The 115,343-nt window shown below is 70.5% G+C and carries 84 protein-coding genes and 1 pseudogene (1 of these 85 running past the window's edge); 40 read left to right on the plus strand and 45 right to left on the minus strand.

From position 1 onward, the window contains the following. Nucleotides 1-120 precede the first annotated feature (120 nt). The 7 genes from Q8A52_RS24650 to Q8A52_RS24680 form a co-directional block, all read right to left on the minus strand. Nucleotides 121-1,074: a carbohydrate ABC transporter permease gene (locus Q8A52_RS24650; protein ID WP_316755266.1), complete on the minus strand. Its 954-nt coding sequence runs from the start codon at nucleotides 1,072-1,074 to the stop codon at nucleotides 121-123. A 5-nt stretch (nucleotides 1,075-1,079) separates the two neighbouring features. Further along, complete coding sequence (locus Q8A52_RS24655; RefSeq protein ID WP_316755268.1) at nucleotides 1,080-2,429, minus strand: ABC transporter substrate-binding protein; 1,350 nt, start codon at nucleotides 2,427-2,429, stop codon at nucleotides 1,080-1,082. A 110-nt stretch (nucleotides 2,430-2,539) separates the two neighbouring features. Continuing rightward, on the minus strand, nucleotides 2,540-3,544 hold the full coding sequence (locus tag Q8A52_RS24660; protein ID WP_316755269.1) for a LacI family DNA-binding transcriptional regulator: 1,005 nt from the start codon (nucleotides 3,542-3,544) through the stop codon (nucleotides 2,540-2,542). Between the two features lie 52 nt (nucleotides 3,545-3,596). Then, a complete protein-coding gene (locus Q8A52_RS24665; RefSeq protein ID WP_316755271.1) occupies nucleotides 3,597-4,412 on the minus strand; it encodes an ABC transporter permease in 816 nt (271 codons plus the stop codon). Nucleotides 4,413-4,427: 15 nt separating this feature from the next. Further along, nucleotides 4,428-5,327, minus strand: coding sequence for an ABC transporter permease (locus tag Q8A52_RS24670; protein ID WP_316755273.1), 900 nt, complete (start codon nucleotides 5,325-5,327; stop codon nucleotides 4,428-4,430). 8 nt (nucleotides 5,328-5,335) lie between these two features. Next, a complete protein-coding gene (locus Q8A52_RS24675) occupies nucleotides 5,336-6,532 on the minus strand; it encodes an ABC transporter substrate-binding protein (RefSeq protein WP_316755275.1) in 1,197 nt (398 codons plus the stop codon). 26 nt (nucleotides 6,533-6,558) lie between these two features. Then, nucleotides 6,559-7,599 carry an ABC transporter ATP-binding protein gene (locus tag Q8A52_RS24680; RefSeq protein WP_316755277.1) on the minus strand — a complete coding sequence of 347 codons (1,041 nt, stop codon included), beginning with the start codon at nucleotides 7,597-7,599 and terminating at the stop codon, nucleotides 6,559-6,561. A 104-nt stretch (nucleotides 7,600-7,703) separates the two neighbouring features. Between Q8A52_RS24680 and Q8A52_RS24685 the strand changes: the two genes are divergently transcribed. Both Q8A52_RS24685 and Q8A52_RS24690 read left to right on the plus strand, forming a co-directional pair. Then, nucleotides 7,704-8,450 carry a FadR/GntR family transcriptional regulator gene (locus Q8A52_RS24685; protein ID WP_408649243.1) on the plus strand — a complete coding sequence of 249 codons (747 nt, stop codon included), beginning with the start codon at nucleotides 7,704-7,706 and terminating at the stop codon, nucleotides 8,448-8,450. A gap of 35 nt (nucleotides 8,451-8,485) precedes the next feature. Beyond that, nucleotides 8,486-9,265 (plus strand): cache domain-containing protein, encoded by a 780-nt coding sequence (locus tag Q8A52_RS24690; protein ID WP_316755281.1) that lies wholly within the window; start codon nucleotides 8,486-8,488, stop codon nucleotides 9,263-9,265. An 87-nt stretch (nucleotides 9,266-9,352) separates the two neighbouring features. Here the strand turns inward: Q8A52_RS24690 and Q8A52_RS24695 are convergent, their stop codons facing one another. Next, nucleotides 9,353-10,024 carry an MmyB family transcriptional regulator gene (locus Q8A52_RS24695; protein WP_316755283.1) on the minus strand — a complete coding sequence of 224 codons (672 nt, stop codon included), beginning with the start codon at nucleotides 10,022-10,024 and terminating at the stop codon, nucleotides 9,353-9,355. Between the two features lie 231 nt (nucleotides 10,025-10,255). Here Q8A52_RS24695 and Q8A52_RS24700 point away from each other — a divergent pair, with 231 nt between their 5' ends. Beyond that, nucleotides 10,256-10,912 carry a helix-turn-helix domain-containing protein gene (locus tag Q8A52_RS24700; protein WP_316755285.1) on the plus strand — a complete coding sequence of 219 codons (657 nt, stop codon included), beginning with the start codon at nucleotides 10,256-10,258 and terminating at the stop codon, nucleotides 10,910-10,912. A gap of 32 nt (nucleotides 10,913-10,944) precedes the next feature. Then, the gene (locus tag Q8A52_RS24705) at nucleotides 10,945-11,484 is read left to right on the plus strand and encodes a toxin-antitoxin system, toxin component (RefSeq protein WP_316755748.1); all 540 of its coding nucleotides are present in this window, start codon (nucleotides 10,945-10,947) and stop codon (nucleotides 11,482-11,484) included. Nucleotides 11,485-11,531: 47 nt separating this feature from the next. Here the strand turns inward: Q8A52_RS24705 and Q8A52_RS24710 are convergent, their stop codons facing one another. Then, nucleotides 11,532-12,566, minus strand: coding sequence for an alpha/beta fold hydrolase (locus Q8A52_RS24710; protein ID WP_316755286.1), 1,035 nt, complete (start codon nucleotides 12,564-12,566; stop codon nucleotides 11,532-11,534). Nucleotides 12,567-12,795: 229 nt separating this feature from the next. Between Q8A52_RS24710 and Q8A52_RS24715 the strand changes: the two genes are divergently transcribed. Beyond that, complete coding sequence (locus tag Q8A52_RS24715; protein WP_316755288.1) at nucleotides 12,796-13,029, plus strand: hypothetical protein; 234 nt, start codon at nucleotides 12,796-12,798, stop codon at nucleotides 13,027-13,029. Between the two features lie 9 nt (nucleotides 13,030-13,038). On the opposite strand, the gene Q8A52_RS24720 is transcribed toward Q8A52_RS24715, so the two are convergent. Next, entirely contained in the window at nucleotides 13,039-13,719 is a 681-nt protein-coding gene (locus Q8A52_RS24720; protein ID WP_316755290.1) for a 4'-phosphopantetheinyl transferase family protein, read from the minus strand. Continuing rightward, nucleotides 13,667-14,575 carry a metallophosphoesterase family protein gene (locus Q8A52_RS24725; RefSeq protein WP_316755292.1) on the minus strand — a complete coding sequence of 303 codons (909 nt, stop codon included), beginning with the start codon at nucleotides 14,573-14,575 and terminating at the stop codon, nucleotides 13,667-13,669. The genes Q8A52_RS24720 and Q8A52_RS24725 overlap by 53 nt, the downstream gene beginning before the upstream one ends. A gap of 442 nt (nucleotides 14,576-15,017) precedes the next feature. On the opposite strand from Q8A52_RS24725, the gene Q8A52_RS24730 reads away from it, so the two are divergent. Both Q8A52_RS24730 and Q8A52_RS24735 read left to right on the plus strand, forming a co-directional pair. Further along, nucleotides 15,018-16,178, plus strand: a complete 1,161-nt coding sequence (locus Q8A52_RS24730) for an ATP-grasp domain-containing protein (protein ID WP_316755294.1) — start codon at nucleotides 15,018-15,020, stop codon at nucleotides 16,176-16,178. 139 nt (nucleotides 16,179-16,317) lie between these two features. After that, nucleotides 16,318-18,000 carry a carbohydrate binding domain-containing protein gene (locus Q8A52_RS24735; protein WP_316755296.1) on the plus strand — a complete coding sequence of 561 codons (1,683 nt, stop codon included), beginning with the start codon at nucleotides 16,318-16,320 and terminating at the stop codon, nucleotides 17,998-18,000. Nucleotides 18,001-18,289: 289 nt separating this feature from the next. Here Q8A52_RS24735 and Q8A52_RS24740 read toward each other — a convergent pair whose 3' ends face one another. The 4 genes from Q8A52_RS24740 to Q8A52_RS24755 are packed head-to-tail and all read right to left on the minus strand — an operon-like array spanning nucleotide 18,290 to nucleotide 24,732. Further along, on the minus strand, nucleotides 18,290-19,540 hold the full coding sequence (locus Q8A52_RS24740; protein WP_316755298.1) for an alpha-L-fucosidase: 1,251 nt from the start codon (nucleotides 19,538-19,540) through the stop codon (nucleotides 18,290-18,292). A 3-nt stretch (nucleotides 19,541-19,543) separates the two neighbouring features. Then, the gene (locus Q8A52_RS24745; RefSeq protein ID WP_316755299.1) at nucleotides 19,544-22,603 is read right to left on the minus strand and encodes an alpha-mannosidase; all 3,060 of its coding nucleotides are present in this window, start codon (nucleotides 22,601-22,603) and stop codon (nucleotides 19,544-19,546) included. A 30-nt stretch (nucleotides 22,604-22,633) separates the two neighbouring features. Continuing rightward, nucleotides 22,634-23,971 carry a 6-phospho-beta-glucosidase gene (locus tag Q8A52_RS24750; RefSeq protein ID WP_316755301.1) on the minus strand — a complete coding sequence of 446 codons (1,338 nt, stop codon included), beginning with the start codon at nucleotides 23,969-23,971 and terminating at the stop codon, nucleotides 22,634-22,636. Beyond that, nucleotides 23,968-24,732, minus strand: a complete 765-nt coding sequence (locus Q8A52_RS24755; RefSeq protein ID WP_316755303.1) for a DeoR/GlpR family DNA-binding transcription regulator — start codon at nucleotides 24,730-24,732, stop codon at nucleotides 23,968-23,970. Before Q8A52_RS24755 ends, Q8A52_RS24750 begins: the two co-directional genes overlap by 4 nt. Before the next feature lie 141 nt (nucleotides 24,733-24,873). On the opposite strand from Q8A52_RS24755, the gene Q8A52_RS24760 reads away from it, so the two are divergent. The 8 genes from Q8A52_RS24760 (at nucleotide 24,874) to Q8A52_RS24795 (ending at nucleotide 35,400) form a co-directional block, all read left to right on the plus strand. Next, complete coding sequence (locus tag Q8A52_RS24760; RefSeq protein WP_316755305.1) at nucleotides 24,874-25,893, plus strand: carbohydrate kinase family protein; 1,020 nt, start codon at nucleotides 24,874-24,876, stop codon at nucleotides 25,891-25,893. Nucleotides 25,894-25,937: 44 nt separating this feature from the next. Beyond that, a complete protein-coding gene (locus Q8A52_RS24765; protein ID WP_316755307.1) occupies nucleotides 25,938-27,224 on the plus strand; it encodes an ABC transporter substrate-binding protein in 1,287 nt (428 codons plus the stop codon). After that, a complete protein-coding gene (locus Q8A52_RS24770) occupies nucleotides 27,224-28,186 on the plus strand; it encodes a carbohydrate ABC transporter permease (RefSeq protein WP_316755308.1) in 963 nt (320 codons plus the stop codon). The genes Q8A52_RS24765 and Q8A52_RS24770 overlap by 1 nt, the downstream gene beginning before the upstream one ends. A gap of 14 nt (nucleotides 28,187-28,200) precedes the next feature. Next, nucleotides 28,201-29,037 (plus strand): carbohydrate ABC transporter permease, encoded by an 837-nt coding sequence (locus Q8A52_RS24775; protein ID WP_316755310.1) that lies wholly within the window; start codon nucleotides 28,201-28,203, stop codon nucleotides 29,035-29,037. Continuing rightward, entirely contained in the window at nucleotides 29,037-30,950 is a 1,914-nt protein-coding gene (locus Q8A52_RS24780) for a beta-galactosidase small subunit-related protein (protein ID WP_316755312.1), read from the plus strand. Before Q8A52_RS24775 ends, Q8A52_RS24780 begins: the two co-directional genes overlap by 1 nt. Nucleotides 30,951-31,030: 80 nt before the next feature. After that, the gene (locus Q8A52_RS24785) at nucleotides 31,031-32,857 is read left to right on the plus strand and encodes a LamG-like jellyroll fold domain-containing protein (protein WP_316755314.1); all 1,827 of its coding nucleotides are present in this window, start codon (nucleotides 31,031-31,033) and stop codon (nucleotides 32,855-32,857) included. Between the two features lie 30 nt (nucleotides 32,858-32,887). After that, complete coding sequence (locus tag Q8A52_RS24790) at nucleotides 32,888-34,558, plus strand: histidinol-phosphatase (protein WP_316755316.1); 1,671 nt, start codon at nucleotides 32,888-32,890, stop codon at nucleotides 34,556-34,558. Continuing rightward, a complete protein-coding gene (locus Q8A52_RS24795; protein ID WP_316755318.1) occupies nucleotides 34,558-35,400 on the plus strand; it encodes a hypothetical protein in 843 nt (280 codons plus the stop codon). Before Q8A52_RS24790 ends, Q8A52_RS24795 begins: the two co-directional genes overlap by 1 nt. A 117-nt stretch (nucleotides 35,401-35,517) precedes the next feature. Here the strand turns inward: Q8A52_RS24795 and Q8A52_RS24800 are convergent, their stop codons facing one another. Together Q8A52_RS24800 and Q8A52_RS24805 are read right to left on the minus strand one after the other, a co-directional pair. Further along, the gene (locus Q8A52_RS24800; protein WP_456300749.1) at nucleotides 35,518-36,789 is read right to left on the minus strand and encodes a lipase family protein; all 1,272 of its coding nucleotides are present in this window, start codon (nucleotides 36,787-36,789) and stop codon (nucleotides 35,518-35,520) included. A gap of 252 nt (nucleotides 36,790-37,041) precedes the next feature. Beyond that, nucleotides 37,042-39,711: an FAD/NAD(P)-binding protein gene (locus Q8A52_RS24805; RefSeq protein ID WP_316755322.1), complete on the minus strand. Its 2,670-nt coding sequence runs from the start codon at nucleotides 39,709-39,711 to the stop codon at nucleotides 37,042-37,044. A 209-nt stretch (nucleotides 39,712-39,920) separates the two neighbouring features. Between Q8A52_RS24805 and Q8A52_RS24810 the strand changes: the two genes are divergently transcribed. The 3 genes from Q8A52_RS24810 to Q8A52_RS24820 all read left to right on the plus strand — a co-directional run bounded on the left by Q8A52_RS24810 (nucleotide 39,921) and on the right by Q8A52_RS24820 (nucleotide 43,351). Further along, nucleotides 39,921-41,165 (plus strand): L,D-transpeptidase, encoded by a 1,245-nt coding sequence (locus Q8A52_RS24810; RefSeq protein ID WP_316755324.1) that lies wholly within the window; start codon nucleotides 39,921-39,923, stop codon nucleotides 41,163-41,165. 169 nt (nucleotides 41,166-41,334) lie between these two features. Beyond that, nucleotides 41,335-42,723: a glycoside hydrolase family 16 protein gene (locus tag Q8A52_RS24815; protein WP_316755326.1), complete on the plus strand. Its 1,389-nt coding sequence runs from the start codon at nucleotides 41,335-41,337 to the stop codon at nucleotides 42,721-42,723. A 208-nt stretch (nucleotides 42,724-42,931) separates the two neighbouring features. After that, nucleotides 42,932-43,351, plus strand: coding sequence for a hypothetical protein (locus Q8A52_RS24820; RefSeq protein ID WP_316755328.1), 420 nt, complete (start codon nucleotides 42,932-42,934; stop codon nucleotides 43,349-43,351). Here the strand turns inward: Q8A52_RS24820 and Q8A52_RS24825 are convergent. Further along, the gene (locus Q8A52_RS24825; RefSeq protein WP_316755330.1) at nucleotides 43,348-44,277 is read right to left on the minus strand and encodes a helix-turn-helix domain-containing protein; all 930 of its coding nucleotides are present in this window, start codon (nucleotides 44,275-44,277) and stop codon (nucleotides 43,348-43,350) included. The genes Q8A52_RS24820 and Q8A52_RS24825 overlap by 4 nt on opposite strands. 146 nt (nucleotides 44,278-44,423) lie before the next feature. Here Q8A52_RS24825 and tkt point away from each other — a divergent pair, with 146 nt between their 5' ends. The 8 genes from tkt to Q8A52_RS24865 all read left to right on the plus strand — a co-directional run bounded on the left by tkt (nucleotide 44,424) and on the right by Q8A52_RS24865 (nucleotide 54,203). Then, complete coding sequence (gene tkt, locus Q8A52_RS24830; RefSeq protein WP_316755332.1) at nucleotides 44,424-46,517, plus strand: transketolase; 2,094 nt, start codon at nucleotides 44,424-44,426, stop codon at nucleotides 46,515-46,517. Between the two features lie 19 nt (nucleotides 46,518-46,536). Then, on the plus strand, nucleotides 46,537-47,679 hold the full coding sequence (gene tal / locus Q8A52_RS24835; RefSeq protein WP_316755334.1) for a transaldolase: 1,143 nt from the start codon (nucleotides 46,537-46,539) through the stop codon (nucleotides 47,677-47,679). Beyond that, complete coding sequence (gene zwf / locus Q8A52_RS24840) at nucleotides 47,679-49,259, plus strand: glucose-6-phosphate dehydrogenase (RefSeq protein ID WP_316755336.1); 1,581 nt, start codon at nucleotides 47,679-47,681, stop codon at nucleotides 49,257-49,259. Before tal ends, zwf begins: the two co-directional genes overlap by 1 nt. Beyond that, on the plus strand, nucleotides 49,256-50,182 hold the full coding sequence (gene opcA / locus Q8A52_RS24845; RefSeq protein ID WP_316755339.1) for a glucose-6-phosphate dehydrogenase assembly protein OpcA: 927 nt from the start codon (nucleotides 49,256-49,258) through the stop codon (nucleotides 50,180-50,182). Before zwf ends, opcA begins: the two co-directional genes overlap by 4 nt. A gap of 1 nt (nucleotide 50,183) precedes the next feature. Further along, nucleotides 50,184-51,869, plus strand: a complete 1,686-nt coding sequence (gene pgi / locus Q8A52_RS24850; RefSeq protein ID WP_316755341.1) for a glucose-6-phosphate isomerase — start codon at nucleotides 50,184-50,186, stop codon at nucleotides 51,867-51,869. A 2-nt stretch (nucleotides 51,870-51,871) separates the two neighbouring features. Beyond that, nucleotides 51,872-52,753 carry a phosphogluconate dehydrogenase (NAD(+)-dependent, decarboxylating) gene (gnd, locus tag Q8A52_RS24855; RefSeq protein WP_316755343.1) on the plus strand — a complete coding sequence of 294 codons (882 nt, stop codon included), beginning with the start codon at nucleotides 51,872-51,874 and terminating at the stop codon, nucleotides 52,751-52,753. Between the two features lie 6 nt (nucleotides 52,754-52,759). Beyond that, nucleotides 52,760-53,347, plus strand: coding sequence for a histidine phosphatase family protein (locus tag Q8A52_RS24860; protein ID WP_316755345.1), 588 nt, complete (start codon nucleotides 52,760-52,762; stop codon nucleotides 53,345-53,347). Nucleotides 53,348-53,537: 190 nt separating this feature from the next. Beyond that, nucleotides 53,538-54,203: a TetR/AcrR family transcriptional regulator gene (locus Q8A52_RS24865; protein WP_316755347.1), complete on the plus strand. Its 666-nt coding sequence runs from the start codon at nucleotides 53,538-53,540 to the stop codon at nucleotides 54,201-54,203. Nucleotides 54,204-54,220: 17 nt separating this feature from the next. On the opposite strand, the gene Q8A52_RS24870 is transcribed toward Q8A52_RS24865, so the two are convergent. The 4 genes from Q8A52_RS24870 to wecB are packed head-to-tail and all read right to left on the minus strand — an operon-like array spanning nucleotide 54,221 to nucleotide 59,949. Then, complete coding sequence (locus Q8A52_RS24870) at nucleotides 54,221-56,431, minus strand: glycosyltransferase (RefSeq protein ID WP_316755349.1); 2,211 nt, start codon at nucleotides 56,429-56,431, stop codon at nucleotides 54,221-54,223. Further along, on the minus strand, nucleotides 56,428-58,239 hold the full coding sequence (locus tag Q8A52_RS24875) for a hypothetical protein (RefSeq protein ID WP_316755350.1): 1,812 nt from the start codon (nucleotides 58,237-58,239) through the stop codon (nucleotides 56,428-56,430). The genes Q8A52_RS24870 and Q8A52_RS24875 overlap by 4 nt, the downstream gene beginning before the upstream one ends. Then, a complete protein-coding gene (locus tag Q8A52_RS24880; protein ID WP_316755351.1) occupies nucleotides 58,239-58,868 on the minus strand; it encodes a class I SAM-dependent methyltransferase in 630 nt (209 codons plus the stop codon). Before Q8A52_RS24880 ends, Q8A52_RS24875 begins: the two co-directional genes overlap by 1 nt. Next, the gene (gene wecB, locus Q8A52_RS24885) at nucleotides 58,861-59,949 is read right to left on the minus strand and encodes a non-hydrolyzing UDP-N-acetylglucosamine 2-epimerase (protein WP_316755353.1); all 1,089 of its coding nucleotides are present in this window, start codon (nucleotides 59,947-59,949) and stop codon (nucleotides 58,861-58,863) included. The genes Q8A52_RS24880 and wecB overlap by 8 nt, the downstream gene beginning before the upstream one ends. A gap of 158 nt (nucleotides 59,950-60,107) precedes the next feature. Between wecB and Q8A52_RS24890 the strand changes: the two genes are divergently transcribed. From Q8A52_RS24890 to Q8A52_RS24900, 3 genes are all read left to right on the plus strand, one after another. Beyond that, on the plus strand, nucleotides 60,108-61,559 hold the full coding sequence (locus Q8A52_RS24890) for a glycosyltransferase family 4 protein (protein ID WP_316755355.1): 1,452 nt from the start codon (nucleotides 60,108-60,110) through the stop codon (nucleotides 61,557-61,559). 80 nt (nucleotides 61,560-61,639) lie between these two features. Beyond that, a complete protein-coding gene (locus tag Q8A52_RS24895; protein WP_316755357.1) occupies nucleotides 61,640-62,974 on the plus strand; it encodes a nucleotide sugar dehydrogenase in 1,335 nt (444 codons plus the stop codon). A 53-nt stretch (nucleotides 62,975-63,027) separates the two neighbouring features. Continuing rightward, nucleotides 63,028-64,170: a glycosyltransferase gene (locus Q8A52_RS24900; protein WP_316755359.1), complete on the plus strand. Its 1,143-nt coding sequence runs from the start codon at nucleotides 63,028-63,030 to the stop codon at nucleotides 64,168-64,170. Between the two features lie 59 nt (nucleotides 64,171-64,229). On the opposite strand, the gene Q8A52_RS24905 is transcribed toward Q8A52_RS24900, so the two are convergent. Next, nucleotides 64,230-64,667: a PPOX class F420-dependent oxidoreductase gene (locus Q8A52_RS24905; protein WP_316755360.1), complete on the minus strand. Its 438-nt coding sequence runs from the start codon at nucleotides 64,665-64,667 to the stop codon at nucleotides 64,230-64,232. 98 nt (nucleotides 64,668-64,765) lie between these two features. On the opposite strand from Q8A52_RS24905, the gene Q8A52_RS24910 reads away from it, so the two are divergent. From Q8A52_RS24910 to Q8A52_RS24920, 3 genes are all read left to right on the plus strand, one after another. Then, complete coding sequence (locus tag Q8A52_RS24910; protein WP_316755362.1) at nucleotides 64,766-65,347, plus strand: TetR/AcrR family transcriptional regulator; 582 nt, start codon at nucleotides 64,766-64,768, stop codon at nucleotides 65,345-65,347. Then, nucleotides 65,344-66,687: an MFS transporter gene (locus Q8A52_RS24915; RefSeq protein WP_316755364.1), complete on the plus strand. Its 1,344-nt coding sequence runs from the start codon at nucleotides 65,344-65,346 to the stop codon at nucleotides 66,685-66,687. The genes Q8A52_RS24910 and Q8A52_RS24915 overlap by 4 nt, the downstream gene beginning before the upstream one ends. 75 nt (nucleotides 66,688-66,762) lie before the next feature. Beyond that, the gene (locus Q8A52_RS24920; protein ID WP_316755366.1) at nucleotides 66,763-67,986 is read left to right on the plus strand and encodes a serine hydrolase domain-containing protein; all 1,224 of its coding nucleotides are present in this window, start codon (nucleotides 66,763-66,765) and stop codon (nucleotides 67,984-67,986) included. Between the two features lie 35 nt (nucleotides 67,987-68,021). Here Q8A52_RS24920 and Q8A52_RS24925 read toward each other — a convergent pair whose 3' ends face one another. From Q8A52_RS24925 to ribA, 3 genes are read right to left on the minus strand one after another with little or no spacing between them, the layout of a single operon-like run. Further along, on the minus strand, nucleotides 68,022-69,167 hold the full coding sequence (locus Q8A52_RS24925; protein WP_316755367.1) for an NAD(P)/FAD-dependent oxidoreductase: 1,146 nt from the start codon (nucleotides 69,165-69,167) through the stop codon (nucleotides 68,022-68,024). Further along, on the minus strand, nucleotides 69,164-70,135 hold the full coding sequence (locus Q8A52_RS24930; RefSeq protein WP_316755369.1) for an ornithine cyclodeaminase family protein: 972 nt from the start codon (nucleotides 70,133-70,135) through the stop codon (nucleotides 69,164-69,166). The genes Q8A52_RS24925 and Q8A52_RS24930 overlap by 4 nt, the downstream gene beginning before the upstream one ends. 33 nt (nucleotides 70,136-70,168) lie before the next feature. After that, nucleotides 70,169-70,828: a GTP cyclohydrolase II gene (ribA, locus tag Q8A52_RS24935; protein ID WP_316755371.1), complete on the minus strand. Its 660-nt coding sequence runs from the start codon at nucleotides 70,826-70,828 to the stop codon at nucleotides 70,169-70,171. 38 nt (nucleotides 70,829-70,866) lie between these two features. Here ribA and Q8A52_RS24940 point away from each other — a divergent pair, with 38 nt between their 5' ends. Then, the gene (locus tag Q8A52_RS24940) at nucleotides 70,867-71,631 is read left to right on the plus strand and encodes a creatininase family protein (RefSeq protein WP_316755373.1); all 765 of its coding nucleotides are present in this window, start codon (nucleotides 70,867-70,869) and stop codon (nucleotides 71,629-71,631) included. 164 nt (nucleotides 71,632-71,795) lie between these two features. On the opposite strand, the pseudogene Q8A52_RS24945 reads toward Q8A52_RS24940, so the two are convergent. The 5 genes and pseudogenes from Q8A52_RS24945 to Q8A52_RS24965 form a co-directional block, all read right to left on the minus strand. After that, nucleotides 71,796-72,902: pseudogene (locus Q8A52_RS24945) on the minus strand (lysylphosphatidylglycerol synthase transmembrane domain-containing protein); the annotation flags it as partial. Beyond that, nucleotides 72,899-73,921: a trans-aconitate methyltransferase gene (locus Q8A52_RS24950; protein ID WP_316755375.1), complete on the minus strand. Its 1,023-nt coding sequence runs from the start codon at nucleotides 73,919-73,921 to the stop codon at nucleotides 72,899-72,901. The gene Q8A52_RS24950 and the pseudogene Q8A52_RS24945, both read right to left, overlap by 4 nt. After that, the gene (locus Q8A52_RS24955; protein WP_408649245.1) at nucleotides 73,918-75,096 is read right to left on the minus strand and encodes a glycosyltransferase family 4 protein; all 1,179 of its coding nucleotides are present in this window, start codon (nucleotides 75,094-75,096) and stop codon (nucleotides 73,918-73,920) included. Before Q8A52_RS24955 ends, Q8A52_RS24950 begins: the two co-directional genes overlap by 4 nt. Nucleotides 75,097-75,101: 5 nt before the next feature. Further along, a complete protein-coding gene (locus Q8A52_RS24960; protein WP_316755379.1) occupies nucleotides 75,102-75,500 on the minus strand; it encodes a 6-pyruvoyl trahydropterin synthase family protein in 399 nt (132 codons plus the stop codon). 165 nt (nucleotides 75,501-75,665) lie between these two features. Then, nucleotides 75,666-76,658 carry a zinc-dependent alcohol dehydrogenase gene (locus Q8A52_RS24965; RefSeq protein ID WP_316755381.1) on the minus strand — a complete coding sequence of 331 codons (993 nt, stop codon included), beginning with the start codon at nucleotides 76,656-76,658 and terminating at the stop codon, nucleotides 75,666-75,668. 107 nt (nucleotides 76,659-76,765) lie between these two features. Here Q8A52_RS24965 and Q8A52_RS24970 point away from each other — a divergent pair, with 107 nt between their 5' ends. Beyond that, nucleotides 76,766-77,539 carry a CDP-alcohol phosphatidyltransferase family protein gene (locus tag Q8A52_RS24970; protein ID WP_316755383.1) on the plus strand — a complete coding sequence of 258 codons (774 nt, stop codon included), beginning with the start codon at nucleotides 76,766-76,768 and terminating at the stop codon, nucleotides 77,537-77,539. A 66-nt stretch (nucleotides 77,540-77,605) separates the two neighbouring features. Here the strand turns inward: Q8A52_RS24970 and Q8A52_RS24975 are convergent, their stop codons facing one another. From Q8A52_RS24975 to Q8A52_RS25000, 6 genes are all read right to left on the minus strand, one after another. After that, nucleotides 77,606-78,352, minus strand: coding sequence for a YcnI family protein (locus Q8A52_RS24975; protein WP_316755385.1), 747 nt, complete (start codon nucleotides 78,350-78,352; stop codon nucleotides 77,606-77,608). Nucleotides 78,353-78,404: 52 nt separating this feature from the next. Beyond that, nucleotides 78,405-79,058, minus strand: coding sequence for a hypothetical protein (locus Q8A52_RS24980; RefSeq protein WP_316755387.1), 654 nt, complete (start codon nucleotides 79,056-79,058; stop codon nucleotides 78,405-78,407). Between the two features lie 79 nt (nucleotides 79,059-79,137). After that, nucleotides 79,138-80,223: a DEAD/DEAH box helicase gene (locus tag Q8A52_RS24985; protein ID WP_316755389.1), complete on the minus strand. Its 1,086-nt coding sequence runs from the start codon at nucleotides 80,221-80,223 to the stop codon at nucleotides 79,138-79,140. Further along, on the minus strand, nucleotides 80,220-82,067 hold the full coding sequence (locus Q8A52_RS24990; RefSeq protein WP_316755391.1) for a DUF1998 domain-containing protein: 1,848 nt from the start codon (nucleotides 82,065-82,067) through the stop codon (nucleotides 80,220-80,222). Before Q8A52_RS24990 ends, Q8A52_RS24985 begins: the two co-directional genes overlap by 4 nt. Next, nucleotides 82,064-85,189 carry a helicase-related protein gene (locus Q8A52_RS24995; RefSeq protein ID WP_316755393.1) on the minus strand — a complete coding sequence of 1,042 codons (3,126 nt, stop codon included), beginning with the start codon at nucleotides 85,187-85,189 and terminating at the stop codon, nucleotides 82,064-82,066. The genes Q8A52_RS24990 and Q8A52_RS24995 overlap by 4 nt, the downstream gene beginning before the upstream one ends. Before the next feature lie 43 nt (nucleotides 85,190-85,232). Beyond that, nucleotides 85,233-87,989, minus strand: a complete 2,757-nt coding sequence (locus Q8A52_RS25000) for a sigma-70 family RNA polymerase sigma factor (protein WP_316755395.1) — start codon at nucleotides 87,987-87,989, stop codon at nucleotides 85,233-85,235. A gap of 476 nt (nucleotides 87,990-88,465) precedes the next feature. On the opposite strand from Q8A52_RS25000, the gene Q8A52_RS25005 reads away from it, so the two are divergent. The 4 genes from Q8A52_RS25005 (at nucleotide 88,466) to Q8A52_RS25020 (ending at nucleotide 103,123) form a co-directional block, all read left to right on the plus strand. Then, complete coding sequence (locus tag Q8A52_RS25005; protein ID WP_316755396.1) at nucleotides 88,466-94,759, plus strand: protein kinase domain-containing protein; 6,294 nt, start codon at nucleotides 88,466-88,468, stop codon at nucleotides 94,757-94,759. A 33-nt stretch (nucleotides 94,760-94,792) separates the two neighbouring features. Beyond that, the gene (locus Q8A52_RS25010) at nucleotides 94,793-97,759 is read left to right on the plus strand and encodes a DEAD/DEAH box helicase (protein ID WP_316755398.1); all 2,967 of its coding nucleotides are present in this window, start codon (nucleotides 94,793-94,795) and stop codon (nucleotides 97,757-97,759) included. Then, a complete protein-coding gene (locus Q8A52_RS25015; protein ID WP_316755400.1) occupies nucleotides 97,759-101,805 on the plus strand; it encodes an Eco57I restriction-modification methylase domain-containing protein in 4,047 nt (1,348 codons plus the stop codon). Before Q8A52_RS25010 ends, Q8A52_RS25015 begins: the two co-directional genes overlap by 1 nt. Before the next feature lie 67 nt (nucleotides 101,806-101,872). After that, nucleotides 101,873-103,123 (plus strand): hypothetical protein, encoded by a 1,251-nt coding sequence (locus Q8A52_RS25020; protein ID WP_316755401.1) that lies wholly within the window; start codon nucleotides 101,873-101,875, stop codon nucleotides 103,121-103,123. Between the two features lie 115 nt (nucleotides 103,124-103,238). On the opposite strand, the gene Q8A52_RS25025 is transcribed toward Q8A52_RS25020, so the two are convergent. Together Q8A52_RS25025 and Q8A52_RS25030 are read right to left on the minus strand one after the other, a co-directional pair. Further along, complete coding sequence (locus Q8A52_RS25025; protein ID WP_316755403.1) at nucleotides 103,239-103,424, minus strand: DUF397 domain-containing protein; 186 nt, start codon at nucleotides 103,422-103,424, stop codon at nucleotides 103,239-103,241. Beyond that, nucleotides 103,421-104,281 (minus strand): helix-turn-helix domain-containing protein, encoded by an 861-nt coding sequence (locus Q8A52_RS25030; protein ID WP_316755404.1) that lies wholly within the window; start codon nucleotides 104,279-104,281, stop codon nucleotides 103,421-103,423. The genes Q8A52_RS25025 and Q8A52_RS25030 overlap by 4 nt, the downstream gene beginning before the upstream one ends. 163 nt (nucleotides 104,282-104,444) lie before the next feature. Between Q8A52_RS25030 and Q8A52_RS25035 the strand changes: the two genes are divergently transcribed. After that, nucleotides 104,445-104,909 (plus strand): ATP-binding protein, encoded by a 465-nt coding sequence (locus Q8A52_RS25035; protein WP_316755406.1) that lies wholly within the window; start codon nucleotides 104,445-104,447, stop codon nucleotides 104,907-104,909. A gap of 421 nt (nucleotides 104,910-105,330) precedes the next feature. Here the strand turns inward: Q8A52_RS25035 and Q8A52_RS25040 are convergent, their stop codons facing one another. From Q8A52_RS25040 to Q8A52_RS25065, 6 genes are all read right to left on the minus strand, one after another. Further along, nucleotides 105,331-105,702 carry a hypothetical protein gene (locus tag Q8A52_RS25040; RefSeq protein WP_316755408.1) on the minus strand — a complete coding sequence of 124 codons (372 nt, stop codon included), beginning with the start codon at nucleotides 105,700-105,702 and terminating at the stop codon, nucleotides 105,331-105,333. Nucleotides 105,703-106,188: 486 nt separating this feature from the next. Continuing rightward, nucleotides 106,189-106,599 (minus strand): hypothetical protein, encoded by a 411-nt coding sequence (locus Q8A52_RS25045; RefSeq protein WP_316755409.1) that lies wholly within the window; start codon nucleotides 106,597-106,599, stop codon nucleotides 106,189-106,191. Beyond that, nucleotides 106,596-111,101, minus strand: coding sequence for an RICIN domain-containing protein (locus Q8A52_RS25050; protein ID WP_316755411.1), 4,506 nt, complete (start codon nucleotides 111,099-111,101; stop codon nucleotides 106,596-106,598). The genes Q8A52_RS25045 and Q8A52_RS25050 overlap by 4 nt, the downstream gene beginning before the upstream one ends. Before the next feature lie 754 nt (nucleotides 111,102-111,855). Continuing rightward, on the minus strand, nucleotides 111,856-112,254 hold the full coding sequence (locus Q8A52_RS25055) for an EVE domain-containing protein (protein WP_316755413.1): 399 nt from the start codon (nucleotides 112,252-112,254) through the stop codon (nucleotides 111,856-111,858). Nucleotides 112,255-112,326: 72 nt separating this feature from the next. After that, nucleotides 112,327-113,553: a hypothetical protein gene (locus tag Q8A52_RS25060; protein ID WP_316755415.1), complete on the minus strand. Its 1,227-nt coding sequence runs from the start codon at nucleotides 113,551-113,553 to the stop codon at nucleotides 112,327-112,329. A gap of 51 nt (nucleotides 113,554-113,604) precedes the next feature. Continuing rightward, nucleotides 113,605-113,916 (minus strand): hypothetical protein, encoded by a 312-nt coding sequence (locus Q8A52_RS25065; RefSeq protein WP_316755417.1) that lies wholly within the window; start codon nucleotides 113,914-113,916, stop codon nucleotides 113,605-113,607. 172 nt (nucleotides 113,917-114,088) lie between these two features. Here Q8A52_RS25065 and Q8A52_RS25070 point away from each other — a divergent pair, with 172 nt between their 5' ends. Next, nucleotides 114,089-115,343 carry the 5' portion of a DUF4357 domain-containing protein gene (locus Q8A52_RS25070; RefSeq protein WP_316755419.1) on the plus strand. 563 nt of this gene lie beyond the right edge of the window, so the window shows 1,255 of its 1,818 coding nt (coding positions 1-1,255); its start codon is at nucleotides 114,089-114,091; its stop codon lies beyond the right edge, outside the window.

Genomic DNA, 115,343 nt, shown 5'->3' on the forward strand with positions numbered 1-115,343 from the left:
CGTGATGTGGGCCTGCTGGCGCAACGGCGCCTGTTACGACCCCGTCATCCATCAAGCCAACAGCAAGATCAACACGCCCGCCGACACGCCTCTGGCGGCATAGAGGTTGACTCAGGAAACTCATGCGTCCCCCTCGGAGCGGGTCAGCCGCAGATACGCGGCGGAGAAGACGCCGAGCAGGACGAGGAGCATCACGCTCAGCGCGCAGGCACCGCCGAAGTCGTTGTAGAGGAAGGCGTATTTGTAGATCAGATAGAGGACCGTGACGGTGGCGTTCTCCGGTCCGCCGCCCGTGATCACGAAGGGTTCGGTGAAGACCTGCATGGTGGCGATGACCTGAAGGAGCATCAGCATCAGGATGACGAACCGCGTCTGGGGGATCGTCACGTGCCGGATGCGTTGCAGCAGACCGGCGCCGTCCAGCTCGGCCGCTTCGTACAGCTCGCCGGGGATGGACTGGAGCGCGGCCAGGTAGATCAGGACCGTACCGCCCATGTTGGCCCAGGTCGCCACGATGACGAGGGAGACGAGGGCGGTGTCGGCGCCGCTGGACCAGTTCGAGGTGGGCAGATGCACAAAGCGCAGGGCCTCGTTGGCGAGGCCGGCTCCGGGGTCGTAGAACCACTTCCACAGCAGGGCGCTGACCACCGGCGGGATCATCACCGGCAGATAGACGACGACCCGGAAGAACGCCTTGGCGTGCCGCAACTCGTTGAGGACCAGGGCGAGTACGAACGGGATCGCGAAACCGATGAGCAGGGCGAGCAGTGTGAACGTGAGGGTGTTGCGCCAGGCGGCCGTGAACTCCGGGTCGTGCAGGACACGGGTGAAGTTGGCGGTGCCGACCCACTCGGGCGGGGAGCCGGGCGTGTACTTCTGGAAGGCGATGACCACCGCGCGGATCGCCGGGTACCAGGAGAACAGCGCGAAGCAGAGCAGACCGCCGAGGAGGAAGGCGTGGGCACGGGCCTGGTCGGCCAGGCGGCGCCGCCTCCGGTCCCCTGCCGGGGGCGGCGCCTGCACCGGGTGGACGGCGATCGCCGTGGCGGGACGCCGTTGAGCCGTCTTGGTCATGGGTGTCAGCCCCGGTCAAGGATGCCGTCGATCTTGCCGGAGGCGTCCTTGAGCAGCTGGTCGATGTCGGCGTCCTTCTTGGTGAGGACGGCGGAGACGGCTCCGTCGAGGACGGAGTAGATCTGCTGGGCGTCCGGCGGCTCGATCTTCATCCGCAGCTGCTGGTTGCCGTCGAGGAAGGCCTGGTAGTTCTCCACCGGGACGTTGGCGTTGGCCTTCTTGACCTGCTGGTCCTTGGCGTCTGCCGCGCCGGTGAACAGCCGCGGCTCGGGCAGCCCCACCGGGGCGTCGTGCCTCTTGGCGCGGGCGTAGTCGCCGAGGAAGCCGTCGCCCGGGGTGAGGAACATGTGGTCGAGCCACTTCAGGCCGGCCCTGATCTGCGCGGGCGTGTCCTTCTTGTTGAACATGTAGCCGTCGCCGCCGATGAGCGTGCCCTTGCCGCCGGGCATGGGGGCCAGGGCGAGGTCCTTGTAGTTGCCGCCCTTCTCCTTCACCAGGATCGGGATGTTGTCCGGCGCGGAGAGATACATGCCGAGCTTGCCCGAACCCATCAGCTGCTGGACGTCATTGATGACGAGGAGCTGCTTGCTGCCCATCGAGTCGTCGGTCCACCGCATGTCGTGCAGGTTCTGCAGGACCGCATGGCCCTCGGGGGTGTCGATGGCGGCCTTCTTCCCGTCGACCGACACGACGACGCCGCCCTGCGAGTACAGCTCGGCCGTGAAGTGCCAGCCGCCCTGGTTCTGGGCGCTGTAGTCGGCGTAGCCGATTGTGCCGCCGCCGAGCGCGGCAATCCTCTTGGCGTCGGCGCGCACCTCGTCCCAGGTCGCGGGGGGCTTGTCGGGGTCGAGGCCGGCCTTCTCGAAGAGCCTGCGGTTGTAGATCAACCCCATGGAGTATCCGGTGCGCGGTATGCCGTAGACCTTGCCGTCGACGGTGTAGATGTCGCGCAGCTGCTTCCGGATGGTGCTGTAGCTCTTCAACTCCTTGAGGTACGGGGTGAGATCGGCGGTCTGGCCGATGTCGACGACATGCCTGGCGTCGGTGAAGTACGTGTAGAAGACGTCCTCCATCTGCCCGCCGGCGAGCTTGGCGTCGAACGTCTTCGGGTCCTGGCAGGGGAACGCGTCGTGTGCGACGACATCGATGTCCGGGTTCTGCTTCTCGAAGGAGGCGATGTCCTCCTCGAAGAACGCGCGGTCGACCTTGGCGCTCTTGGGCGGCTCGCAGTTGACGGTGATACGGGTCTTGCCGCTCGCCGTGTCGTCGCCCGATCCGCAGGCGGACGCGGAGAGCGCGAGGGAGGAACAGACGCCTAGCGCGAGGAAGGTACGGCGGAACCCGGTGCTTCTCATCGGTGGACCCCTCTGGGCAGGAGCGGTGGGCGTCGCACACTCAAGCACCGGCGACATCTGTCCGCAATATGTCGCGCAGAATCTGTAATTATTCGACAGTAGAGTGGATCTCAGGGACGAGGGGCTTGCGCGGTCGATCCTCGGACCACCAGCTCCGGCTCGAAGAGCAGTTCGTCGGCCGCTACGACACTGCCGCCGATCTGCGCGTTGAGCAGTTCCACGGCGGCCTTGCCCATGGACTCGATGGGCTGCCGGACCGTGGTCAGGGGCGGCTCGGTGCAGTTCATCAGCGCGGAGTCGTCGTATCCGACCACCGAGATCTGTGCGGGCACATCAAGTCCCTTGCGCCGGGCGGCCCGTACGGCTCCCAGGGCGAGCGGGTCGCTGGCGCAGATGAATCCGGTGACCCCGCGGTCGATCAGCTTGGCCGCCGCCGCATGGCCGCCCTCGATCGAGAAGATGGCGCGGGCCACGAACTCGTCGGGCAGGTCTGCCCCGGCGATCGCCCGCGCCGCGGCCAGCTTGCGCGCCGACGGCACATGGTCCCCGGGACCGAGCACCAGACCGATCCGCTCGTGCCCCAGGGAGGCGAGGTGGCGCCATGCCTGCTCCACGGCGACCGCGTCGTCGCAGGAGACACCCGGGAAGCCGAGGTGCTCGATGGCCGCGTTGACCAGCACCACCGGGATGTTGCGGTCGGCGAGCAGCCGGTAGTGGTCGTGCGGGGCGTCGGCCTGGGCGTACAGACCGCCGGCGAAGACGACCCCGGAGACCTGCTGCTGCAGCAGCAGCAGCGTGACGTAGTCCGCCTCGGAGACCCCGCCCTTGGTCTGGGTGCACAGCACCGGGGTGAGTCCGAGCTGGGCCAGCGCGCCACCGATGACCTCGGCGAACGCCGGGAAGATGGGGTTCTGCAGCTCCGGCAGCACCAGACCCACGAGCCGGGCGCGTTCGCCGCGCAGCTGCGTGGGCCGTTCATAGCCGAGGACGTCGAGGGCGGAGAGCACTGCCTGCCGGGTGGCTTCGGAGACCCCGGGCTTGCCGTTGAGCACCCGGCTCACCGTGGCCTCGCTGACCCCGACCTTCTTCGCCACTTCCGCAAGTCGTCGCGTCATGCACGCAAGAATAGCGCAAGTGACGCAAGCCGTTTGCGTAGGCGCGCTGCTACTACACCCGGCTGCCCGTCGCCGTGTCCGAAGACAGTCGCTGGGCGATGTAGATGGGGATCACGGACAGCAGGACGAGCACTGCCGCCACCACGTTCACCACCGGCGCCTGCTGGGGCCGGGTCATATTGTCGAAGATCCAGATGGGCAGCGTCTGGATGCCCGGTCCGGCGGTGAACGTGGTCACCACGATCTCGTCGAAGGAGAGCGCGAAGGCGAGCAGTCCGCCCGCGAACAGCGCCGAGCGCACCAGCGGGAAGGTGACGTCGGCGAAGGCCCGGAAGGTGTTGGCCCCCAGGTCCATCGCCGCCTCCTCGTACGAGCCGGAGGTACGGCGCAGCCGGGCGACCACGTTGTTGAAGACGATGACGATGCAGAAGGTGGCGTGTCCGACGACCACGGTGAACAGGCCGAGGCCCACCCCGAGCGGCTCCAGGACCGTGCCGAACGCCGAGTTGAGCGCGATGCCCGTGACGATGCCGGGCAGCGCGATCGGCAGGACGACCACGAAGGAGAGGGCGTCACGGCCGAAGAAGCGGTGCCGGGCCACCGCGAAGGCGATCAGTGTGCCGAGGACGAGCGCGATGGCCGTGGCGCCGAGTCCCGCCTTGACCGAGACCCACAGCGCGCTGCGCGCCCCCGCGTTCTGCCAGGCGACCGACCACCAGTGGGGGGTCAGCCCCGGCGGCGGCCAGCCGGCGCTCCGGTCCGGGTTCAGCGAGTTGACGAGGACCAGCAGCAGCGGCACGTAGATCACCGCGAAGCCGAACCCGGCGGCGACGCGCAGCGCGATGCGCGCGGAACGCGAGAGCTGCATGACGAGAACACCCCTCTAGAGGCTGCTGAGCGCGCCCGTGCGGCGCATCGCCAGCAGATAGACCACGATCACGACGACCGGGACCGTGCCGAGCGCGGCGGCCATGGGCAGGTTGAGTTCGATGTTGGAGTAGACGAGATTGCCGATCAGCTGGGTCTTGCCGCCGACGATCTGCACGGTGATGTAGTCGCCGAGGCTGAGCGAGAAGGTGAAGACCGAGCCGGCCGCGACCGACGGCAGCACCATCGGCAGCACGACCGAGCGGAAGGTGCGGCCGGGCCGCGCGCCCAGGTCGGCGGAGGCGTCGAGCAGATTGGCGGGCAGGTGTTCGAGGGCCGTGTGGATCGGCAGGATCATGTACGGCAGCCAGAGGTACGTCAGTGTCAGCACCGCGGCCGGGAGTCCGAACCCCGGCCCGCTCAGCCCGAACGGCTCCAGCATCCAGTCGGCGAGCCCGCCCTGGGACAGGATCAGCCGCCAGGCGTACACCTTGACCAGGTAACTCGCCCACAGCGGGGTGAGGATGGCGACCACGAGCAGCGGGCGCCACCTCGGGCGGGCCACCCTCGCGGTGTAGAAGGCCAGCGGAAAGGCGATCACCACGCACAGGACGGTGACCGCGAGGGCCACGCCGATGCTGCGCAGGATCACCTGCCGGTAGACGGGGGTGGTGAACAGCTCGTGGAAGTTGTCCGTCGACCAGACCTTCACCACCTCGGAGGTGAAGGAGTTCGTCGTCCAGAACGCGGAGACGAACAGCACGGTCAGCGAGCCGAGATAGAGCATGACCAGCCACAGCAGCGGGGCGGTCAGCAGCAGGGCGAGTCTGAGCCGCGGACGGCGGTGCAACAGCCCGGCGACGCGCCGGACGGTGCCCCCGGAGGGCCGCCCGGCGGTCTGCGCGACGACGGTCATGGTGTGGTTCAGCCCTTGATCTCGGTCCAGGCCTGGACCCACTTGGCGTACGGCACGCACTTGACGTCGGTGCGGCCGTCCAGGCACTGCTCGATGGGCGTGTTCCAGAAGGCGATGTTCTTCCAGTAGGCGGTGTCGGCCGCGTGATAGGTGGCGCAGAAGCCCTTGTCGCTGGTCAGCTCGCAGGCCTTGGCGTTGGCGGGGGCCTCGCCGAAGTACTCGGCGACCTGGGCGTTCACCTTCGGCGAGACGATCCAGTCCATCCACTTGTACGCGCAGTTGGGGTGCTTGGCCTTGGCGTAGAGCATCCAGGTGTCCGACCAGCCGGTGGAACCCTCCTTGGGCACGAAGGCCTTGACCTTGGCGCCCTCGTCGGCGGCGAGGTTGGCGATGACCTGCCAGGTGGTGCCGACCACGGAGTCACCGCTCTTGAAGGCGGAGATCTCCTTGAGGTAGTCGCTCCAGTACTCACCGATGTTCGCGTTCTGCTTCTTCAGCAGGGCGACGGCGGCGTCGAACTGCTTCTGGTCGAGCGCGTAGGGGTCCTTGATGCCCAGCTCCGGCTTGGTGGCCTTGAGATAGAGCGCGGCGTCGGCGATGTAGATCGGGGAGTCGTAGGCGGTGACATGGCCCTGATACTTCGAGGCGTCGTCGAAGACCGCGGACCAGGACGTCGGGGCGGGCGAGACCTTCTGGGTGTTGTACATCAGCAGATTGGCGCCGCGGCCGTGCGGGATGCCGTACGCCTTGCCCTTGACCGAGTTCCAGGCCTGCAGCTTCAGGTCGCCGAAGACGTCCTTGTAGTTCGGTACGAGGCCGGTGTTGACGGGAGCGGCGTCGCCGGAGGCGATCAGGCGCAGGGACGCGTCACCGGAGGCCGACACGGCGTCGTACTCCCCCGTCTTCATCAACTTGACCATCTCGTCGGAGCTGGCCGCGACCTTGGAGTGGACCTGGCATCCGGTCTGCTTCTCGAAGTCGCCGACCCAGTTCACCTTGGGGTCGTTGGAGCCGTCCTCGACATAACCGGCCCAGGCGATCAGGTTGACCTGGCCCTCGGTCTTGCCGAGCTTGGACTGCGCCTTGAGGTCGGGGGGATTGAGGCCGGTGGCCGAGGAGCCGCCGCCGGAGCCGGACCCGCAGGCGGTGGCGACGAGGAGCAGCGCGGCGGCGGCCGCGACGTGGAGGGTTCGGGTGTGGCGCACGGCGTTCTCCATGGGTGAGGAGGGGTTCAGCGGGCGGCGTCGGGGACCTGGACCGTGTGGCGCAGATGCCACTGGAGACGGACCCGGGCGCCGCGGTAGGCGGCGACGTCCTCGGCGGAGGTCTCGAGGTTCTGCTGGAGGGCGGTGAGGCGGCCACCGGCGTCGAGGTCGACGAGGAAGCGGGTCGCGTCGCCCAGATAGACGACCTCGGCGACGGTGCCGGTGGCGGAGGCGTGCTCGGGCTCGTCCGCCGTCGCCGACTCCTTGAGGACACGGATCTTCTCGGGCCGGATGCTGTAGGTGCCGGGGGTGCCGACGACGCGCTGGGCGGACTCGCCCACCAGGAGGTTCGAGGTGCCGACGAAGGACGCGACGAACGGGGTCGCCGGGCGCTCGTAGATCTCGGCGGGGGTACCGACCTGCTCGACGACGCCCTGGTGGAAGACGGCTATCCGATCGCTCATCGTCAGCGCCTCCTCCTGGTCGTGGGTGACGAACACGAAGGTGATGCCGACCTCGCGCTGGAGCGCCTTGAGCTCCACCTGCATCTGCTCGCGCAGCTTGAGGTCGAGGGCGCCCAGGGGCTCGTCGAGCAGCAGGACGCGGGGGCGGCCGACCAGGGCGCGGGCGAGGGCGACGCGCTGGCGCTGGCCGCCGGAGAGCTGGGCGGGGCGGCGCTTGCCGTACCCGTCCAGGCGCACCTCGACCAGCGCCTTCCGGGCGCGCACCAGGCGCTCCGCCTTGGGCACCTTGCGGACCTTGAGGGGGTAGGCGACGTTCTGCTCGACCGTCATGTGCGGAAACAGGGCGTAGTCCTGGAAGACGGTGTGCACGTCCCGCTCGAAGGGCGCGAGGCCGGTGACGTCCTGCCCGGCCAGTTCGATCCGGCCGGCGGTGGGGGTCTCGAAGCCGGCGATCAGGCGCAGGACGGTCGTCTTGCCGGATCCGGACGGGCCGAGCATCGAGAAGAACTCGCCGTCCCGGATCTCCAGGTCGACACCGGCGACGGCGGCCGTCTCCCCGAACGACTTGCGCAGCCCCTCGAGCCGGATCGCAATTCCCTCCATGGGCGGGAACCTTTCTGGCGCTCTTGATCGTTGCAGGGAAACCTATGAAGTCATATGTCAAATCTCAAGACTCCCTTAGGGTAAAGCTTGAGTCAACGTGCAAGGTGGTGACCGTGAAGCAACCGACTGACGGCGGGGCCCGCAGAGCCGTATTCGCGCCGGTCGACAACCGGGCGCGGGTGGACGCTGTGGTCCGCAGGCTCGGCGACGCCATAGAGCTGGGGCTGCTCGCCGACGGCGAGCAGCTGCCCGGGGAGAGCGAGCTGGCCGGGCAGCTCGGCGTGTCCACGGTGACCCTGCGGGAGGCGCTCATGGCGCTGCGCCAGCAGGGCCTGGTCACCACCCGCCGGGGGCGCGGCGGAGGGAGCTTCGTCTCGCTGCCCGCCGTGCCCGGCGAAGAGCGGCTCAAGGCCCGGCTGCGCGGCTGGAGCACGGAGGAGCTGCGCGACCTCGGCGATCACTGGGGCGCCCTGTCGGGCACCGCGGCCCGGCTAGCCGCACAGCGCACGGAACCGGACGACCTCATACAACTCAGGCGTACGGCCGTGGAGTTGGCCGAGGCCGAGGACGCGGCGGCACGCAGCCGGATGTACGGCCGCTTCCATGTGGAGCTGGCGGCGGCCGCGCAGTCCGCCCGGCTCACCCGCGCACAGGTGGCCCTGCAGACAGAGGTGGGCGCGCTGCTGTGCCTCGTGTTCGGCGACGACGAATATCGTGAAGAAGCCGCAGACCGTCACCGCTCCGTGATCTCGGCCGTGCAAGATGGGGCGCACGCCTCGGCCGGCACGCTGGCCGAAAGGTGCGTACAGGAGTCGACGGCACGGCTCATCGCGGTGCGCCTCACGCTGTAGGACTCGTCACCGGTCCCCGTCCGCTGGAGGGCGCCATGAGCAGGAGCCCCGGATTCGGCGCCCCCGCCGCGACGCTCGACGCGTCGGCCGAGGAGCGCGTGGCGGCCCGGGTGGGTGATGCGCTGGAGGCGGTCTTCGCCGCGGTCGCGCAGACGCGCGGCGATACGGCCGAGCTGCTGGCCCGGGTGTATGCGCAGGACCGCCGGCCGGCCTCCGCCGATCTGGCCGCGCTGCGTCCGGGGCTGCACCTGAGGCTGACACGCCAGGAGTTGGTCTCCGGAGTCGGCTTCATCGCGGCACCGGGTCTGCTGGCCGACGTACCCGCCTGGCTGGAGTGGTGGCAGACGACCTCCGAAGGGGACGTACGGCCGCTGCTGCTCGACCTCGACCCGAGCCGGTCGGCGTACTCGGACTACACGCACTGGGACTGGTTCGCGCTGCCCCGCGACACCGGGCGGCGGGCCGTGGCCGGGCCGTACGTCGACTACCTCTGCTCCGACGAGTACAGCCTCACCCTGTCCGCGCCGGTGGAGGTGGCGGGCCGTTTCATGGGTGTGGCCGCGGCCGACGTGTATCTGCGGCACTTCGAGGCGACCGCACTCCCCCTGCTGCGCGAGCTCCCCGGCCCCGCCCATCTGGTGAACGCCCGCGGCCGCGTGGCGGCCTCGGCGGACCCGGCCCACCTCGCCGGCTCCCTCACCAAGGGCCCGGACTTCGCGACGGTGCTGGAGCGGGCGCGAGCCACGGCGTTCGGCGGGACGCGACTGGTTCCGTGCCGCGGGGTGCCGCTGGTGCTGGTCGTCGGGGCGGGGTGAGCGGGACGCAGCCCGGGGCCGGCAGGAGCGGATCGGGCAGGTGGGCCGCCCGGCGCCGTCGGCGACCTGAACGCCGACGGTGCCGGGTCAGGCGTCCGCGGTCGGTACGACGGTCAGGTGCGTGGCGCTGCCCCGGGCCCGGCGGGGGCGGCGCGGGGCCGCGGTGGGGCGGCGGGAGTCGCGCAGGACCAGGGTGAGGCGCGTGTACCCCATGGCCTCGAGCACCTTCGGGGTGTCGCCGACGATCCGGCACTCGGTCGCGCCCCAGCGCGGGTCGGGGTGGAGCAGGGGGCGGACGGCGCCGTCGTGCTCCACGGCCTCGTCCCCCACGGCCCGGATCCAGTGCGGCAGACCGTGCCGGTACGCGGCCTCCATGATGGGGTCCTGGGAGATCTCCCGGCGGATGGCCTGCAGCTCGTGGTCATGGCCGTACCGCTCCATGGCCGCCTTGAAGTGCGCCAGCATCGGCAGGCACCAACGCGCCTCGTGCTCCCCGAGAACCGTTCCTGCGTCGGGGTGGAACAGCACGAACCGGAGCAGGTTGTCGCACGGCATCGCCGTGGGATGCGGGCCGATCCCCCGGAAAAGTGTCTCGAACGCGCCGTTGGCCAGCACCACGTCCCAGCGGTGGTCGAAGACCACGGACGGGAAGGCGACGGCCTCCAGAAGCGTGGTGTAGTCCTGCAGATACGCCTGGGCCTCAAGACTCTCGGGGACGGGCCGCGGCGCCGACCGCTGCCCACCTGCCTGATATGCCATCGGGAGGTCACCCCTCTTGCCTATGCGGCCTTCACGCGGCGATGCGATCCTGCTGCCCCGACAAGAGTCATGTCAACTATCGTGGCATTTCATGCCTGTTGACGGCTGAAATTGGCCACAGTTGTGGCGAGACCTGGATGTGAGTTCGAACCACCCGCTACTCTCCGGGAAGTTCACGGCAATCGCTTGTGAGAACCCCTTGAGCCCCTGAGAGACGTAGGAGTTCTGTCGGTGACGGATGGCTACGAGGATCCGGGCGCCACGGCGACCGCCCAGCTGCCGGCCGTCGTCGCCCGCGTCGCCGCGCTCGCCGACCGGCTCGGCGTACCGCACGCCGAGGTCTTCGACGTCCGGCGCCTCTCCGTCGCCTGCGGCGTCCCCGAGCCCGTGGTCAGGGCCCTGCTGAGCGGGCGTCCCGCGGGCGAGCCCGATGTGCAGGCCCGGTTCCTGCAGCGCCTCGACCTGCTGCGCCGGACCCGGCTCAAGCCGAACGGGCGCAAGTACACCCAGCAGGAGATAGCCGACGGCGCGGGCATGTCCCGGCAGCAGGCCGGCGCGCTCATCAACGGCGACCGGCGCCCCACCATGGAGCACTGCGACGCCATACAGCGCTTCTTCCGGGTGCACGCGGGCTTTCTCACGGCGGAGGACCCCGAGGCCCTCGCGGGCGCCCTGCAGCGCACCGAGCAGGAGCTGCTGCAGAAACTCGCCGACCGTGAACGGGCCGCGGCCGAGGCCGTGGCGGACCCGCTGGAGCGGCTGCTGCAGGACCACGGTGTCCGCGGAATCGCCTGGCGCGCCGCGCAGCTGCCCACCGACCAGCACCGGGACAAGGTCGCGGAGTGGCTCGACATGCTCCTGGAGAGCGTCAAGCGGCCCGAGTCGTGAGCCGGGGGAGAACTGTGGGCATCGGCAGGGACATGCGCAGGCTGTGCGGCGAACTGGTCGGGGAGCTGACGCTGCCCGCGCCGGCCCGGCCGCAGGACCTGTACAGCGCGCTGTGCGACGCGATGAGCCGCCGTCGCGGCCGTCCCGTCCTGTTCCGTACGGCCGCTTTCCCGCCCGGGACGGCCAGCGGGCTGTGGCTCGACATGACAGACCGGGACCTCATCGTCGTCGAGGAACGCACGGCGCCCGACCACCAGTTGGTGATCCTCGGCCACGAGCTGTGGCACATGCAGGCCGACCATGGCGGCCACCACGTCGAGGGCGTCTCGGTCGCGACCCGGCTGCTGAACAACGACACGGACCAGGATGCGCTCCAGGCGACCGTCCAGCGGGTGGCCGCCCGCACCCGCTTCCACCTCGACGAAGAACGCGACGCCGAGACCTTCGGCCTGCTGCTGGCCAGCAAGTGCCGTACCTGGCTGGCGGGTTCGGCCCTGCGCGGCCCGGTTCAGCGAAACCACCTGGCGGGCCGCATCGAGGCCTCCCTGGGCTATCTGGGACCACAGGGCTGAGCGGGGCACCCGGACCGCCGGTCAGTCGTGGCGAATCTGTCCACACATCACGTGGCGCTGCGTTCGCTCGCCTCTCGCAGGTCGCGTTCCTGTGCGTGTGTGCGGGCGGTGTCGGGGCGGCCCGGGGGGCGGCCGGCGAGGAGGAGTTCGTGCCAGTGCTCGCGGCTCCAGTCGGCGGGGGCGGTGGTGGAGGTGAACTCCTCGACCAGGGCCAGGAAGCGCGCCGGGTCGGAGTGGAAGGGGAAGTGGCCGGCGCCCTCGAAGATCTCCAGCCTGCTGCCGGGCATCGCGTCGTGGGCGCCGTGGGCGTGCCGTACCGGCACGACGCTGTCCCGGTCACCCCACAGCAGCATGGTCGGCATGCCCTGGGTGAGGTAGCAGCGGTCGAGCATGGTCACCACCTGGCCGCGCCAGTCGACGACCGCGCGCAGGGTACGGATGAAGGCGTTGCGCGAGGTCTCGTCCGGTAAGGCGTCGACGAGTGTGAGCAGTTCTGGGGCGTCCTGGCCGAGGTCCGTGTCCAGCAGCCGCATCAGGCTCACGGCGAGGCCGACCTGGGTGCGCATGCCGGGCAGCCGGAGCGCGGCGAGCATGAAGTGGGCGCCCGGCAGTGACACCAGCCTGAGCACGGGGTTGACCTCGCGGCCGACGCCGCCCGCGCTGACCAGGATGAGCCGCTCGGTGCGTTCCGGGAACTGGTAGGCGAACTGCATCGCCACTCCCCCGCCCAGCGAGTGCCCGACCAGCGTCGCGGAGTCGATGCCGAGCGCGGTGAGCAGATCGCGCACCCCGTTGGCGTACGCGGCCACTGAGTAGTCGGCCCGCGGCTTGTCGGAGGCGCCGTGGCCGAGCAGGTCGGGGGCGATGACCGTGTGGGTGCGGGCGAGTTCGGGGATCACTTCCACCCAGGTCGCCGAGGAGTCACCGATGCCGTGGATGAGGACCAGCGCCGGACCCGCGCCCGCCATGCGGAAGGCGCGGCGGTAGCCGTGCACGACGCGGTACTGCAGTTGGAGTTCTCCGGCGCGCACCGGCCTCAGCCGTGTGGCGCGCGCCGGGCGCCGTTGCGGAACGTCGACCACGCCTCAGCCTCCCCTTGCCCGGGCCGCGTCCACAGCTGCGCGAACGCCGCCGAAATCCGTTCTCTCCAGCGTAGAGAGGCAGTCACCCAGGGGATTTCGGTGAGGTTTCGCCTCCGCTAAGCGGGCGAACCGACACGCAGCCCAACGGCGTTGTCAGTGGTGGGCGGCAAGCTGGAGGTACGTGTCCTGCGGGCGCGTGACCGTGAAGCCGACCGGGGAGAGCCGACCGATGCCGACCGCCGTACTGACCGACCATGAGCGCACCGCCGTACAGGCCTACTTGCGACTGCTCCATACGGTGCGTGCGGCCTTCGACGGCCCACCCGACGGCGGCGGCGGACGTCCGGCCGTCGTCCCGCCCGCCGTGCTCGCCGAGGCGGAGCAGGCGCTGGCGGACGCGGGACTCGCGGGCAACGAGGAGGCGTTCTTCCGGCTGCTGCAGATGTGGTGTCCGCGGCCGTGAGGCGGGCCCTCAGACGTGGGGCACGACCACGGCCGTGGTCATGACTCCGCGCCGGATGCTCCACCGGCCCTCGAACTGCTGGACGCGGTGACCGCCCACCCAGGGGCCGGGGACCAGGAGTTCGGCGCGCAGACCGCCGTGCGGCCGCTCGCCGGGGTCCGCGAAGATCTCGATGTCGGCCTCGGTGAAGTCCAGCCAGCGTCCGGTGAGGGGGAACCACGCCTTGTAGACGGACTCCTTGGCGCTGAACAGGATCCGGTCCCAGTGGATGTCGGGGCGCTCCGCCGCGAGCTCGCGCAGCCGCTCGCGCTCCGTGGGCAGGAAGACGTAGGAGACGACGTCCTGCGGCAGCGGGTCGTCCGGTTCGGCGTCGATGCCGAGGGAGGCCAGGTCGGCGGCGCGGACCAGGGCGGCGGCGCAGTAGCCCTCGCTGTGCGTCATGCTGCCGACCAGGCCGTCCGGCCAGCGCGGGGCCCCGCTCTCGCCGGTCAGGATGGGCTGCGCGGGTACGCCGAGCTTCTCCATGGCCCGCCGGGCGCAGGCACGCACGGACGAGAACTCGCGGCGCCGCTTGGCCACGGCCCGGACCATGAGCGCCTCCTCCTCGGGATAGAGCGGGGCGTCCTGGATCGCGTCGTCACCGTGCAGTTCCACGGCCACGACCGAGTCCGGGAGCAACTCCTCGATCACCGGATCCGACCTCCATCGGCAGTATGCGGCGCAGCCTTCCCGGGGGTTCCGGGCGCTTGCGCCACTCGCGGGGATATCCCACGGACACCTCTTCGAAGCGGACGCCGTCGAGCCAGGTGGTCCGCGGGATGTGGAGATGACCGTAGACCATGGTGTCGACTCGGAATCGGCGGTGCCAGTCGGCGGTGAGCTCGGTGCCGCACCACATGGCGAACTCGGGATGCCACAGGACGTCGGTCGGGTGCCGGTCGAGCGGATAGTGGTTGATCAGTACGGTGGGCAGATCGTCCGGGAGTTCGGCGAGCCGGCGTTCCGTCGCGGCGACCCGGGCGCGGCACCAGGCCTCGCGGGAGGGGTAGGGGTCGGGGTGCAGCAGGTACTCGTCGTTGCAGACGATGCCGGTGCCGTGCGCGTAGGCGAGGCCCTCCTCCTTGGTCGCGCAGCCGTCGGGCAGGAACGAGTAGTCGTACAGGAGGAACAGCGGCGCCACGGCCACCGGGCCGCCGGGGCCGTCCCAGACGGGGTAGGGGTCCTCGGGGGTGGTCACGCCCAGTTCCCGGCACATCTCGACCAGGTACTCGTAGCGCGGGACGCCGCGCAGGGTGACGGGGTCCTTGGGGTGGGTCCACAGATCGTGGTTGCCGGGGACCCACAGGACCTTGCGGAAGTGGCCGGCGAGTGTCTCCAGGGCCCAGCGGATGTCGGCTGCGGTCTCCGCGACGTCACCGGCCACGATCAGCCAGTCGTCGTCCGTCCCGGGGCGCATCCGCTCGACGAGCGCACGGTTCTCGGCGTACGCGATGTGCAGGTCGCTGATGGCCAGCAACTGCCCGGCACCATCGGCCGTCGACTCCACCCGTCACCCCTTCCGATCACGCCACTGGCAACACGAGAACATATTCACCGCCCCCGAACAAGGGGGAACCCGGACGGCGCGGCGCCACGGCCCGGGCCCCACAAACACCGTTCACCCGACCCCGCGGCGGCCCTCACCCGACCCCGCCGACACGGCTCACCCAGCTCCCTCCACCCCCTCGGCCCGGCTGCGCCGGCCGGCTGAGTCGGGGTCGGGAGACCTCCCGTTGGGGCGCGTGGCCGGTCGTGAGGGAGATGGTTCGGCAGAAGCCGGAAATCCGTAACATTCGCGTTGCACGACGGGACCCTTGAAAGCCGTATGATCGCCCCAACACCACCGCCACAAACTTCCCTTCGCGCAGGGCGGTTTGGTGTCCCTCCAACCACCCCTGCCCGGGCACGGGCCGCTCCGCCCTGCCCGAAATCCCCGAAAGGCGGCCTGCATGCTCTCTCGCGTACGCGTCTGGCTCAACCGCACGTACGCGGAGAACGTGTTCTTCATGGATCAGCTGCGGAGAAATCCCAGCGACCGCGCGGTCGAGATCCATGCCACGCACGGCGACGCCGACTCCCCCGTGCTGGCCGCCGCCGACACGGCCGACCTGGAGCCGGAGGGACTGTCGCCGGCCGCGTACGTGGAGTACGCCCTGGACCAGTGCGCACGGCGCGGCATCGACGTGTTCGTGCCCCGGCTGCACCAGTCGGCGATCGTGGCGCACCGCGCCGACTTCGAGGCGGTGGGCACGGCCCTGCTCGCGCCGACGCCGGAGGCGGTGGCCGTGTTCGAGGACAAGGCGACGGCCTACGAGGCGGTGCGCTCGGTCGGCGTGCCGGTGCCGCCGTGGTGGCGGGTGCGGACGGCCGGCGAACTCGTCGCGGCCGTCGAACAGTTGGAGGCGGACGGCCACAGGGCCTGCTTCAAACCGGCCGCGGGCGCGGGCGGCGTGGGCTTCCGCGTCATCACGCGCGCCCCGTTCTCGCTCCTGCATCTCAACGGCTTCCCGGGCCCCTACGTCCAGCTGGACCTGGTCGTCGAGGCCCTGGAGAAGGCCGACCACGCCGTGGACTGGCTGGTGATGCCACGTCTGGAGCAGCCGGAGGTGTCGGTCGACTGCCTCACCGGTCCCGACAACCGGATCCGGCTGGCCGTCGGACGCACCAAGAACGGCCGCCGTCGCGGCTTCACGCTCGACGAGCGGTGGCTGGCGCCGGCACGGCTGATCGCGGGTGGCTTCGGGCTGCACTACCTGTCCAACGTCCAGTTCCGGATGTACGGCGAGCGTCCGGTGCTGCTCGACGTCAACACACGTCCGGCGGGCGGCCTGCACCAGCTGGCGCTGTGCGGAATCAACGCCCCCTGGGCGGCCGTTCAGCTGGCGCTCGGCGAGGACCCGGGCGAGATCGAGCCCCCGTTCCTGGGCCAGGACTACACGGTGGTGTCGGGACCGCGTCCGCTGCGGCCGGTGTCGCTGCCGCAGCAGCGGTCGGCCGAGGCCGGGCCGCTGCTCCCGGCGATGCCCTCGCCCGTCGCCGGGCCTGCCGCGGAGCTGACGGCCGAAGCCGGAACCCCCGCCCCCGCCGCCTCGGCCATCGCACCCGCCTAGGTCCCGCCGTCGACTCACCGGTCTGGACCAATCATGGCGCAGCCCCTTGACACCATGATTGGTCCATACCAACTTGGTTGCGCACCCCTTCCGCACATTCGTGCACTCCCGAACACCCCCATTCCTTCAGGGAGATCGCGTGCGCAACACACTCCGACGTTCCAGACGTCGTCTGCTCGCCCTGGTCGGCTCCGCGGCCCTCGCACTCGCCGGAGCCTTCGCCCTGCCCGGTACGGCCCACGCGGCCAACATCCTCACCAACCCCGGCTTCGAGTCGGGCAGCCTCTCCCCCTGGACCTGCACCGGCAATCTCGGCTCGGTCGTCTCCTCCCCCGTGCACAGCGGCTCCAAGGCCCTTGCGGGGGCGGCCAGTTCGAGTGACAACGCACAGTGCACCCAGACCGTCGCGGTCCAGCCGAACACCACCTACACGCTCAGCGGCTGGGTGCGCGGCTCCTATGTCTACCTCGGGGTGACCGGCGGCGCCTCGACGTGGACGACCTCCCCGTCCGCCTACAGCCAGCTGTCGGTGTCCTTCACCACCGGCGCCTCCCAGACCAGCGCCACCATCTACGTCCACGGCTGGTACGCGCAGGGCACGTACTACGCCGACGACATCGGCCTGGACGGCCCGGGTGGCGGCGGAGGCGGCGACACCCAGGCGCCGACCACGCCCACGGGGCTCACCTCGACGGGCAAGACCTCGTCGAGCGTGTCGCTGAAGTGGAACGCCTCGACGGACAACGTCGGTGTCACGGCCTACGACATCTACGCCGGCGCCGGCCAGGTGCTCAGCGTCTCCGGCACGACGGCCACCGTCAGCGGGCTGTCGCCGAGCACGGCGTACACCTTCACCGTCAGGGCACGGGACGCGGCGGGCAACAGGTCCGCGGCCTCCAACTCCGTCTCCGTCACCACGGACGCGGGCAGCGGCGGCACCGGATTCAAGCAGGCCGCGCCGTATCTGTACGAGGGCTGGGGCGACCCGCCGAGCCCGACCACGGTGATGAGCGCGACGGGCATCAAGTGGTTCACGATGGCGTTCGTGCTGGACTCCGGCGGCTGCAACCCCGCCTGGGACGGCAGCAGGGCGCTGGCCGGTGGCGTCGACCAGAGCGCCATCAACCAGGTCCGCTCCGCGGGCGGTGACATCGTCCCGTCGTTCGGCGGCTGGCAGGGCAGCAAGCTCGGCGCCAACTGCTCCTCCGCGAGCGCGCTCACCGGGGCGATCCAGAAGGTCATCGACGCCTACGGCCTCAAGGCCGTCGACATGGACATCGAGAACACCGACGAGTTCGAGAACGAGGCCGTCCAGGCGAAGATCCTCACCGCCCTCAAGACGGTCAAGGCCAACAACCCCGGCCTGAAGACCATCGTCACCTTCGGCACCTCGACGACCGGCCCGACCTACTACGGCAACCGCCTCATCGAGCAGGCACAGTCGCTGGGCGCCGGCATCGACGTCTTCACCATCATGCCGTTCGACTTCGGCGGCGGCTCCGACATGTACGGCAACACCGTCAACGCCGCCGAGGGCCTGAAGGCCAAGCTCAAGTCGACCTTCGGCTGGGACGACGCAACCGCGTACTCCCACATCGGCATCTCGGGCATGAACGGCCTGTCCGACCAGCAGGAGACCACCACCCCGGCGATCTGGACCCAGATCCGCGACTGGGCCAACTCCCACCACATCGCCCGGCTCGCCTTCTGGTCCGTCAACCGCGACCGGCCCTGCGCGGGCGGCGGCGTGGTGAGCAACTGCTCCGGCATCAGCCAGAACAACTGGCAGTTCACCTCGATCACGGCCGGCTTCACCGGCTGAGCGCACCACCCCTTTCGTCCCCCCGGTTCCTGGGCCGGGGGGACTCTCCTTTTCCCTCCGGACACTTCCCCGGAATTTTTTTCGTGCCGGGGTGTATCAGGGGCCGGCCCGGCGGCTCTTAACGGTGAAGCACAACGGGGGAAGTACGGGGGACAACGGGGGAGCCAGGGGGAGAACGGGGGAACCACGGGGGATCGGGCCGGTCGGCCGCTGTCACGGGGAGCGACCGGCCGGCCCGAATGACTTCACCCGGCGGTGAGCGGGAGCACGGGACCGTGCGGACGCCCCGTCAGAAGCGGCCCGCCCCGCGGTAGAGCTCCAGCTCACCGTCCAGCTCCACGGCGAGCACCGTGGCATGCGGGTCGAGGTCGGCCACGGCAGGTGCATCGATCCACAGCACACCCGGCGTCTCGTGCAGACCGCCCATGACCCGATGGCCGAGCTCCCTGCCGCTGCCCAGCACCGTCACCCCGCGCACCCTGCTGCGCAGCCCGCGCACACCGAACGCGGCGCGCGGGGCGTCGAACAGCGTCAGGTACAGGGTGCGGCGGTCGGACGAGAGCGTGCTCGGGCCGTGGTGGTGGCCGGCCGGCAGCCCTCGTACCGTCCCGTACACGGCCTCTGCGTGTCTGCCGATCCAGTCACCGAGCCCCTCCAGCCGCTCCGCCTGCTCGGCCGGTATGGTCCCGTCCTCCCGCGGGCCGACGTCGAGCAGCAGGTTGCCCCCGCCGCCGATCGTCTCGGTGAAGTAGCGGATCAGCTGGTCGACCGACTTGTGGTTGTGGTCGTGGCGCTGGAAGCCCCAGGAGTCGTTGATCGTCAGACACAGCTCCCAGGGGCCCTCCGGCGGGACCACGGGAGCGCCCTGCTCGGGCGTCGCATAGTCGCCCTCACTCAGCATGCGCGCGTTGAAGACGACGTCCGGCGAGTACGAGCGGACGAGCGCGGCGAGTTCACGGATGCGCCACTGTTCCTCGCTGCGGTCCCACTCGCCGTCGAACCACATGAGGTCGGGCCGGTAACGCTCGGCGAGTTCACGGATCTGGCCGTCCCGGTAGGCGATGAAGCGCTCCCAGGCCGCCAGGTCCTCGAACTCGGCCGCGACCTCGGAGTAACGGTTGTCCTCCTGCTCCGGCGGGCGTTGGGGCTTGCGGGTGGAGGCGTAGTCCGGGTGGCTCCAGTCGGAGTGCGAGTAGTAGAGACCGACCTTGAGACCCTCCTCGCGCAGGGCGTCCGCGTAGCCGGTGATCAGATCGCGGCCCACGTTGAGACGGCCGTGGGCGGTGTCCCAGAGGGCGACGCCGTCGTGGTGCCGGCTGGTGAGCACGGCGTACCTGGCGCCGGCGCGGGCGAACAGCTTCGCCCAGTCTCGGGGTTGGTAGCGGCAGGCCGTGAAGCGGTCGAGCTGGGACATGTACCGGTCGTAGGGGACGATGTCGTCGTAGAACGACCAGGATTCCTGGACGCCGTCGACGGCGTAGATGCCCCAGTGGACGAAGATCCCCAACTTGGCCTCGGCGAACCAGGGTTGTATCGCCACGGGTCAGCTCCCCTCGGCACGCCGCAGACGCAGGGTCAGGATCTGGAAGGGCCGCAGCGCGACCCGGATCGCGCCGGTGACGTCGGTGTCGACGTCCGTGCTCTCCAGGGGTCGCTCCAGCAGGTCGGTGACCTGGGCACCGGCGAGCGGGAAGCCGGTGCGCAGGACGCCCTGTGCCCGGCCGCCGCGGGACTCGTAGAGCCGGACGACGACGTCGCCGGACCGGTCGTCGGCGAGCTTGACCGCCTCCACCGTCACGCCCGCGCCGTCCACCGAGACCACCGGCTCCGGCTCACCCGCCGCCTCCGCCACGCGCAGCGGCAGGTTGAGGGCGTAGCCCTCGGCGACGGCGTCCTCGATGCGCGCGCCGGGCAGCAGGGAGTAGGTGAGGCGGTGCCGGCCCTGGTCGGCCTCGGGGTCGGGGACGCGCGGGGCGCGGACCAGGCTGAGACGGACCGTGGTGGTCGTGCCCCCGTCCTCGCGGACCGTGCGGGCCACGTCGTGGCCGTAGGTCGAGTCGTTGATGACCGCGACGCCGTAGCCGGGTTCGCCGATGTGCACCCAGCGGTGGCCGGACACCTCGAAGCGGGCCGCCTCCCAGCTGGTGTTGGTGTGGGTGGGGCGCTGGACATGGCCGAACTGGATCTCCGCGGAGGAGTGCGCGGCCCGGAGGTCCACCGGGAAGCCCGCCTTGAGGATCTTCTCGGCCTCGTGCCAGTCGATCTCGGTCTCGAAGTCGATCCGGGGGCTGCCCGCGCGGACGGTGATCGTCTGGGTGATCCTCGAGCCCTTGCCGAAGGAGCGCTCCACGCGGATCGCGCCGATCAGCGGGTCCTCCTCGACCACCGTGACCGACTCGGCGTCCAGGAGGTCGGTGTACCGGTTCCTGTAGTGCTTGTCGATGTCCCAGGCGTCCCAGTAGTTGGGCAGGTCCGTGTGGAGGCGCAGCAGATTGCCCTGGTCCGCGAGGACTTCACGATTCGCCCGCAGGTCGACGACGGACGACAGCGTGCCGTCCTCCGCCACCTCCACGCGAACCAGCCCGTTGTCGAGGACCCGCCCCGACACCGTCACCGGCTGCGGGGGTTCGGCGTCGGCGAGGGGCGCGCTGCCGTTCGCGGGCACCTCGACGTACGCCGGCGTCCCGTCCGTCGTGCGGATCACCTCGGCGCGGCCGTACGGGCTGGTGTTGAAGACCCGTGTCCCGCCGCCGCCGAGCGCGGCCAGGGCCTCGACGGTGAGTTGCTCCAGCTCCGCCGCCACCCTGGCGTACTCGGCCTCCGCCTCGCGGTGCACCCAGGCGATGGAGGATCCGGGCAGGATGTCGTGGAACTGGTGCAGCAGCACCGTCTTCCAGAGGCGGTCGAGCCTCTCGTACGGGTACGCATGGCCCGTTGCGTGCAGCGCGGCCGTCGTCGCCCACAACTCCGCCTCGCGAAGCCGGTGTTCCGAGCGCCGGTTGCCCTGCTTGGTGCGGGCCTGCGTGGTGTAGGTGGCGCGGTGCAGCTCAAGGTACAGCTCGCCGGCCCACACCGGCGCGTCCGGATACTCGGCGCGTGCCTTCGCGAAGAACGCGTCGGGGTGCTCCACCTCGACGCGGGCGGAGCCCTCCAAGTCCCTGAGGCGGCGCGCCCGTTCCATGATCTCGCGGGTGGGCCCGCCACCGCCGTCGCCCCAGCCGAAGGGGGCCAGCGAGCGTGTCGCGCCGCCCTTCTCGCTGTAGTTGCGCACCGCGCGGGCCATCTCCTCGCCGCTGAAGCGGGCGTTGTAGGTGTCGATGGGCGGGAAGTGGGTGAAGATGCGGGTGCCGTCGATGCCCTCCCACCAGAAGGTGTGGTGGGGGAACTTGTTGGTCTGGTTCCAGGAGATCTTCTGGGTGAGGAACCAGTCGTTGCCGGCGAGCTTGGCGAGCTGCGGATAGGCCGCGTTGTAGCCGAAGGAATCGGGCAGCCAGACGCCCTTGGTCTCGATGCCGAAGTGCTCGATGAAGAAGCGCTTGCCGTGGATCAGCTGGCGGGCGAGCGCCTCGCCGCCGGGCAGATTGCCGTCGGCCTCCACCCACATGCCGCCGACCGGCGCCCATTGGCCCTTCTTCACGGACTCCTGGATGCGGGCCCAGACGCGCGGGTAGGTGTCGCGCACCCACGCGTACTGCTGGGCCTGCGAGCAGGCGAAGACGAACTCCTCGTACTCGTCGGCCAGGGACGTGACGTTGGAGAAGGTGCGGGACGTCTTGCGCTTGGTCTCACGGATCGGCCACAGCCAGGCGGAGTCGATGTGGGCGTGGCCGACGCCGGAGACGATGTGGGCGCTGGCGTGGGCGGGCTTGGACAGCACCGGCTTCAGGGCCGCGCGCACGGCGGGCGCCGAGCCGGAGATGTCGTCCAGGTCCAGCAGGTCCATCGCCCGGTCGAGGGCGTGCATGATCTCGTGCCGGCGCGGGTCGTGCTCGCCGAGTTCCAGCATCAGCTCGCGCAGTACCTGGACGTCGAGGTCGAGGTGCCAGACGTCCTCGTCGAGTACGGCGATGTCGGCACGGCGGAAGGTGTACAGCGGGCGGTCGCCCGCCGTCAGCACATCGCCCAACGGGGTCGGGCCCGCGAAGTCGCCCGCGAGGATGTCGGGGTTGGAGGCGGCTTCGACCAGATAGTCGACCTGCTCCCCGCCCGCCGCCGGGTTGGCGATCGGCACGTACTGGTTCAGCGGGTTGACGGCCTTCAGCGGGGTGCCGTCGGTGAGATGGACGAGGGCCTCGGCCTGGTTGCCGGGCCAGTCGCCCACGAAGCCGAGGTCGATCACGGCCTCGACACGCCGGCCCGCGTACCCGGCGGGCACCTGTCCGCGCATCCGGAACCAGGTCGTCCCCCAGGGCGGGCCCCAGGGGGTGTCCATCGCGAAGGGCTCGTACGGGGCGGCCGCGGCCTCCTCGAAGGGCACGGGCTCCCCCGGAGCCTGCCAGGCCTCCACTGCGAGCGGGACGGTGGCCGCATGGATCGCCGGCTTGATGCGCTGGTTGTGGAGCCGCTCCACGCGCTCCTCGATCCGGCGGCGTTCGTCGTGCATGGAAGTCTCCAAGAAGCGAGGTGAAAGCGCTTACTCAAGATAGGCCAGGCCGGGATGGACGGCGGTGTAGCCCTCGACGAGCCTGCGGGCCACGTTCACGGAGTCGACCAGCGGATGGAGTGCGAAGGCCTTCACGGCCGTCGTACGGGAGCCGGACTCGGCGGCGGCGAGCACCTCGCGCTCGACCGCCTTGACCGCGCACACCAGGCCCGTTGCATGGCCGGGCAGCGGGTCGACCGCGACCGGGTGCGCGCCGTTGGCGTCGACCAGGCAGGGGACCTCGATGACGGCGTCACGGTCGAGCACGGAGAGGGTGCCCGCGTTGCGCACGTTCAGGATCAGGGTGGTGCGTTCGTCGCGGGCGATGGCTCGCATGAGGGCGAGCGCGACCTTCTCGTAACCGCCCGACAGATCGTCGGCATCACGCTCGCCGGCGCCGGCCGTCTCCCGGTTCTCGGACATGTAGGTGGCCTCGCGCTCCGCGCGGGTGCGGTCCCAGGCGGTGAGGGCCGACGCGTCCGGGTTGCGCATCTCCTCGTAGAAGTGGGCCTGCTGGTCGCGCAGGAAGGCGCCGCGGGTCTGCCCGGCCTGCTGGTAGGCGCCGACGGCCTCGCGGTTGAAGTAGTAGTAGTGCAGGTACTCGTTGGGGATCGCGCCCAGGGACCGCAGCCAGTCGGTGCCGAAGAGCTTGCCCTCCTCGAAGGAGCCGAGCAGGTCGGGGTCGGCGAGCAGGCGCGGGAGTTCGTCGCGCCCGGCGACCCGCAGGCCGCGCACCCAGCCGAGGTGGTTGAGACCGACGTAGTCGATCCACGCCTCCTCGGGGCTCACGCCGAGCACCCGGGCGATACGGCGGCCGAGGCCGACGGGCGAGTCGCAGATGCCGATGACGCGGTCGCCGAGATGGCGGGACATGGCCTCGGTGACCAGGCCGGCCGGGTTGGTGAAGTTGATGACCCAGGCGTCGGGGGCGAGGCGGGCCACCTGCCGGGCGATGCCGACGGCGATGGGGACCGTCCGCAGACCGTATGCGATGCCTCCCGCGCCGACCGTCTCCTGGCCGAGCACGCCCTCGGCGAGCGCGACCCGCTCGTCCTCGGCCCGGCCCGCCAGGCCGCCGACCCGGATCGCGGAGAAGACGAAGTCGGCGCCGCGCAGGGCCTCGTCGAGGTCGGTGGTGGCCGTCACCCGCGGCGCGTCGGCCACGGTCGACGCCTGTTCGGCCAGTACACGGGCGATCGCATGCAGCCGGCCGTCGTCCAGATCGTGCAGGACGACCTCCGTCACCCGCCCCTCGCCGCGGTCCGTCAGCAGTGCCCCGTACACGAGCGGGACCCGGAATCCGCCACCGCCCAGAATCGTCAGCTTCACGGCTGCACCTCTCCTGCCAGGACCACCTCGACGCCCGCCTCCTCCAGGGAGGAGCGCGTCACCGGGTCGACCGGCGCGTTCGTCACGACCACGTCCAGGTCCTCGGGACCACAGACCTTCGCCATCCCCGTACCCGGGAACTTCGCCGAGTCGGCGAGCAGGACGACCTTTTCGCTTGCCTTGATCATGGCCCGCTTGACCGGCACCTCCACGACCGTCGTGTCCATCACCTGCCCACCGGGCCGCACTCCACTGGTGCCGAGGAAGAGCCAGTCCGCGTGCAGCTGGCGCAGGTTGTCCTCGGTGAGGAAGCCGACCAGGGAGCGGTACTCGCGGCGGACCATGCCGCCGAGCAGCACCAGCTCGATGCCCTCGTCGTCGGCGAGTTCCTCGTAGACCACCAGATTGCTGGTGATCACGGTGAGCCGACGGCCGTGCAACTGGCGCGCCAGACGGTAGGCGGTGGTGCCGATGTCGAGCAGCACCGACTGGCCGTCCCCGACCATCGCCGCCGCGCGCGCCGCTATGGCGTCCTTCTCGGGCACGCGCACCTCGGCGACCTCGGCGAAGGGCTGGTCCCCCTCCTCCACGACCGCGCCGCCGTGCACCCGCGTGAGCAGGCCGTCCTCCTCCAGTCTGAGCAGGTCGCGCCTGATCGTGGCCGGGCTCACGCCGAGCTGCTCGGAGAGGTCGGTCACGGCCGCGGGGCCGCCGGAGCGCAGGGCCCGCAGGATGAGTTGATGTCGTCGTTCTGCCAGCACGCCATGAACACTACTCGTCATCTTCAATCAAATCCATGCTCAGTTCTGCTCGGGTATTGACCAATGTCGCGGAGCAGCGCCACGATTCCGGTCACCGAATTGAAGAGTTTTGACGAGCACTCCGGACGAGAGGACGTATCCGTGGACGACGACCGGCCCGACGTGCTGCTGACCGGGCTGCTCTTCTACGACCTCGTCCTCACGGGTCTGGGCAAGCCGCCCACGCCGGGCGAGGAGATCTGGACGGCCGGCATGGGCTGCGGCCCCGGCGGCATCGCGAACCTGGCGGTGGCCGCGTCCCGGTTCGGCCTCAGGACCTCGCTGGCCACGGTCTTCGGCGACGACTTCTACGGCGAGCACTGCCGTGCCGTCCTCGACGGCCAGGAACACGTCGATCTCTCCCTCTCCCGCACCGCCGACGGCTGGCACACCCCGGTCACCGTCTCCCTGGCCCGGGGCCGGGACAGGGCCCTCGTCACCCACGGCCGGCAACCCCCGTACTCGCAGGACGCGTTGATGGGCGACCCGCCCGAGGCGCGCACCGCCCTCGTGCACCTCGAGGCCGAACCGCGCGAGTGGATCGCCAAGGCGGCCGCGGGCGGCACGCACATCTACGCCGACGTCGGCTGGGACCACACCCAGCGCTGGTCCACCGACCTGCTCGACCAACTGGCCCTGTGCCACGCCTTCCTCCCCAACGAGACCGAGGCGATGGCCTACACGCGCACCGACAGCGCCGTGGCGGCCCTCGGCACGCTCTCCGAGCTCGTACCGGTCGCCGTGGTCACCCGCGGCGGCGACGGAGCCCTGGCCGTCGACCAGACGACGGGCGAGTACGCGGAGGTCCCGGCCCTTGACATCGATGTCCTCGACACCACGGGCGCCGGTGACGTCTTCGGCGCGAGCTTCGTCGCCGCCTCGCTGGGCGGCTGGCCGCTGGAACAGCGGCTCCGGTTCGCGGTGCTCGCGGCCGGACTGTCCGTACGGCACCACGGCGGGGCACTCGCGGCCCCCGGCTGGTACGGCGTGGACCGCTGGTGGCACTCGCTGACCGACCCCGGACTGCGGCGGTCGTACGGCTTCCTCGCGGACCGCATCCCCGCGCAGGTGGGCCCACCGGTGACCTACGCCCCCGTCACCCCTCCCGCACGGCAGCACTGATCCCCGTACGTAAGTCCGAACAGATCCGAAAGGCGGTGGGAGCTGTGCGGCTCTCACGAAGAGGCCTGCTGCGCGCGGGCCTGGCCGGTCCGGCCGCCACGGCACTCGGCGGCCTGGCCACCGGCTGTGCCGTGCCGACCGGTTCGACCGGCCGGAACATGGTCCTGTGGTACTGGGACGGCGGTCTCGGCGACACCGTCGTCGAGAAGGCCAGGGCCCGCTACGACAGCACGGTGAACCTGCAGCCCATCAAGATCGGCGGCTACTACCGCTCCAAGCTGATCACCACGATGACCGGCCGTGCCCACATCCCCGACATCGCGGGCCTCAAGGGCGAGGACATGGCGTCCTATCTGCCCAACGCCGACCAGTTCGTGGACCTCAGGAGGCTGGGCGCGGACAAGTACCGGAGCCAGTACCTGCCGTGGAAGTGGGACCAGGGCCTCGCCGACGACGGCACGATGGTCGGCTTCCCCATCGACTGCGGCCCGGTCGCGCACTACTACCAGTACGACGTCTTCCGCAAGGCCGGGCTGCCGTACGAACCCGCCGACGTCTCGCGGGAGCTGAACACCTGGGAGAAGTTCTTCTCGGCCGGCGAGCGGCTCAGGAAGCGGATCCCGGGGACCTGTCTGCTCACCGACGTGAACGTCGTCTTCGAGAACGCGGTGCAGCAGGGCAGCAAGCGGTACGTCGACAAGGACCGCCACTTCATCGGCGACCAGGAGCATGTGCGCGCCGCCTGGGCACTGGCCGTGGAGGCGAAACGCCGGGGGATCGTCTCGGACTTCGTCAATGGCACTCCGGACCAGCTGTCGGCCGTCCAGGACGGCAAGCTGCCCAGCCAGCTCAACGCGTCCTGGGCCACCAACGACATCAAGAGCGGTGTACCGAAGACCAAGGGCAGATGGCGGGTGGCCCAGATGCCCGAACGGCCCTCGAACAACGGCGGCTCGTTCCTGTCGATCACCAAGGCGTGCCGTGAGCCCGAGCGGGCCTTCCAGATCATCACGTGGCTCCTCGACGCGGCCAACCAGGCCCAGGGATTCGTGGACGCGGGACTTTTCCCGTCCACCCCCGCCTCCTACGGCCTCAGGCAGCTGCGCGAACCGGACCCGTTCTTCGGCGGCCAGGTCACCATGGACATCTTCGGGCCCGCCGCGCGGCAGATCGCGGTCGCCTACAACAGCCCGTTCGACGTGGCGCTCGGGCAGCCGATCAAGGACGAGATCAAGAACGTCGGCGTCCTCGGCAAGGACCCGAAGAAGGCCTGGAGCGACGCCATGAGCACATGCAGACGCATAGCCGAGCACCTGGGGGTGAGCCACTGATGGCCACCGTCCCCGCACTGGAGAAGCCCCCGGCGGCCCTGGCCGGGGCGCGCACCGTGCGTCCCAGGAAGGGCCTGCGCACGTACTGGCACCTCTATGCCGCCATCTCCCCCTTCTACCTCCTCTTCCTCGCCTTCGGTCTGATCCCCGTCGGCTTCTCGCTCTACGTCTCCCTGCACCGCTGGGACGGCCTCGGCCCGATGGAGTGGGCGGGCCTGTCCCAGTACCAGTACCTGCTGGGCGACAACGACTTCTGGAGCTCGGTCGGCAACACCGTCGTCATCTGGGCGCTGGCCACCTTCCCCATGATCTTCCTGGCGATGGTGACTGCCGTGATGCTCAACTCGGCGGTACGCTTCAAGAACGTCTACCGCTTCGCCTACTTCCTGCCGAACGTCACCTCGGTCGTGGCCGTCGCGATCATCTTCGGCTCGGTGTTCTCCACCAACTTCGGCCTGGTGAACGCCCTGTTGCAGGCCGTGGGCCTGGACCAGGTGGCGTGGCTGAACACGCCGTGGGGCATCAAGGTCGCCATCGCGACCCTGATGACCTGGCAGTGGACCGGCTACAACGCGATCATCTTCCTCGCGGGACTGCAGACGATTCCCGGCGAACTGTACGAGGCGGCCCGGATGGACGGCGCCGGTCCCGTGCAGACCTTCGTCCGGATCACCCTGCCGATGATGCGGCCGGTGCTGCTGTTCGTGCTCGTCGTGTCCACCGTCACCGGTCTGCAGAGCTTCTCCGAACCACAGGTGCTGCTGCAGACGACCGCCAACGACTCGACGTTCTCGGGCGGTCCGGGCCACGCCGGCCGGACGATGGTCCTGTACTTCTTCCAGCAGACCTTCGACAACAACGACTTCGGCTACGGCGCCGCCGTGGCGTGGGGCGTCTTCCTCGTCGTCATCCTCTTCTCGATCATCAACTGGCGCCTGGTGCAGCGCCGGGGCGAAGACTAGGGAGGCCGCTCACCATGGCATCCATCAAGGGAACGCGCAGCCGGGGCTTCGCACTGCACACCGTGCTCGTCATCGGTCTGCTGCTGTCGGCCTTTCCGTTCTACTGGGCCGTCATCATGTCGACGCACACCTCGAGCGAGATCTTCTCGTACCCGCCGAAGCTGCTGCCCGGCTCGCACTTCCTCGAGAACGCCCGCCATCTCTTCGACAACATCGACTTCTTCGGCTCGATGTTCAACTCGCTGCTCGTCGCGGGCTCGGTGACCTTCCTGGTCCTGTTCTTCGACTCGCTGGCGGCCTTCGTGTTCGCCAAGTTCGACTTCCCCGGCAAGAACGTGCTGTTCGCACTGCTGATGGTCATCTTCATGGTGCCGGCGCAGCTCGCCGCCATCCCGCAGTTCGTGATCATGGCGAAGCTCGGCTGGATCGGCTCGATGACCTCGCTGATCGTCCCGGCGGCGGCCAACGCGTTCGGCATCTTCTGGATGCGCCAGTACATGAAGGGCGCCATCCACGACGAGCTCCTCGACGCCTCCCGGATCGACGGGGCGAACTTCCTGCGCCAGTACTGGCACGTGGCGCTCCCGGTCGTGCGCCCCGGACTCGCCTTCCTCGGCATCTTCACCTTCATGAGCCAGTGGAACGACTACGCCTGGCCCCTGGTCGCCCTCACCAACCCCGACAACGTCACCCTCCAGGTCGCGCTGTCCCAGCTCAACGGCACCCATGGCACGACCGACTACGGCATGGTGATGACCGGCGCCCTGCTCGCCCTCGTCCCGCTGCTGATCGTGTTCGCGATCGGCGCCCGGCAGATCATCGGCGACCTGGGCAAGGGGGCCATCCGCTGATGTCACGCGATCCCCTGATCGCCCTGCGCCCCCGGGAGGCACCCGAGGTGACCTCTTGGGGGCGGTTGCCGATGAACGCCGTCCGCCGCCCGGGTGCCGTGTCCCTGGACGGCGACTGGCGGTTCCGGCTGCCGCCTGCGCGGGAGGGCGCACTGCAGGTGGACTGCCGGGTGCGGGACGCGGACGGGGCCCTGCCCGCACGGTGGTACGTCACCGGTGAGCCGGAGGGTCACCTCCTCGCGCGGGACGCCGAGTCCGACCGGGTCAACGCGGAGGAGGAGCGGGAGAGACCCGAGCCGTACGGCCTGACCGTCCGCCTGCACCGCGCCGACGGAACGGTTGCGGACACCTCGCACCACCGCGTCGGCTTCCGCGACGTCGAGATCGCCGGCCGGGACCTGCTGAACGGGTCCGACCACGGGGCTCACCACGACGGGGAACGGACCAGGCCGCTGATCCAGTGCGAGTACTCGCACGCCATGGGCAACAGCAACGGCACGCCGGCCGACCATTGGGCCGCCATCGAGGCCACCCCGGGTCTTCAGGGCGGGTTCATCCGGGAGTTCTGGGACCACGGAATTCTTCAGCGCGTGAGCAACGGAAGACCGGCCGGACGCGCAGACGCCGGGCTGTATGACAACGCTGTCGCCGCGCCCGGCCATCGCTGGGCGTACGGCGGCGACTTCGGCGAGACGATCCACGACGGCGCGTTCATCGCGGACGGTGTCGTCTTCCCCGACCGCACCCCGCAGCCCGTGCTGTACGAGCACCGGGAGCTCACGGCGCCGGTGCGGATCGAGTGCTTCAGGCACGAGGGCATCGTCCTCTCCAACCATCAGCGCTTCCGGGGCCTGGACTGGCTGTCCGGCGAGTGGGAGCTGTCCCTGGCGGACGGCCGTACGCTGTCCGCGCCCGCCGAACTGCCCGATCTGCGGCCCGGCGAGACGGCGGCCGTGCCGCTTCCCTTCGCCGTGCCGCGCGACGGCGGCGAGGCCTGGCTGACGCTGCGGGTGAGCACGGCGGAGGATGTGCCGTGGGCGCCGCGCGGGACCGAGGTGTGCGTGCCGCGGATCCGGCTGCTCGGTCCGGCCGTGCTCGAGGACGTTCCTGCGGACCGGTCCGTCGAGGTCGACGGCGAGGGCCTGCTGATCCATCCGCTGCTGACGGCCGCCCCGGCTCTCTCGCTGTGGCGGGCGCCCACCGACGACGAGCTGGGCGGCATGGCGCAGCGCCGGCGGGCGGGCGGTCTCGACTCACTCGTCCGCAAGGTCGTGTCGGTACGGCGGGACGGCGGCCGGGTGACGGTGCACGCCGAGTACGCCTGGACGGTCGGGGTCGTACGGCACCGGCAGGTGTTCACGCCCGTCGCGGGCGGCGTCCGGGTCGATGAGGAGGCCGAGCTGTCATGGGGGTCTCCCCTGGTCGAGCGGAGCCGAGAGCTTGGGGGAGAGTTCGAGGACGTGGCGCGGGTCGGCACGGTCTTCGGGACGGCGCCGGGCCTGGAGCTGCTGGAGTGGTTCGGGCAGGGGCCCTGGGCGTCGTATCCCGACCGGAGTGCGGGGGCGCCCGGCCATCACTCCGTCCTCGTCGACGAGTTGTTCACGTCCTGTCTGCGTCCGCAGGCGAGCGGCGGCCGGCACGGCGTACGGCGGTTCACCCTGTCGGCACCGGACGCCACCGGCCTTGCGGTGGTGCTCGACGAGCCGCGCCAGGTCTCCGTCACCCGCCACCGCGCCCAGGACCCGGCCGCTGCCTCGCACCACGGCGAGCTGGTGCCGCTCCCCGGCTGCGTCGTGCACATCGACGCGGAGCACCGAGGGCTGGGCACGGCCTCGCGCGGACCCGACACCTCTCCCCGGTACCGCATCCCACCGGGTGTCCACCGCTGGAGCCGGACCCTGCGCGTTCTCTGAATCCCCCGGCCGCGCCACTCTCGTTCCCCCGGTCTCACCACCCTCATTCTCCTCGGTCTCACCACTCTCACGGAGCACTCGTGTGTACTTCGCATGACCACAGCCAGGGCGAGGCCGCGCAGGCCGACGCCGGACGACGCAACTTCCTCAGGGCCACCGCGCTGATCGGCGCCGCCGCCACCGCCGGGGTCGCCCTGCCGACCGTCGCCGAGGCGGCCGAGAAGAGCGGCCGGCGGCCCGACACCGCGAGCCGCCGCTTCACCCTCGCGGTGATGCCCGACACCCAGTACCTCTTCGACGGGCCCAGCATCGACAAGGCGCCGATCGAGGCGTCCCTGCGCTATCTGCTGGAGCACGGCAAGGACGACAACATCGTCTTCCTGTCCCACCTCGGCGACCTCACCCAGAACGGCGCTCAGGCCGAAGTCGCCGCGATCAGCGAGGCGTTCGGGATCCTCGACCGGCGCGGAGTCGGCTACAGCGTCCTCGCCGGCAACCACGACGTGCGGTCCTCGACCGACGACCAGCGCGGTGCGACGCCGTACCTGGACGCGTTCGGGCCGAAGCGGTTCCGGGGGAAGCCGACGTACGGCGGCGCCTCCCCGGACGGCTACAACACCTTCCATCTGTTCAGGGCCGCCGGGCGCGAGTGGATGGTGCTGGCGCTGGACTGGCGGCTGTCGGCGAAGGGGTACGCCTGGGCGAAGGACGTCCTCGCCGCCCACCCGAAGACGCCGGTCGTCCTCACCACGCACGAACTGGTCGTCGAGGACGACACGTTGTCGTCCTACGGGCAGCAGCTGTGGGACCAGCTGATCGAGGGCCACGACCAGATATTCCTCACCCTCAACGGGCACTACTGGCCCGCGGGCCGGGCGACCCGCAAGAACGCCGCGGGCAACGAGGTCCACCTGCACCTGACGAACTACCAGAACCGGTACTTCGGCGGCGCGGCGATGATCCGTCTCTACCACTTCGACCTCGACCGCAAGGTCATCGACGTCGAGACGGTCTCCCCGTGGATCCTGGGCCGCGCGGGACAGGGGCTCAACGAGCTGGAGCGGCAGGAGATCGAGCTGAGCGGCGACGCGGACCGCTTCTCGGTCGAGATCGACTTCGAGGAGCGCTTCGCGGGCTTCGACCCGGTGCCCGTGCGCCCGGTACGGCCCGCGTCGAAGATGCTGATACCCGGGACGGCGGCCTACTGGCGGTTCGAGTCGCCGCCCTCCGGCACCGTCCGTGACCTCTCGGGGCGCGGCAACGACCTCACCGTCGTCTCGGTCGGCGGCGGCACGCTCGACTGGTCCCCGGACCACCACCCCGACCAGCCCGGCCACGGCAGCCTGGAGTTCCGGGGCTACAAGTCCCCGCTGAAGGGCGCCTATCTGCGCACGGTCGACGGGGCTCCCCTCAACTCGGCCACCTTCGCGCACGGTTACACCATCGAGGCGTTCTACCGGCTGCCGGCCGACTGGGACGCCGGCCACAACGCCTGGTCCGGCCTGGTCAGCCGCACGGGCAACAACGGCTCCGCCGGACCGGTCACGGACGATCCCGACGAGCCGCTCGCCACGCTGTCGATCTCCGACGGACCTGGCCCGCAGTGGGCGGTCCATCCGCTCAACCAGCAGCAGCTCGCCACCAACTGGGGTGACGAGACCGCCCGCGAGACCTGGTGGCACCTCGCCGTCGTCAACGACGGACGGCACACGATCATGTACGTCCAGGGCTGCCCGGTGGCCCGCAACCCGCACGCCGCCGCCGTCGGCATCGCCTCGGCCGGGCTGCCCTGGCTGCTCGGCGGCTACGAGTACGCGGGGAAGATCGACCAGATCCTGCACGGCCGGCTCGGTGACGTCCGGATCGTGTCCCGGGCGCTGCCCGTCACCTCCTTCATGACCCACTGACCCCATTTCACGAGGATCACGAGGACCACCATGACCGAGCAGCAGCTGCCCGAATGGGCCGACCCGGCGGTCTCCCCCGCCGACCTCGACGCCCAGGGTGTGTCGAGACGCCAACTCCTGTGCCGTGCGGGCCTGTTCGGCGCGGCATTCGCCCTCGGCGGGGCGGCCACCCCGGCCGTCGCCGCCCCCGGCCGGGGCTTCGGCGGCGAGGACCCGCGCCTGGCCTATCTGGTCGGCGACCACCACGTCCACTCCGTCTACAGCCACGACGCGAAGTACACCTTCTCCCAGCAGGCCCGGGCCGCCGCCAAGTACGGCCTGGACTGGATGGTGTTCAACGAGCACTCCAACTTCGGCCACGCCTACTACGGCGCCAAGCTGGAGCACCAGGAGATCCTGAAGGCCCGCGCCGAGAACCCGCGCCGGCTGATCTTCCAGGGCCTGGAGTGGTACATCCCGGCCGCCGAGCACTGCACGATCTTCGCGGCCCCCGGCCCGAACGAGGTCGACCTGCTCACGCAGTTCGAGCTCGCCTACGACGGCAAGCTGCTCGGCTACACCGACGGTGCCCCCGGCAACCCGAACACGGCCCGCAACGAGGCCCACGCGGTCAAGGCCGTCCAGTGGCTCGCCCAGCAGCGCCGCACCGGCTATGTCGACGACGTCCTCGTGTTCGCCAACCACCCGCTGCGCCTGGGCATCGACTCCCCGCACGAGATGCGCAACTGGCGCGACGCCGCACCCGAGATCATGATCGGCATGGAGGGCGCGCCCGGCGCCCAGGGCGCGGCCATCCCCGGCTGGGGCGGCGCCACGTCGATCCGCGGTGAGTACCAGAACGCTCCGTCCGCCAACTCCTACGCCGGATACCCGGCCGGCGCCTACCTCACCTACGGCGGCTTCGACTGGGCGACCGCCACCGTCGGCGGCCTGTGGGACTCGATGCTGGCCGAGGGCCGGCTGTTCTCGATCACCACCAACTCCGACAACCACCGCACCGTCTTCGACACCTGGAAGAACGGCGACTGGCCGGCCGGCCAGAACTTCGACAACACCGGAAAGCTGCCCGACCCGGTCGACACCGGCACCCCGCAGCCGGGCAGCGACTTCTGGCCCGGCGAGTTCAGCCGCACCCACGTCGGCGTGACCCGCTACGGCTACCGCGCGGTGATGGCGGGCCTGCGCGCGGGCCGAGTCTGGCTCGACCACGGGCATCTGCTCGACGGCCTCGACGTACGCCTGAAGCGGGACTGCGACTTCGGGCGGGGCGTCACGCTGGGCGGCCGGCTGCGAGTGCGCAAGGGCGAGCGGATCACGCTGTACGTGACGGTGACGACCGCCTCCCGGGCGAACCCGCACGGCATCCTGCCCCAGTTGGCGCATGTGGACGTGATCCGGGGCGCGGTGCGCGGTCCGGTGACCGACCGCGACACCTGGAAGGCGCCCGACACCAAGGTCGTGCAGACCAAGGACGTGTCCGGCCGCAAGGGGACGTACACCCTGCGCATCCCGCTGACCGCCGGGGACGAGTCCTTCTACGTCCGGCTGCGCGGCAGCGACGGGAACCGGAACGGCGCGGGGTATCTGGGCGCGTCCGTGGACCCGCACGGACCGATCTCCCACGAGCCCGGCAACGGTGACCCGTGGGCCGATACGTGGTTCTATTCCAACCCCATCTTCGTAGACGTGGAAGGTTGTTGATGAAGCGTCAGCTGGTCGTCCTCGCCGCCTTGACCGCAGCTCTGACCCTCGGGGCCCCGAGCGCCTTCGCCTCCGGGGAACCGCACTGGGCGCAGACCGGAACCTCGTACACGGACACCCTCGGCGGCGGGCAGGGCCTCGCGAGCCGCGCGAACGGCTCGCTGCTGTACCGCGGGCTGCTGGACATCCCGCTGGACCTGCGGATCAAGGGCTGGAACCACGTGGGTGACCCGGACATCGCGCGCGGCTACGTCTTCGACGCCTACCAGGGCGCGGACACGGCCACGTCCAAGATGTACGCGGTCACCACGCCGTCCGGACAGCGCTACGAGTACACGCACCGGCTGAACCCGGGCGAGAAGGTCAACAACTCCTTCGCCGCCGTCTCGCCCGACGGGCAGTGGCTGGTGTCGGGCGAATGGGGCGACCAGAGCAGGCTGCAGGTCTTTCCCGCTCCCCTGCTCAACCCGGCCACCCCGGCCAAGGGCGGCGACCTGCCGGAGGCGGGGCAGATCACCCTGGACAAGCCGGTTCGCGACATCCAGGGCTGCGACTTCGTCACCGACACCCGCCTGGTGTGCGCCTCGGACGACGCCTCGGGGACGCTCTTCCCCGAGATCCGGCCGCTGCTCCAGGTCGACCTCCCGCACAAGCTGGACGGACAGCCGGTCACCGGCTCGGTGAAGAGCCTGTTCGCGCTGGACCAGACGAGCATCTGCTCGGGCACCTTCGAGGCGGAGGGCGTCGACTACGACTCGCAGTCCGGCACCCTGCGCGCGGAGGTGATCCCGCCGGGCGTCTGCGCGGTGGCGACGACCGTGTACGCGTACCGGCAGGGGTGACAGGGCCCGGGGCTCGAGCCTGGAGTCCCGGAGTCCTCAGTCCCAAAAGCAAGGGTCCCCGTGCCGTGGGGCTGCGGCACGGGGACGTTCACGGAACGGTCAACCACCGCTCGGGGATCAGCAGTTGCCCTTCGCCGCCTTGCCGTCGAACCGGTCGCCGAGCCACGCGACCACGTCGCCGACCGACTGCGGGTCGCCGGTGAGGTGATCACCGACGTACGGCGTCCACCGGGTGGTGATTCCGGCGGCGCAGTAGGCGCGCCGCGTGCCGTTGGCCATGCCGGCGGGGATCACCTCGTCGAGCATGCCGCGGTACTGCAGCACCGGGAACCCGATCTCGTAGCGGGAGCCCGAGCCGGGAGTGCCGATGCCGACGCCGAGGTTGTTGGCCTCGACGGCATCGCCCCAGGTGGTGCCGTCGGGGCCGTGCAGGGCGTACAACTGGTCGAGGGTCAGCCCGTCCTTGGTGTACTGCTCGACCCGGGCGCCCGCGAAGCGGCTGACGGTGCCGAGCGCGCACAGCGACTCGGCGTCCTTGACGGCCTTGTGGCCGCTGTCGTTGAGTACCTCGCCGAACGGCATGTCCGGGTGGGTGATGGACAGACCGATGAACGCGTCGATCAGGAACCCGGCGAAGAACTGTCCGTCGAGGTTGCCCGCCACCTGCTTGAGGTCGGTGGGGATCCCCCCGGAGGCGGCGCCGACGACGTTCAGCTCGGGCGCGTACGAGCGGGCGAGCTGGGCCGCCCACAGGCTGCCCGAACCGCCCTCCGAGTATCCCCAGATGCCTACCCTGGCGTCGGGACTCACCCCGCTGCCGGGCACCCGGGCGGCCGCGCGAGCCATGTCGAGGGCGGCGTGACCGGCCTCGGCGCCCGAGGCGTACGGGTGGACCTGGCCGTCCATGTATCCCTGGCCGTCCGTCGCGGCGACGGCGTAACCGGCGTTGAGCAGCGCCGCCATGTTGGGGCCCTCGTACGCGTCCTGGTACTGGCCGGCCAGCTGTTTGGAGAACGCGCACTGCGGCCCGATGCCGAGGGTGCCGGGCACGAACGCGACCAGCGGCCGCTCACCGGGACCGGTCCACGGCTTCTTCGGTACGACTACGGTGCCGGCGACGGAGACCGGCTTGCCCCGCCTGTCGGTGGAGCCGTACTGGACCTTCCAGGCGTCCAGCGGCGGACCGCCGATCACCATGGGGAGCGAGTCGACGTGGCGGCAGGCGACGACGGCACCCGGAGCGGCGGCCGCGCGGTCCGGGGGGCGGTATATGTCGGCGTCCGCGGCGGAGCACGCCTCCGGCGTCCCGGCCGCCGCGGTCACCGCCGGCACGCCCAGCAGTCCGCCGAGCAGACCCGCGGCGGCGAACAGTGCGGCTCTCCTCGGCAGCCGCTTCGCGAGCGGCTTCCTCGACCTGTGTGACATCACCTCAGAGCGTCCCTTCCCGTGGGGTGAAGAGCTTCGTGAAGCAGAGCAGGCCGTGAGGTTACGGAACCGTAGGTAAGCGCTGATAGTTAAAGGACGATGAACCGACGCGGGCAGGGCTGTGCGCCGATGACTAGCCTCGGGGCGGCCACAAGGCGGCGGGCCCCGCATCCGAACCTGATCGGATGCGGGGCCCAGGTGGGGGCGGACGTTCGGTCAGCCGGGCAGTTCGGCCAGCAACCGGCGGTCGCGGGGCGCCGGTTTGCGGTCGAGACGGGCGTCCAGCAGCTGGCGGGCCGCGTCGCAGCGGCCGTCCGCCACCAGCGCGTACAGCAGCGTCTCCTCGACGACCTCGCGCTGCGCCGCGCTGCCGCCGACCCTGCGCAGCACGGGCAGCAGCGCGTCCAGATCGCGGGCCGCCTCCCGGAAGCGCTCCTCGATGAGCGCGGCGAACGCCTCGCACAGCGGCGCGACGACCTCGCGCTGCACGGGATCGGCACCCGCCGCGTGGTCGCGCAGCCTGCGCAGGGCGGGCAGGTCCCCGGCGGCGGTCAGGGCGACGGCGGCGTGCAAGGCGGTGAACGCGGTCGCCGGCCGCTCCAGCACCTCTCGGCCGACCGAGTCCAGCACGTCCGCGGCGGGCAGTTCGCCCTGCCAGCTGTCGCTGAGCCGTGCCCGCCAGAGCAGCGACCCCGAGTCGACCAGGGCCCGCATTCCGGTCACCCGGCCGGGCGCGAGCTGAGCGAACCAGCGCCTGCGGACCGCGGCCGGGTCGTCGAGGGCCAGTTCGTGCAGGGCGATGTGCCAGGAGAAGTGCGCCCTGTGGACCGCGCCCCGGCCCCGCCCCGACACCCAGCGGTCGAGCCAGTCGCGGCCCGCCTCGTGCGCGCCCGACTCGTAGTGCACATGCGCCAGAGCGTGCACGGCGTGCCCGGAGGCCGGTTCGACGGCCAGGGCCCGGTGGGCGAGTTCGCCCGCCTCGTGCAGCCGGCCCTGCCCCTGGCGCAGGAACGCGAGCAGTGAGGTGTGGAACCAGTGCCCGTCGTATGCCGGCGACGTCAGCTCGAGCAGACCCAGCGCCTCGTCGTCCTGGAGGTCGCTGACACCGGAGAAGGCGATGGTGGGCACCGCCGCCGCCAGCGCGAGCGCATCACCGGGGTGCTCCCCGAGGTGGCGTACGAGCGCCTCGTCACCGTCGTCGCCGGTGACCCGGCGGCTGATCACGTCCACGAAGGAGCGCTCGCGCTCGTCGGCCCGCTCGCGGGCGCAGCGCTGCGCGTCCGCGAGGGCGCGCGGCACGTCGACGGCGGCCGAGCACTCGTGGCCCAGCAGGGCGAGGGCGGCATGGCCGAGGGCGAAGCCGGGATCGAGGGCGACCGAGCGGGCGAAGGCGTCCTCGGCGCCGGACCGCACCCTGAGGACCCGGTCGAGTCCGGAGCGATAGGCGGCGGCCGCCTCGGCGTGGGTGGTCAGGGCGAGGCCGTGCCCGTCGACGGGGCGGCGGCCCGCGCGCGGCTTCGGGGTGAGCGGAGCCAGCAGCTGCTGGGCCAACTCGGCCGCCTGGACGCGGATCTCGGGGATGGCGGTGGTCTCCCACAGCTCGCCGCGGCGCGGGGAGCCGAGGGTGAACAGCGGGAGCCCGGTGAGGCCATGGACGTCGAGGAGTTGCCCGTCACGGGTGGCCGCGCCCATGCCCAGCGGGCCGTGCACGGCTGCGCCGGAGGCGAACAGCGATGCCCACAGCGGGTCGTCGAGACGGCGCCCCGGCCCGGTGCAGTCGACCACCCAGCCGACGTGCAGCGTGCGGCCGCCCGAGAGTTCGACGGCGAGGGTCCCGTCCTCGTGGGCGGCGGCGCGGACGACCGTACCGGTGCGGACGTGGAGGCGGCGGGCGGTGCGGGCCCGGGAGACGTGTTCGGCGGTGGCGGGGGCCATGCGATGGCGATGGGTGTTCCACAGGGCGCCCTCGCGGGCCAGGAACTCCTCCCGCTCCTCGGGGGTGAGGCTGCGCCACAGCCGCACGGTGTGCGGGCGCAGGCTGTCCAGGCCGGGGCGCCAGTCGCCGTGGGTGCGGACCGAGCGACTGAGGTGGCGGTAGACGGCCCGGCGCAGCCTGCCCAGGGATGTGTCGTCGAGGTCCTCCGGTGCGGGCATCACCCCGGCCGGGCGCAGCGCGTGCGGCTGGGGCAGCAGTCCGCTGCGGGACAGGGCGTGCACGGTACGGCCGGGGCGGTCGAGGGTCAGGGCGAGGTCGACGGCGGTCAGGCCGGTGCCGACGAGCAGCACGTCGTCGGTGCCGTCGCGCGCGCCGTCCAGGGCGCCGGGCGCCCACGGCTCGCCGACGAAGCGGGGCGAGGCGCGCAGGGCGGGCGGGGCCCAGGCCGCGGACGCGCCGGACGGGCCGGTGGCGAGGACGGCGGCGTCCGCGGTCAGCTGTCCCCCGTCGGCGAGACTGAGCTCCACCCGGCCGTCGGGGGTACCGGTACAGCCCTCCGCGCGGGTGCGCAGCCGGCGCACGGCGACCGTGCCGTGGGCGCGGACGACTGCCTGGCCGAGGGTGTCGGCGAGATAGGCGCCGAAGCGGTAGCGGGTGGCGAAGTCGGCGGCGGTGACCGACGGTTCGCCGTGCCGGCACAGCCAGCGGGTGAAGTGCCCCGGGTCGTCGGGGTAGGCGCTCATGTTGCCCGCGGGGACGTTGAGCCGGTGGCGGGGGTCGGGCGTGGCGTAGGCGGTGCCGCGACCCGCCTCCGGTGCCGGGTCGACGAGGACGACGTCCAGCGGAGTCCGGCGGCGGGTCGCCGTCTCGCAGAGCTGGACGGCGGTCAGGGCGCCCGCCGCGCCGGCTCCGACGATGGCCACGGTCTGCCGCTTACGGACTTGGGTCACGGATACCTCCGGCGGGATTGGGCCGACTGCTTCTTGCTGTTCCGAATTCTTCCGATACCTGCAGGGGCCCCGGCAACCGCGGTTTCCGGCCGTCCCGGGCCGCGTGTCCTCACCGGAATCTCAGCAAGCACCCCTCGGATTCAAAGAGTCACTACATACAAGTGACGCAGGATGCCCAGGCACGGACGGACAACTCAGGAAGGCGTGTCGTGGGCGTCTCGCACATTTCGAACCGGTCGGGGCGGCGGTCGCGGTGGACCCGGCGCGGAATCCTCGCCGCTTTCGGGGCGGTACCGGCCGCGGCCCTCGCGGGCTGCGGCGCGTCCGCGGACGCCTCGGCGGTCTCGGACGGCAAGGACACCACGGCGTCCGAGCGGACCGTCACGACCAAGAAGGCGACGATCACGGTCACGCCCTCCTCCGGCACCAGAAAGTCCGAATTCGACACCCCCGTCGAGGTCACCGTCACGGACGGCACCCTGGCCTCGGTCACCGTGACCGGCCACGACGGCTCCACCCTGCCGGGCTCCTACCACGACTCCCGGACGAAGTGGACCTCGGCGAAGAACCCCTACTCCGGCACGAAGTACACCGTGACCGTCAAGGCGAAGGGCGCCGCCGAGGAGACCGTGACGACGTTCACCACCAAGTCGCCCGGCGCGACGTTCGTCGGGTACTTCACGCCCGAGGCGAACTCCACCTCCGGCGTCGGCATGCCGGTGTCGATCAACTTCACGCATGCGGTGAAGGACCGGACTGCCGTGCAGAAGGCGATCACGGTGACCGCCGACCCGGCCGTCGAGGTGGTCGGCCACTGGTTCAGCGACACCCGGCTGGACTTCCGGCCGGAGAACTACTGGGCGGCCGGCACGAAGATCACTCTCGGCCTGCGGCTGAAGGACGTCGAGGGATCGGACGGTGTGTACGGCGTCCAGTCGAAGGAGGTCACCTTCCACATCGGCCGCGAGCAGATCAGCACGGTCGACCTGGCGACGAAGGAGATGACCGTCGAACGGGGCGGCAGGACCGTCGCCACCCATCCGGTGAGCGGCGGCAGTGCCCAGCACAGCACCTGGTCCGGGATCATGGTGATCAGCGAGCGCTTCCAGCAGACCCGGATGGAGTCGTCGACGGTCGGACTCGGCGACGAGTACGACATCCCGGATGTGCCGCACGCCCAGCGCCTGACCACCTCCGGCACCTTCGTCCACGGCAACTACTGGGCGTCCGGCTCCGTGTTCGGGCACCAGAACACCAGCCACGGGTGCATCGGCCTGCACGACGCGAAGGGCGCGAACGACAGCTCCGTGGCGGGTTACAAGTTCTACGAGAGCTCCATGCTCGGTGACGTGGTGATCGTGACGAACTCGGGCGAGAGGACCGTGGAGGCGTCCAACGGCCTCAACGGCTGGAACCTGTCCTGGGCGGACTGGAAGGCGGGCAGCGCGCTCTAGTCCCACGGCGGCTTCACCACATGAACTCGATTGAGAACCAACGACTTTCCTTGCTTTAAGTCTTGACGACCGGAGATACGGAGAGCACATTGGGCCCACTCTGAGAGCGCTCTCAACATTCGCCCTCAAGGTCACCCGCGCTTCCCCTCCGTACCCGAGAGGCACCCCCATGAGTGAAACCTCCGGTATACCCAGACGGCGGCGGGCCCTCGTCGCCGTGCTGGCGACGATCGGCCTGGCCGCCGCTGCCGCCACGGCCGCGACCCTGCCCGCCAGCGCCTCCGCCCCCACACCCCCGTCCGGCTGGACCCAGGTCTTCCTCGACGACTTCAACGGCTCCGCGGGCTCCGGCGTCGACACCGCCAACTGGCAGTACGACACCGGGACTTCGTACCCCGGCGGCCCCGCCGGCTGGGGCACCGGCGAGGTCGAGACGATGACGTCCAGCACCAGCAACGTCTCGCTCGACGGAAACGGCAACCTCCGCATCACCCCGGTGCGCGACGCGGGCGGCCGCTGGACGTCGGGCCGCATCGAGACCACCCGCACCGACTTCCGGCCCCCGGCCGGCGGCAAGCTGCGGGTCGAGGCCCGCCTGCAGATGCCGAACGTCACCGGCACCGCGGCCGAGGGCTACTGGCCCGCCTTCTGGATGCTGGGCGCCCCCTACCGCGGCAACTACCAGAACTGGCCGAGCGTCGGCGAGCTGGACGTCATGGAGAACGTCCAGGGGCTGAACAAGGTCTGGGCCACGATGCACTGCGGCACCAACCCCGGCGGCCCCTGCAACGAGACCACCGGCATCGGCAACTCCGTCGCCTGCCCGAACACCACCTGCCAGTCCGGCTTCCACACCTACTCGATGGAGTGGGACCGCTCGGTGAGCCCAGAGGCGATCCGTTTCTACGTCGACGGCGTCAACTACCACACGGTGACCGCGAACCAGGTCGACGCGACGACCTGGGCCAACGCCACCGATCACGGTTTCTTCGTCATCCTGAACGTGGCGATGGGCGGCGCCTTCCCGGACGCGCTCGGCGGCGGCCTGGACGGCGACACCGAGTCCGGGCATCCGATGGTCGTCGACTACGTCCAGGTCCTCCAGTCCGGCAGTGGGGGCGGTACCACTCCCCCGCCCTCCGGCAACCGGGACGCCTACAGCGCGATCCAGGCCGAGTCGTACGACAGCCAGTCCGGCGTGGGCACCGAGACAACCACGGACACCGGCGGCGGGCAGGACATCGGCTGGCTCGCGAGCGGCGACTGGGCACAGTACAAGGGCGTCAACTTCGGCTCCACACCGGCCACCCAGTTCTTCGCCCGGGTGGCGAGCGGTGCGGGCTCCGGGGTGAGCGGACTGGTCGAGGTGCGCCTCGACAGCCGTACCAACGCACCCATCGGCAGCTTCGCGCTGGCCAACACGGGCGGCTGGCAGTCCTGGCGGACGGTCCCGGCCAACATCGCCTCGGTGACCGGCACCCACGACGTCTACCTCACCTTCACCAGCGGACAGCCGGCCGACTTCGTGAACGTCAACTGGTTCGACTTCGGTCACTGACACGGCCGCTGCCGCACTCGGCGGCGCTGGGCGGCTCGACCTTCACGTATGGGTCGACGCTCGGCGTCGCCGTCATGCACACGACCCGGAGCAACCGCCACGAACTACGGCGAAGAGACGGTGATCGACGGCTTGGCGAGCGCGGAGTTCGGAGGCGGCGGGTAGGTTTTCCCTGGGAGACGACGAAGTGCGGGGGACCGGGGGACCCATGACGAATCAGCAGCCGTACGGCCGGCAGCAGCCACAGGGTTTCGGGCCCCCGCCGCCGCAGTACGCCCCTCCGCAGCAGTACCCGCAACCGCCGGTGCCGCCCCAGCCGCCGGTACCGCCCCAACCGGCGCCGACGGGACCGGAGTTCCTGGCTGTCGACCTTCACAACTCGATCGTGGTCGACATGAACGGTGTCGCCTTCGAGGACCATGACGTCATCGCCGAGTTCCCCTGGCCGGAGATCCGCAGCGTCCACTACAAGGCCAGTCCTTCGGGCAAAGCGCTGATGATGGCCGTCGTCCACCTCGACGGCAGGATGTACGAGTGCGTCGTGGCGGCGAAGCCGCGCGACGTGCTGGGGCAGTGGTTCGCGCAGCTGGCGGCGGTGCTGGGGTACTACCGGCCGATGGGGTACTAGCGACCGGGGCTTCCCCCCTCCGGCCCGGACCCCTGTCGCAGCTCCGCCCGGAATCCCACCGGCGTCTGTCCCGTGTGCAGATGGAAGAACTTGGAGAAGTTCGCGGCGTCGGGGAAGCCGATCGCCGCGCCCACCCGCCCGATCGGCATGTCCGTGTGCGCGAGCAGGCGCTTGGCCTCCAGGATCACCCGCTTGTCGATGAAGCCCTTGGGCGTCTCGCCGGTGGCGGCGCGGACCGCGCGGACGAGGGTGCGGCGGGAGTATCCGAGGCCGTCGGCGTACGCGCTGACGCTGTGGTTGGTCGCGAACCCCTTCTCGACCGCGTCACGGAAGAGCGTGAACGTCGTGTCGGCCTGGCGCCGGGCGGCCTCCGCGGAGCTGGCCGCGAGGTGTGCCAGACGGAGCAGGAACGCGGTCAGGGAGTGCCGCAGCACCGCCGTGTGCAGGGTCAGCGGAAGGGTCGCGGCGTCCTCGTACTCGCGTTGCAGCTGGGCGAGGGTCGCGCGCAGGGCGGCGAGCTGCGCCGGGCCGGGGCGCAGCAGCGGCGGCAGGTCGTAGCGGTAGAGGCCGGTGGCCTCCACGGTGGCCCGGGGCAGGAAGCCGGGCTGCATGGTCAGGACGGATCCGCGGTACTCGTCGGTGTCCGAGAAGCGGTGGACCTGCCCAGGGCGGATCCACAGCAGGTCGCCGGCCGTCGCCTCGTACTCGGCGAAGTCGATCATGTGCCGTACGGGACCGTGGTCGAAGAGCATGACGACGTGGAAGTCGATGCGGTGGACGCGGTGCAGCGGGGCGTCGGCGTGCCAGGTGCGGCCGGCGCCCATGGGTCCGACCTGCATGCCCACGCCGCAGAGGCTCAGATCGACCGGGAAGGGGAAGGTTCTGATCCCGTCTCCGCCGCCGTCTTGGGCGGTTCTGTCCGCCATGTCTTTCCCGTGCCGTCCCTCGAGTGCCGCCGGTGTCCCACTTTCACCAAAGGCTGGCACACCCCGACCTTCCCTCGAAAAAGTCAGACTTTTACTTTTGAACGCGTCCGGTCAGCAATCCCGCATCCATCGAGGACTTCTTGAAGATGAGCACGCAGACCCCCGACGGCTTCGAGTGGACCCACCTCGACCGGCGGGCCGTGGACACCGCCCGCCTCCTCGCCGCCGATGCCGTACAGCGAGTCGGGAACGGCCACCCGGGCACCGCGATGAGCCTGGCCCCCGCCGCGTACACGATCTTTCAGAAAGTGATGCGCCATGACCCGGCCGATCCGGAGTGGACCGGCCGGGACCGCTTCGTCCTGTCCCCCGGCCACACCTCGCTGACCCTCTACACCCAGCTGTTCCTCGCCGGGTACGAGCTGGAGCTGGACGATCTGAAGGCGTTCCGCACGCACGGCTCGAAGACGCCCGGCCACCCCGAGTACGGGCACACGGCGGGCGTCGAGACCACCACGGGACCGCTCGGCCAGGGCGTCGCGAACGCCGTCGGCATGGCGATGGCCGCCCGCTACGAGCGCGGCCTGTTCGACCCGGAGGTCCCGGAGGGCGCCTCCCCCTTCGATCACACGATCTGGGCGATCGTCTCCGACGGCGACCTGGAGGAGGGCGTCTCCGCCGAGGCCTCCTCCCTCGCGGGGCACCAGAAGCTCGGCAACCTCGTCCTCCTCTACGACGACAACCACATCTCCATCGAGGGCGACACCGCGACGGCCTTCTCCGAGGACGTGCTGAAGCGCTACGAGGCCTACGGCTGGCACGTGCAGCGCATCACGCCCGCCGAGACCGGCGACATCGACGTCCACGCGCTGTACGCGGCACTGCGGGCGGCGCAGTCCGAGACCGGGCGCCCCTCGATCGTCGCGATGCGCACGATCATCGCCTGGCCCGCCCCGAACGCGCAGAACACCGAGGCCTCCCACGGCTCCGCGCTCGGCACCGACGAGATCGCCGCCACCAAGCGCGTCCTCGGCTTCGCCCCCGAGCGGAGCTTCGAGGTCGCCGACGAGGTCCTCGCCCACACCCGCCGGGCCCTCGACCGGGGTGCCGAGGCCCATGCGGCCTGGGACAAGCGGATCGCCGAGTGGCGCGGCACCGAGCCCGAGCGCGCGCGGCTGTTCGACCGTGTGGTGGCCGGTCAGCTGCCCGAGGGCTGGCAGGACACTCTTCCCGTCTTCGAGGAGGGCAGGTCCGTCGCCACGCGCGCGGCCTCCGGCAAGGTGCTCCAGTCGCTCGGCGCGGTCCTCCCCGAGCTGTGGGGCGGCTCCGCCGACCTCGCCGGGTCCAACAACACGACCATCGACGCCACCTCGTCCTTCCTGCCCCGGGGCAACCCGCTGCCCGAGGCCGATCCGTACGGCCGCACGATCCACTTCGGCATCCGCGAGTTCTCCATGGCCGCGGAGATGAACGGCATCGCCCTGCACGGCAACACCCGTGTCTACGGCGGCACCTTCCTGGTGTTCTCCGACTACATGCGCAACGCCGTCCGTATGTCGGCCCTGATGCAGCTGCCGGTGACGTATGTGTGGACGCACGACTCCATCGGCCTCGGCGAGGACGGCCCCACCCATCAGCCGGTCGAGCACCTGGCCTCGCTGCGTGCCATCCCCGGTCTGAACATCGTCCGCCCGGCGGACGCCAACGAGACCGCCGTGGCCTGGGCCGAGATCCTCCGGCGGCACGCCACCCACCCGGCCCCGCACGGACTGGCCCTCACCCGGCAGGGCGTGCCGACGTACGCCCGCAACGAGGACGCGGCCAAGGGCGGTTACGTCCTGCGGGAGGCGTCCACCGGGACGCCCGACGTCGTCCTGATCGCCACCGGCTCCGAGGTGCAGCTCGCCGTGGCCGCCCGTGAGCTGCTGGAGGCCGAGGGGATCGCCACTCGGGTCGTGTCGATGCCGTCCGTGGAGTGGTTCGAGGAGCAGCCGCTCGCCTACCGCGACCAGGTGCTTCCTCCGTCCGTGCGGGCCCGCGTCGCGGTCGAGGCCGGCATCGGCCTGACGTGGTACCGCTTCACCGGTGACACGGGACGCATCGTCTCCCTCGAACACTTCGGCGCCTCCGCCGATGCCAAGACCCTCTTCGCCGAGTTCGGCTTCACCCCGGAGAACGTCGCCGCGGCCGCCAGGGCTGCATTTGATTCATCCACGGGCCTCGCCGCCGCCCGCGGTTGATCCGATCGCCAGAAAGAAGATGATCACTGTGACCGAAGCAACCGCCAGTGCGGGAGCCCTCAAGCGCCTGTCCGACGAGGGCGTGTCGATCTGGCTGGACGACCTGTCGCGGAGCCGGATCAGCACGGGCGACCTCGCCCGACTCGTCGAGAACAGGAACGTCGTCGGCGTCACCACCAACCCCTCGATCTTCCAGGCGGCCATCGGCTCCGGCGAGGGCTACGAGGAGCAGCTGACCGACCTCGCCGTGCGCGGTGTCACGGTCGACGAGGCCGTGCGGATGATGACGACCGCCGACGTGCGTGCCGCCGCCGATATCCTGCATTCCGTATACATCTCCACCGATGGCCGCGACGGACGCGTCTCCATCGAGGTCGACCCGCGTCTGGCCCATGACACCGCGGCCACCATCGCCGAGGCCCGGCAGCTCGCCTGGCTGGTCGACCGCCCCAATGTCATGATCAAGATCCCGGCGACCAGGGCCGGCCTCCCCGCCATCACCGAGGTCATCGCCCAGGGCATCAGCGTCAACGTCACGCTGATCTTCTCCCTGGAGCGCTACCGGGAGGTCATGGACGCCTATCTCGCGGGCCTGGAGAAGGCGCGTGCGAAGGGCCTGGACCTGTCGGCGATCCACTCCGTCGCCTCCTTCTTCGTCTCCCGCGTCGACAGCGAGATCGACGAGCGGCTGACCGGCATCGGCACACAGGAGGCCCGCTCCCTCAGGGGCAGGGCGGCGCTCGCCAACGCACGGCTCGCCTACGAGGCGTACGAGGATGTCTTCGGCGGGCGGCGCTGGCTCGCCCTGTCCGGCGACGGGGCCAACCGGCAGCGCCCGCTGTGGGCCTCGACGGGTGTGAAGGACCCCGCGTACAAGGACACCCTGTACGTGGACGAGCTGGTCGCGCCCGGCACGGTCAACACCATGCCGGAGGCGACCTTGAACGCCACCGCCGACCACGGCGAGATCACCGGCGACACGGTGACCGGCGGCTACCAGCGGGCCCGCGCCGACCTCGCGGCCGTCGAACGGCTCGGCATCTCGTACGACGAGGTCGTACAGCAACTGGAGGACGAGGGCGTCGCCAAGTTCGAGGCGGCCTGGCAGGAGCTGCTGGACGCCGTCGCGAAGTCCCTCGAGAGCAAGGGAGTTGACGCGTGATGAGCGAGAAGCCCGCCAAGGACGTGGCCCAGGTGCGCGTCCCTGTCGTCCCGGCCGCCGACTGGCTGAACCCCCTGCGCGACGCGCGCGACCGCCGGCTCCCCCGTATCGCGGGCCCGTCCGGCCTGGTCATCTTCGGCGTCACCGGCGACCTGTCCCGCAAGAAGCTGATGCCGGCCGTGTACGACCTGGCCAACCGCGGTCTGCTGCCGCCGGGCTTCTCGCTCGTCGGCTTCGCCCGCCGGGACTGGGAGGACCAGGACTTCGCGCAGGTGGTGCACGAGGCCGTCCGCGAGCACGCGCGCACCCCGTTCCGCGAGGAGGTCTGGCAGCAGCTCGCCGAGGGCATGCGGTTCATCCCCGGCGACTTCGACGACGACACGGCGTTCAAGCAGCTCAAGAACGCCGTCGAGGAGCTGGACGCCTCCCGGGGCACCGGCGGCAACTTCGCCTTCTACCTCTCCGTGCCGCCGAAGTTCTTCCCGAAGGTCGTCCAGCAGCTGAAGAAGCACGGCCTGGCGACCCCGCCGGAGGGCTCCTGGCGGCGCGCGGTCATCGAGAAGCCCTTCGGTCACGACCTGAAGTCGGCCCAGCGCCTCAACTCCGTCGTGCACGAGGTGTTCGATCCCGACCAGGTGTTCCGCATCGACCACTACCTCGGCAAGGAGACCGTCCAGAACATCCTGGCGCTCCGTTTCGCCAACCAGATGTACGAGCCGATCTGGAACCGTTCGTACGTCGACCATGTGCAGATCACCATGGCCGAGGACATCGGCATCGGCGGCCGCGCCGGCTACTACGACGGCATCGGCGCCGCCCGTGACGTCATCCAGAACCATCTGCTCCAGCTGATGGCGCTGACCGCCATGGAGGAGCCCATCGCCTTCGACGCGGAGGCGCTGCTCACCGAGAAGCTGAAGGTGCTGAAGTCGGTGCGGCTGCCCAAGGACCTGGGCGCGCACACCGTACGCGGACAGTACGCGGAGGGCTGGCAGGGCGGTGAGAAGGTGGTCGGCTACCTCCAGGAGGAGGGCATCGATGCCAAGTCGAAGACCGACACCTACGCCGCGATCAAGCTGGAGGTCGACAACCGCCGCTGGGCGGGTGTCCCCTTCTATCTGCGCACCGGCAAGCGGCTGGGCCGCCGGGTCACCGAGATCGCGGTGGTCTTCCAGCGGGCCCCGCACTCCCCCTTCGACTCCACGGCCACCGAGGAGCTCGGGCAGAACGCGGTCGTCATCCGCGTCCAGCCCGACGAGGGCATGACCGTGCGATTCGGGTCGAAGGTGCCGGGCACGTCGATGGAGATCCGGGACGTGACGATGGACTTCGCCTACGGCGAGTCGTTCACGGAGTCCAGCCCGGAGGCGTACGAGCGGCTCATCCTGGACGTACTGCTCGGCGACGCCAATCTGTTCCCCCGTCACCAGGAAGTGGAAGAGTCCTGGAAGATCCTCGACCCGATCGAGGAGTACTGGACGGAACACGGCAGGCCGGCGCAGTACGCGTCGGGCAGCTGGGGACCCGAGGAAGCCGACGAGATGCTCGCACGAGACGGACGGAGCTGGCGCAGGCCATGAAGATCGACCTGACCGACACCACGGCAAGCAAGATCAACAAGGCGCTGGTGCAGGGCCGCCGCGCCATCGGCACCCCGGCCGTGGGGATGGTCCTGACGATGGTCATCGTCACGGACGAGGAGAACGCCTACGACTCGATCAAGGCGGCCGAGGAGGCCTCGCACGAGCACCCCTCGCGCACCCTGGTCGTCATCAAGCGGCAGTCCCGCACCCCGCGGGAGCGCACCCGGTCACGGCTGGACGCAGAGGTCCGGGTCGGCTCCGAGGCGGGCACCGGCGAGACGGTCGTCCTGCGGACCTTCGGCGAAGTCTCCGACCACGCCGACTCCGTGGTCCTGCCGCTGCTGCTGCCGGACGCCCCGGTCGTCGTGTGGTGGCCGGCGGAGGCGCCCGACGTGCCCGCCAAGGACCCGCTCGGTGCCCTCGCGCAGCGCCGGATCACCGATCTGTACGCCGTCGAGCGCCCGTTGGAGGCCCTCGACGCCCGTGCCCGCGCCTACACGCCCGGCGACACCGACCTCGCCTGGACCCGGCTGACCCCGTGGCGCTCGATGCTGGCGGCGGCCCTGGACCAGGCCCGGGTGCCGGTGACCTCGGCCGCCGTGGAGAGCGAGGCCGACAACCCGGCCGCCGAACTGCTAGCCCGCTGGCTGGAGGTGCGGCTGAAGGTCAAGGTCGACCGGGTGGTCACCGCAGGACCGGTCGTCACGGCCGTACGCCTCGGCACCGCGAGCGGCGAGATCGTCATCGACCGGCCCGAGGGCCCGCTGGCCACGCTGACCCTGCCGGGGCAGCCGCCGCGCACCCTCGCCCTGAAGGTCCGGGCCACCTCCGAACTCATCGCCGAGGAACTGCGCCGCCTCGACGCCGACGAGATGTACGCCATCGCCCTGCGCGCCAAGGGCACCGAGGAGCACTCCTGACATGTCCGGCACCCCCAAGCTCACCCGGCGCCCCGAGTGGACGGCGCTCGAGGACCACCGGGCCCAGTGGCAGACGCATCTGCGGGAGCTGTTCACCGAGGATCCCGCGCGCGCGGAGCGGTACGCCGTACGCGTCGGCGACCTGCTCATCGACTACAGCAAGCACCTGATCACCGATGAGACCCTGGCCATGCTGCAGGAACTGGCCACGGCGACCGATGTGTCCGGCCTGCGGGACGCCATGTTCCGCGGGGAGAAGATCAACGTCACCGAGAACCGCGCGGTGCTGCACACGGCGCTGCGCGCCCCGCGCGACGCGGTGATCGAGGTCGACGGGGAGAACGTCGTCCCCGGTGTGCACGCGGTCCTGGACAGGTTGAGCGACTTCGCGCACCGGGTCCGCTCGGGCGAGTGGACCGGCCACACCGGCAAGCGGATCCGCACCGTCGTCAACATCGGCATCGGCGGCTCGGATCTGGGCCCGGCGATGGCCTACGAGGCGCTGCGCCCCTACACGGCAAGGGAGTTGACGTTCCGGTTCGTGTCGAACGTGGACGGCGCGGACCTGCACGAGGCGGTACGGGACCTGGACCCGGCTCAGACGCTGTTCATCGTCGCCTCCAAGACCTTCACCACCATCGAGACGATCACCAACGCCACCTCGGCGCGCTCCTGGCTGCTGCGGGGCCTCGACGGCGACGAGAAGGCGGTGGCGAAGCACTTCGTGGCCCTGTCGACGAACGCCGGGAAGGTCGCCGAGTTCGGCATCGACCCGGAGAACATGTTCGAGTTCTGGGACTGGGTCGGCGGCCGCTACTCCTACGACTCCGCGATCGGCCTCTCCCTGATGATCGCCATCGGCCCGGACCGGTTCCGGGAGATGCTCAACGGCTTCCAGCTGGTCGACGAGCACTTCCGCACCGCTCCCGCCGAGGCCAACGCCCCGCTGATCCTCGGTCTGCTGGGGATCTGGTACGGCAACTTCTTCGACGCCCAGTCACACGCGGTGCTGCCGTACTCGCACTATCTCTCCAAGTTCACCGCCTACTTGCAGCAGCTGGACATGGAGTCCAACGGCAAGTCGGTGGACCGGCAGGGCGAGCCGGTGGAGTGGCAGACCGGCCCGGTGGTGTGGGGCACGCCCGGCACCAACGGGCAGCACGCCTACTACCAGCTCATCCACCAGGGCACGAAGCCGATCCCCGCGGACTTCATCGGCTTCGCGCGGCCCGTCGACGAGCTGAGCGGTGAACCGGCGGCCCAGCACGACCTGTTGATGGCCAACTTCTTCGCCCAGACGCAAGCCCTGGCCTTCGGCAAGACCGCCGACGAGGTCCGCGCCGAGGGCGTGCCCGAGGAGCAGGTGCCGCACCGCACCTTCAAGGGCAACCACCCCACCACCACGATCCTCGCCCGCGAGCTGACCCCGTCGGTCCTCGGCCAGCTGATCGCGCTGTACGAGCACAAGGTGTTCGTCCAGGGCGCGGTCTGGAACATCGACTCCTTCGACCAGTGGGGCGTGGAGCTCGGCAAGGTCCTCGCCAAGCGCGTCGAGCCCGCCCTCACCGAAGGCGCGGACGTCCCCGGTCTCGACCCGTCCACCCGGGCTCTCGTCGCCGCGTATCGCACGCTCAAGAACACCCGGAACGCCCAGAACGTTCGGAACGCTCAGGAAGAAGTGAACTGACCATGCAGCTCGGACTCATCGGTCTCGGCAAGATGGGCGGCAACATGCGCGAGCGGATCCGCCGCGCCGGCCACACCGTCCTCGGCTACGACCGCAACCCCCAGCTCTCCGACGTCGCGGACCTGGCCGAACTCGTCGCACGGCTGGACGCGCCGCGCACGGTCTGGGTGATGGTCCCGGCCGGCACCGCCACTCAGTCCGCCGTCGACGAACTCGGGGAGCTGCTGGAGGCCGGCGACACCGTCGTCGACGGCGGCAACTCCCGCTGGACGGACGACGAGAAGCACGCCGCGGAACTCGGCGCCAAGGGCATCGGCTTCGTCGACGCGGGCGTCTCCGGCGGCGTCTGGGGTCTGCAGAACGGCTACGCCCTGATGGTCGGCGGCGCCAAGAAGGACGTCGAGCGGCTCCAGCCGATCTTCGAGGCGCTCAAGCCCGAAGGGCCGTACGGCTATGTCCACGCCGGCAAGGTCGGCGCCGGGCACTTCTCCAAGATGGTCCACAACGGCATCGAGTACGCGATGATGCAGGCCTACGCCGAGGGCTGGGAGCTGCTGGAGAAGGCCGACTCGGTGGACAACGTCCGCGAGGTGTTCCGCTCCTGGCAGGACGGCACGGTCATCCGCTCCTGGCTGCTCGACCTCGCGGTCAACGCCCTGGACGACGACGAACACCTGGAGAAGCTGAAGGGCTTCGCGCAGGACTCCGGCGAGGGCCGCTGGACCGTCGAGGCGGCCGTGGACCACGCGGTGCCGCTGCCCGCGATCACCGCCTCCCTCTTCGCGCGGTTCGCCTCCCGGCAGGACGACTCCCCACAGATGAAGATGATCGCCGCCCTGCGCAACCAGTTCGGCGGCCACGCCGTCGAGTCGGCGAAGGAGTGACCGTCCGTGGGGGACCTCCTTCTGGTCCGCCACGGCGAGACGGAGTGGAGCGTGTCGGGCCGGCACACCAGCCGCACCGACCTGCCCCTCACCGCGCACGGCGAGGAACAGGCCAAGTCCCTCGCTCCACTCCTCTCCGGCCGGACCTTCGCCCTCGCCCTGACCAGCCCGCTCGCACGCGCAATACGCACGGCCGACCTCGCGGGCCTGAGCGGGGTCGTGCCCGACCCCGACCTGCACGAGTGGGACTATGGCGGGTACGAGGGCATCACCACCGCCGACATCCACCGCACGCGGCCCGACTGGGACCTGTGGCGGCACGGCGTACCGTCCGGCCCGGACGGCCATCCCGGCGAGTCACCGCCCGAGGTCGGCCGGCGTGCCGACCGGGTGCTGTCCCGGGTGGGCACCGCCCTCGCCGCCGGTGATGTGATCCTCGTGGCCCACGCCCACTTCCTGCGTGTCCTGACGGCCCGCAGGCTGGGCCTGCCACCCGCGGACGGCCGCCTCTTCCAGCTCGCGACGGGCACGCTCAGCCGTCTGTCGACGGAGCACGGGCGTCCGGTGATCGCGGAGTGGAACAGCAGAGGCTGAGGAAGCCTGGCTCGTCCGGGGCGCCGTATCGGCGGTGGCCCCGGTCGCGCCGGACCCCGGCGGCGAACTCGTCAGTCCGACGAGATACGAGTCCCTGGCCACGACGTGCTCCCGAGCAGGCGTCCGATGTACGGGCTTCTACAATCACCGGCACCGGCCACACCCCGCGCCTTACGCCCGAAGGAACCCGATGACCAGCGTCGACGAACCGGCACGACACAACGGGCGCATCCGTGACGCCGCCCGCACCCGGGCCGAGATCCTCGACGTGGCGACGCAGGAGTTCGCCCGGGCCGGCTACGACGGTGCCCGGGTCGACGAGATCGCCGCCCGCACCCGCACCACCAAGCGGATGATCTACTACTACTTCGGCGGCAAGGAGCAGCTGTTCACGGCAGTCCTGGAGCGGGCGTACGGCGAGATCCGCGAGACCGAGCAGGCACTCGACGTGGAACACCTGGACCCGGTCGCGGCCATCCGGCGGCTGGCCGAGCTCACCTTCGACCACCATGAGCGGCACCCGGACTTCATCCGCCTGGTCAGCATCGAGAACATCCACGGGGCCGAGCACATCGCCGCCTCCGAGAAGCTCGCGAAGATCGGCTCGCCCGCGCTGGACGTGATCCGCCGCATCCTGGCCTCGGGGCGGGAGTCGGGCCTGTTCACGGCCGACGTCGACGCGGTCGCCCTGCACGCGATGATCAGCTCGTTCTGCTTCTTCCGGGTCTCCAACCGGCACACCTTCCGTGCCCTGTTCGGCCGGGACCTGGTCGACCCCGCCCAGCGCGAGCGCTACCGCACGATGCTCGGCGACATGGTGATCGCCTACCTCACGGCGGAGCGCGCGGCGGACTGACGGCGGACCGGCCCCGCTCAGTCGCCGACCAGCAGGTCCGTCCAGGTCGCCGCCACCCGGTCCAGTGCGAACGACTCCCGGGCCTGGGCGCGGGCCAGGTCAGCGGCGGACCGGAAGGGCTCGGGGTCGGCGAGGGCGGCGACGGCCTCCGTCATGGCCTCGGGGTGGTCGTGGATCCATCGGGGGTCGTAGATCTCCTCGGCGCCCGGCCACGGCAGCAGGGCCGGTACTGCCCCGGAGGCCATGCCCTCGGCCGGGGCGAGGTGGAAGCTCTCGTCGTCGCTGGTGGACAGGACGTGTCCGATCCGGCGCAGCCAGCCGGGCACGTCCGCCCCGAACTCGTCGAAGACGACGGCCCCTTCGAGCAGGGGTGACGTCTGCATTCGGCGCAGGACGGCGTCGTAGTGCGCGCGCTCCTCGGGTTTGTTCCAGATCCACCAGTACTCCCACGGCGGCTTGGACTTGACGGAGAGGTGCCAGCGCCGGTCCCGGGCGCGCAGCCCCTCCAGGACGTCCAGGCCCAGATCGAGCCGCTTGCGGCTGGGCGCGATGCCGATCATGCCGAGGCGGAACCGGGCGCCGGGCGCCTTTTGCCGGTCGAGCTGGTCGGCGTCCACCCAGTTCGGGACGACCGTCACCTTGGACTGGGGCCAGCCGGTGCGGGCGAGGGTCCGCCGCCGGTAGTACGGGCTCACGCACACCACCCGGTCGACCGCGTCGATGTCGACACGTCCCGGCCACTCGGCCTCCAGCTCGAACCGGTGCAGCCGTACGACGAGCCGGCTGCCGCGCCGTTTGTGGCGGCTGTACCAGACGGCGGCAGGGCCGCACCACTCGACGACCACCACGTCGGCCCAGTCGGCGAGTTCCCGGCTCGCTGCCGGGTCGTGGCGGGCGAGCGCGGGCCACGCGTCCACTCGTACGTCGAGTCCGGGCAGGGCGCGGAAGTGGTCGAGGAGCCGGGTGAGGAACTTCAGGTCGTGGCCCGCGACACCGACCCGCAGGGGGCGCGGCCGGGTGGTCGTCGCCTGAGGTCCGACCGGGAAGGCCCGGTCGAGGTGCGAGCGCCAGCGGACGGCGGCGGCGTCGAGGGTGTACCGGCCGGCGGCCTCGCGGCAGCGGTCGGCCGCGAGTCGGCGGGCCTCGGGGTCGCGGGCGGCGCGGGTCACGGCCTCGGCGGCGTCGGTGAGCCCGGCGCGGCCGGGGACGTAGAGCGGATAGTCGGCGCCGAGCAGTGCCTCGTGCGTGGGCGTGCGGTTGAGGACGACCGGCAGGCCGAGCGCGCCGAACTCCAGGACCTTGGTGGACAGTTCGAGACTGGCGTCGAGGGCGGGGTCGCGCCAGCCGAGGCCGAGGTCGCAGTCGGCGGCCAGGCGCATGGCCGTCTCCCGGGGCTGTCCGCCGTGGTGCCGGACGCCGGGTGTGCCGCCGTGCAGCGCCCGCTCCATGGCGGACCGGAACCCAGGGTGGGCGGAGTCGTCGTGGATCTTGTCGCCCACGGTGTGGAGCTCGGCGCGGACACCGCGTTCGGCCAGCAGGGACGGCAGCGCCGTCATCGGCAGGGTGTTCCACAGGGGCGCGAACTTCCCGGTGTAGACGAGCCGCAGTGGATCGTGCGGCCGGTCGTGCTCCGGCAGCGGGAAGCCGGGCTCCGGCACGGCGGGCGGGCTGAGCACGCACCGCCCGCAGGCCTCGGGCACCCACGCCTCCAGGAAACATCGCAACTCCTCGGTCTGGCACAGGAGTTGCCGCGAGGCCCCGGCGATACGGGCGAGTTCCGCGCGGGCCTCCTCGGTCATCGCGGCGGCCGACTGCGGGATGTCGGTCAGATAGGCCCAGATCCGCCCGTCGAAGTGACCGTCGGCCACGACCCGGCCGACGAGCCTGCGGCCGCGCAGCACCAGCAGGTCGCAGGGCTCGTCCCGGTCCAGCCGGGCGAGCAGCCGGGAGGCTTGCGCCGGCGACAGTGCCCGGCCGGGCTGCCCGTCGACCAGCCGTTCCTCGTACGGCCGCACCAACCGCACCCCGGGCAGCCCGGCCAGCGGATCGGTCAACCGCCCGGTGCGGACGGGTGCCTTGAGCACCAGCCGGGTCTCGCACCCGGCCGACGACAGCGCCTGCACCGTCGACTGGGCCCAGACGGCGGAGCCGTCGATGAGGTTGAGGTCCACGTCGCCGTAGACCAGCGCGCGCGGCGTACGGCTCATCAGGGTTCCTTCCCACGTCATGACGGCTCCTTCCCGCGCACGGCGAACAGCCGGTACCCCTGCCCGCACCAGCTCTCCGGCGCTGTGCCGCTCAGATGCAGCGACCGGCGTACGAGCAGTGGACGCGCCAGCGCCGGTACGAAGGTGTAGTCGTCGCCCGTCGCGGTGTGGCCGAGCGCGTCGGCGCCCGAGTGCTCCTGGGCGCACAGCAGATCCAGCAGCAGGGTGCCGGGACGCTCCTCGGCGGGGTCGGTCCAGTCCGCGACCCAGGCCGCGGTGGGCGGTCCGGTGCGCACGGCGATCCCCGCGCCGGTGAGTTCCTCCAGGCCCGCCGGGTCGGGCGCGAGCACCTCGGCCGGCCGGTGCAGCTGGTCCAGCACCTGGGCCACCAGCCGTGCCGTGCCGGCCCGGTCGCGGGGCGCGGCCAGCACGGCGACCCGGCGCGCCTCCAGCGGATCCGGCGCGCCGACCAGCCGGGCCAGTTCCGCCAGCCGCACCCGGGTGCTGTCCTGCCGGAACACCTCCCGGAGCCGTTCCCTGCCGTCTTCGGCGGGGTCGAGCCGGGACAGCCGTACGCCGGTGTCCGCGTCGAGGACGGCGTCCCAGGACAGGTGGGCGAGGCCGGGCGCGGTGGCGGCCGGGGCGTCCTGCCACAGGACGGCCGCGCGGCCCGACGCATGTGCCTCGGTGAGGAGTTCGGCGAGTCTGCGGTCCAGATCCGGCGCCAGGCCGGTACCGGCGAGGGACCAGGGCCCATCGCCGGTACAGGCGCTGAGCTGCACCACGACCGCGTCCGGGTCGGTGCGCCGGACGAGCAGGCTGCCGTCGTGCGGCAGCAGCCGGTTCACCACGGCGTCCGCGGTGAAGTCCGCGGCGGTGCGGTCGGTGAGGACGCCCGCCAGCACCAGCCGGTCGCGCGGTGCGGAGGTGAGGGCGCGGTGGGCGAGGTGGAGACGGCCGTCGGCGGCGGTCGCTGCGAGATCGTCGACGGTTGCCGGGGGCTTCGCCGCGGCCTTCCTCGGGGTCGCCCGGCGGGCGCGCCAGAGCCCGTACAACTCCCTCGGCAGCCCGGCCGCTTTGCGGCGCGGCGAGCGCGCCGCCGAGACCAGCGCCCGCCCGACGCGCAGCGAGGTCGATCCCTCCAGCATGGCTACCCGCGCCTCCAGTACGCCGACCCGGTGCCGGGCCCCGCGCAGGTCCGAGGCCAGCTTGTCCTTCTCCCGCACGGCGGCTGCCAGGCGTTCGGCGAGCGACTCGTCGCGGGCGGTGTCCCGGGCTCGTTCCGCCTCCTTTGCCCGGCGTTCCAGATCCAGGACGCGGGCACGCAGGGAGCGGGACACGAAATCGGCGAGGACGTACTCGTCGGCGATCCGCAGCGTCGTCGCGAAGCCCTCCGACGGCACGGGGCGGCCGAACCAGTCGTGCGGCGGCAGGAGTTCGTCGGTCCGGGCGAACACGGCCCCGGCATGCAGATGCAGATAGTCGAGCGGGGTGGCGCGGAGCACCTGGCAGCGGTGGGCGACCAGACCGTCGAGGAGCCGGTGGTACGGGGGTTCGGGCCCGGGGTGGCCGAAGAGGAGCAGGCCGCGTCCGCCGGGGCGCACGCGCTCCAGTACGGCGAGACAGTCGGCCTCGGTGCCGTGCAGGGCGGGGTCCGGGCCATAGGACAGGAGCACCAACTCGCCCTCTCCGATCGGCCGTTGGCCGGTGCGGAGGGCGACTCCGTCGGGGAGGTGGAGATACGGCTCCAGGCGCAGTCCGCCGCCGGTGGCGTCGACGACCGTGGTGACGCCGTCCAGGTGAGGGTGGAGCAGATCGGTCAGACGCATCAGCGGGTCCTTGTGAAGACGTGGAAGCCGACCCGGTTCTCCCGGAATCCGTACGGCCGGAACTCGGTGTGCCGCAGGCCGAGGGGTTCGAGAACCTCGCGGTAGGCGGCTGTCGGGCGGTGCAGTATGTAGTCGCCGAGGGCTCGGGGCGCGGGTCCGTCCTCGTCGGTGAGGATCAGCCGTCCGGTGACCCGGACCAGTGAGGCGAGGTTGCGCAGGCCTGCCGTCCACTCCCTGTCGTCGAGGACGTGGAAGAGGACGTCGACGCAGAGCACGACATCGTACGGCCACGGGCTGCGCCACGCGTCGAGCCGGGCCTCGGCGTACCGCGGGCCTCCGTCGGCGGCGCGGGCCTGGTCGATGGCCTCGCTGCTGGCGTCGAAGGCGTCCACGCGGTGGCCGCAGCGGGTCAGGGCACGGGCGAAGCGGCCCTTGCCGCAGCCCGCGTCGAGGACGAACAGCGGAGCCGCGGGGCTGGTGAGGTCGCCGACGAGGCCGAGCAGCGTGCCGAGCCGCAGCGCGTAGAAGAGTTCGTTACCGGCCCGGTCGAGGCCGATGTGGCCGCCGGAGGCGAGGTCGTCGTGCTCGCGGTGGCGGTTGTCCCAGTAGGCGCGGGTGCGGTCAGACATGATGCTCCAGCCTGCGGGCGACCACGCGGGCTATCCGGGTGCCCGACCTGCCGTCCCACAGCGGCGGCCCCTCGGCGGGCGTCGCCGGCCCGCCGTCCAGTGCCTTGCGCAGCGCGGGCACCAGTTCGGCGTGCGAGACGAGTCGGTTGGTGCCGTGGGTGACGGTGACCGGACGTTCGGTGGTGGTGCGCAGGGTCAGACAGGGCACGCCCAGCACGGTGGTCTCCTCCTGCACCCCGCCCGAGTCGGTGATCACGGCGGCCGCGCCCCGGACCAGGCTCATGAACTCCACGTATCCGAGCGGCTCGAGGACGTGCACACCGGGGGCGCCGTCGAGGCCCGCGGCCTGCAGTGCCGCCCGGCCGCGCGGGTGGAGCGGCACGGCAAGGTCGAGGTGGCGGGCCGCCTCGGCCAGGACGCGGACGGCGGCGCGGGCGGTCTCGGGGTCGTCGACGTTGGCGGGGCGGTGCAGGGTGACCACGCCGTAGCGGTCGGGCAGTCGGTGTGCGGCGCGCGCCGCGGCAGGGTCGAACAGGTCCAGGTGGGCGAGGAGGGTGTCGATCATCGGGTTGCCGACGAAGTGCACCCGGGCGGGGTCGACGCCCTCGCGGGCGAGATGGCCGACCGCCTCCGGGCTGGTGGTGAACAGCAGGTCGGAAAGCTGGTCGACCAGGCGCCGGTTGACCTCCTCCGGCATCGTCGGATCGAAGCTGCGCAGGCCCGCCTCCACATGGGCGACGGGATTGCCGAGCTTGGCGGCGGCCAGGGCGGCGGCCAGCGTGGAGTTGACGTCACCGTACACGACGACGAGGGCCGGGGCGCGGGCGGTCAGTTCGGCCTCCAGGGCCACCAGCAGGTCGGCGGTCTGCCGGGCGTGGCTGCCGGAGCCGACCCCGAGGTCGGTGTCCGGCCGGGGCAGGCCCAGCTGGCGGAAGAACACGTCCGACATACGGGCGTCGTAGTGCTGTCCGGTGTGGACCAGCACCTGGTCGCAGCCGGCCGCGCGGAGGGCGGCGACGACCGGCGCGGCCTTCACGAAGTTGGGCCGGGTGCCGACCACATGGAGTATGCGGCCGTTCATGTCGTTGCCTCCCATGGGTGTTCGGCCTCCGGGGCGACGCGGCCGGCGACGGGGGCGCGGTGCCGCTCCGCCGTCCGGGCCCCGGCGCGAGCGGCCGGCCGGCGCAGGGGGCTCCTCGCGGATCCGCGTTCTGCTCCGTGTCGGCCTACCGTGGCGGCATGGCTCGTCGTATCCCCCGCGCTGTCAGTCTCGCCGCGTCCGTGGCCTGGGGCGAGTTGCGTCACGACCCGGCGCGGGCCGCGCTGCTCGGTGTACGGCTGCTGCCCCGGCCCGTGCGGGGGCGGGTGCGGCCGGTCGAGCGGTGGCTGTCCGGCCGGGCCCGCGCGGCCGGGCCCGGCGCGACTCCGTCCGCCGTCCGGGTGACCGCTCCCGCCGGGCGGGCGGTACGGCCCGTGCCCGGCCGGGTGCTGCACCTGGTCACCAACTCGCTGCCGTTCAGGCACGCCGGCTACACCGTGCGCACCCAGAAGCTCGCCGAGGCGCAGCGGGCGGCCGGGCTGGATCCGCACGTCGTGACCCGGATCGGATTCCCGGTGGCGCAGGGGGTGCTGGACGCCGGTCCGCTGCAGAGGGTGGGCGGCGTGCCGCAGCACCGGCTGCTGCCGGCCTGGCTGCCGTACGGGCAGGGTCCGCTGCTGGCCCGGAACGCCGAGCTGGCGGGCCGGCTGGTGGAGCGGCTGCGGCCGGCGGTGCTGCACGCGGCCACCGACCACGGCAACGGGCGGGTGGCGCTGGCCCTGCGGGAGGCCTACGGGCTGCCGGTGGTGTACGAGGTGCGGGGCTTCCTGGAGGAGACCTGGCTGACGCAGGCTCCGGGGCGCAGCCGACGGGATTCCGTGTACCGGATGCGGCGCGATCTGGAGACGCACTGCATGCGCGAGGCCGACCTCGTGCTGACGCTGGGCGCCGCCATGAAGGCCGAGATCGTGTCGCGTGGTGTGCCCGAGGAACGGGTGCTCATCGTCCCCAACGCCGTGGACGAGGCGTTCCTCGCCCCGCCGCCCGACGGGGCACCGGTGCGGGCCCGGCTCGGCATCGGCGCGGACGAGCTGGTCGTCGGCACCGTCAGCAGCCTCACCCCGCACGAGGGGATCGGCACATTGCTCCATGCGGGTGCCGAGCTGCGGCGGCGGGGTGTTCCGCTGCGACTGCTGATCGTGGGCGAGGGTCCGGAGCGTGCGGAACTCCAGCGGCTGGCCGGCCGGCTCGGTCTCGGCGGCGGTGCCGCTCTGTTCACCGGCCGGGTTCCGCACGCCCAAGTGCGGGATTTCCATGCCGTGTTGGATGTGTTCGCGGTGCCGCGCACCGACGAGCGCGTCTGCCATCTGGTGACCCCTCTCAAACCGGTCGAAGCGATGGCGAGCGGTCTCCCCGTGGCTGCAAGTGATCTCACCGCTATGAGAGAACTGGTCGAACCGGAGGTTAACGGGCGGCTAATTCTCCTCGAATCACCCCTTGCCTGGGCAGATGCCCTCGAAATACTGCTCTACAGTCAAAAGCGGCGGTTCGAATGGGGAGCCGCCGCTCGCGCGCTGGTCGCGCGGGAACGCACCTGGGGCCGGGTCGCGGCAACGACCCGGGAGGCGTATCGCGCTCTTGGATGCGTCTGACTCCCTGGGAACCCCACAAGTCCTGCCTTGAGGCCGGGTGAATCCCTATGCAGGTCGAACAGACCGAACCACTCGGGGACATGAGTGAACCGCTCGGGGACGACAGCGAACCGCTCGGGGAAAAGAGTGAACCCCTCGGGGACGGGGGACGGACCGACGACGTCGAACTCGCGGTGATCGGGCTCGGCTACGTCGGACTGCCGCTGGCGCGGGAGGTCGCCTCGGTCGGCCTGAGAGTAGTGGGCCTGGACCGCGATCCGCGGGTCGTCGCGCGTCTGAACGCCGGGCACTCGCACATCGACGACGTGTCCGATGCCGACGTGCGCCGGATGCGGGAGGCCGGCTTCACGGCGTACACCGATGACGCCTGTCTGGCCCGCGCGCAGACCGTGGTGATCTGTGTCCCGACACCGCTCGGCGAGGACGGCGGGCCCGATCTGGGCGCGGTGACCTCGGCCACCCGCGCGGTGGCGGGCCGGCTGCGGCGCGGCCGGCTGGTGGTGCTGGAGTCGACCACCTATCCGGGCACCACCGAGGAGGTCGTACGGCCGCTCCTCGAGGAGTCCGGGCTACGGGCGGGCGTGGACTTCGCGCTCGCGTTCTCGCCCGAGCGGATCGACCCCGGCAACACGCTGCACGGGCTGCGCGAGACCCCGAAGGTGGTCGGCGGCTGCACCCCGTCGTGCGCGGCGCGCGCGGTGGCCTTCTACGGCAAGTTCGTCGACACGGTCGTACAGGCGAAGGGCACCCGCGAGGCCGAGATGGCCAAGCTGCTCGAGAACACCTACCGGCATGTGAACATCGCGCTGGTCAACGAACTGGCCATCATCAGCCGTGAGTTGCATGTCGACGTATGGGACGCGATCCGCTGCGCGGGGACGAAGCCGTTCGGCTTCCAGGCGTTCCGGCCGAGCCCCGGGGTGGGCGGCCACTGCATTCCCATCGACCCCAACTACCTCTCCTACAAGGTGCGTTCGTCGCTCGGCTACGAGTTCCGGTTCGTCGAGCTGGCGCAGGAGATCAACCGGAGGATGCCGGAGTACGTGGTGCGCCGCGCCCAGGACCTCCTGAACACCGCCGGGCGCCCGCTGCGCGGTTCGCGGGTGCTGCTGCTCGGGGTCACCTACAAGCCGGACGTCGCCGACCAGCGCGAGTCCCCGGCGGTGCCGGTCGCACGGCTGCTGCGTGCGCGGGAGGCCGCGGTGGCCTTCCACGATCCGCATGTGCCGCTGTGGTCGGTCGACGGGACGGCCGTGCCCCGCGTGGATGACCTCATGGCGGCGGCGCGCGAGCAGGACCTGACGATCCTGCTCCAGGACCACTCCGCCTACGACCTGCCCGCCCTCGCCGACACGGCGCGGCTGCTGTTCGACACCCGGGGCCGGATCTTCCGGCCCGGCGTCGAGGTCCTGTAGGCCACGCCCGACGGCAACAGCCGTCCTTTCGCGCGGAGTTGAAAGGTGCTCTGATGCGGATACTCGTCGTCACCGTCGTCCACCACCCCGAGGACGCGCGCATACTGCACCGGCAGATCGCCGCGTTGCGGGAGCGCGGCCACCGGGTGATGTACGCGGCGCCGTTCTCGGCCCGCGAAGCGATACCCCGGCCCCATGTCGAGGGGGTCGACCTCCCCCGGGCCGGCGGGCGGGACCGGCACGCGGCGCTGCGCGCGGCCCGCGCCCTGCTCGCCGAGCGCGGCCCGCAGGCGGACCTGGTCCTCCTGCACGACCCCGAACTGCTGCTGGCCCTCCCGGGCACGCTGCGCCGCTGGCGCCGCGCCGGGACCGTCCCCGTGACCGTCTGGGACGTACACGAGGACACGGCGGCGGCACTGGTGATGAAGAGCTGGGTGCCGCGCGTGCTGCGGCCGCCGCTGCGCGGGGCGGTCCGGGCGGCGGAGCGCCTCGCCGAGCGCCATGTGCGGCTGCTGCTGGCCGAGGACGCCTACCAGGACCGTTTCCGCCGCGTCCATCCCGTCGTCCCCAACCTCGCCACCGTACCGGCCGGGCCGCCGGCGCCGCCGGGCGCCGACCGGGTCGTGTACCTGGGCCAGCTGTCCCGGGCGCGCGGCGCGCTCGATCTGATCGAGACGGCGCGGCTGCTGGCGCCGGACGTGCGGGTCGAGGTGGTCGGCGCGGCGGACCCCGAGGTACGGGACGCGCTCGCGGCGGCCGACCGGGACGGGGTGCTGCGCTGGCACGGGTTCCTCCCCAACGACCGTGCGCTGGAGCGGCTTTCCGGCGCCCTCGCGGGCCTGTCCCTCCTCCACGACCAGCCCAACTACCGCCACTCGCGGCCCACCAAGGTCGTCGAGTACATGGCCCACGGCGTCCCCGTCGTCACCACCCCGACGCCGCTGGCCGTGGAACTGGTGGAGCGGCACGGCTGCGGTCTCGTGGTGCCGTACGCGGATCCGCCATCCGCCGCACGGGCGGTACGGCGTCTCGCCGACGACACCGGGCTGCGGCTGCGCGCCGCCCGGCTCGGCCGCGAGGCGGCCCTGTCGGAACTCGACTGGCGCCACCGGGCGGCCGCGTTCGCGGACCTGCTGGAGGGCTGGGTCGGGGAGACACGGCATCCCGAGCCGCTCGCGGCGCCGCTGCGGCCGTAACGAACAGTGCGGACCGACGCCGGCATGATCCAAACGACACCCCCTGGGTCCGACAGGGCCTAGCGCTTCGGCGCGCCGTACGCCCGCTCGACGTGCAGCCGCAGGACGAGGCGCCGGTCGCGGACCATGGCGGCCCGGTAGTCGTCCCAGTCGGAGTGTTCGCCCACGATGTCTCGGTAGAGCCGGACGAGTTCCTCCACCGTTTCGTCGTACGGGTCCTGCGCGACGGGCGAGAGCTCGGCCCTGCCCTCGGCGACCGTGTACGCCCACCGGTCACCGCTGGTGACGTGGTACGAGGCGCGGGGGTCCCGGCGCAGGTTGCGCGTCTTGGCACGGTCGTCCGTGACCGAGACGCGGATGATCCGCTCGTCGGGGTAGTACGCGTGGCTCACGTTCGACAGCTGGGGGCGGCCGTCGCGCTTGAGCGTGACCAGCACCCCGCCGTGGCCGTCGGAGAGCAGCTTCAGCAGTGCGTCCTGCGTCGCGTCCTCAGTCATGTGTGGAACAACGGCGCGGGACGGGCCGCGCATTCCCGCGCGGGCGCTTCCCACCGGGTCGGTAGACACCGTCTACTAAAGCCTGGTAGACAGTGTCTATGAGTGAGTCCGATACGGGTCTGCGGACCCGGCTGGTCGACGTCGGCGTGGCACTGGTGGCCGCCGAGGGCGCCCAGGCACTGACCCTGCGGGAGATCGCCCGCCGTGCGGGGGTCTCGCACGGGGCGCCGCGCCGCTACTTCCCCAGCCATCTGGAGTTGCTGTCGGCCATCGCGCGCCGCGGCTTCGACGCGCTGGCCGACCGGGCGGGCACGGTGCTCGGCGACCACACGGCACAGCCGCGCGCGCAGCTGACGGCACTGGCGGACGGCTATCTGCGGTTCGCGCTGGACAACCCGGGCATGTACGAGCTGATGTTCCGCCATGATCTTCTGGAAAGCGGCCACTTGGGCCTGCGCGAGACCAGCCTGCCGCTCTTCGGTCTGCTGACGGACCTGGTCGGCCGGGTCCGGCCGGACGCGGACGCCTCCCTCGTGGCCGGCGCGCTGTGGGCGAACCTGCACGGCATCGCCCAGCTGTGGGCCTGGGGAAGCCTCCGACTCGCCACCGGCGCACAGGACTTCGCCCCGCTGCTGCGCTCCGCCCTCGACGCCCACCTCGGACCGGAAGGCGCACGGTGAACCGTCGGATCACCCTGGCGAGCAGCGTGATGGGTGCCGTGGTCGTCGCCCTGGACGGTACGGTCCTCACCGTCGCGCAGCCCACCCTGCAACGGGATCTGCACGCGTCGTTCGCGCAGGTCCAGTGGACCAGCGCCGCCTATCTCATCGCGGTGGCAAGCCTGTTGGTGTTCGCCGGGCGGCTCGGCGACCGGTACGGGCAACGGCGGGTGTTCGCCTACGGCATGCTCGGTTTCGGTGCGGCCTCGGCGGGCATCGGCCTCGCGCCCGGCGTGGGCTGGGTGATCGCACTCCGGGTCGCGCAGGGCGTGTTCGGCGCGCTGCTGCAACCGGCCACGCTGGGGATGCTCCGTGCCGCGTTCCCACCGGACCGGCTCGCGATGCCGCTCGCGGTGCGGACCAGCGCCATCGGGCTCGCGGCCGCCGCGGGGCCGGTCGTGGGCGGGGCGCTCGTCACCGGGCTGGGCTGGCGGGCCGTCTTCTTCCTCAATGTGCTGCCCGCGCTCGGCTTCGGCGTGCTCGCCCTCGCCGCCCGCGGCCCCGATCTCGCCGGCGCCCCGGGCCGGCCGCTGGACCTGCCGGGCGCCCTGCTGCTCGCCGTGACGCTGGCCTGCCTGGTCGACTCACTGGTCGCACCGCATCCGCTCGGTCTGTGCCTGGCCGCCCTCACCGGCGCCGCCTTCGTCCGGCACGAACGCCGTACCGCGAGCCCATTGCTGCCACCGGAGGTGATCGGCTCGGCGTCCGTGGGCGCAGCGCTGGGCATTCTGGTCGCCGCGTCGGCGTCCCTGTTCGGCACGCTGTTCGTCGGCACCTACGTCCTGCAGGGCAGGCTCGGCCTCGACCCGTTCCAGAGCGCCCTGCGCAGCCTGCCGCTGGCGGTGCTGATGGTGCTGTCGGCTCCCGGCTGTGCCGTACTGCTGCGCCGGGTCGGTGCCCGCCGTACGACGGGAGCGGCGATGGCGGCCCTCGCGCTCGGCGTCCTGCTGCTGTCCCGGGCGTCGGGCACCCTCGCCCTGTGCTGCGGATTCGCGCTGCTGGGCGCCGGGTTCGGCACGGTGATGGTGGCGGCGACCCATGTCGTCGTACGGCAGGCGGACGCCGGGTCGGCCGGAGTCGCGGGCGGACTGCAGCAGACCGCCCTCAACATCGGCCCGACGCTGGGCGTGGCGGCGGCCACCGCGCTCATGGGTGCGGGCACCGCGCTGCCGCTGACCGTGCTTGCCGCCCTGGCCGCGGCGGGCGCGACGGCCGCCCGCGCGCTTCCCGGCCGCTGCGTCGCGTCGATCACACAACACCCGGATGAGCGGGCCCGTTCCCGCGTTTCTGAGCGACGATGAGATTCGATGAGGTCAGAGGCGGCCCCGCAGGGGTATGCCGGACCGCATCGCGTACGACGCGACCGGAGGAGAGCGATGGCACAGCTGCGACAGGAAGTCGAGCCGGACGAGGTCGGGCTGGACGCGAAGGCCCTTGACCGCCTCGACCAGCACTTCGCGCACTACGTCGACGACGGACGCCTGCCCGGCTACCTGGTGTCCGTGGCCCGCGGCGGCCGTGTCGCCCACCTCACCACGCACGGCCACCGGGACCTCGCGGCCGGGCTGCCGGTCGAGCCGGACACGCTCTGGCGGATCTACTCGATGACCAAGCCGGTCACCGCGGTCGCGACGCTGCTGCTGGTGGAGGAGGGCAGGCTGTCGCTGGACGACCCGGTCGGCCATCACCTTCCCGTGTTCGCCGAACCGCGGGTGTATGTGAGCGGATCGGGGGCCGAGGTGCGCACCCGCCCCGCCGACGGGCCGATCCTGATCCGGCATCTGCTCACCCACACCGCGGGCCTGACGTTCGGCTTCTACCACTCCCATCCCGTCGACGCCCTCTACCGCGACGCCCACTTGGAGTCCTCGGTACCGCCGGGCGCGGACCTCGCCGAGACGATCGACGTGTACGCGAGCCTGCCGCTGCAGTTCGAGCCGGGGACGCAGTGGAACTACTCGGTCGCCTCCAATGTGCTCGGCCGGGTCATCGAGGTGGTCTCCGGGCAGCCGCTGGACGAGTTCTTCGCCGAGCGGATCTTCCGCCCGCTGGGCATGACGGACGCCGGACTCCACATCACTCCCGAACAGGCCCCGCGGCTCTCGGAGTTGTACGGCGAGACGGACGACGGCGGCATCACCCCGATCCCCGGGCTCCCATTGCACGGCCGGCCGCGCTTCCTGTCCGGCAGCGGCGGCATGGCGGCCACGGCGCACGACTACCACCGCTTCATGGAGATGCTCCGCCGGGGTGGCGAACTGGACGGCACCCGCCTCCTGTCCCCCGGCACGGTCGCCCTGATGACCGGCAATCACCTCCCCGGCGGCGTCGACCTGCGCACCTTCGGTGCCCCCGCCCACCAGGAACCCGGCAACGAGGGCGTCGGCTTCGGCTTCAACGTCTCCGTCGTGATCGACCCGTCCCGCACCCTCGCCCCGACGGGCCTCGGCGCGTACGGCTGGAGCGGCGTGGCGACCACCACCTTCTGGGTCGACCCGAGCCGCGACCTGACCGTCCAGTTCATGACCCAGGTCCGGCCGAAGACGCTGAAGGTGTTCCCGGAACTGAAGCGTCTGGTGCACGAGGCGGTCATCGACTGAGGGCGAACCGGCTTCGCGGCACGGGCCCGGCTCCGTCACACCAGATTGGCCTCCGGGCGCGGCGCGTCGGCGGCGAAGCGGGCGGCGCTCAACGGGCCGACGTCCAGGAAGGGTTCGCGGCCGAGGTACAGGTCGCGGACCACCTCGCCGACGGCCGGCCCCTGCAGGAAGCCATGGCCGGAGAAGCCCGTCGCGTACAGGAAGCGGGAGACCGAAGTCGCCTCGCCGATCAGGGCGTTGTGGTCGGGCGTGTTCTCGTACAGGCCCGCCCAGCCGCCGGTGCGACGCAGGTCGAGCAGGGCGGGCGCGCGCCGCTCCATCGCCTCGTACAGGCGGGGGATCCAGCGGTCGTGGGTGTCGGTGGCGAAGCCGGGCTTCTCGTCGGGGTCGGACATGCCGACGAGGAGGCCCGGCCCCTCGGAGTGGAAGTAGAGGCTGGTGGTGAAGTCGATGGTCATGGGGAGCGACGGCGGCAGTCCTGGGACGGGTTCGGTGACCGCGATCTGTCGGCGCAGCGGCTGCACCGGCAGGTCCACGCCCGCCATCGCACCGACCGCCCCCGACCAGGCGCCGGCCGCGCAGATCACCGTGCCGGTGGCGATCCGGCCGAGGGTGGTCGTCACGGCGGTGATGGTGGCTCCGTGCAGTTCGATGCCGGTGACCTCCACGTGGCGCAGAATGCGGGCGCCCCGGGCCCGGGCGGCGGCCGCGTAGCCGTGGACGACGGACTCCGGAGTGCAGTGGCCATCGTCCGGGGAGTACGCGGCGGCCAGCAGACCCTCGGTGGTGATCGGCGGGGACAGGCGCCGGGCCTCCTCCGGGCTGATCAGGCGGCTGGGCACGCCGAGGGAGTTCTGCAGCCGGACGCCCGCCTCGAAGGAAGCGACCTCCTCGGGTGTCGACAGCAGGAAGAGGTAGCCGACGCGGCGCAGCCCGATGTCGTACCCGACCTCCTCCTGGAATCGCCCGAACGCCTCCAGACTCCTGGCCCCGAGCTGGATGTTGAGCTCGTCGGAGAACTGCGCCCGCACCCCGCCCGCCGCCTTCGACGTGGAACCGGCGGCGAGTTCGTCCCGTTCGACCAGCACGACGTCCCGTACACCGGCGCGCGCCAGGTGGTAGGCGATGCTGGTGCCCATCACACCGCCGCCGATGACCACGACCCGGGCCTGGAGATTCACGCGCGTGCCTCCTTCGCCGCACGGATCACGGCCCAGGCCGCCGCGGCGTCCTGGATGCCGAGTCCGACGCTGTTGTAGTAGACGATGTCGTCGGGCGAGGTGCGGGCGGCGCGCCGTCCGGTGAGCACCTCCCCCAGCGGGACCAGGTCCCCGGGCGCGAGCAGACCGTCGTGCAGCGCGTCCACGACGGGTCCGGCATGCTCCGCCGCCGTCGCCGGATCGTCCACGACGACGGCGGCGGCCCGTCGTACGACCTCGGTGTCGACCTCGCGCCGGGTCGGCTCGAACGAGCCCACACTGACCACTGTGCACCCGGGCGCCAGCCACTCGCCACGCACCACGGGTGTCGTGCTGAGGGTGCAGGCGGCCACCAGCGACGCCCCGGTCACGGCCTCCTCGGCACTGTCGGCCGCATGCACCGGAACATCCAGTTCGGCCGCCAGGGCCCGGGCGGCGCGGGCGCGGTGCGCGGGGGTCGGGCTCCACAGCCGTACGGACGTCACCTCCCGCACCCGGGCGATCGCCCGTGCATGGGCGAGGGCCTGGGTACCCGAGCCCAGAATGGCCGGCTCCACGCCGCCGGGGACCGCCAGCGCGTCCACGGCCACGGCGCTGCCCGCTGCCGTGCGCAAAGTGGTCAGCGCGGTGCCGTCCAGGACGGCGGCGAGCCGGCCGGTCACCGGGTCCAGGGCGGTGACGACCGCATGCACGGTGGGCAGCCCGGCGGCCGCGTTGCCCGGGTTGACGCTGCCGAACTTCGCCACCGGGCCGGTGTCCGCCGAGAGCCTGGCGATGTAGGCGAAGACCACGCTGTCGTCGAAGCGGCTCGGCTCCATGATCTTCCCGGGCAGGTCGGCGTCACCGGTCCCGAGCGCGGTGAAGGCCGCCCGCTGCGAGGCGATCGCCGCGTCGAGGGCGAGCAGCCGCACCACCTGCTCGCCGGAGAGGAAGAGGACGTCTTCGGTCATCCCCTCATCCTGTCCGGGCCGTCGCACGGCGAATCAGGACCAGTGGGCGACCGCGTCCAGATGGGGCAGGTTGTGGTCCAGACGCTCCCGCTTGGTGCGCAGATAGGTGATGTTGTTCTCGCACGGCTCGATCAGCAGCGGGACCGTCTCGGGGACCTCTATGCCGTGCTGGACCAGCGATTCGCGCTTGCGCGGGTTGTTGGACATCAGACGTACGGAGCGGACCCCCAGGTCGCGCAGGATCCCGGCGGCGACGCCGTAGTCGCGGGCGTCGACCGGCAGGCCCAGGGCGAGGTTCGCCTCCACCGTGTCCAGGCCCTCCGCCTGCAGGGCCATCGCGCGCAGCTTGGCCAGCAGACCGATGCCCCGGCCCTCGTGACCCCTCAAGTAGACGACGATGCCGCTGCCTTCGGCGACGACCGCGCGCAGCGCGGCGGCGAGCTGGTCGCCGCATTCGCAGTGCTGGGAGCCGAACGCGTCGCCGGTAAGGCACTCCGAGTGCAGCCGGGTGAGAACGTCGTCGGTGCCGATGTCGCCGTAGACCAGGGCCACTTGCTCGTCACCGCGATCGTGGTCCAGGTAGCCGATCGCCTGGAATTTCCCGTACACGGTCGGCAACGGTGCATTCACGACGCGTTCCACGCCCGAACGCCGTGGGGTCTTCTTGCCGAGTACGCCGATGTTTTCTGTCATGATCTGATTCCTAAGCAGAGACGAAAGGCCGTGAAAAGATGAGTGGTTCGGGCGCGCCTACGGCGGCATACGGGTTGTTGCCGGCGGACACCACGGAAGACGTACGGACGCGGGCGGCCGGTGTCTCAACACAGGTCGCCGTCCTTCCGGTCGGGAGCTTCGAACAGCACGGCCCCTTCCTTCCCCTGGCGACCGACACCCTGGTCGCCTGTGCCGTCGCACGGGAGATCGCCGCAACGTACCCGGTGCACCTCCTCCCTCCGGTGACGATCGCCTGCTCGCACGAGCACGCGGCCTGGCCGGGGACCGTCAGCATCTCGTCCGTGACCCTTCATGCGGTAGTGCGGGACATCGCCGCGTCGCTGCGCCGGTCGGGCGTCGACGCCCTCGTCGTGGTCAACGGCCACGGCGGCAACTACGTACTGGGAAACGTCGTTCAGGAGTCCTCCGCGCGCGGGGAGCGGATGGCGCTCTTCCCGGCCGCGGAGGACTGGGAGACGGCGCTGGAGCGGGCCGGAGTGCGGACCTCGCTGCTCACCGACATGCACGCGGGGGAAATCGAGACCTCCATTCTGCTGCACGCTCATCCCGAATTGGTCCGCCCTGGTTACGAGTCCGCCGATTTCACCGCGGACGACCGCCGTCATCTGCTCACCACAGGAATGTCCCGCTATACCGAGTCGGGCGTCATCGGCCGTCCTTCCCTGGGGTCGGCGGAAAAGGGGAAGGAACTGCTGGCGAGCCTCGCCGATTCCTTCGGCGCGTATTTCGAGTTGCTCACGTCATCGGACGGGCTCGGGTAGTCCGCGCCGGTGGCCCGGGCGTCGGGTTCCGAAACCGCGTCGGCGGTCAGGGACCCGGCACCGGAGCGCAGCCCGGTGTACCAGCGGACGACCAGGACGACGGCGCCGGGCAGGCTCGCCACGAAACTCAGCACGCCGTACACGACCGCGACGGCCACTCCGCTGCTCGCGCCCAGTCCGGCGGCGCCGAACGCCCAGGCGGTGACGCCCTCCCGGGGGCCGAACCCGCCGACGTTCAACGGGACGCCCATGGCGACCAGAGCGAGGATCGCGATCGGGATCAGCACCGCGACGGAGGCGCCGGAGCCGGCGACCTGGGCCGCCACGACGAACATCGCGACGTGCCCGGCGAGGACGACCACCGAGGAGAGCGTGATGCCCGGCCAGTTGCCGCGGGACAGCAGGCCCTGGCGTGCCTCGCCGAGCGTCCTGCGCAGCGCGCCGCCGCGGCGGGAGGGCGCGCGGTTCATGCGGATCGCGAGGACGACGGCGAGCGCGCCCGCCGCGGCCAGGGCCACCAGCGGGGCGAAGCCGCGCACGTCGTCCCGCACCGGGGACGGCAGGGTCAGCAGCGCCGCACCGCCGAGGACGGCCAGCGCGATCTGCCCGGCGACGCGCTCCAGGACGACCGCCCGCACGGCGCGGCCCATGTCACCGGCGCTCTGCCCGTGCCGCACCGCGCGGTGCACATCGCCGAGGACGCCGCCGGGCAGGGCGGCGTTGAGGAACAGCGCACGGTAGTAGTCGGCCACGGCGGGTCCGAGCGGCAGCCGGATCCGCAGCCCCCGGGCCACCAGCTGCCAACGCCAGGCGCTGAACACGGTGGTGACCACCCCGACGGCCACGGCGGCCAGCAGCGTCGGCGAGTCGATCCGCCGCAGTCCGTCCAGGAAGACGCCGGTGCCGAGCTTCCACAGCAGTGCGGCGAGGATGGCGACTCCGGCGACGGTGCCGAAGTGCGCGCGCACCGCGCGGAGCTCGAGACGGCCGAGAAGACGGCGCGGGCCGGTGCCGCGCCGATCCCCGGCACCCGGGGCGCCGCCCGGGGCCGCGAGCGCGCCGGCCTCCGCACCGGCCGGGACGAGCGCGGAGCCGGCGTCGGGCGCCTGGGCGGGGACGACGAGACAGCCGCCGTCCCGCAGGCCCGCGGACGCCGCCGTGTCGGTCCTGCGCACGCGCGCGCGTGCCGGTGTCGTGGGCGTCGGGCGCCCGTGGCCGGTCGCCCGTGTCGCGCGGGACTTCGCCCCGGCGCCCACCGCCTGGGTGCTCATGACGCCCCGCCCCTCGGCCGGGGCAGCGCCAGCATGTCGCTGTGGTGGACGACGGCGTGCAGCTCACCGGCCTCGCAGGCGGCCAGCCGCTCCTGGAGGTAACGGTCGGCGCGCTCGCGCAGTTCGGGACGCTCTTCGACGGCAGCGCCCACCCAGCCGCGCAGCCACTGGGCGGTCAGCGCCGACTCGGCCGGACCCAACTGCCACGGGCTCGGATTCACCTTCACCGTCGCGCCGCGCTCACCGAAGACCTCGCAGGCCACGGTGACCGCGTCGGGGCCGAGGAGGCCGCCGCGGCGCTGGTGGGCGTTGAACGCCTCCGCTATCTCGGCGTCCAGCGGGTCCGACGGGGTGAGTTCGACGCGTCCGGCCACCGAGAGGGTCAGCAGGGCCGGGCAGCCGGCCCCGACGCACGCGTCCGCGAGGGTCTCGACCTCCTCGCGGGTAAGGACGTCGAGCAGCGCGGAGGCCGTCACCAGGGAGGCGCCGAGCAGCGCGTCCGGGGTCAGCCGGGCCATCTCGCCACGCCGTGTCTCCACCGTGACCCGGCTGCCGTCGGCGGCGGCGCGCGGCGAGGCCACCGCGGCGAAGTGCAGGAGGTAGGGGTCGCGGTCGTGCAGGATCCAGTGCTGCGCGCCGTCCAGCCGGGGCGCGAGCCAGCGGCCCATCGAGCCGGTGCCGCAGCCGAGGTCGTGCACGGCGACCCCGCCCGTCCGCCCCGGCAGATTGGCCAGCCGGATCCGCAGCGGGTCGAGCAGATCGACCGAGCGGGCGGCGGCGTCGGCGGTCTCGCGCAGCTCCAGCCACTCGGGCGCGTACCGTGGCGGCTCCTCGGGCCCGCCCTCCCGCAGCCGCACGGTGGCCCGCTCCCCGGGCCGTGTCACGGGTCCGGCACCTGCGATCACGTCGGACACCCCCTCCTCGCTCTCCGGTCCGGACACCGGCGGGGGCTCCTCGCCCCGCGGCCCCGGCTGTGCCGGGATCGCCCCGGTCGGCGTGCTCACCGTCGTCTTCCTCATGCCGCCCGCCGGGGTTCGTCAGGGAGCCTCAGCAGTACTCCGGCCAGGCTGCGGGCCGTGGTCGCCCAGCCGTCGAGGGCCGCGCGGCGGCCGCGGGCGGCGGCCTTCAGCCGACGGCGCACATCGGGCTCGCCGAACCAGCCGCGCAGTTCGGCGGCGAGCGCGGCGGGATCCTCCGGCGGGAAGAGAATGCCCGGGACACCGCCGTCGGGGGCGCGGCCGACCGCCTCGGGCAGACCGCCGACATCGGTGGCGAGGACCGGGATGCCCCGGGCCAGGGCCTCCGTGACCGCCATGCCGTACGTCTCCGCGTACGAGGTGAGGACCATCAGGTCGGCGGCGGCGTAGCTGGCGTCGAGGTCGGCGCCGGAGCGGGGGCCCACGAGGTGCAGGCGGTCCGTCAGGCCGTACTTCGCGATCAGGGACCGCAGGTGTGCGACGTACTCCGGGTCCTGCCCGAGTCCGCCCACGCAGACGCAGTTCCACGGCAGGTCCCGTACCGTCGCGAGGGCCTCCACCAGCCGGTGCTGGCCCTTGCGCGGAGTCACCGCGGCCACGCACAGCAGATGCGAGACGCCGTCGGTACCGGGGGCGAGAGGCGCGATGTCGGCGCCGGGGGCGGCGACATGGACCCGTTCGGGGGCGAGGCCGTGGTGGGAGACGAGGCGGCGGACCGCCCAGTCGCTGGTGGCCACGACGGCCGGTACGGCCCGCAGCACCGCGCGCTCCCGGACGTCCAGGTCCGCGGCCACCGACGGGTCGAGGCCCGTCTCGTCGCCGAGCGGGAGGTGCACGAGCACCGCGAGGCGCAGGCGTTCGGCCTCGGGGACGACGATCTCGGGGACGCCGCAGGCGACCAGGCCGTCCAGCAGGACGACCGTGCCGTCCGGCAGTTCCCGTAGCGTACGGGCGAGTTGTTCACGGGCGGCCGCACCGGGCCGGGGCCAGGCCCCGTCGACGGCGTGCTTGGTGACCTGCCAGCCGAAGCCCGGCAGGTCCAGGCAGACGCGCCGGTCGTAGGCGTTGCCGCCGCTCGGCGAAGCCGGGTCGTCGACGCCGCCAGGCATGACGAAGTGCACGGTGCGCAGGGACATGGGCATGATCCCGACGTTCGCAGGGGCGGCCGCGCGCTGCGCGGGCACATAGGTCAGGGCCGGGGCCCGGTCGATGGCCATGTCGGTCACAGGCCACGCTCGTAGCTCGCCCAGGCGACATGCGACTCGTGCAGGGTGACCGTGATGCCCGCCAGGCCCTTGGCGCCTTCGCCCAGGGCGCCCTTCTCGATGCGCTCGGCGAGCCGGTCGGCGATGACCTTGGCGAGGAACTCCGTGGAGGTGTTGACGCCGGCGAAGTCGGGCTCGTTGTCGAGGTTGCGGTAGTTCAGCTCGCTGACCACGGCGCCCAGTTCCTGCGTGGCCAGTCCGATGTCGACGACGATGTTGTCGTCGTCCAGCTGCTGACGGCGGAAGGTGGCATCCACGAGGAACGTGGCGCCGTGCAGTCGTTGCGCGGGCCCGAACACCTCGCCGCGGAAGCTGTGGGCGATCATGATGTGATCGCGGACGGTGATGCTGAACAACGGACGACCCTCCAGGTGCGGCGCGTCTGGCCCCTCCGGCCCCTTGCTGGCGGGGATGCTGTGTAGTACGGCTCTTCGCTTCCCCGTGTTCAGCCCCCTCTCACTCTTTTCTCAGGTCAGGCGCTTTTGTCGCCCCGGTTTGTCGTACCGGATTGAACAGGTCCGTCAGGCTGTGTCTTCGCCGCCCGCGTATCTGACCCGGTGGCACAGGGCAGGGGTCTCGCCCGAGGCGAGCCTCGGCATTACCGCCGGGAGCTCCTCGAACGCGCTCTCCCCGGTGACCAGGGCGTCCAGCGCCGGGTCGGCGAGCAGGTCGAGGGCGAGTGCGAGCCGGTCGGCGTAGCTGCGGCTCGCGCGGCGGGCCGGGGAGACGGTGCCGACCTGGCTGCTGCGCACGGTGAGCCGCCGCGAGTGGAAGGCCTCGCCGAGCGGCAGGGCGATGCGCCGGTCGCCGTACCAGCTCAGTTCGAGGACGGTGCCCTCGGCGCGGAGCAGTTCGAGGGAGCGGGCGAGGCCCTGTTCGGTGGCGCTGGCGTGCACGACCAGGTCACAGTCGCCGAGGGCGTCCGCGGGCGAGGCGAAACCGACGCCGAGGGCCTCGGCGGTCTTGGCGCGTGCCGGATCGGCGTCGACCAACTGCAGCCGCACCCCCGGGAAGCGGGCGAGCAGGGCGGCCACCGAGCAGCCGACCATGCCGCCGCCGACCACCGCGATCCGGTCGCCGACCAGGGGTGTGGCGTCCCACAGGGCGTTCACGGCCGTCTCGACCGTCCCGGCGAGGACGGCCCGTTCGGCGGGCACGTGGTCCGGCACCGGGGTCACCGCGCTCACCGGAACGACGTAACGGGTCTGGTGCGGATACAGACAGAAGACCGTTCGGCCGGTCAGCTCATCCGGTCCCTCCTCCACCATGCCGACATTGAGGTAGCCGTACTTCACCGGTCCGGGGAAGTCGCCCTCCTGGAACGGCGCCCGCATCGCGGTGTGCTGGCTGGCCGGGACGCCGCCGCGGAAGACGAGCGTCTCCGTGCCGCGGCTCACGCCGGAGTAGAGCGAGCGCACCAGCACCTCGCCCTCGGCGGGACCCGTAAGGGTGACGTCACGGATCTCGCCCTGACCCGGCGAGCTCAGCCAGAAAGCGCGCGCGGAGCGGTTCATCGGCATCCTCCTGAACGATCGGGAACCTGTTCACGTACCGAGATGTGCACAGGCCGCGCACAGTACGCGGCGTTGATCGACTCTGTCACTCGGCCGGAGGACGTGCGGTGGCCCTGAACAACACTTACGAAGCCAGGCTGGTCCAGCAGGAAACCGCTGTGGGAGCGGGCGTGCAGATCCTGTTGCTGGCCCTGCTCGGCTCGGCGATCGGCATGGGGCCGGCGGGCTGGCTGACGGGGCTCGCGTTCGCGATCGCGAGCTGGGCGGTGCTCTCGCGGGCGCTGCACCGCTCCCGGCCGCGTTCCTTCGGTCCGGCGAACCGGGTCACCCTCGGCCGGGCGACGCTGGTGGGCGGGGTGACGGCGCTGGTCGCCGACTCCTTCGAGAGCTCTCCGCCGGTCACGCTCCTCGTGGGACTGACGGCGGTGGCGCTGATCCTGGACGGCGTCGACGGGAAGGTGGCCCGGCATACCGGCACGTCGACCGCGCTGGGTGCCCGTTTCGACATGGAGGTCGACGCGTTCCTGATCCTGGTGCTGAGCGTGTACGTCTCGATGCAGCTCGGCCCGTGGGTGCTGCTGATCGGCGCGATGCGCTACGCGTTCGTCGCCGCGGCCAAGGTCGCTCCCTGGCTGAACGCGCCGCTGCCGCCGTCCTTCGCCCGCAAGACGGTCGCCGCGATCCAGGGCGTCTGCCTGCTGCTGGCCGGCTCGGAACTGCTCCCGCACGCCGCGAACATGGCCGTGGCGCTGCTGGCCCTGGGGTCGCTGCTGTGGTCGTTCGGCCGGGACGTGCTGTGGCTGTGGCGGACGTCCCGGATCGTCGCGGAGGCGCCCGCCCGGGAGGCCCGCGAGGAGATGCTGGAACTCGTCGCGCGGTGACACCCCGCCCCGCACCGTGCGAAGGGCCCGGATCAGCTGCTGATCCGGGCCCTTCGCGTACGGCTGTTACGAGCGTGTCGACCGGCTGCGCACGATCGCGAACGCCCCGGCCGCCAGGCCCAGGACGCCGACGATCAGCCCCGCGCTGCCGAGGCCGCGAGCGGTGGAGTCATTGGGGTCGCCCGAGTCCGAGGCGGCCTGTGCGGAACCGCTCTTCGCGTCACCGCTCTTGGTGTCGCCGTCCTTCGTGTTCGGCGAAGCGGGGCTTTCACCGTCACCGGCCGTGAGCTTCAGCACCGGCGCGGGATTCTCCGCCTCGTCCTCCCCGCCCTGCTCGATCCAGCGGACGACCTTGCCGTCGGAGTAGGTCTGGAGGGTCTTGAAGGTCAGCCGGCCGGCGTCCTCCGGCAGCTGGCCGAAGGCCACGTCGAAGTCCTCGTACTGACCGGCCCCGATCTTGCCACCGGTCCAGGTGATCGCGGAGACGGCCTCGGTGATGGTGCCGTCGTCGGTCTTGACCGGCTTCTTGAGCTTGGTGGTGGTCACCTTGGCGGTCCAGCCGTCCTGCGGGTGGACGAGCACGCCGAGGACGGGGTGGTCGGTGGGCAGGAAGACCTGGACCTTGGTCGTGCTCGCGCTGTCCTCCTCGTTGGGCACACGGAAGGTCAGCAGACCGTCCGTGGCTCCTTCGGCGTAGCTCTCGGGGTGGACGGTGACATGCGCCGAGGCGACACCCGCGGCGCCGAGGACTCCGGCGGCGGCGAGGGCGGCGACGGCGGCTGCACGGCGCAGGGTGATGCGGTTCCTGGACATGGCAGACATGGGTGAGTGGATCTCCGTACGTGCTGAAGAGCGTGATGGGGGGTCAGATGGTGTACGGGATCCAGGCGGGCGGTCCGCGGCGACGCACCGCGTGCCGTAGCAGCAGTTGCCGCAGCGGGACAGCCTCGGCGTGCGTGCGCACGGGGCCGCCCGGAGGCGCGGGGAGCGGGACGCGAGCGCCCCGCCACCGGACCACCGCGAGCGAGGGCACCAACGTGGCGGCCCGGCGCAGCAACGACCACAGCGCGACCTCCCCGCGCCGCAGCCACCAGGAGGCGACGAGGGCGGCGAGGAGGTGGGCGGCCGTGACCGGCGTGGACATCTCGTGGACGTGTGCCAGGGCGTCCGAGGCGGGCGCGAAGAGGCCGTGCGCATGGCCCACGGCGGCATCGGCGTGACTGCCCATGGACGCCGGCCGCGTGCCGTGCGCGGACACGGCCGCGTGCGGCTGCACGACGTCGAAGGCGATGTGCAGACCCGCCTGTGTGGCGAGCATGACCGCCCCGATCCCCGGCAGGGACCGCTCCCGGCCACCGAGCAGCCATCCGGCGAGGAAGACACCGACAAACCCGGCATCGTCCACCCACACCGGCGGCATGTCACCGGTGGCAAACCCGTGCCCGGCGGCAGCCAGAAGCACGCACACCGCGGCGAACACCGCGGCGCGCAGGCTCCTCACCGCCGGGGACGCGCTCATGGTTGGGGATCCTCCCACGGTGGAGGGATACGAGCCGCAGCGACGCTCTGGTTCCGTGCGGACGCACGGGCGAGTCCCGTCACCCCCGCAGGAGTGAGCCCGGCCCGACCTGCGCCAGCAGCGGCGGCTCGCTTTCTCCTTCGTAGGCGAGGTGGAGCTCGCGCCGGGCACGCGTGGCCAGCACGTAGTACGTCATGCGCAGCGCGGCCGACGTGGGATCGGCAGCCGCGTCGGTGTGCGCGTCGGGGATCACGACCGTGTCGAAACCCAGCCCCTTGGCGCTGGCCCGGTGCACCAGCACGATGCCCGGACGAGCGAGGTCCAGCGTGCGGTAACGCCCTTCTTTGGCCATGGAGGTGTACAGCTGCGGCTTGAGCCGGGGTGCCCTGCGCTCGATGCTGCCCAGCAAGGAGAACTGAGTGTGCTTCGAGTTCACGATCACCCCGATGCTGTGCTGCGGATGCTGCTGGGCCAGGAGGATCAGCAGATCGGCGGCGCCCTTGTGCGGCAGACGGTGCAGCCGGGGCACGGGCCCGTCCCGTTCGGGAAGGTCGGGCAGGTCACTGCCCGTGTGGAAGTGCGCGGCGAGGGAGGCTATCTGCCGTGTGTTGCGATGGTTCCCGTCGAGTTCGTGCCGGGTGCACCGGCCCAGGCGCTGGGCTATCTCGGCGAGGGTGGAATTGGTGTCGGTCAGCCGCTGGCATTCGTCGGCGTACACCGTCGTACGCGCCTGCAGCAGCCGGAGCAGCCGGTAGAACTCCGGGGGCAGATCCTGTCCCTCGTCGACGACCAGGGTGATGTCGGGATCGGGGCCCAGTTCGGCGGCCCGGTCGTAGCATGCCTCCCAGTCGTACGTGCCGTCAGCCGCGGCCGGAGCCCTGCCGCCGAACCACTCCGTGAGCCACGCGTGGGCCGTCGCCACCCGCACACTGCGGTCCCTCGGCCCCAGTGCGTGGACGACCGCGGCCAGCGACTGGCGCAGGAGGTTGGAGCGGGTCAGCAGGGTGACCTGCGCTCCGGTCAGGGCGAGCATGATGGCCCGCTGGGCCGCCAGCAGGCTCTTGCCGCTGCCCGGCGGACCGCTGACCAGATGGTTGCCGTCGAAGGGGAGTTCGTCAAGGCTGTCGCGCTGCCGAGGCGAGAGGTCGAGATAGCTGACGGTCATGGCTGCTCCAGGGCGGTTGCCGCGGCGGCAAGGGCGGTACCGACGACCGTCTCCAGGTAGCCGGGCACCCCCTGTCCGCCGACGACCAGGGCGCGGTCGAGGAGGGCGTTGCCGGCTTCGCAGCTCGTCTCCGGAAGGAGTGCGCAGGCGTGGCAGGCCGCGCGGTTGAGGTTGGCGAAGCCCTGTCCGGTGTGCTCGGCGCACAGCGGATCCGCCGAGCACCAGGCGGCCGCCTCGGTCATACGCAGCAGGGTCTCCGCCAGGCGCGGCGGTTCACCCTGGCGGACGAGGCCGCCGAGGGTGCCCTCGGCGTCTCCGGCGGCGGTGTAGACGAGGATGCCGTACTGGTCCTGTTCGGGGCGCGCGTAGATGCGTTCGCGCAGGCTCGCCGTCGAGTAACCGGATTCGAAGGAGAGCTGACGGATCAGCAGATGGGCGAGCGTGTGCAGGAGGACGAAGCGTGGGGCGAGTTCCGGACCGGTGACGTGTTCCAGGCGGTCCTTCTGTAAGGAGCGATCGAGGTCGGCGCGCATCCCCGAGACCCGGTGACGGACTTTCGCGTCGGCTTCCCATGCGGAGAGTTCACGCCGGTCCAGCGCCAGGAAGATCCCTTCTCCAAAGACCTCCACGGCGGGCAGCCATCTCAGGCGCCGTGCCGTGTCGGACGGTACGACCGTGGCATCGGGTGAGACCCGGGTGAAGCCGGACAGGGCGCGGACTTCGCGCAACCGGTCGGCGAGGACGATCCGGCCGAACCGCCGGCGCAGGCCGGCCCACGGTTCCTCGGTATCGCCGCCCAGGCCCAGGGTGGTCTCGCGCAGTGCGAAGTCCCGCGTCGGTGGCGGTGGCGGAGCGGTGAAGGCGGCCCATTCCTCCCGGCTCAGGTCGGGTCGGGCGGGAGTGGACGGTGTGTGGGACGAGGGCGCCGGAGTGTCCCCGGTCTCCTCGGCGACGAGGGCGTCGAGGAGTGCCTCGTCGGCTCCCGTGTCCTCCATGATGACGTCCCGGAACATGCCGGCCCGCGGCTTCCCGATGTACCGGCAGAGTTGCACCCACAGGTCGTGTTCCCGCACCCGCCGGGCGAGCTCCTCGTCCGCGTGCGCCGGGACCTCGGTCTCGGGGATGTCGAGCGCCGAGTGCACGATCGGGTAGTACAGGTTTCCCGCCGTGCGCTGCACCACCTGAACCGGCTTGACGCACTCCGCGGCCTCGCTCGCCCGCTGCCAGGGGTTGCGTCCGGAACACCGCATCCCGTGTGTTCCGAGGATGTCGAGCAGATCACGCGCGGCTCCGCACCCCTTCGCGGTGCAGACCACGGAGAGCGCTTCGAGTCCGGAGGCGCGGTCGGAGACGAGGAAGCGCAGTCTCTCGCGCTCGGCACACTGACGGCGCTCGCCGGCGTCACGCCGGGAGTGCGCCCAGAACCACCAGTCGATGTCGCTGAGGTGGCCGGCCGCACAGATCTGCACGAACCGCATGGGCGCGAGTGTCCGCGCCGGCGAGCAGGAGGGACAGCGCGGCGGCTGACCGGGCTTCTCGTCGGCGATCCGCCACCGCTTCATGCGCCGGCAGGCCCCGCAGAAGAGCCAGGAGGGGAAGCGGACGTACGGCGCTCCCGGGGCGTCCGGCGTGTCGTAACGGTCGTTGGCCGTGGCCGGAGCGGCGTAGAAGCACGTGACTCCGAGCCGGGAGGCCAGTCGCGGGGACTCGACCTGCTGCCTGCCCTGCCCCGGCCAGTCGCCGATTCCCGTGGCGACGAAGGACTCGCCCTGGATGTCGAACACGGCCCCGACCCCGAACGGGACGACCGTCTGCGACTGGCGTACCCGCAGCGTGCGGCTCACAGGTCGGCTCCCTTCACCATCACCTGGCACTCCCGGTCCACGTTGCGCATGGAGTTGGGCGTCTCCCACAGCCCGTACTTCTGCTCAAAGCTCTTGATCAAGTTCGACTGTCCCTTGCCCTGGCTGCGGTAGTACAGCTCCCGGCCGTGCTTGTGCGCCTCACGAGCGGCGTCCTCCCAGTCGGCGATGAGGTCCGCCAGTTCCTTGCGTACCGCCTCGCCGGTGGCCGGTTCGCAGACTTCGGCGCGCCGGGCGAGCCGGTCCGCGAGCACCTCGACCTCCGGGAGACGCTCGACGATGTGACCTGCCTGGTTCTCCGCCGCCAGCCCGAGCCCGTGACGTACGAGGATGACGAGAGCGGCGTGCAGGGCCCGGCGCCGCGACGGCACGGACCACGGTGTGACGCTGGTGGGCTCGACGTGCCGGTAGAGGGAACGGTGGTAGATGTCGAACGTCTCGTAGTGCGAACGGTCACGCGGGCGCGTGGCGTTGAAGAACGTGACCACGAGTCCGGGTACGGAGCTGCGCCCCACACGACTGGTGGCCTGGATGTACTCGGCGGTCGTCTTGGGCTGCCCCTGCATGAGCATGAGGGCGAGACGCTTCACGTCGACACCCACGGAGAGCATGTTCGTGCAGGGGAGGAAGGACACCGACGCGGGGTCGTTCCAGGGCTTCTCCAGCCGGTCGAGCAGCACGGGCTGTTCCGCGCGCGGCAGATTGCTGGTCAGTTCCTGTACCTGATGGTCCGGAAGCTGCCTGGTGCCCGCTCCCGTGTCGAGACCGGTGAGCTGTGCGGGGATGTCGTCGCCCGCGGCCGTGACGGTACGACCGAGCTCGCGCAGGCTGTGGTGGTAGGCGACCAGCGTCCAGTAGGCGTCGCGGTGTTCCTCGGGCAGTTCCCACGCCCCTTGGAGCAGGGCGGCCGCGGTGGCCACGGAGGCGCGACCGGCGGTGTGCCCCTGGGCCATGACGCCGACGTAGAGGCGGCCTGGACGAGAGGAGTCCTGTTCCGCGAAGTACGAGTGGCGGGCGTCCAGTCCGGCGGGCGGGAAGAGCTGGACTCCACCGCCGTACATGGCCCGGATCTGTTCACCGGAGCGGCGGATGGTGGCGGTGGAGGCGATGACCTTCGGACCGGTGCCGTCGGATGCGGCGCACAGGCCGAGGATCGCGGATTCGTAGAGGCCAACGGTGGTGCCGAGGGGGCCGGTGAGCAGGTGCAGCTCGTCCTGGATGACGAGTGACGGCGGCCGGTTGGCGCTCCCGGCTCCGAACAGCCGCCCCGCGCGCGGTTCCCAGGCGAGGCGGGCGAACTTGTCCACCGTGCCGAGGACGAACGTGGGCGGGTGATCGTAGAGATGCTCGTCGACGACGGCGACCGGCAGTCCGGCGTGGAAGGCGCATTCCTCGCGCGGGCAGAAGAACGCGAAGGAGGCGGCGTCGGCGCGTACCCCGTAGTCCGCGATGTCGGGGGACTTGTGTGCGGGAAGGATGCGGGTTCCGCACCACGGGCAGCGGTCGAGGATGAACACGTCGTCGGGGCGGGCCGCGGCACGCTCGCTGTCGAAGGCCGCGCGGGCCTTCTCGTAGGTGTTGGGCGTGGTGGTCTCGCCCACCCACAGGCCGATCGAGAAGGGCTCCTCACCGTAATTGTCCGGGTCGGCAAGGCGCAGCGTCTCCAGGGCGCAGATGGTGGTCGCCGCGCGCTGGAACTGCTGGGTCGTCAGCAGGCTGAGGGTGTACCGGCTCAGGACGGCCGTGCCTCCTCCGTCCGGTTCGCGTCTGCGCAGAAGCATCACGAAGGCGGCGAGCAGCAGATAAGCCTCCGTCTTGCCGCCGCCGGTCGGGAACCAGATGAGGTCCGTGATGTCCCGGTCCTCGTGCCGGGGGTCGACCGCACCGTCCAGGGCCAGGAGGAAGAAGGCCAGCTGGAACGGGCGCCACGTGGCCTCGGGTTTCGGCCCAGGATCGACCGGAACCCCGGCACCGCGGGCGCGTCGGCTGCCCGCGAGGTCGGGGGCCGAGTGGCGCATCTGGAGCGCCATGGCCCGGTTGGCGGCCCTGAAGGCGTGCAGGAGTTCCGGCCGTCCGGGGTCGCAGAGGGTGCGCACACCGGACTCGATGCGACTGACTGCCGTACTGACGCGGGCGAGAATGCGGTCGGCGGCCTCACGTCCCCAGTCGGGGACGTCCCTGTTCAGCTGCCCCACGTACCAGGCGCGGTAGTCCGCGGCGAACTCCCAGAGTTCTTCACGGAGTTGACCCACGGAGATGTGCGGATCGGCAAGGTGCAGGAGGTTCAGCACGGGAGTGTCGCCGAGGCCTGCCGCGCGGACACCGCGCACCTCTGCCTGCGGCATGACGGCTGCCCGGAGGGCAGTCACGCGCGTGCCTCCCCCGTCGTGCACTTCCTCGACCGCGCAGCCGTGGCCGACGGCATGCGTGCGCACATGCTCGTACTGCAGGCGCAACTCCTGTTCCTCCGGGTCGCGGCTCGCCAGTCGGACGCTCGGGTACTGGCGCACCCCGCCGTCTGTTGGCCGTGCTTCCAGGCCCACTTGGAAGAGCATGCGATCCCACTGCGCGGCCTTCCCCATGGCCTGCTCGTGGCGTGCCGTGTTGACCAGGGCCACAGTGACCAGCTGACCGGTGCCGAACACACGCCGGGTCACAAGGACTTCGGCCCGTCCGTCGAGGACCTGGACCCGGTCGCGGTCGGGGGTGAGGGTGTGTGTCTCCGCGGCCAGCGGGACGCGTTCCCAGCGCCGGCCACGCTCGCCCGTCGCGGCACGGGTCTCGTAGCGCGCGCCCACACAGGCGACCTCGATGGTGGTGGCGTCGGTGTAGAAGCTGAAGCCGAGCGAGGACGGCAGCCAGGAATTGGATTCCGGTACGGGGTCTTCGGCCGGAGCCGTGTCGTCGGCCGTGCCTTCCGTTCCGGAGCCGTCCGGCTCCTCCGCCGCCAGATACAGGTGCCGCTGGAGGTCGGCTTCCTGGGGGTACAGCGTGCCCATGAGGTACTGACGGTCCGGCGGGGCGTCGAGCGTCTCGTACTCGCCTCCGGCAGGGCCGACCAGCTGCCGGTGAATGTAGGAGACGAGCTCCTGTCTGGGGTCCATGGATTCCTCGATGAGTCTGCGAAGGCGGGAAGGCCGTGGGGATTCAGGGACGACGCCAGCGGTCCCGCAGCGATGTGCGGGTGCTGCTGTCCGCCTGCTCCGCGGCAAGCTGTTCCTGCAGTTCCGTGATGCGCGCCCAGGCGTTGTGCTCGGTCCGGGCGATGTGCTCGGCGGCACGCTGTTCGGCTGCCTCCACCTGCTGCCGGGCTGCCTGGAGAGCCTGATCCCGTTCGGCGAGCAGGGACTCGGCCCGGCGCAGCCTGGCCTCCAGATCGGCGATGCGCGCCTCGGTGTCCTCGCGGTACTGGCGCAGCCGCCGGTCCGCTTCGCCCGCCCGTTGCCGGTAGAAATCGGCGTGCTCGCCCCGGCGGACCGCTTCCTGGAGTGCCGCCCGATGTTCTTCGCCAAGTTGGACGAGGCGTTCGTCGCACTCGGCACGGACGCTCCGCTCACGGCGCACGAGTGACGTGTCCACACGGCGCAGCAGTGCAACTTCCAGGGCGTCCAGCTGCCGCTCGGTCTCTGCCTCGGCTGCGGCGACCCGGGCGTCGGCGGCCTCCCGTTCCGCGGCCAGGCGCTGTTGATGCTCATCCCGCACGCGTACGATCCGCGCCTCGTGATCGCGGCGGACCTCGGCGAGGCGCAGGTCGGCTTCGGCGCGCGGTAGCGCGAGTTCCTCCTCGGAACCCGCTCGCTGCGGTGCGGGCTTCTCGTCCACGTCCGCCGCGATCCGGACGGGTTGTAGCTCCTCGTCGGCGGCGGGTACGGGTACGGACGATCGCGCGTCGTCGGACGCCGGGTCCGGTTCCGCGGCCAGGTCGTCCGAGGGGCTCGCGGAGCGGCCGTGCGCTTTCTCGGCGGTCCCGGTCGACGACTCGGCAGTCGGCTTCCGGCTCGGCATCTGGGCGGCGAACTCCCTCAGTGCGTCTCGTACCGCCAGGCGTGATTCGGTGTTCACCAGCGGCTTCCGGGCCAGGTAGGTCCGCGGGGTCACCCCGACCAGGGCTTCGGCAGGCCGCTCGAAGAAGTCCTCCGGCCGGTAAGCGGTCTTCCTCAGGGTGTCGAAGACCCGTTGCAGCACCTCCAGGGCCGAGAGCACCTGCTGGTCCGGCGTCCTCCTCTCCCGTACGGCACGCACCACGTCCGCGGCGGCAGATGGGCCGAGCATCACCGTGAGCTGGGAATGTCCGAGCGCGAGCAGCGCGTACTCGGCGAGCCAGTCGATTCCCCCCTCGAACGTCGCCGCCAGCCGCAGTGCCTTGTCCCAGTCCGCCGTGTACCGCACGGATCGGAGCACGTCGGATTCCACGGCGGGCGGCGGGCTCACCACGGCAATCGCGGACGGAGACGGCTCGTCCGAAAGCTGTGCAGTTGCCGGAGAGGTTCGTCCCGCGAGAACGTCGAGCGTGTCCTCCCGCTCGCGGCTCCCGCTCCCATCGGCCACAGCTGTCTCCTCCCCGGTAGTGGACGGCAACTCCTGATCCGGTGTGGGCACGGGCAATGTCTCGGTCCGCACCGCCGGCTCGACGTCCGGTCGTTCCGTGACAGCTGCGGAAGACGGACCCATGCCACGCGCACGCCGCTTCGGCGACCGGCGCTGCTCCCCACCCACGTCGACCCAGTGCCCGTCGTCGGACCGGTACGCGCCGATGATCCCCGCCATCCGCAGCCGCAGCCGGAACGCCGAGCGGGCCTTGCTCTCCACCTGCCGGATACGCTCCCGGGTCACCCCGAACTCCCGCCCGAGCTCGTCGAGCGTCGAGGGTGCGTCGCCATCGAGGCCGAGGCGCCGGACGAGGACACGGGCGCTGCGCTCGGAGAACGTGTCCACGACGGCCAACACGTCTGCCATGAGGAACGTGTTCAACACACCGGTCTCCACCGACGGCAGGGCATTGGCTTCCCCCACGAAGTCGCCGAGGGTGGCACCGTCACCGATGACGCGATCGAGCGAGTCGGTGCGAGGGCTCAGTCGTCGGGCGGCCTCGACCTTCTCCACCGTCATGTCGCAGAACACGGCCACGTCGACCACACCCGCGGGCTTTCCCTGTCCGTACAGGGTCCGCTCGGCCAGCGCCACCTTGCGGATCTGCTCGTGCATATGGACGGGCACACGGATCAGGGCCCCCTCGTCCGCGATTCCCCTGGTGATCGACTGCCGGACCCACCAGGTCGCGTAGGTCGAGAACTTGTTGCCCATGGTCGGATCGAACTTCCGCGCGGCCCTCAACAGCCCCAGGACGCCGTGCTGGACCAGGTCGTCGTAGTCCAACCCCTGTTCCATATGGTGGCGTACCAGGGAGTGCACGAGCCGCAGGTTGTGCAGCACAAGGCAGTCCCGTGCCTGGATCCTGATGTCACCGGGCGGCAGCGTGCTCAGGTCCGCGTCAGTGGGTTCCTGTGCCACACCGTCCGCGCCGCCGCGCAGCAGCACGGCGAGGCCGACCTCCGCTTCGGCACTGAGGAGACGGCTGTCGGGCCGCCTCTGGACGCGATCCACGCGCAGCACCGACAACGCGGCCGCCACGGCGGCGGTGAAGTCGTCGGAGCGCGACGAAGCCTCCTGGTTCGGCGACACTCCGTCGGCGGCGTCTTGTCCGGGCGGCGGCTCCGCCGGGGCAGGCTGACTCGCCGTAGTGTCAGCGCCCCGCACCCTCGCCTCCGCCCAGACCTGTGCCGCCTCGCGCGCGGTGAGCCCGGCCAGCCGGACCACACCGTCGACGGCCCGGCGCGCTACGTGTCCGTCGTCGTCCGCATAGCGCGTCAGGAGCTCGCGCACCTGCTCAACGCGGCCGAACACATTTTCTCCACGGGTTCGTGCAACCTTTTCCACATCCGGAGAGTCGCCGTCTGCATGCAGCATCGTTTTCTGGACAGGAACCCCAAGCCTGGCCAACTCCGCCCGCAGCCGCTCCCGCTCGGCCTCTCCGAGTCCAAGCTTCTGCACCTGCGCCATGAACGCACCTTCCGGCACGATGCCGTCCACCGCCGCGCGCCGGAGCTGAACCAGCAACTCGGCAAGCGCGGCTCTGGTGATGGGCGCACCCTGTACGCCGACTGCCTGATGCCGCATTCGTCCACTCCCCACCCCAACTTCACGCCATACCGTAGAGGTGACGCGTTAACAGTGTCAACAGATCTCACGTCTAGGAAAGTTGGCGCCCCTCGTGTACGGTGATCAGGACCGTACTTGCCGCTCCGCAACGTAAGCGAATCGGCGGCACGTGCAGGGGCAAGTCCCTTAGCGGGACGGCGAGATGAGGGCAGGGGGCGGCCGTGGGCCACGTGCTGATCGATGGCAGATTCCGCATCGGGCAAGTCATCGGCAAGGGCAACATGGGGGAGGTCCACCGGGCCGAGGATCTGCAGGCGCCGGAGGGCGGCGCCGAACGCCGGGTCGCCGTGAAGACGGTCCTTCGCCGCCGTACGGGTGGCCTCATCGACACCGGCGCGGACAACAAGGCCGTCGAGCGCTTCGCCCGCGAGGTGCGCATCATGCGCCGCCTGGAACACCCGAACCTGACCCGGCTCATCGCCGGTGGAATCAGCACGGACGGCGGACTGCCCTATCTGGCCATGGAGTTCCTTGACGGTGAGACGCTGCGCGACCTCGTCGAGGAAGAGCGCCAGCTGCCCGTCTCCTGGGTGGCCGCGATCGGCGCCCAGATCGCCGACGGTCTCTCCGCCGCCCACGCAGCCGACGTGGTGCACCGCGATCTGAAGCCCGCGAACGTCATGCTGACCCGTGGCGGCACCGTCAAGGTCCTCGACTTCGGCATGGGCCGCATCGTCGACGACCCGGACGAGACGCGGCTGACCAGCACCGGCGTCAGCGTCGGCACCGCCCGCTACATGGCGCCCGAGCAGTTCGAGGCCCGCCAGGTGACCCAGGCCGCGGACCTGTACGCGCTGGGCTGTGTGCTGTACGAAATGCTCGTCGGCGTACCACCCTTCGTGAGCGAGTCGCCATTCGAACTCGCCCGCAAGCACCTCGAGGCCGAGCCGACCCCCCTCGGCGTCATCCGCGGCGACATTCCCGCCGAGCTGATCCGACTCGTCGGCCGGCTGCTCGCCAAGGACCCCGCCGACCGTCCCGCGAGCGCGGCCGACGTTCACGAGGCCCTGTGCCCGCTCGCCCTCCGGTCCGGTGACACGCCGCAACTCCCCCACTGGAGCGCTCTCGACCCGACACGGCCCCTGGCCGCAACCGCCGCCCGCACGACCACTTCCTCTGCCACGCCCGCGCCGCGGCCGGCGCCCGTCACGGCCTCCGGCACGGCGATGGACGTCTTCGGCGTGCACCGCGCCCTCATCAGGGACTACCGCGACTTCACCGAGGGCGGCACCGTCATCCGCGACGACCGTGTCGCGGCCTTCGTGGAAAAGGACCTCGACGACAAGTCGCAGTGGCCCGATCCCTGGCTGTCGCTCAACCCGTTCTTCCAGAGCGGCGGCACGGTCGCGGAACTCGTCGGGGAGAAGGTCCTCCACCCGGAGTGCGCCCGCATCTTCCAGGCCGGTAAGACGGAGGGCGGCACCGTCCCCGACGGCCGGCCGCTCACCCTCCACCGCCACCAGCGCGAGGCCGTCGACGCCGCCGCGCGTGGAGCCTCGTACGTGCTGACGACCGGCACCGGCTCCGGCAAGTCGCTGTCGTACATCGTCCCGATCGTCAACCGCGTACTTCACGAGCGGGGCGCAGAAGGTCCCAAGGCCGTCAAGCGCGTGCGCGCCATCATCGTGTACCCGATGAACGCGCTGGCGAACAGCCAGCTCAAGGAGCTGGAGAAGTACCTGCGCGATGGCTACGGCCAGGGCCACGAGCCGGTCACCTTCGCCCGCTACACGGGCCAGGAGGACGACGAGAAGCGCAAGGAGATCCGCGACAACCCGCCGGACATCCTGCTCACCAACTACGTGATGCTGGAGCTGATGCTGACCCGGCCCGCCGACCGGGCCAGCCTCATCAAGATGGCCAAGGGCCTGGAGTTCCTGGTCTTCGACGAACTGCACACCTACCGCGGCCGGCAGGGCGCCGACGTGGCCCTGCTCATCCGCCGGGTCCGCGAGGCCTGCCAGGCGCCCGACGTGCAGTGCATCGGCACCTCGGCCACCATGTCGACCGAGGGCACCGTCGAGGACCAGAAGAAGGTGGTCGCCGACGTGGCGACCCGGCTGTTCGGCACGACGGTCAGCCCTGAGCACGTCATTGGCGAGACGCTCGTACGCGCCACCGACGAGGCCCCCGACACCGTCCCCGCCGAGCGCCTGACCTCCCCGGTGGCACCGCGCGCGTACGACGATCTGGTGCGCGATCCGCTGTCCCGCTGGATCGAGACGCGGTTCGGTCTCGCCACGGACGAGTCCACGGGCCGGCTGGTGCGCCGCCGGCCCACGAAGATCGAGGTGGCGGCACGCGAACTGGCGGAGCACTCGGGGGTACCCAAGGACGACTGCGCGAAGGCCATCGAGGCGACCCTGGAAGCCGGCTCGCAGGCCCGGCATCCGGTCACCGACCGTCCCTTGTTCGCGTTCCGTCTGCACCAGTTCCTCTCCAAGGGCGACACCGTGTACGTCACCCTGGAGGACAAGCTCTCCCGCCACCTGACCCGCTCCTACCAGCTGGAGCAGCCGGGCAGCGGCGGCAAGCTGCTGATGCCGCTGGCCTTCTGCCGCGAGTGCGGCCAGGAGTACCTGACCGTCTGGCGCACCGAGAAGGACGCAGAGGTGCGCTACGAGGCCCGCCGGGACACCTCCGCCACGGGCGGACGCCAGGGCGACGGCTACCTCTTCATCGACCAGGAGCGGCCCTGGCCGTCCAGCGTCCAGTACGCCGTCGACGACCGCCGACTGCCCGAGTCGTGGCTGGAGTTGGACGACAAGGGCCAGGAGGTCGTCAGGAAGACGTACCGCGACCGGATGCCGCGCGCGGTCACCGTGGACCCGCTCGGCTACGAAGGCCGGGGCGAGCTGCAGGCCGCGTTCATCCCCTCTCCGTTCCTTTTCTGCCTGCACTGCGGTGTGGCCTACGAGCAGACGCGCGGCCGGGACTTCGCGAAGCTGGCGACGCTGGACCAGGAGGGTCGTTCCTCGGCGACCTCCCTCATCTCGGCGTCGGTGGTGCGGTCTCTGAAGTCGGTGCCGGAGGAGGCGCTGGACAAGGAGGCGCGCAAGCTCCTGACATTCGTCGACAACCGCCAGGACGCCTCGCTCCAGGCCGGTCACTTCAACGACTTCGTGCAGATCACCCAGTTGCGCGGGGCGCTGTACCAGGCGGCCCTGGACGCGGGCGAGGACGGCCTCACCCATGAGGAGCTGGCCTCGGCGGTGACGAACGCGCTCGGTCTCAGCCCCATGGACTACACCGGCGAGGCCGACCAGCCCCCGACGCTCGCCAAGTCAGCGGCCAAGACCCTGCGCGACGTGGTCGCCTTCCGGCTCTACCTCGACCTGGAGCGCGGCTGGCGCATCACCATGCCCAACCTGGAGCAGACCGGTCTGCTGGAGATCGACTACGCGGACCTGCGCTGGGTCGCGGACAAGCAGGACCGCTGGTCGCACACCCATGCGGTCCTGCGGGACGCTGATCCGGCCCTGCGGGCCGAGATCATGAAGGTGCTGCTCAACGAGATGCGCCGCTCGCTCGCCATCGACGTGTCGTACTTCCGGGACGACTTCGACGCGTTGCAGCGGGCGAGCGAGGAGCGGCTGGTGGACCCGTGGGTGCTGTCAGCCTCCGATCGCCCGCGCGTGGGCACCGCCTACCCGCACCCGTCGGGCCGGGGACTGGACCGCTCCGGCCTGTTCCTCTCCGCGCGCGGCAAGTTCGGCAAGTACCTCAAGCGTGCCGACGCCTCGTTCAAGAACCTCTCCCCCGACGACCTTCAGCTCGTCATCGCCGAACTGCTGAAGGTGCTGGCCGCCAACGGCCTGGTGAAGGAGGTGGCGGAGGCGCCGCAGCGCGCGGGCCGTTACCGCAGGCCGACGACAGCGGTCACGACCGGTTACCGAGTGGCGGCCCAGTCGCTGATCTGGCGCGCCGGCAAGGGCGAGACGGGCACGCACGACCCGCTGACCCGCACCTACCCCAGCGGCGACGGCCCGCGGGTGAACACCTTCTTCCGGGACCTGTACCAGGAGGCCGCGAGCGCGCTGTCCGGGCTGTTCGCCCGCGAGCACACCGCCCAGGTCGCCCCGGAGGAGCGGGAGCGGCGCGAGGAGGCGTTCCGCAAGGCGGAGCTGAAGCTGCTGTACTGCTCCCCCACGATGGAGCTGGGCGTCGACATCTCCTCCCTCAACGCGGTGATGATGCGGAACGTGCCGCCCACGCCCGCCAACTACGCGCAGCGTTCCGGCCGCGCGGGCCGCAGCGGCCAGCCCGCGCTGGTGACGACGTACTGCGCGACGGGCAACAGCCACGACCAGTACTACTTCCGTCGCTCGGAGCGGATGGTGGCGGGCGCGGTGGCCCCGCCGCGCCTGGACCTCGCCAACGAGGACCTGGTCCTCTCCCACCTGCAGGGCATATGGATCGCGGAGGCCGGCCTGAAGCTGGGCCGCGCGATACCCGAGGTCCTGGACGTGTCGCACCCGGACACCGGCGACCGCCCGAACCCCGCCCTGGAGCTGCTCCCCCACATCCTCGACGCCTCCCTGGACGACACCGCGCAGCACCGCACGGTGGACGCGGCCCTGCGGGTGCTCGGCCCGCTGCTGCCGGACTTCGCGGACACGACGTGGTGGCACGACGACTGGATCCAGGACCGGGTCCGCACGGTGCCGGAGCGCTTCGACCGGGCCTTCGACCGGTGGCGGCAGCTGTTCCGCGCGGCGCTCGACGACCAGTACATCCAGAACAAGCGGCGCCTCGACTACAGCCTGACCGAGAGCGACCGCAACCGGGCCAACGCCCGCCGCCGTGAGGCGGAGACACAGCTCAACCTGCTGATGAACGAGAGCGTGGACAGCAAGTCGGTCCTCTCCGACTTCAACCCCTACCGCTACCTCGCCTCCGAGGGCTTCCTGCCCGGCTACAGCTTCCCGCGCCTGCCGCTCGCGGCCTACATCCCGACCATCGGCCGCCGCCGGGGCGACGGCGACTACCTCCAGCGCCCCCGCTTCCTCGCCATCCGCGAGTTCGGGCCCGGCGCGCTCATCTACCACGAGGGCGCCCGCTACCAGGTGACCCGCATCCAGCTGCCGCCGGACTCCTCCGGTGACCTGGCCACCAGCGAGGCCCGCCGCTGCGCGCACTGCGGCTACCACCACGACCCGGCCGAGCGGCAGGACCGCTGCCACATGTGCGACGAACCGCTCGGCGCGGCCACCCACGGCCTGCTCCAGCTGCACACCGTCTACACCACACGCCGGGAGCGCATCTCCTCCGACGAGGAGGAGCGCCGCCGGGCCGGCTTCCGCCTGGAGATGTCGTACCGCTTCCAGGACCACGGCGCCCGCAAGGGCCGCCTCAACGCGTCCGTCGCGGACGCCTCGGACGCGCCGCTGGCCGACCTGGCATACGGCGACTCGGCGACTGTCCGGATCACCAACCTCGGCCGGGTGCGCGCCAAGAAGGACGAGCCGGCGGGCTACTGGCTCGACCTCGCCGACGGCCGCTGGATGAACGACAAGGACGCCGCCGAGGCCTCCGGCGACTCCAGCGAGCTGCCGGTCGTCGACGAGGAGGGCAAGGAGCGGCGCCGCAAGAAGCGGGTCATCCCATACGTCGAGGACCGTCGCAACATCCTCGTCGTCACCCTCGACGAGGCCCTGCCCGAGCCCGAGGCACTGTCCCTCATGTACGCGCTGGAGCGGGGCATCGAGGCCGCGTTCGAGCTGGAGGACGCCGAGCTGTCCAGCGAGCTGCTGCCGCCGGACGGCGGACCGCGGGGCCGGTTCCTGTTCATGGAGGCCGCCGAGGGCGGCGCGGGCGTGCTGCGCCGCCTCCAGGCCGAGCCGGACGCCCTGGCCAAGGCCGCCCAGTACGCCCTGTCGATCTGCCACTTCGACGAGGACGGCACCGACCTGGGCGGCCCGCACCCGGACCGCCCATGTGCCCTGGGCTGCTACGAGTGCCTGCTGACGTACGGCAACCAGCTCGACCACGCGCTGATCAACCGCCACGCGGCCCGGCACTTGCTGGTGCGGTTCGCCCAGGCGACGGCGCAGCGCGAGTCGCGCGGTGAGTCCCGGTCGGAGCAGTACCGGCGACTGCTCGACCGGACCCCGGCGGCGCCGACGGCGGTCGAGGCGTCGGCCGCCGCCGAACTGGCCGCGCGCGGTGACTTCCTGGGCTGGGCGAAGGCACGGGGACTGAACCTGCCGGACGAGGCGGGCCCCTTCCTCACCGAGGCGAACGCGATGCCCGACTTCGTGTACCGGCTCCCGGGCGGAAACGTGGCCGTCTTCGTCGACACCCCCGACAAGAAGCAGGACACCTTCCGGGACGAGGACGCCGAGGACCGCCTCTTCAACGCCAGTTGGGACGTCGTCCGCTTTCCGCACGACGCCGACTGGGACGCCATCGCCGCAGCCAACGCCCGCTACTTCGGCACGCCGACCGCCAACTGACGACCGCCTTCTCCTGAGGACTCGAAAACACACATGGCACTCACGTACTCCGCAGGTTCCCTGGTGAAGGCCCGCGGCCGCGAATGGGTGGTGCTCCCCGAGAGCAAGCCCGACCTGCTCGTCCTGCGCCCGCTCGGCGGATCGGACTATGACGTCGCCGCCGTGTTCCCGGCGTTCGAGACGGTCGAGGAGGCCCGGTTCGCCGAGCCGGAGCCGAGCGACCTCGGCGACCAGCGGGCGGCCGGCCTCCTCCGCACGGCCCTGCGCGTCGGCTTCCGCTCGGGCGCGGGACCCTTCCGCTCGCTGGCCGGAATCGCCGTCGAGCCGCGCGCGTACCAGCTCGTCCCCCTCCTCATGGCGCTGCGTCAGAAGACGGTCCGCATGCTGATCTCCGACGACGTCGGCATCGGCAAGACCGTCGAGGCGGGCCTGATCGCGAGCGAACTCCTCGCGCAGGGCGAGGCGTCGGGCCTGGCCGTGCTGTGCTCGCCCGCACTGGCTGAGCAGTGGCAGCAGGAGCTGCGCAGCAAGTTCGGCATCGACGCGGAGCTGGTGCTGTCATCGACGGTGACGCGCCTGGAGCGCGGCCTGGACCTCGGCCAGTCCCTTTTCGACCGCTACCCGAACGTCATCGTCTCCACGGACTTCATCAAGTCCACCCGCCACCGCGACGACTTCGTACGGCACTGTCCCGACCTGGTGATCGTCGACGAGGCGCACACGTGCGTGGCGGCCGACGACACCAAGACCGGCACCCAGAACCAGCTGCGCTACGAGCTGCTGCGGCGGGTCGCCCAGGACGCGGAACGGCACCTGCTGCTGGTGACGGCGACGCCGCACAGCGGCAAGGAGTCCGCGTTCCGGAACCTGCTGGGCCTGGTCAAGCCCGAGTTGGCGCACGTGAACCTGGAGTCGGATGCGGGCCGGAAGCTGCTCGCCCAGCACTTCGTGGCCCGCAAGCGCGCGGACGTACGCCAGTACCTCACCAAGGAGGACGGCCTGGCCGACGACTCCCTTGCGGAGCGAACCGCGTTCCCCTCGGACCGCTACTTCAAGGACGAGACGTACAAGCTGTCCCCGGAGTACCGGGCCCTGCTGGACGACGCGATCGCCTACGCGAGCGAGCGGGTTGAGGAGGCGGACGGCCGGGGCCGGAGGGAAGCCCGAATAGCGTGGTGGTCGGCGATCGCGCTGCTCCGCTCGCTGGTGTCGTCCCCGCGGGCGGCGGCGCAGACGCTGCGCACGAGGTCCGCGGCGGCGGTCGCGTCCTCGGCGGAGGAGGCCGACAAGCTGGGCGCCCCGCTGAACAGCGACGCGGCCGACAGCGACTCGATGGAGGGCATGGACGTAGCACCGGGCGCCGAGATCGAGGCCGACGATCCGCGCTCACGCCTGGCCGAACTCGCCGACCGGGCGGAGGAGCTGGAGGGTCCCGCGTACGACCTCAAGCTGAAAGCCCTGATCAAGCACCTCAAGGGCCTGCTCGCAGACGGCTACAACCCGATCGTCTTCTGCCGCTACATCCCCACCGCCAAGTACCTGGCCGAGCAGCTGGCGAACGATCCGGAGACGAAGAAGCGCGGCCCGCTGGGCGCCAAGACCGTCGTCAAGGCGGTCACGGGCGAACTGTCGCCGCAGCAGCGCATCGACAACATCGAGGCGCTGGCGACGGAGGCCGGCGAGGACTCCGCCGCGCGCCGCGTGCTGATCGCCACCGACTGCCTGTCGGAGGGCGTGAACCTCCAGCACTACTTCGACGCGGTGGTCCACTACGACCTGGCCTGGAACCCCACCCGCCACGACCAGCGCGAGGGCCGCGTCGACCGCTACGGCCAGCGCCGCGACGAGGTCCGCGTCATCACACTGTACGGCGAGGACAACGGCATCGACGGCAAGGTCCTCGAAGTCCTCATCAAGAAGCACCGCCAGATCAAGAAGGACCTGGGCATTTCGGTGTCGGTCCCGGACGAGCTGTCGACGGGCGTGACGGACGCGATCGTGGAGTGGCTCCTGATGCGCGGCCGCGAGAACGAGGACGCCCTTTTCAGCGCGGACGCGTTCAAGGTGAGCACGGCGAAGCTCGACAGCGACTGGAACTCGGCGGCGGAGCGCGAGAAGGCGTCGCGTTCCCGGTTCGCGCAGCGCTCGATCCACCCGGAGGAGGTGGCCCGGGAGGTCGCCGCGATCCGGGATGCACTGGGCGGTACCGGCGAGGTGAAGACGTTCGTACGGGAGGCGCTGGGCTCGCTGGGCGCGGTGCTGCGGGGAGCCGACCCGTCGGAGGACTTCACGGCCCAGGTGGGCGGTACACCGGCGGGCCTGCGGGACGCGCTGGCGACGGCCGTGGGCGCTGAGGCGATCGAGCAGGACCGCCCGATCCCGTTCCGGACGGACCCGGCGGTGGCGCGGGGCGAGGCGGCACTGGTGCGGACGGACCCGGTGGTGGGCGCGCTGGCCTCGCACGTGCTGAACGCGGCGCTGGACACCCAGGCGGACGGCGCCCGCCCGGCGCGCCGCTGCGGTGTGGTGACGACGGACGTGGTGACGACGCGGACGACCCTGCTGCTGGTCCGCTACCGCTTCCACCTGACCCTGCCGTCGCGCAGCGGCGAGAAGCAGCTGGTCGCGGAGGACGCGCGGCTGCTGGCTTTCGAGGGCTCCCCGAAGAACGCGGTGTGGCTGTCGCAGGAGCGTGCGGCGGCGCTGCTGGACGCGACGGCGTCCGAGAACACGGACCCGCACTTCGGCGAGCGCATGATGAAGCGCATCCTCGACCAACTCCCGGAAGCGAACGACTACCTGGAGACGTACGGCGAGGATCTGGCCGCCGTGCTGGACGCCTCGCACCGCCGGGTGCGCCAGGCCTCCGGCGAGATCGTCCGCGGCCTGTCGGTGACGGCCCAGAAGCCGGCCGATGTCCTGGGCGCGTACCTGTACCTGCCCGCCAACCCCTCCGCTTCCTCCCCTGCCCCTGCTGCTGTCTCTGGAGCGTCCGCCTGATGTCCGCCACGACTCGCAACCAGGTGTTCACCGCCGTCCACACGGTCGGAGGTCTGCTGCCGGCCGACATGCTGCTGCGCGTCTCCGAGGGCAAGGACGTCCCGGGTTCGAAGCCGGCCGACTACGGCCTGCCGTCGTCGCGGTCGGTACGGGACGAGGCCGAGCGCAGCTGGGAGTACCTGAAGCCGCTCTGGCGCGAGCTGCGCAAGCACCTCCCGGAGGACCGGGAGACGGGCCTGCCCTCGTCTGACCCCACTGGCCGTGCGAGCGCCGACTGGCTGGCGCCACTGTGGCGGGAGCTGGGCTTCGGCCGCCTGACGCCGATCGGTACGGAGGGCGTCACGGCCGACTCGGACACGGAGAAGCGGTTCGAGGTCTCGCACCGCTGGCAGCACGCGCTGATCCACCAGGTGGCGTGGAACGCCAACCTGGACAAGCGACCGGGCGGCGCGGGCACGGTCCCGCCGCAGTCGATGCTCCAGGAGTGCCTGAACCGGACCGAGGCCCACCTGTGGGGCGTCCTGACGAACGGCCGCCAGGTCCGCCTGCTCCGGGACTCCAGCGCTCTGGCTACGGCGTCGTACGTCGAGTTCGACCTGGACGCGATCTTCGACGGCGAGCTGTTCAGCGAGTTCGTGCTGCTGTACCGGCTGCTGCACGTTTCGCGGTTCGAGGTCGCGGAGGAGGCGGCGCCGTCGACGTGCTGGTTGGAGAAGTGGCGCACGGAGGCGATCGCGCAGGGCACGCGTGCCCTGGACCAGCTCAGGAAGGGCGTCCAGCGGGCGATCACGACCCTCGGCACGGGCTTCCTGAAGCACCCGGACAACCGGGAGTTGAGGGATTCCCTGGAGGTCAAAACCTTCCACTACGCGCTGCTGCGCATGGTCTACCGGCTCCTGTTCCTGTTCGTGGCCGAGGACCGCGAGGTCCTGCTGTCTCCGTCGGCGGACGAGACGGCGAAGGAGCGGTACGCGGCGTACTTCTCCTCGGCCCGCCTGCGCCGGCACGCCCAGCGCCGCCGGGGCACCGCGCACGGTGACCTGTACCAGGCGCTGCGCTTTGTGCTGTCCGGGCTGGGCAGTGACGACGGCCTGCCCGAGCTGGGCCTGCCTGGCCTGGGCGGCATCTTCGACGACACGGAGGCGGACAAGATCCTGCACGGGCTGTCCCTGTCGAACGAGCCGCTGCTGGAGGCGGTGCGCGCGCTGTCGATCGTGCGGGACATGAGCAGCAAGCGGAACCGGGTGGTGGACTATCGGCACCTGGACGCGGAGGAGCTGGGCTCCATCTACGAGTCCCTGCTGGAGCTGGTCCCGAAGCACAACGCGACCGAGCGCACCTTCGAACTGGTCGAGCTGCCGGGCAACGCGAGGAAGACGACGGGCTCGTACTACACCCCGTCCTCGCTGATCGAGTGCCTGCTGGACTCGGCGCTGGACCCGGTGATCGACGACGCGGTGAAGCGGGGCGAGATCCGGGCGACGCGTTCGGGTCAGCCGGACGCTGGCGAGGCGATCGTTGAGGAGCTGCTGAACCTGACGGTGTGTGACCCAGCGTGCGGGTCTGGTCACTTCCTGGTGGCTGCGGCGCGGCGGATCGCGAAGCGGGTGGCTGCGGTACGGGAGCAGAACCCAGAGCCGACGATCGACGCGGTACGGCACGCGCTGCACGAAGTGGTCGCGAGGTGTATCTATGGGGTGGACCTCAACCCGATGGCGGTCGAGCTGGCCAAGGTGTCGCTGTGGCTGGAGGCGTTGGAGCCGGGCAAGCCACTGGGCTTCCTGGACGCCCACATCAAGCACGGGAACGCGCTGATCGGGGCTACGCCGGCGCTGCTGGCCAAGGGCATTCCGGATGACGCGTTCAAGCCGATCGAGGGGGATGACAAGAAGATCGCGTCGGCCATCAAGAAGCGAAATGCTGCTGAGCGTGGCGGCCAGTTGAGCTTCCACACGGAGGAGCGCATCTGGGTGTCGAACGCGGCCTTCGCGGCGAGCTTGCGCGACATCACCGCGGCTCCGACCAACACCTTGCGCGACGTCCGACTCCAGTCCAGCCGGTTCCGTGACCTGGAACAGTCGGCGGACTATCTCCGGGCGCTACACATCGGCGACGCCTGGTGTGCGGCCTTCGTCTGGCCCAAGGTCCAGGGCGCGCCGACGCCGGTGACGGAAGGGGTCTTCCGCGACCTGCAGAGCACGAGCGCGGGCATTCCTGTGAGCACGAATGACGAGATCATCCGGCTCGCGCAGCAGTACGAGTTCTTCCACTGGCATCTGGAGTTTCCTGAGGTCTTCACCGTCTCTGGCGCTACGAACGATGGCGCCGATCCGTCTACGGGGTGGGCTGGGGGCTTCTCCTGTGTGTTGGGGAATCCGCCGTGGGAGCATTTGGAGCTGAAAGAGCAGGAATTCTTCTCGTCACGCGCCGCCGATATAGCAGAGTCAGCGGGCGCCAAGCGTAAGCGGATGATCGAGCTCCTACGGACCAGCAACCCTGATCTATCTGCAGAATACGAAGCCACTAAGCGCCATATCGACAGCTATCGACACTTTGCCGGAATTTCCGGTCTGTACCCTCTGTGCGGTCGGGGACGTATTAAGACTGATCCAATTTTTGCGGAACAAGGGCGCCGATTGGCCGCCAAAGTTGGACGCGTGGGCCTGATCGTACCTACGGGCATAGCCACAGATGACACTACCAAGTATTTCTTTCAAGACCTCATGAAACGCCGATCCCTGGTCTCGTTGTACGATTTTCGCAACAATGGGTTCTTCCCGGATGTGGCCGGAGCTCAAGGCAATAGGTTCTGCTTGCTCACTCTTCAATCAACACGGAACCAGGAGCCGATGGATATGGTGTTTCGCATCTCCGAGATTGAGGAACTAGGAGACGATACACGCCACGTCCGCATTACTCCGGAGGACATCCAGGCAGTCAATCCAAATACAGGGACAACTCCCATTTTCAAGGGGCGCCGCGACTCCAGGATAGCCCTCCAAATCCATCGGAGCATTCCTGTGCTAATCAGGGAGGAAGATCCCGAAGGAAACCCCTGGGGCCTCTCATTTATGCAAGGCCTGTTCAACATGACCAGCGATTCACACCTCTTCCACACCCAAGAGGAACTGGAAACCGATGGATGGGTCGCAGCGGGAAACGGCTTCTCACGCGGCGGCGACCGCATGCTTCCTCTATATGAAGCAAAGATGCTCCACCACTTCAACCATCGATTCGGGGATTATGCACTAGCCAATGTGACACCGGGGAAGGGAGTCCGAGCTATACCCACCCCCTCAACCGCACATCTCGACAATCCCTCCTATTTCGTTACACCTCGATACTGGGTACCGGCACGAGAAGTGGAGGCGAAGCTTCGCGAAAAGGTTTGGGATCGCGACTGGCTGATCGGCTGGCGAGATATCGCGAGCAGCCTCGACGAGCGCACCATGATCAACTCGGTGATGCCGATAGTGGCAATCGGCCACACCAACCCGCTCATGTTCATAGAGCAGCCCCATACGGCTGGACTATTGAACGCCTTTCTATCGTCGTTCATTTTCGATTTCATAACCCGGCAAAAGGTTGGTGGCACACACCTCACCTACGCTTCCATAGCACAGTTGCCGGTACCAACTCCTGGCCAACTCGGCAGCCATGCAGCCTTTATCAATCCGCGTGTAGTTGAACTGGCCTACACCGCCGAGGACATGACGTCATTCGCCCGGGACCTGGGCGACGCTGGGCGCCCATTCCGCTGGAATGAGGGTCGGCGTGCGCTGATTAGGAGCGAACTTGATGCGTTGGTCTTCCATCTCTACGGCATCGCCCGAGACGACGTTGACTACATCCTTGACGCCTTCCCCATCGTCCGCCGCAAGGACGAGGCCAAGTACGGCACCTACCGCACCAAGGAACTGATCCTCGCCGAGTACGACCGCATGGCCGCAGCCGGCGTCAGCCTCGAAAACCCCTTGGTGGACGGCGAGAACTACACCTCCACCCTCACCCCGCCCCCGGGCCACGGCCCCCGGCACCCCGCCTGACCGCCCGGCGATCGCCGCGCGCACCCCGACCACCCTCGACTGCGAGAAGCCATTTCAGGAGCGGGCGATGGACAACGAGATTCAGCTGATCAGTGACGGTGATGGGCTGGCGGTCATCGGGAATGCGACGGATGTCGAACGCTTCCTCCTCTCGGAGGGACTGCCGTCGAAGGACCTCGGACTGCAACGGCTCAAGTCCGTCTTCGGTACCGGGGCCGCAGCCGCTCAGGCAGGTTCGGAGATTGCCGCCAACTCCGGTCGGTGGGTGAAGCTGACCAAGGAGTCCGCGGAGCGTGTTAAGAAGTTCGGGCTGATGGAAACCAGGACGCCAGGCATCAGCCATGCGATGGTGGGGAAACCTGGCTCGATCAAGAACTGGCTCCAGGTAGAGAAGGGCGCCGGCTCGTTCCTGACCAACCCGGCGCTTCTGTCTGGTGCCGCGGGGATCATGGCACAACTCGCCATGCAGCAGACCATGGACGAGATCACCGACTATCTCGCGAGGATCGACGAGAAGGTCGACGACGTGCTCCGCGCTCAGAAGGACGCTGCGGTGGCCCGCATGATCGGGGTGGATCTCATCATCGAGGAGGCCATGACCATCCGGGAGCAGGTGGGCCGGGTCTCCGAGGTCACGTGGTCGAAGGTGCAGGCCGCACCGACGACGATCGCAGACACCCAGGCGTACGCGCTGCGTCAACTCGATGCACTTGCGGCGAAGATGGAGGCCAAGACCAAGATCGGGGACCTCGCCACGACGGCCAAAGAAGTCGAATCCAAGGCCCGGGAGTGGCTCGCTGTGCTGGCTCGTTGCTTCCAATTGCAGGACGCGTTCGCGGTGCTCGAACTCGATCGAGTGCTGGATACGGCTCCGGACGAGCTCGACCCGCATCGCCTCGGGCTTCGGGTTGCCCGACAGAGGCGGCTGGATGTCATCTCGCGGAGCACCGAGCGTCTGGTGGCCCGGATGACTGCGGCTGCTGACACGGCCAACGCGAAGGTGCTACTGAACCCGACCAAGTCCCCGGCTGTAGTCCAGTCGGCCAACCATCTCGCGACCGGCGTCCACGACTTCCACGGACGACTCGGAATTGAGTCCGGTCACCAGTCGTCGGAGGCGAGACGATGGGTGGAGGCAGCCACGGTGGTGAGGGACAAGGCGCTCGAGACAGGAGCAAAGAGCGTCGATGCCGCCAGAAGCCTCGGCAACGAGACCCTCGACCGGGCCAACTCGGTGACGGGCAAACTCTCCAGCGGGATCGCCGAGCGAGCGCGCCGTCTGCTCGGGGACGAGGAGAAACGCGACGAGAAAGCCTGAGGGAGCACCGACCGTCAGCCTCGTGCGCAGCCCGGCTACGCCCTCAACGGCGAAGAGCCGGTTTACCCGTCGCGGTGGCATGCGCCTGCGGGCCTGTCACCGTGACGCGTCGCCTTCAGGCGTCCGCCACAAAGTCCAGGAAGCACGACCAGCCGTCCCGGCCCACTGTAAAGGGGGTACGCATCGCATCCTTGGAGTCCCGCACCTGGACAGCCTGTTCGGTGAGGGCCACCTCCACGCAGTCGTCGCCCGAACTGCCGCTGTAGCTGGACTTGAACCAGGCGAGTTCCGTCGTGCTCATAGATCTCCTCGCATCCGCTCCAGCAGGCCTCGTGAGTCTTTGGGGTGCAGGGCCTGCGAGCGCAGTGTGTCATAGCGTTGACAGAGAAGGCTCACCTCTTTCGGGCCGGAGATCAAACGGCCGCTCTCCTGCCCCTCCGAGTACGCGAGCCGCCTTCCCTCCGGGGTCTCCAACAGCCGTAGCGGGCCGTCCATGCATGAGTGGTACTCGGCCTCCAGCGGCACGATTTGCAGAGTCACGTTTCGAGCGGCCGTCTTTTCCAGTACGTGGTCCAACTGATGGCGCAATACCTCGACGCCGCCCAGCCGCCGCCTGAACACAGACTCCTCAACGATGAAGCTGAAGGGAACAGTCGGCCGCTGACGCAGCATCCTCTGCCGCTCCAACCGAGCTGATACCTGTGCCTCCAGCTGCTCGTCCGTAAGCAGCGGAATGCGGTTCTCGAACAGCGCCCGCGCGTACCCCTCCGACTGCAACAGCCCCGGCACCAACCGGCACTCATACGTACACAGGCTCACCGCCACCCGCTCCAGCCGAGCCCACTGCCGGAACCAAGCCGCCAGCCCAGCCTCCCCCCGAGTCAGAAACCGCGCCGAGTGCCGCAGCGCCCCCGTGTTGCCCAGCGCCTCCTCCGCTCGCTCCACGAACGACGCGTCCGGCATCCGCCGCCCCAACTCCACCGACTCCACCGTGTGCTTGGAGAAGCGGACCATCTCCCCGAACTCCACCCGGCTCAGCCCCGCATGCTCGCGCAACGCCTGGACGACCGCCCCGAAGGTTCGCAGACTGTCCGACGGATCCGGTTCCCGCTCGCACTCTCCGCCCAGCCCCACCGGTTCGACGTGGTCGGTCGTCATTCGAGGCCCACCTCCAGGTGCACACAAGCCAGTTCCCCCTGATCGAGAACACCCAGACTGGCTACTCCGCATTCGTACTGTCCACCGAACGTATCCGTACGCTGACTCACCGTACGGACCGCACTCCTGGCACACACCACCCCACGCGCGTCACGGTGGCCCCATGAACGTGAGCTCGCCCCACTCCCCCACCGCCGTCCGGACGTTCGCGCAGCAGCTGTCGTCAACCCGTCGCGGCGCACGGCTCGCCCGTCTCCTCGCCGTGGCGGAGTTCCAGGCCTGGCAGGTACCGCCGTCCGTGGCCGAGCGCGCGGAGCAGATCGTGGCCGAACTGGCCGCCAACGCGGCACTGCACGGCCGCGTCCAAGGCCGCGACTTCCGTCTGACGCTCCACTTCGACCCGGCGGCCGGCCTGCTACGGATCGCCGTGACCGACGCGCGGGGTGATCGCGTCCCTCGCCCCGCGACGGACTTCACCGAGCCCCCAGACGCAGAGTCGGGTCGCGGCCTGCTCATGGTGACCGCCCTGGCCGACTGCTGGAGCACCGAGCCCTATCCGCCCGGCGGCAAGACCGTATGGGCCGAACTCACCCTCGGCCGATGCGAACCTGGGTCGGCCAGTGAGTGAGTCGCCCGTACGGGATGGCAGCCCCGGGCAGGAACGTGGTCCCGGTGTACTGCAGGCGACCCTCAGCGTCGTAGCCGCCAAGCAGCACCGTCTGGGGCGTGGCGAGGGAGCCGGTGACAGCGCCGATTTCGGCCTCGGTGATGACCCTCACTTTGTACTTCCGCCCACGACTGGGGGGGCCGTCCGCAGCGAAGGGGATCGGCCCGTCGATTCTTCCAGTTCGGCAGATCAAGCCACCTGCTGCCGTGGCGGCGTGGCTGTAGTCGCCGTTGCTGACCACCGAGCGGAGCTGGGCACCGCCTCGGCGCCGGGCAGGCTCCGACGGGCCCCGGTGATGTTCATCCGGTCCTTCGCCGAAGGGGCCTGCAGGGCACTGAGGGCGCCTCCTTTGGCAGGGGGCGCCCTCAGCATGTCGTCTGCGTCAGCCGATGCTGCCGTACTCCACGGGGAAGTTCGGTGGCCAGGGCTGGCCGAAGTCGAACAGGGACGGGTCCTCGAACTTGCGGTCCGCCTCGCGCCACGCGGGTCCGCCGGAGATGACGAAGCTGTCCCCGTCCGGTTCGATCATCCAGGTGAAGCCCGCATCGTCCGCGGCGAGGTCATGACGCTCCTTCAACACCGCGAACTCCGCCTCCGACGCCCGGCGGACGTGGATCCCCTTCTCGTAGATGGGCTTGAGCAGCATGAGCTCCACATGCCCGAAGTACACCTCGACGCGGGTGTCTGTTCCGTCGATCGCGGTGGCGTCGCTGCGCAGCAACAGCTGCCGGTGCGACGCCGAGAAGCTGACCACCCGGAACAGAACAGACGTCCCTCTCGTACGAAATCCGGCATTCTCTGTGCTCCTCCTGTCCTCGGGGTCTTCGGGTCACTTGGCCCAGTCCGGCTTCGGCATGTCTTTGACGAGGCTCGGCACCTTGTCGCCCGGCTTCGTGAAGTACCATCGACGGCGTCGAAGTCCCGACGTCCAAGCAACCTTGGTACCGGCCGGGAAGCACTTGGTCAGCGGAGGTCGCCGGAACTACACCACACTGGCGGGCGCGGGTGGCCCTGCGCCAATTCTTGCGGGCCCGGCCTGGGCTGCCTTCCGCCTTCTCCAGGACGTCCGGCTCGGGCAGTTCGGGGCCGCACCCCTGGTAGAGGCACTGGGGCAGGAGGAGGTGCTGCCGTACCGAGCGGGCTGGCGACCTCGGACTGCCGATTCGGCGGGCAGCAGGCCCCGCCGGGGCCCGAGCAAGAATCGCTCAGCCCCAGCGGGGTCTGCCAGGAATCCCCTTGATCAGGACAGCGGATGCCTGAAAGGCCCCGCAACCCTTTCAAAGGCTTCGAGGGTGATCTCCGGGACAAAGACAGAATCGTTCGCCATGCCCTCGGGAAGATGCTCCCGCATGTTCTCACGGCACAGAAAAGTTCCGTTGGGGGTGAGGATCACTCCGCCGGCTCGGTTTGCCAACTCGATGATGATCTTCCACACCTTGCCGGTCTGTGGACGTTCAACACCGATGACGCAGTCGACGACGTCCACCTCGACCTCGCTGCCGTCCACGGCACGGATCCAGAACTGTGCGTCGTCCCCGGTGAGCTCTTCCGGCACGGCGAGGTAGGGGGAAAGGATGTCCCGGACCACGTTCATGTCCGGACGGACGGGTTCACCGTTCACAAACTTGTAGACGCTGAGACTGTAGCTCACTTCGGCGGCCCCGCCTTGAACACGAACTTGATCCCCTTGACATTGTTATCGAGCGCCCACTGCTCCAGGGCGTAGCGGGTCGCTTCGTCGGACATGTACCACACTACGGGTGTGCCGTTTGCGGCCTTGACCTGCTTCACCATCGTACTGGTCTCTTTTGTTGGGAACTTCAGCTTCCCATCCGCGGTGAGCATCGAGGCAGAATAGTGCTGGTTCTTGGCGTCGATGAGGGTTCCGTCCTTGTATCCGTCGAACTTGACGAAACCACTCGGTGTGTCTGCGGGAACCTTGTACGAGATGCCGGACGGAACCCCGTCCGTCACCAGTTGCTCATAGGCACGGTCGGCGAGATTCATGGTTTCCGTCTCGGGTATCCACTTGCCAGGGCCGCCCAGTTCCAGCCACTTACAGTAGCCCCCACCGCCCCCTGCGGCACCGAAGGTGAATGCGGCGGTGCGGACGGCTCCCTTCGCACACGCCTCTTCCAGTTCTTCGAGGGCTTTTGCGCCGATGCCGGCAATGACTTCGTCGGAGACGCTGAGGGCGCGGAGGGCTTTCCATGCGTCTTCGAACCCGATGCCAGTTTTGATGGAGGCGTCCAGGGCACGCGCGGCGTCGGCGAGCGCGGCCAAAGGCTTCTCAAGCGGGACGAACATGGCTGCGGTCCAGGCGCATGCCGTCTTCGACCCGTGGAAGCACTTGACGGCGTCGCCAAGGATCACCTCGTACAGGATGCTGCCGAGGGTGTCACCGAAGAGGTTCTGCCAGCCCAGGCGGGTGATGTCACCAGCGCTGAAGTGGTGTTCCCAGTCGACGTCCTTGGCCGTCACCGTCTTGCGGTCGAGCCACTTCCACGCCGATTTGGGGCAGCCCGTGGGGGTTGCCAGGGCGTTGTCGTCGGTGCACAGGTAGAAGTCGGCGACCAAATTGACGGTCACCTTGTATTTGACGTCACAGCCACTGAGGGTGAGGGTGCAGTCGTTGAGTTGCGTCCCGGAGACGATCTCCGACTTCTTTTCGTCGACGACGTAGAAGACGCCGTCGATGCCGGTACCGCCACCCGTGGAGACGTGCTTGTTGGCTTCAGCCGCCTCCGCTTCCGTGACGGCTTGTTGTGCTTCCTTGGCGTACTTGTCGGCATCCTTGGCCGCCTGTTCGGCCTCGGTCGCCGCAGCGTCAGCGCGGGTGGCGGCTGCTCGGGCGTCCTTGGCGTCCTGTTCGGCCTGGGTGGCCGCGGAGCGGGCCGCCTCGGCGTCGAGTTCGGCGGTGTCGGCTGAGTCGCGGGCGTCCTTGGCGTAGCCCTCGGCGTTGCCGGCCGCCTTGTCGGCGGCTGCCGCGTCGTCGGCTGCCTGCTTGTCGTACTCGATGGTGCGGGCCAGTGATGCCTGCGCCGCTGCCGCGGCCTTGGCGGCGTCGGCCGCGTAGCCGAGGGCGTCCTTGGAGTAGGTGCGGGCGTCGGAGGCGTACTTGGCGGCGTTCGCCGCGTGCTGGTAGGCCTCCTTGGCGTCGCCCTTGGCCTGGTCTGCAAGGTTCTTGGCGGCGTCGGCCTCGTCGGCGGCGTTCTTGGCGTGCGCGTCGGCGACGGCCTGCTGCTGCTCGGCGATCGTCTTCGACGCCTGTCCGGTCAGCACGACCAGGCCGGCGGTGGAGTCGTTGTCGACGTAGGGGGAGCCGAGCTGGATCGCGTCGTTGGCCGGGTTGGCGACCTGCTTCGCCGCTTCACCGGCGTCCACCGCTGCCTGCGCGGTGACATGGGCGAACCCCGCGGCCTTCGCCGCGGCCGCGACCGCGTTGCCGGCCTCCTTGTTGGCGCCGTCGACCTCGGTCTTGGCGTCCTTGGCGTGCTGCTCGGCCTCGTCGGCGAGCTTGACCGCGGCCTTGGCCTCGGTGGCGGCGTCCTGGGATGCCTTGATGGCGTCCGCGGCGGCGCTGGTGGCGGTCTTCACCGCCGCGTCCGCCTTCAGCTTGTCCGCCTGGGCGGCGTCCGCGTCGGAGCGGGCCCGCTTCGCCGCCGCCTCCGCGCGCGTCGCTGCCGCGTCCGCGTCGGCCGCGGCCTGCGTGGCGGCGTCCGCCTCGGAACGGGCCTTCGTCGCGGCGGCTTCGGCGTCGTCGGCGGCCTTGTCGGCGTCGTTCGCGGCAGCGCGGGCCGCGTCCGCCGCGTCCCCGGAGTCGAGGGAGTCGGCGTAGGCGTCCTTTGCGTCGGCCTTGGCGCGGGCCGCGTCGGCCTTCTGCCTCGCGTCCCACGCGTCGTCCCGCATGGATTTGGCGTGGTCCTTTGCCGTGACCGCGTCGTCGCGCTTGCTCTCGGCGGTCTTCTCGGCGGCCTCGGCCTTGTCCTTGGCGTCCTTCGCCTTGGTCGCCTCGGACTCGGCGTTCTTGCGGTGCTGGGCAGCCTCGGCCTGCTTGGCCGCGGCGTTCTCCTTCTCCGCCTTGGCCGTCTTCTCCTCGGCCTCCGCCGAGAGCCGCTTGGCGTGCGCGTCGGCGGCGGCCGCCTTGGCATCGCCCTCGGCCTTCACCGCGACCGTGAGCTTGGCCTCCGCGGTCTCCTTGTCCTTCTTGGCGTTGTCCCGGTGGATCTTCGCCGCGTCCGCCGCGGCCTTCGCCTGGAACTCGGCTGCCTCGGCGGCCTTCTTGCGGAACTCCGCCTTCGACTGCGCAGCCTGCGCGAGGGCGCGCTGCGCGATGGTCGCGCTGTCCCCGGCCGAGGCGCGGGTCGCGGCCTCGGCGGTCTCGCCGGCCTTCTCCATCGCCGTGAGCGCGGCAGCCGCACCCTTGGTGACCTGGTCCTTCTGCAGACCGGCCAGCAGACCACGACCCCGCGGGGCTCCGTTGGCATCGGCGATGCCGTACGCCGCCTGGAGCGCGGTGTCCGACGTGGTCGCGGCCTTCTGGGCTGACTCCCCCTGGGTCTTGAGGAGGGCGAGCTGCTTCTTCGTCTCTGCCTGCGCAGCGGTGATGTTGGCCTTGGCCTTGTCCACATCGGCCTTCGCCGGTGCGGTGCCGGTGTGGGTCTTGGCGACGATCCTGAACTTCTGCGCGGCAGAGCCGTTGCAGGTCGACAGCACGGCGTCTTTGCTGTTGTCGAAGGTCGGCAGGTGCAGGCACTTGCCGGTCGCCGCGTTGCGCAGCGGGCCGGCGCTGCGCACATCGAACTTCCACTGCTGGGACTTGGCGCTGCCGCAGTCCCGGATCTGGATCTTCGTGCCGTCGGCGCTGTTGCCGTTCAGCACCTCAAGGCACTTGAAGGAGTTCGGGTTGACCAGGGTGTAGCCGCCGTCGTACGAACCCATCACCTGCCACTTCTGGGAAGCGCCGCCGTTGCAGGTGTAGACCTGGACCGGGGTGCCATTGGTCTTACCGGCCCCCTGGACGTCGAGGCACTTGCCGGCAGCGCCCGGCACCTGGATCTCCAGCTGGCCGTCGCCGATCCAGCCGAGGCCGCCCTCGGTGTAGTAGTCCAGCCAGCGGGTGGAGTAGTCCGCGATCCACGACTGACCCAGCATCTTGCCCAGGGCGAAGGTGCCGTCCTGCAGCGTCTTGGTGGCGGTACTGCCGGCAGAGACGATCTGCTGGCGCTGCGTGGCCTGCGAGGTGATCTCCTGCTGCCACTCGCCGGACGCCTGCGCCACCTCCTTGCCGAGCACCCGGTCAGGGTCGATCGGGTTGTGCCACGCGCACGAAGCAAAACGGGACTTCAAGTCCTCGACCGCGATGCGGAACTCCGGGGTGTCTGGGGCCGGCGCGGTCCGGGGGAAGCCTCCGGAGGCGAGGAAGATCCTGGCGTCGTCGTCGAACACCCGTGGAACGAACAGTTCGTTCGGGACGGTGTCTGCGGAGTTCTTCTTCCAGAGCTTCCAGGCTTCCTGCTCCTGGCTCGTCCCGCCGCTGGTGTACAGCGGGTCTCCGATGGCGAGGGTGGCCTTCTTGGTCTTGTCGTCCGCCTGCGGTGACGGGTCGTAGAACGGCGACAGCAAGTCGACGGACTTGAAGTACGACTGGTAGAGCCAGGGAAGCATCCCCGTTTTGTCGAAGATCTTCTCCGCTTTGGGAGAGCCGGGGTAGTCGTCCAGGCCGCTGACGGTGTTCTTGAACGACTGGTCGGTGTCCTGGGCCTTCTTCACCCAGGCGTCGGAGTCGTCACTGTCCTTCTGCCATGCCTGAGCGAACGCCCCGGTGCCGTAGGTGCGGTCTGCCTTCTGATGCAGTTGGTCCGCCGGCAACGGCAGGGAAGTGTTGGCCAGGCTGTACAGGTTCGGCCCGCCTCTGCGCAGACCGTCGGCCATCAGGCACTGATCCAGCCGCAATTGCTCGGCGGCCTTGGTGTCGAACCCGTCGTAGGAGTCGGCGACCGGGCTGGTGCGCGGATCACGGCCGGCGGTCGGCTCCGGGTGCACCGCTATCGTGGCGAGGAGAGCGAGCGAGGCAAGCGGGACGACCGAAGTCGCCAGGCCCGCCTTCCATCTGGGGCGTTTGCCCTGCTTCCGTGCAGGTCTACGCAACACGCGTATCCCTCTCTGTAGGGGGGTGGCTGCTTCAGGCGCACTCCCGGGAGGGGAACGTCAGGCCCGCGTGACGTCTGGGGCCTCATGTTGTGTAGGGCGCTCACCCCGCGGACGCGCCGGTCGCTCCGGGACAAGCGGACTGGTCAGGTCCTTCCGGGAGCGGCGGACGCCACCATAGGCACGTCAGTGATCCACTCCGCAACGGCGTTGCCGCAGAGGGCAGTTACACCTGGTTACCGTGGCACACATGAGGGAACTGGGCGGATACTGTGTGGAGCTTGTGAGAACCGCCTTACCGGCCTCTTACCGGAACTTACGGCCTCCCATACCCTCCGTCACCGTGAGATCAACATCACAGTCGGAATGAAGCCTGGAGCAAGCGACAGACCTCGCCGCGTGGACGATCAGACTCTGACGACCGGACTCGTTGATCCGCTCCGTCCGAGTCGGCCGGCCAGCGCCGTCGGTGTCGACCCCGCGCCATGACAGAGCCATGCGCGTTGTCGGGCACCGTTGTTACCGGGTGCCGTAGGCGTTGCACGACCATCGAGAAAAGCCCTGCCGCACAGCGTGGCGTCATCCGACGAGTCGGAGCTCCTGGCCGCGTGACGGCCGATGACGCGTCCCAGGGCCGACGCGCGGCCACACGGTGCACCGACGGTTCCCCTCCCGCATGACGCGGGTTCCGTGCTCGGTCACGCGAACCACGGCCCGGGCTCCGGGCCGGGCCGATGCACCTGCACTGGTAGCCGCCTCACAGACCGGCCCGCGCCAGCAGGACCGGCAGCGCCTCCGGCTTCACCTTCTGCACCGACCGCACCTGACCGAGGGCCAGGTCCTCCCGCCCTACCGGGTCGCGGTACCGCGCGTCCGTCGCCTCCGGCAGCAAGGTCGCCTCAACCCGGTAGGAAAACTCCGGGTCGTCGGGATCCTCGTACGGCTCACCATCGATCTCGGCCACCGCCGCGACCGCTGACTCCGGGTGGCTGAAGAAGAACCACAGGCGGTCGCCCGGACGCATGCGGTTGCGCCGGCTGAGCCAGAAGTCCAGCTCGGGATCCTCGTGGGCGAGGCGGCGGATGGTTTCCTTGTCGGAGGGCTCTCCGTCCAGTGTGTCCTTGTTCGGATTGAGGATGTAGATCCAGTCGGTCAAGCCTCTGCCACCTTTCACGCACTGGCCTTCGGACACACGGTATGGAAGGAGGACGGGCAGCGTTGCGCAGTATCACGGCCGTGTGAAGGGTGACTGTGGGCGGCCGGCGGCCAGCGCACTGAGGCGGTCGCCGATCACGGAGACACCAGGGCGAGGTTCGTTCTCGTAGTACCAGGGCTTGCGTCGGCGCAGCAGCGGCTCGCCGTGCTCGCTCCAGGTGAACCCGGGCTTCCGCAGCAGCTTTCGGAACACCGCGTCGACCATCTCCGGGTGAGCGGCGGCCAGCCGGCGGATCGGCAGTGGTCCGATCGACTCCTCGCGCAGGTACGTGCGCAGCAGGTCCTGATGCTGCCTGCGGCCCGCGAGGGTCGGGGTCGCGAAGAGGTCCCGCAGCATCCCGTAGTCCGCGTAGAAGTTGAGTCCGTCGGCCTGGTCGTAGATGACACCGATGGTGTCCGAGCCCGCCAGTTCCGACGGCAACTCGAAAAGGGGCAGGGCCAAGTCGGGGAGCCGACCGTCACGGGCACGGTCGGGATGTCCGGCGACGGCAGCCTCCTGACGGTGGCGGTAGTAGGCGTTGAGTAGGTCCTCGGCCTCGGCAGGCGGGAGGACCAGTTCGTCGCCGCCGCAGAACTCGACGAACGCGGCCCGGTCCTCCCGCATCGCCTGCCATCCCTGCTCGACCTTCTGGGGGTTGCGGAAGACCAGTTCGGGTCGGCTCGTGGCCAGTTGGAGAGCGGCTTGGGCGATCTCGGTGGCGCTCGACCTTGGGTAGCTCGACATCGCCCCGGACACCAGCCACGACCCACGCGCCGGATGCACCGGTACCAGGCAGGCATGGAGGAAGCTGCCCTTGGACACTCCGCGGTAGGCCGCCCGCCCGGCATTCGAGTACGTGCGGTACTCCAGGTCGTCGACCAGGTTCAGCAGGACGACGGCATCCCCTTCCTTGCGCTGGACCTCGAAGATGCCCTCGACCGGGTCACGCCAGCCGAGCAGCATCTCCCGGTCGGCCACGGTCAAGTCCTTCCGCCCGGCGACGAACCGGTCCACCACGGTCGAGCCGTCCGGCAGGCGGTGCCGCAGGATGAAGTGGTCGACGATCCGGATCGCCTCGCCCTCGTCCAGGTGCCGCTCAGGGCCCGCGGGCTCCAGCAGGAGGGGCGTCAACCACCGGTCGAAGCGGGAGCTCTGCCCGAAGGCGACCAGCTGCCGTTTCAACTCGGCACTGCGCTGGACGAGGTCGGTCAGCGACGGATCGCCGGCGCCCTGATGCGTGCCCTGTACGACGTCACCCATGTTCAGCCCTTTCACACAAGCCGGTTCCGCGTGGGTGTGAGGTGCGCGGCCTCAACCGGCCCAGTGACGGTATGCCTCGATCCACTTCGCGCCCTGGGGCGCCGGGCTGGGCAAGGGCAGATCCAGGATTTCGATCGACTGCCGCACACCGCCGCGGGAGCACAGGGCGACGATCCTGCCGTCCGGGGTGAGGTCGATGCCGCGAACGGTCACCTCGACACCTAGAACCGCGGTGGTGAAGGGCAGTTCGAGGTGCTCCTCGAGCATGGTGAACAGTCCGGTCAGCTGCTCGTCGTCGTTGTAGGCGTCGACAGTTGCCTGTTCGATCATGGCCTCGAGCTCGGCCGTGTGCAACGCGCTCATGGGGCAACACTAACGACCTCGGGGTGACAACGGGCGGCCATGACGCCGCTGGTACCCCAACTGCTCAACTCTGCCAGCGGCAGGGCAGCGAGGAGCGGGCCGGGCCCGACGTCTGTCGCAGGGAGGCCCTACTGTTTCAGTGGTTCGTCAGTTGGTTGGGGGAGCGATGACTATGACCGAGGAGCGTGCGCAGTACCCGGAGTTCCGACTGCGCCTGCGGCGCGGTGGGCCGATGGCCAGGGGATGGCTTGTGGCACAAGGGGACGGGAAGCGTGGGCACAAGTTCGTCGTCGCGGCGGGTTCCCCGGTTCGGGCCAAGGTGGTGCCCTCGTTCGCCATACGGAAGCCGACCTCGTACCGCGTGCGAGAGGGGCTTATCGAGGAGGGCGCGATCCGGCAGTCGGACATCCGGCCGGGATGGCTGGAGACCACCCGGGACATCGAGTGCAGCTCACCGTCGGCCGCCGCCCAAATCCTCATGGGCTGCAGTGTCAACGGGTTGGGGGTGTGGAAGTCAGCGGACGATCGCTCGCTCGCCACTCACCTCGGCCAGGCAGCCGACAATCCCAACCGCCCCTGGCTGATTCGCGGCTCGAACGTCAGCGGCCTCGATCTCGTGCAGCGCCTGTGGCTACCGGAGGGCATTGTCAGCCTCCCCGCCTCCCGACTCCGGCAGGGTGTGGGACAAGGCACCGGCAAGGAGGAGCTGAGGTCCTGCGTGCAGGAGGACTACGAATCCACAGCCACCTACAGTCAGAAGCAGCAGCTGGTCGAAGAGCTGCACGCCTTCCTCTCCCGTATGAAGCCCGGCGACACCGTGTGCACGATCTCCGGCGGGCAGCTGTACGTCGGAGAGATCACCGGTGAAGCGGAGCAGATCGGTTCCGAGGACCGGCGGTCCAACCTGCGGCGGCCGGTCGAATGGCAGCCGACCGGATATGCGTACGACGTCCTGCCCGAGGAGCTGCAGCAGAAGCTGTCCGTCCAGCACGATGTCGTCGACCTCACCTCTGTACAGGCCCACATCGACGGGCTCGGCCTCACCGACCAGGAGCTGGTCGAGGAGGCGGAGGCCATTGAGCGCGACCCGAGCATCGAGATCCCCGCTCTCACCGCCCGCCGCGAGCTCGAACTGCCTGAGCCAACGGACGATCTGGCCGACGAACTCCTCGTGCACGCCGCGGCGTGGCTGCGAGAAGTGCGGGACCTGCTCTGGGACGAACGGCAACTGGTGCTGTACGGCCCGCCCGGTACCGGCAAGACCTACCTCGCGCTGAAGCTCGCCGAGTTCCTGGGTGGCGGCCCCGAGCAGGTCAAGCTCGTGCAGTTCCATCCGTCGTACGCGTACGAGGACTTCTTCGAGGGGTTCCGGCCCCAGGAGGACCCGCAGACCAGGGAGGTCGCCTTCCGGCTCACCGCCGGACCGC

The sequence above is a fragment of the Streptomyces herbicida genome (assembly GCF_032656585.1).
In the GTDB taxonomy this organism is placed as follows: Bacteria; Actinomycetota; Actinomycetes; order Streptomycetales; family Streptomycetaceae; genus Streptomyces; species Streptomyces herbicida.

Bases quoted from the DNA above. Each gene is read 5' to 3' on its own strand.
- Q8A52_RS24865 (WP_316755347.1), top strand. From the start codon at position 53,538: ATGACCAGCGTCGACGAACCGGCACGACACAACGGGCGCATCCGTGAC.
- Q8A52_RS25015 (WP_316755400.1), top strand. From the start codon at position 97,759: ATGTCCGCCACGACTCGCAACCAGGTGTTCACCGCCGTCCACACGGTC.
- Q8A52_RS24730 (WP_316755294.1), top strand. From the start codon at position 15,018: ATGCTCTCTCGCGTACGCGTCTGGCTCAACCGCACGTACGCGGAGAAC.
- Q8A52_RS25010 (WP_316755398.1), top strand. From the start codon at position 94,793: ATGGCACTCACGTACTCCGCAGGTTCCCTGGTGAAGGCCCGCGGCCGC.
- tal (WP_316755334.1), top strand. From the start codon at position 46,537: ATGATCACTGTGACCGAAGCAACCGCCAGTGCGGGAGCCCTCAAGCGC.
- ribA (WP_316755371.1), bottom strand. From the start codon at position 70,828: ATGACAGAAAACATCGGCGTACTCGGCAAGAAGACCCCACGGCGTTCG.
- Q8A52_RS24665 (WP_316755271.1), bottom strand. From the start codon at position 4,412: ATGCAGCTCTCGCGTTCCGCGCGCATCGCGCTGCGCGTCGCCGCCGGG.
- Q8A52_RS24950 (WP_316755375.1), bottom strand. From the start codon at position 73,921: ATGAGGAAGACGACGGTGAGCACGCCGACCGGGGCGATCCCGGCACAG.
- Q8A52_RS24695 (WP_316755283.1), bottom strand. From the start codon at position 10,024: ATGGCATATCAGGCAGGTGGGCAGCGGTCGGCGCCGCGGCCCGTCCCC.
- pgi (WP_316755341.1), top strand. From the start codon at position 50,184: ATGTCCGGCACCCCCAAGCTCACCCGGCGCCCCGAGTGGACGGCGCTC.
- Q8A52_RS24775 (WP_316755310.1), top strand. From the start codon at position 28,201: ATGGCATCCATCAAGGGAACGCGCAGCCGGGGCTTCGCACTGCACACC.
- opcA (WP_316755339.1), top strand. From the start codon at position 49,256: ATGAAGATCGACCTGACCGACACCACGGCAAGCAAGATCAACAAGGCG.
- Q8A52_RS24910 (WP_316755362.1), top strand. From the start codon at position 64,766: ATGAGTGAGTCCGATACGGGTCTGCGGACCCGGCTGGTCGACGTCGGC.
- Q8A52_RS24895 (WP_316755357.1), top strand. From the start codon at position 61,640: ATGAGTGAACCGCTCGGGGACGACAGCGAACCGCTCGGGGAAAAGAGT.
- Q8A52_RS24655 (WP_316755268.1), bottom strand. From the start codon at position 2,429: ATGAGAAGCACCGGGTTCCGCCGTACCTTCCTCGCGCTAGGCGTCTGT.
- Q8A52_RS24815 (WP_316755326.1), top strand. From the start codon at position 41,335: ATGAGTGAAACCTCCGGTATACCCAGACGGCGGCGGGCCCTCGTCGCC.
- Q8A52_RS24920 (WP_316755366.1), top strand. From the start codon at position 66,763: ATGGCACAGCTGCGACAGGAAGTCGAGCCGGACGAGGTCGGGCTGGAC.
- Q8A52_RS25035 (WP_316755406.1), top strand. From the start codon at position 104,445: ATGAACGTGAGCTCGCCCCACTCCCCCACCGCCGTCCGGACGTTCGCG.
- Q8A52_RS24660 (WP_316755269.1), bottom strand. From the start codon at position 3,544: ATGACGCGACGACTTGCGGAAGTGGCGAAGAAGGTCGGGGTCAGCGAG.
- Q8A52_RS24745 (WP_316755299.1), bottom strand. From the start codon at position 22,603: ATGCACGACGAACGCCGCCGGATCGAGGAGCGCGTGGAGCGGCTCCAC.
- Q8A52_RS24955 (WP_408649245.1), bottom strand. From the start codon at position 75,096: ATGGCCATCGACCGGGCCCCGGCCCTGACCTATGTGCCCGCGCAGCGC.
- Q8A52_RS24905 (WP_316755360.1), bottom strand. From the start codon at position 64,667: ATGACTGAGGACGCGACGCAGGACGCACTGCTGAAGCTGCTCTCCGAC.
- Q8A52_RS24980 (WP_316755387.1), bottom strand. From the start codon at position 79,058: ATGAGCGCGTCCCCGGCGGTGAGGAGCCTGCGCGCCGCGGTGTTCGCC.
- Q8A52_RS24650 (WP_316755266.1), bottom strand. From the start codon at position 1,074: ATGACCAAGACGGCTCAACGGCGTCCCGCCACGGCGATCGCCGTCCAC.
- Q8A52_RS24670 (WP_316755273.1), bottom strand. From the start codon at position 5,327: ATGACCGTCGTCGCGCAGACCGCCGGGCGGCCCTCCGGGGGCACCGTC.
- Q8A52_RS24705 (WP_316755748.1), top strand. From the start codon at position 10,945: ATGCGCAGGCTGTGCGGCGAACTGGTCGGGGAGCTGACGCTGCCCGCG.
- Q8A52_RS24975 (WP_316755385.1), bottom strand. From the start codon at position 78,352: ATGTCCAGGAACCGCATCACCCTGCGCCGTGCAGCCGCCGTCGCCGCC.
- Q8A52_RS24690 (WP_316755281.1), top strand. From the start codon at position 8,486: ATGAGCAGGAGCCCCGGATTCGGCGCCCCCGCCGCGACGCTCGACGCG.
- Q8A52_RS24900 (WP_316755359.1), top strand. From the start codon at position 63,028: ATGCGGATACTCGTCGTCACCGTCGTCCACCACCCCGAGGACGCGCGC.
- Q8A52_RS25060 (WP_316755415.1), bottom strand. From the start codon at position 113,553: ATGGGTGACGTCGTACAGGGCACGCATCAGGGCGCCGGCGATCCGTCG.
- Q8A52_RS25025 (WP_316755403.1), bottom strand. From the start codon at position 103,424: ATGAGCACGACGGAACTCGCCTGGTTCAAGTCCAGCTACAGCGGCAGT.
- Q8A52_RS24965 (WP_316755381.1), bottom strand. From the start codon at position 76,658: ATGAACCGCTCCGCGCGCGCTTTCTGGCTGAGCTCGCCGGGTCAGGGC.
- Q8A52_RS24880 (WP_316755351.1), bottom strand. From the start codon at position 58,868: ATGTCTGACCGCACCCGCGCCTACTGGGACAACCGCCACCGCGAGCAC.
- Q8A52_RS24930 (WP_316755369.1), bottom strand. From the start codon at position 70,135: ATGACCGAAGACGTCCTCTTCCTCTCCGGCGAGCAGGTGGTGCGGCTG.
- Q8A52_RS24875 (WP_316755350.1), bottom strand. From the start codon at position 58,239: ATGCGTCTGACCGATCTGCTCCACCCTCACCTGGACGGCGTCACCACG.
- Q8A52_RS25030 (WP_316755404.1), bottom strand. From the start codon at position 104,281: ATGACGACCGACCACGTCGAACCGGTGGGGCTGGGCGGAGAGTGCGAG.
- gnd (WP_316755343.1), top strand. From the start codon at position 51,872: ATGCAGCTCGGACTCATCGGTCTCGGCAAGATGGGCGGCAACATGCGC.
- Q8A52_RS24890 (WP_316755355.1), top strand. From the start codon at position 60,108: ATGGCTCGTCGTATCCCCCGCGCTGTCAGTCTCGCCGCGTCCGTGGCC.
- Q8A52_RS24870 (WP_316755349.1), bottom strand. From the start codon at position 56,431: ATGACGTGGGAAGGAACCCTGATGAGCCGTACGCCGCGCGCGCTGGTC.
- Q8A52_RS24825 (WP_316755330.1), bottom strand. From the start codon at position 44,277: ATGGCGGACAGAACCGCCCAAGACGGCGGCGGAGACGGGATCAGAACC.
- Q8A52_RS24790 (WP_316755316.1), top strand. From the start codon at position 32,888: ATGACCGAGCAGCAGCTGCCCGAATGGGCCGACCCGGCGGTCTCCCCC.
- Q8A52_RS25020 (WP_316755401.1), top strand. From the start codon at position 101,873: ATGGACAACGAGATTCAGCTGATCAGTGACGGTGATGGGCTGGCGGTC.
- Q8A52_RS24820 (WP_316755328.1), top strand. From the start codon at position 42,932: ATGACGAATCAGCAGCCGTACGGCCGGCAGCAGCCACAGGGTTTCGGG.
- Q8A52_RS24770 (WP_316755308.1), top strand. From the start codon at position 27,224: ATGGCCACCGTCCCCGCACTGGAGAAGCCCCCGGCGGCCCTGGCCGGG.
- Q8A52_RS24985 (WP_316755389.1), bottom strand. From the start codon at position 80,223: ATGACCGTCAGCTATCTCGACCTCTCGCCTCGGCAGCGCGACAGCCTT.
- Q8A52_RS24680 (WP_316755277.1), bottom strand. From the start codon at position 7,599: ATGGAGGGAATTGCGATCCGGCTCGAGGGGCTGCGCAAGTCGTTCGGG.
- zwf (WP_316755336.1), top strand. From the start codon at position 47,679: ATGAGCGAGAAGCCCGCCAAGGACGTGGCCCAGGTGCGCGTCCCTGTC.
- Q8A52_RS25065 (WP_316755417.1), bottom strand. From the start codon at position 113,916: ATGAGCGCGTTGCACACGGCCGAGCTCGAGGCCATGATCGAACAGGCA.
- wecB (WP_316755353.1), bottom strand. From the start codon at position 59,949: ATGAACGGCCGCATACTCCATGTGGTCGGCACCCGGCCCAACTTCGTG.
- Q8A52_RS24715 (WP_316755288.1), top strand. From the start codon at position 12,796: ATGCCGACCGCCGTACTGACCGACCATGAGCGCACCGCCGTACAGGCC.
- Q8A52_RS24995 (WP_316755393.1), bottom strand. From the start codon at position 85,189: ATGGACCCCAGACAGGAGCTCGTCTCCTACATTCACCGGCAGCTGGTC.
- Q8A52_RS24795 (WP_316755318.1), top strand. From the start codon at position 34,558: ATGAAGCGTCAGCTGGTCGTCCTCGCCGCCTTGACCGCAGCTCTGACC.
- Q8A52_RS24780 (WP_316755312.1), top strand. From the start codon at position 29,037: ATGTCACGCGATCCCCTGATCGCCCTGCGCCCCCGGGAGGCACCCGAG.
- tkt (WP_316755332.1), top strand. From the start codon at position 44,424: ATGAGCACGCAGACCCCCGACGGCTTCGAGTGGACCCACCTCGACCGG.
- Q8A52_RS24940 (WP_316755373.1), top strand. From the start codon at position 70,867: ATGAGTGGTTCGGGCGCGCCTACGGCGGCATACGGGTTGTTGCCGGCG.